This is a genomic window from Rosenbergiella australiborealis (assembly GCF_018494035.1).
Classification (GTDB): Bacteria; Pseudomonadota; Gammaproteobacteria; order Enterobacterales; family Enterobacteriaceae; genus Rosenbergiella; species Rosenbergiella australiborealis.
Genome location: NZ_JABBFO010000007.1, coordinates 1 through 115,343, shown reverse-complemented (window position 1 = coordinate 115,343; position 115,343 = coordinate 1). Strand labels below are relative to the sequence as shown.

102 protein-coding genes, 7 tRNA genes and 1 pseudogene (1 of these 110 running past the window's edge) are annotated in these 115,343 nt (G+C 45.3%); 37 read left to right on the top strand and 73 right to left on the bottom strand.

Going from position 1 to position 115,343, the window contains the following annotated elements; all coding sequences use genetic code 11:
- Nucleotides 1-826: the 5' portion of a sigma-54 interaction domain-containing protein gene (locus HGT73_RS09190; protein ID WP_214213981.1), read on the bottom strand. The gene continues 173 nt to the left of window position 1, outside the view; the window shows 826 of its 999 coding nt (coding positions 1-826); the start codon lies at nucleotides 824-826; its stop codon lies off the left edge, out of view.
- Nucleotides 827-1,165: 339 nt separating this feature from the next.
- Between HGT73_RS09190 and HGT73_RS09185 the strand changes: the two genes are divergently transcribed.
- From HGT73_RS09185 to metR, 9 genes are all read left to right on the top strand, one after another.
- A complete protein-coding gene (locus HGT73_RS09185) occupies nucleotides 1,166-2,017 on the top strand; it encodes a FliM/FliN family flagellar motor switch protein (RefSeq protein WP_214213979.1) in 852 nt (283 codons plus the stop codon).
- Between the two features lie 3 nt (nucleotides 2,018-2,020).
- Entirely contained in the window at nucleotides 2,021-2,401 is a 381-nt protein-coding gene (locus tag HGT73_RS14935; RefSeq protein ID WP_276516237.1) for a FliM/FliN family flagellar motor switch protein, read from the top strand.
- Nucleotides 2,398-3,153 (top strand): flagellar type III secretion system pore protein FliP, encoded by a 756-nt coding sequence (gene fliP / locus HGT73_RS09175; protein ID WP_214213977.1) that lies wholly within the window; start codon nucleotides 2,398-2,400, stop codon nucleotides 3,151-3,153. The genes HGT73_RS14935 and fliP overlap by 4 nt, the downstream gene beginning before the upstream one ends.
- Nucleotide 3,154: 1 nt before the next feature.
- On the top strand, nucleotides 3,155-3,427 hold the full coding sequence (gene fliQ / locus HGT73_RS09170; RefSeq protein ID WP_214213967.1) for a flagellar biosynthesis protein FliQ: 273 nt from the start codon (nucleotides 3,155-3,157) through the stop codon (nucleotides 3,425-3,427).
- 6 nt (nucleotides 3,428-3,433) lie between these two features.
- Nucleotides 3,434-4,216, top strand: coding sequence for a flagellar biosynthetic protein FliR (locus tag HGT73_RS09165; protein ID WP_214213959.1), 783 nt, complete (start codon nucleotides 3,434-3,436; stop codon nucleotides 4,214-4,216).
- Complete coding sequence (gene flhB / locus HGT73_RS09160; RefSeq protein ID WP_214213957.1) at nucleotides 4,200-5,324, top strand: flagellar biosynthesis protein FlhB; 1,125 nt, start codon at nucleotides 4,200-4,202, stop codon at nucleotides 5,322-5,324. The genes HGT73_RS09165 and flhB overlap by 17 nt, the downstream gene beginning before the upstream one ends.
- Nucleotides 5,317-7,398, top strand: a complete 2,082-nt coding sequence (locus HGT73_RS09155; protein WP_214213955.1) for a flagellar biosynthesis protein FlhA — start codon at nucleotides 5,317-5,319, stop codon at nucleotides 7,396-7,398. The genes flhB and HGT73_RS09155 overlap by 8 nt, the downstream gene beginning before the upstream one ends.
- A gap of 136 nt (nucleotides 7,399-7,534) precedes the next feature.
- Nucleotides 7,535-8,056 carry a tetratricopeptide repeat protein gene (locus HGT73_RS09150; protein ID WP_214213953.1) on the top strand — a complete coding sequence of 174 codons (522 nt, stop codon included), beginning with the start codon at nucleotides 7,535-7,537 and terminating at the stop codon, nucleotides 8,054-8,056.
- A 312-nt stretch (nucleotides 8,057-8,368) separates the two neighbouring features.
- Complete coding sequence (gene metR / locus HGT73_RS09145; protein WP_214213952.1) at nucleotides 8,369-9,286, top strand: HTH-type transcriptional regulator MetR; 918 nt, start codon at nucleotides 8,369-8,371, stop codon at nucleotides 9,284-9,286.
- Between the two features lie 128 nt (nucleotides 9,287-9,414).
- Here metR and yigL read toward each other — a convergent pair whose 3' ends face one another.
- The 13 genes from yigL to lptM all read right to left on the bottom strand — a co-directional run bounded on the left by yigL (nucleotide 9,415) and on the right by lptM (nucleotide 22,369).
- Nucleotides 9,415-10,221: a sugar/pyridoxal phosphate phosphatase YigL gene (gene yigL / locus HGT73_RS09140; RefSeq protein ID WP_214213950.1), complete on the bottom strand. Its 807-nt coding sequence runs from the start codon at nucleotides 10,219-10,221 to the stop codon at nucleotides 9,415-9,417.
- A gap of 58 nt (nucleotides 10,222-10,279) precedes the next feature.
- Entirely contained in the window at nucleotides 10,280-11,275 is a 996-nt protein-coding gene (gene pldB, locus HGT73_RS09135; RefSeq protein WP_214213948.1) for a lysophospholipase L2, read from the bottom strand.
- A 2-nt stretch (nucleotides 11,276-11,277) separates the two neighbouring features.
- Complete coding sequence (gene rhtC / locus HGT73_RS09130) at nucleotides 11,278-11,901, bottom strand: threonine export protein RhtC (RefSeq protein WP_214213947.1); 624 nt, start codon at nucleotides 11,899-11,901, stop codon at nucleotides 11,278-11,280.
- A gap of 36 nt (nucleotides 11,902-11,937) precedes the next feature.
- Complete coding sequence (gene recQ, locus HGT73_RS09125; RefSeq protein WP_214213945.1) at nucleotides 11,938-13,761, bottom strand: ATP-dependent DNA helicase RecQ; 1,824 nt, start codon at nucleotides 13,759-13,761, stop codon at nucleotides 11,938-11,940.
- Nucleotides 13,762-13,776: 15 nt separating this feature from the next.
- A complete protein-coding gene (gene pldA, locus HGT73_RS09120; protein WP_214213943.1) occupies nucleotides 13,777-14,655 on the bottom strand; it encodes a phospholipase A in 879 nt (292 codons plus the stop codon).
- A gap of 290 nt (nucleotides 14,656-14,945) precedes the next feature.
- A complete protein-coding gene (locus HGT73_RS09115; protein ID WP_214213941.1) occupies nucleotides 14,946-15,182 on the bottom strand; it encodes a DUF1471 domain-containing protein in 237 nt (78 codons plus the stop codon).
- 346 nt (nucleotides 15,183-15,528) lie between these two features.
- Nucleotides 15,529-16,482: a magnesium/cobalt transporter CorA gene (gene corA, locus HGT73_RS09110; RefSeq protein WP_214213938.1), complete on the bottom strand. Its 954-nt coding sequence runs from the start codon at nucleotides 16,480-16,482 to the stop codon at nucleotides 15,529-15,531.
- 318 nt (nucleotides 16,483-16,800) lie between these two features.
- Nucleotides 16,801-18,963, bottom strand: a complete 2,163-nt coding sequence (gene uvrD, locus HGT73_RS09105) for a DNA helicase II (protein ID WP_214213936.1) — start codon at nucleotides 18,961-18,963, stop codon at nucleotides 16,801-16,803.
- 46 nt (nucleotides 18,964-19,009) lie between these two features.
- Entirely contained in the window at nucleotides 19,010-19,726 is a 717-nt protein-coding gene (gene yigB, locus HGT73_RS09100) for a 5-amino-6-(5-phospho-D-ribitylamino)uracil phosphatase YigB (RefSeq protein ID WP_214213928.1), read from the bottom strand.
- Nucleotides 19,726-20,634, bottom strand: a complete 909-nt coding sequence (xerC, locus tag HGT73_RS09095) for a tyrosine recombinase XerC (protein WP_214214100.1) — start codon at nucleotides 20,632-20,634, stop codon at nucleotides 19,726-19,728. The genes yigB and xerC overlap by 1 nt, the downstream gene beginning before the upstream one ends.
- A complete protein-coding gene (locus tag HGT73_RS09090; RefSeq protein WP_214213926.1) occupies nucleotides 20,634-21,344 on the bottom strand; it encodes a DUF484 domain-containing protein in 711 nt (236 codons plus the stop codon). The genes xerC and HGT73_RS09090 overlap by 1 nt, the downstream gene beginning before the upstream one ends.
- Complete coding sequence (dapF, locus tag HGT73_RS09085) at nucleotides 21,341-22,165, bottom strand: diaminopimelate epimerase (protein WP_214213924.1); 825 nt, start codon at nucleotides 22,163-22,165, stop codon at nucleotides 21,341-21,343. The genes HGT73_RS09090 and dapF overlap by 4 nt, the downstream gene beginning before the upstream one ends.
- 27 nt (nucleotides 22,166-22,192) lie before the next feature.
- Nucleotides 22,193-22,369: an LPS translocon maturation chaperone LptM gene (gene lptM, locus HGT73_RS09080; RefSeq protein ID WP_214213922.1), complete on the bottom strand. Its 177-nt coding sequence runs from the start codon at nucleotides 22,367-22,369 to the stop codon at nucleotides 22,193-22,195.
- 160 nt (nucleotides 22,370-22,529) lie between these two features.
- Here lptM and cyaY point away from each other — a divergent pair, with 160 nt between their 5' ends.
- Nucleotides 22,530-22,853, top strand: coding sequence for an iron donor protein CyaY (cyaY, locus tag HGT73_RS09075; RefSeq protein ID WP_214213921.1), 324 nt, complete (start codon nucleotides 22,530-22,532; stop codon nucleotides 22,851-22,853).
- On the opposite strand, the gene HGT73_RS09070 is transcribed toward cyaY, so the two are convergent.
- A complete protein-coding gene (locus HGT73_RS09070; protein WP_214213919.1) occupies nucleotides 22,850-25,408 on the bottom strand; it encodes a class I adenylate cyclase in 2,559 nt (852 codons plus the stop codon). The genes cyaY and HGT73_RS09070 overlap by 4 nt on opposite strands.
- Nucleotides 25,409-25,651: 243 nt before the next feature.
- Between HGT73_RS09070 and hemC the strand changes: the two genes are divergently transcribed.
- From hemC to HGT73_RS09045, 5 genes are all read left to right on the top strand, one after another.
- A complete protein-coding gene (hemC, locus tag HGT73_RS09065; protein WP_214213911.1) occupies nucleotides 25,652-26,587 on the top strand; it encodes a hydroxymethylbilane synthase in 936 nt (311 codons plus the stop codon).
- Between the two features lies 1 nt (nucleotide 26,588).
- Nucleotides 26,589-27,326: a uroporphyrinogen-III synthase gene (gene hemD, locus HGT73_RS09060; RefSeq protein WP_214213909.1), complete on the top strand. Its 738-nt coding sequence runs from the start codon at nucleotides 26,589-26,591 to the stop codon at nucleotides 27,324-27,326.
- A gap of 25 nt (nucleotides 27,327-27,351) precedes the next feature.
- A complete protein-coding gene (gene hemX / locus HGT73_RS09055; protein ID WP_214213907.1) occupies nucleotides 27,352-28,488 on the top strand; it encodes a uroporphyrinogen-III C-methyltransferase in 1,137 nt (378 codons plus the stop codon).
- A 1-nt stretch (nucleotide 28,489) separates the two neighbouring features.
- The gene (gene hemY / locus HGT73_RS09050) at nucleotides 28,490-29,686 is read left to right on the top strand and encodes a protoheme IX biogenesis protein HemY (RefSeq protein WP_214213900.1); all 1,197 of its coding nucleotides are present in this window, start codon (nucleotides 28,490-28,492) and stop codon (nucleotides 29,684-29,686) included.
- Between the two features lie 105 nt (nucleotides 29,687-29,791).
- A complete protein-coding gene (locus HGT73_RS09045; protein WP_214213892.1) occupies nucleotides 29,792-30,610 on the top strand; it encodes a PhzF family phenazine biosynthesis protein in 819 nt (272 codons plus the stop codon).
- A gap of 75 nt (nucleotides 30,611-30,685) precedes the next feature.
- On the opposite strand, the gene HGT73_RS09040 is transcribed toward HGT73_RS09045, so the two are convergent.
- The 16 genes from HGT73_RS09040 to trxA all read right to left on the bottom strand — a co-directional run bounded on the left by HGT73_RS09040 (nucleotide 30,686) and on the right by trxA (nucleotide 44,044).
- Nucleotides 30,686-30,762, bottom strand: a tRNA-Pro gene (locus HGT73_RS09040).
- 25 nt (nucleotides 30,763-30,787) lie between these two features.
- Nucleotides 30,788-30,874 (bottom strand) — tRNA-Leu (locus HGT73_RS09035).
- 15 nt (nucleotides 30,875-30,889) lie between these two features.
- Nucleotides 30,890-30,965, bottom strand: a tRNA-His gene (locus HGT73_RS09030).
- Nucleotides 30,966-31,048: 83 nt separating this feature from the next.
- A tRNA-Arg gene (locus HGT73_RS09025) sits at nucleotides 31,049-31,125 on the bottom strand.
- 133 nt (nucleotides 31,126-31,258) lie between these two features.
- Nucleotides 31,259-32,002 carry a lipopolysaccharide N-acetylmannosaminouronosyltransferase gene (wecG, locus tag HGT73_RS09020; protein WP_214213891.1) on the bottom strand — a complete coding sequence of 248 codons (744 nt, stop codon included), beginning with the start codon at nucleotides 32,000-32,002 and terminating at the stop codon, nucleotides 31,259-31,261.
- Entirely contained in the window at nucleotides 31,995-33,374 is a 1,380-nt protein-coding gene (gene wzyE, locus HGT73_RS09015) for an ECA oligosaccharide polymerase (RefSeq protein WP_214213889.1), read from the bottom strand. The genes wecG and wzyE overlap by 8 nt, the downstream gene beginning before the upstream one ends.
- On the bottom strand, nucleotides 33,371-34,453 hold the full coding sequence (locus HGT73_RS09010; RefSeq protein ID WP_214214098.1) for a TDP-N-acetylfucosamine:lipid II N-acetylfucosaminyltransferase: 1,083 nt from the start codon (nucleotides 34,451-34,453) through the stop codon (nucleotides 33,371-33,373). The genes wzyE and HGT73_RS09010 overlap by 4 nt, the downstream gene beginning before the upstream one ends.
- Nucleotides 34,450-35,697, bottom strand: coding sequence for a lipid III flippase WzxE (gene wzxE, locus HGT73_RS09005; protein WP_214213886.1), 1,248 nt, complete (start codon nucleotides 35,695-35,697; stop codon nucleotides 34,450-34,452). The genes HGT73_RS09010 and wzxE overlap by 4 nt, the downstream gene beginning before the upstream one ends.
- Nucleotides 35,697-36,827 (bottom strand): dTDP-4-amino-4,6-dideoxygalactose transaminase, encoded by a 1,131-nt coding sequence (gene rffA / locus HGT73_RS09000; RefSeq protein WP_214213884.1) that lies wholly within the window; start codon nucleotides 36,825-36,827, stop codon nucleotides 35,697-35,699. Before rffA ends, wzxE begins: the two co-directional genes overlap by 1 nt.
- Nucleotides 36,814-37,530 (bottom strand): dTDP-4-amino-4,6-dideoxy-D-galactose acyltransferase, encoded by a 717-nt coding sequence (rffC, locus tag HGT73_RS08995; protein WP_338111599.1) that lies wholly within the window; start codon nucleotides 37,528-37,530, stop codon nucleotides 36,814-36,816. The genes rffA and rffC overlap by 14 nt, the downstream gene beginning before the upstream one ends.
- Complete coding sequence (gene wecC, locus HGT73_RS08990; RefSeq protein WP_214213882.1) at nucleotides 37,499-38,773, bottom strand: UDP-N-acetyl-D-mannosamine dehydrogenase; 1,275 nt, start codon at nucleotides 38,771-38,773, stop codon at nucleotides 37,499-37,501. Before wecC ends, rffC begins: the two co-directional genes overlap by 32 nt.
- Nucleotides 38,763-39,899 carry a non-hydrolyzing UDP-N-acetylglucosamine 2-epimerase gene (gene wecB / locus HGT73_RS08985; protein WP_214213880.1) on the bottom strand — a complete coding sequence of 379 codons (1,137 nt, stop codon included), beginning with the start codon at nucleotides 39,897-39,899 and terminating at the stop codon, nucleotides 38,763-38,765. Before wecB ends, wecC begins: the two co-directional genes overlap by 11 nt.
- 6 nt (nucleotides 39,900-39,905) lie before the next feature.
- The gene (locus HGT73_RS08980; RefSeq protein ID WP_214213878.1) at nucleotides 39,906-40,862 is read right to left on the bottom strand and encodes a Wzz/FepE/Etk N-terminal domain-containing protein; all 957 of its coding nucleotides are present in this window, start codon (nucleotides 40,860-40,862) and stop codon (nucleotides 39,906-39,908) included.
- A gap of 3 nt (nucleotides 40,863-40,865) precedes the next feature.
- Complete coding sequence (gene wecA / locus HGT73_RS08975; RefSeq protein WP_214213876.1) at nucleotides 40,866-41,957, bottom strand: UDP-N-acetylglucosamine--undecaprenyl-phosphate N-acetylglucosaminephosphotransferase; 1,092 nt, start codon at nucleotides 41,955-41,957, stop codon at nucleotides 40,866-40,868.
- Nucleotides 41,958-42,121: 164 nt separating this feature from the next.
- Nucleotides 42,122-43,381, bottom strand: a complete 1,260-nt coding sequence (rho, locus tag HGT73_RS08970) for a transcription termination factor Rho (RefSeq protein WP_214213874.1) — start codon at nucleotides 43,379-43,381, stop codon at nucleotides 42,122-42,124.
- 330 nt (nucleotides 43,382-43,711) lie between these two features.
- On the bottom strand, nucleotides 43,712-44,044 hold the full coding sequence (gene trxA / locus HGT73_RS08965; protein ID WP_048914014.1) for a thioredoxin TrxA: 333 nt from the start codon (nucleotides 44,042-44,044) through the stop codon (nucleotides 43,712-43,714).
- Between the two features lie 116 nt (nucleotides 44,045-44,160).
- Here trxA and rhlB point away from each other — a divergent pair, with 116 nt between their 5' ends.
- Together rhlB and gppA are read left to right on the top strand one after the other, a co-directional pair.
- Entirely contained in the window at nucleotides 44,161-45,456 is a 1,296-nt protein-coding gene (rhlB, locus tag HGT73_RS08960; RefSeq protein WP_214213873.1) for an ATP-dependent RNA helicase RhlB, read from the top strand.
- Between the two features lie 5 nt (nucleotides 45,457-45,461).
- Nucleotides 45,462-46,949: a guanosine-5'-triphosphate,3'-diphosphate diphosphatase gene (gppA, locus tag HGT73_RS08955; protein ID WP_214213871.1), complete on the top strand. Its 1,488-nt coding sequence runs from the start codon at nucleotides 45,462-45,464 to the stop codon at nucleotides 46,947-46,949.
- Here gppA and rep read toward each other — a convergent pair.
- The gene (rep, locus tag HGT73_RS08950; protein WP_214213869.1) at nucleotides 46,946-48,967 is read right to left on the bottom strand and encodes a DNA helicase Rep; all 2,022 of its coding nucleotides are present in this window, start codon (nucleotides 48,965-48,967) and stop codon (nucleotides 46,946-46,948) included. The two genes, gppA and rep, sit on opposite strands and share 4 nt — an antisense overlap.
- A gap of 79 nt (nucleotides 48,968-49,046) precedes the next feature.
- Here rep and ppiC point away from each other — a divergent pair, with 79 nt between their 5' ends.
- Entirely contained in the window at nucleotides 49,047-49,328 is a 282-nt protein-coding gene (ppiC, locus tag HGT73_RS08945; protein WP_214213867.1) for a peptidylprolyl isomerase PpiC, read from the top strand.
- Here the strand turns inward: ppiC and HGT73_RS08940 are convergent.
- From HGT73_RS08940 to HGT73_RS08905, 8 genes are all read right to left on the bottom strand, one after another.
- Entirely contained in the window at nucleotides 49,325-50,794 is a 1,470-nt protein-coding gene (locus tag HGT73_RS08940) for a M16 family metallopeptidase (protein ID WP_214213865.1), read from the bottom strand. The genes ppiC and HGT73_RS08940 overlap by 4 nt on opposite strands.
- 203 nt (nucleotides 50,795-50,997) lie before the next feature.
- Complete coding sequence (locus HGT73_RS08935; RefSeq protein WP_244968506.1) at nucleotides 50,998-52,962, bottom strand: EAL domain-containing protein; 1,965 nt, start codon at nucleotides 52,960-52,962, stop codon at nucleotides 50,998-51,000.
- 193 nt (nucleotides 52,963-53,155) lie between these two features.
- Nucleotides 53,156-54,148: a peptide ABC transporter ATP-binding protein gene (locus HGT73_RS08930; protein WP_214213862.1), complete on the bottom strand. Its 993-nt coding sequence runs from the start codon at nucleotides 54,146-54,148 to the stop codon at nucleotides 53,156-53,158.
- Nucleotides 54,135-55,124 carry a dipeptide ABC transporter ATP-binding protein gene (gene dppD, locus HGT73_RS08925; protein WP_214213860.1) on the bottom strand — a complete coding sequence of 330 codons (990 nt, stop codon included), beginning with the start codon at nucleotides 55,122-55,124 and terminating at the stop codon, nucleotides 54,135-54,137. The genes HGT73_RS08930 and dppD overlap by 14 nt, the downstream gene beginning before the upstream one ends.
- An 11-nt stretch (nucleotides 55,125-55,135) precedes the next feature.
- A complete protein-coding gene (gene dppC / locus HGT73_RS08920; protein WP_214213858.1) occupies nucleotides 55,136-56,038 on the bottom strand; it encodes a dipeptide ABC transporter permease DppC in 903 nt (300 codons plus the stop codon).
- Between the two features lie 9 nt (nucleotides 56,039-56,047).
- Nucleotides 56,048-57,067 carry a dipeptide ABC transporter permease DppB gene (gene dppB / locus HGT73_RS08915; protein WP_214213856.1) on the bottom strand — a complete coding sequence of 340 codons (1,020 nt, stop codon included), beginning with the start codon at nucleotides 57,065-57,067 and terminating at the stop codon, nucleotides 56,048-56,050.
- 109 nt (nucleotides 57,068-57,176) lie between these two features.
- The gene (gene dppA, locus HGT73_RS08910) at nucleotides 57,177-58,790 is read right to left on the bottom strand and encodes a dipeptide ABC transporter periplasmic-binding protein DppA (RefSeq protein WP_214213854.1); all 1,614 of its coding nucleotides are present in this window, start codon (nucleotides 58,788-58,790) and stop codon (nucleotides 57,177-57,179) included.
- Nucleotides 58,791-59,249: 459 nt separating this feature from the next.
- Nucleotides 59,250-59,326 (bottom strand) — tRNA-Pro (locus HGT73_RS08905).
- Between the two features lie 494 nt (nucleotides 59,327-59,820).
- Between HGT73_RS08905 and HGT73_RS08900 the strand changes: the two genes are divergently transcribed.
- Together HGT73_RS08900 and HGT73_RS08895 are read left to right on the top strand one after the other, a co-directional pair.
- Nucleotides 59,821-60,528 (top strand): DUF3053 domain-containing protein, encoded by a 708-nt coding sequence (locus HGT73_RS08900; RefSeq protein ID WP_214213852.1) that lies wholly within the window; start codon nucleotides 59,821-59,823, stop codon nucleotides 60,526-60,528.
- 94 nt (nucleotides 60,529-60,622) lie between these two features.
- Nucleotides 60,623-60,985 (top strand): YibL family ribosome-associated protein, encoded by a 363-nt coding sequence (locus tag HGT73_RS08895; protein WP_214213844.1) that lies wholly within the window; start codon nucleotides 60,623-60,625, stop codon nucleotides 60,983-60,985.
- A 52-nt stretch (nucleotides 60,986-61,037) separates the two neighbouring features.
- Here the strand turns inward: HGT73_RS08895 and HGT73_RS08890 are convergent, their stop codons facing one another.
- From HGT73_RS08890 to fumA, 7 genes are all read right to left on the bottom strand, one after another.
- Nucleotides 61,038-61,973, bottom strand: coding sequence for a VirK/YbjX family protein (locus HGT73_RS08890; protein ID WP_214213842.1), 936 nt, complete (start codon nucleotides 61,971-61,973; stop codon nucleotides 61,038-61,040).
- Nucleotides 61,974-62,120: 147 nt separating this feature from the next.
- Nucleotides 62,121-62,738: a superoxide dismutase [Mn] gene (gene sodA, locus HGT73_RS08885; protein WP_214213822.1), complete on the bottom strand. Its 618-nt coding sequence runs from the start codon at nucleotides 62,736-62,738 to the stop codon at nucleotides 62,121-62,123.
- Nucleotides 62,739-62,986: 248 nt separating this feature from the next.
- Nucleotides 62,987-63,775 carry a formate dehydrogenase accessory sulfurtransferase FdhD gene (gene fdhD, locus HGT73_RS08880; protein WP_214213819.1) on the bottom strand — a complete coding sequence of 263 codons (789 nt, stop codon included), beginning with the start codon at nucleotides 63,773-63,775 and terminating at the stop codon, nucleotides 62,987-62,989.
- 60 nt (nucleotides 63,776-63,835) lie between these two features.
- On the bottom strand, nucleotides 63,836-65,905 hold the full coding sequence (gene glyS / locus HGT73_RS08875) for a glycine--tRNA ligase subunit beta (protein ID WP_214213817.1): 2,070 nt from the start codon (nucleotides 65,903-65,905) through the stop codon (nucleotides 63,836-63,838).
- A 9-nt stretch (nucleotides 65,906-65,914) separates the two neighbouring features.
- A complete protein-coding gene (glyQ, locus tag HGT73_RS08870; protein WP_214213815.1) occupies nucleotides 65,915-66,826 on the bottom strand; it encodes a glycine--tRNA ligase subunit alpha in 912 nt (303 codons plus the stop codon).
- 127 nt (nucleotides 66,827-66,953) lie between these two features.
- Nucleotides 66,954-67,334: a VOC family protein gene (locus tag HGT73_RS08865; protein ID WP_214213813.1), complete on the bottom strand. Its 381-nt coding sequence runs from the start codon at nucleotides 67,332-67,334 to the stop codon at nucleotides 66,954-66,956.
- 51 nt (nucleotides 67,335-67,385) lie between these two features.
- Nucleotides 67,386-69,038, bottom strand: a complete 1,653-nt coding sequence (gene fumA / locus HGT73_RS08860) for a class I fumarate hydratase FumA (protein ID WP_214213811.1) — start codon at nucleotides 69,036-69,038, stop codon at nucleotides 67,386-67,388.
- Nucleotides 69,039-69,423: 385 nt separating this feature from the next.
- On the opposite strand from fumA, the gene mmuP reads away from it, so the two are divergent.
- The gene (gene mmuP, locus HGT73_RS08855) at nucleotides 69,424-70,821 is read left to right on the top strand and encodes an S-methylmethionine permease (protein WP_214214094.1); all 1,398 of its coding nucleotides are present in this window, start codon (nucleotides 69,424-69,426) and stop codon (nucleotides 70,819-70,821) included.
- Nucleotides 70,812-71,756: a homocysteine S-methyltransferase gene (gene mmuM / locus HGT73_RS08850; protein WP_214213809.1), complete on the top strand. Its 945-nt coding sequence runs from the start codon at nucleotides 70,812-70,814 to the stop codon at nucleotides 71,754-71,756. The genes mmuP and mmuM overlap by 10 nt, the downstream gene beginning before the upstream one ends.
- Here the strand turns inward: mmuM and oxlT are convergent.
- Nucleotides 71,753-73,009, bottom strand: coding sequence for an oxalate/formate MFS antiporter (gene oxlT, locus HGT73_RS08845; RefSeq protein ID WP_214213807.1), 1,257 nt, complete (start codon nucleotides 73,007-73,009; stop codon nucleotides 71,753-71,755). The two genes, mmuM and oxlT, sit on opposite strands and share 4 nt — an antisense overlap.
- A gap of 147 nt (nucleotides 73,010-73,156) precedes the next feature.
- On the opposite strand from oxlT, the gene HGT73_RS08840 reads away from it, so the two are divergent.
- Nucleotides 73,157-74,170, top strand: coding sequence for a LacI family DNA-binding transcriptional regulator (locus HGT73_RS08840; protein WP_214213805.1), 1,014 nt, complete (start codon nucleotides 73,157-73,159; stop codon nucleotides 74,168-74,170).
- A gap of 240 nt (nucleotides 74,171-74,410) precedes the next feature.
- Nucleotides 74,411-75,724: an MFS transporter gene (locus HGT73_RS08835; RefSeq protein ID WP_214213804.1), complete on the top strand. Its 1,314-nt coding sequence runs from the start codon at nucleotides 74,411-74,413 to the stop codon at nucleotides 75,722-75,724.
- A gap of 68 nt (nucleotides 75,725-75,792) precedes the next feature.
- On the opposite strand, the gene HGT73_RS08830 is transcribed toward HGT73_RS08835, so the two are convergent.
- The 4 genes from HGT73_RS08830 to HGT73_RS08815 all read right to left on the bottom strand — a co-directional run bounded on the left by HGT73_RS08830 (nucleotide 75,793) and on the right by HGT73_RS08815 (nucleotide 80,276).
- Nucleotides 75,793-76,623 carry a fumarylacetoacetate hydrolase family protein gene (locus HGT73_RS08830; protein WP_214213802.1) on the bottom strand — a complete coding sequence of 277 codons (831 nt, stop codon included), beginning with the start codon at nucleotides 76,621-76,623 and terminating at the stop codon, nucleotides 75,793-75,795.
- A gap of 178 nt (nucleotides 76,624-76,801) precedes the next feature.
- Nucleotides 76,802-77,665, bottom strand: coding sequence for an aldo/keto reductase (locus tag HGT73_RS08825; RefSeq protein ID WP_244968505.1), 864 nt, complete (start codon nucleotides 77,663-77,665; stop codon nucleotides 76,802-76,804).
- Nucleotides 77,666-77,801: 136 nt separating this feature from the next.
- The gene (locus tag HGT73_RS08820) at nucleotides 77,802-78,974 is read right to left on the bottom strand and encodes a TDT family transporter (protein ID WP_214213800.1); all 1,173 of its coding nucleotides are present in this window, start codon (nucleotides 78,972-78,974) and stop codon (nucleotides 77,802-77,804) included.
- A 105-nt stretch (nucleotides 78,975-79,079) separates the two neighbouring features.
- Nucleotides 79,080-80,276 (bottom strand): BaiN/RdsA family NAD(P)/FAD-dependent oxidoreductase, encoded by a 1,197-nt coding sequence (locus HGT73_RS08815; RefSeq protein ID WP_214213798.1) that lies wholly within the window; start codon nucleotides 80,274-80,276, stop codon nucleotides 79,080-79,082.
- Between the two features lie 229 nt (nucleotides 80,277-80,505).
- Between HGT73_RS08815 and pitA the strand changes: the two genes are divergently transcribed.
- Nucleotides 80,506-81,993 carry an inorganic phosphate transporter PitA gene (pitA, locus tag HGT73_RS08810; RefSeq protein WP_214213796.1) on the top strand — a complete coding sequence of 496 codons (1,488 nt, stop codon included), beginning with the start codon at nucleotides 80,506-80,508 and terminating at the stop codon, nucleotides 81,991-81,993.
- A gap of 209 nt (nucleotides 81,994-82,202) precedes the next feature.
- Entirely contained in the window at nucleotides 82,203-82,634 is a 432-nt protein-coding gene (gene uspA, locus HGT73_RS08805; RefSeq protein ID WP_214213794.1) for a universal stress protein UspA, read from the top strand.
- Nucleotides 82,635-82,675: 41 nt separating this feature from the next.
- Here uspA and rsmJ read toward each other — a convergent pair whose 3' ends face one another.
- Both rsmJ and prlC read right to left on the bottom strand, forming a co-directional pair.
- Nucleotides 82,676-83,437 (bottom strand): 16S rRNA (guanine(1516)-N(2))-methyltransferase RsmJ, encoded by a 762-nt coding sequence (gene rsmJ, locus HGT73_RS08800; RefSeq protein WP_214213792.1) that lies wholly within the window; start codon nucleotides 83,435-83,437, stop codon nucleotides 82,676-82,678.
- A 4-nt stretch (nucleotides 83,438-83,441) separates the two neighbouring features.
- The gene (prlC, locus tag HGT73_RS08795; protein WP_214213785.1) at nucleotides 83,442-85,484 is read right to left on the bottom strand and encodes an oligopeptidase A; all 2,043 of its coding nucleotides are present in this window, start codon (nucleotides 85,482-85,484) and stop codon (nucleotides 83,442-83,444) included.
- A 196-nt stretch (nucleotides 85,485-85,680) separates the two neighbouring features.
- Here prlC and HGT73_RS08790 point away from each other — a divergent pair, with 196 nt between their 5' ends.
- Nucleotides 85,681-86,523, top strand: a complete 843-nt coding sequence (locus tag HGT73_RS08790) for a 23S rRNA (adenine(2030)-N(6))-methyltransferase RlmJ (RefSeq protein ID WP_214213783.1) — start codon at nucleotides 85,681-85,683, stop codon at nucleotides 86,521-86,523.
- Between the two features lie 107 nt (nucleotides 86,524-86,630).
- Here the strand turns inward: HGT73_RS08790 and rnz are convergent, their stop codons facing one another.
- Nucleotides 86,631-87,542, bottom strand: a complete 912-nt coding sequence (gene rnz / locus HGT73_RS08785; protein WP_214213780.1) for a ribonuclease Z — start codon at nucleotides 87,540-87,542, stop codon at nucleotides 86,631-86,633.
- A gap of 141 nt (nucleotides 87,543-87,683) precedes the next feature.
- Between rnz and gorA the strand changes: the two genes are divergently transcribed.
- Nucleotides 87,684-89,036 (top strand): glutathione-disulfide reductase, encoded by a 1,353-nt coding sequence (gene gorA / locus HGT73_RS08780; protein ID WP_214213778.1) that lies wholly within the window; start codon nucleotides 87,684-87,686, stop codon nucleotides 89,034-89,036.
- 74 nt (nucleotides 89,037-89,110) lie between these two features.
- Here the strand turns inward: gorA and HGT73_RS08775 are convergent, their stop codons facing one another.
- From HGT73_RS08775 to mntP, 6 genes are all read right to left on the bottom strand, one after another.
- A complete protein-coding gene (locus tag HGT73_RS08775; protein WP_214213776.1) occupies nucleotides 89,111-90,811 on the bottom strand; it encodes a DUF2534 family protein in 1,701 nt (566 codons plus the stop codon).
- A gap of 59 nt (nucleotides 90,812-90,870) precedes the next feature.
- Nucleotides 90,871-91,287, bottom strand: coding sequence for a DUF2946 domain-containing protein (locus HGT73_RS08770; protein ID WP_214213774.1), 417 nt, complete (start codon nucleotides 91,285-91,287; stop codon nucleotides 90,871-90,873).
- 71 nt (nucleotides 91,288-91,358) lie between these two features.
- Entirely contained in the window at nucleotides 91,359-91,862 is a 504-nt protein-coding gene (locus HGT73_RS08765; RefSeq protein ID WP_214213772.1) for a TIGR00645 family protein, read from the bottom strand.
- 78 nt (nucleotides 91,863-91,940) lie between these two features.
- Nucleotides 91,941-93,776, bottom strand: coding sequence for an ABC transporter ATP-binding protein (locus HGT73_RS08760; RefSeq protein ID WP_214213769.1), 1,836 nt, complete (start codon nucleotides 93,774-93,776; stop codon nucleotides 91,941-91,943).
- A 197-nt stretch (nucleotides 93,777-93,973) separates the two neighbouring features.
- Nucleotides 93,974-94,336 (bottom strand): protease inhibitor I42 family protein, encoded by a 363-nt coding sequence (locus tag HGT73_RS08755; protein ID WP_214213767.1) that lies wholly within the window; start codon nucleotides 94,334-94,336, stop codon nucleotides 93,974-93,976.
- A 34-nt stretch (nucleotides 94,337-94,370) separates the two neighbouring features.
- Nucleotides 94,371-94,940, bottom strand: coding sequence for a manganese efflux pump MntP (gene mntP / locus HGT73_RS08750; RefSeq protein ID WP_214213765.1), 570 nt, complete (start codon nucleotides 94,938-94,940; stop codon nucleotides 94,371-94,373).
- A 104-nt stretch (nucleotides 94,941-95,044) separates the two neighbouring features.
- Here mntP and HGT73_RS08745 point away from each other — a divergent pair, with 104 nt between their 5' ends.
- From HGT73_RS08745 to mqo, 3 genes are all read left to right on the top strand, one after another.
- Nucleotides 95,045-95,185, top strand: coding sequence for a hypothetical protein (locus tag HGT73_RS08745; RefSeq protein WP_214213763.1), 141 nt, complete (start codon nucleotides 95,045-95,047; stop codon nucleotides 95,183-95,185).
- Complete coding sequence (locus tag HGT73_RS08740) at nucleotides 95,182-95,436, top strand: DUF1158 domain-containing protein (protein ID WP_214213761.1); 255 nt, start codon at nucleotides 95,182-95,184, stop codon at nucleotides 95,434-95,436. Before HGT73_RS08745 ends, HGT73_RS08740 begins: the two co-directional genes overlap by 4 nt.
- Nucleotides 95,437-95,803: 367 nt before the next feature.
- The gene (gene mqo, locus HGT73_RS08735) at nucleotides 95,804-97,414 is read left to right on the top strand and encodes a malate dehydrogenase (quinone) (protein WP_214213759.1); all 1,611 of its coding nucleotides are present in this window, start codon (nucleotides 95,804-95,806) and stop codon (nucleotides 97,412-97,414) included.
- A gap of 33 nt (nucleotides 97,415-97,447) precedes the next feature.
- Here the strand turns inward: mqo and HGT73_RS08730 are convergent, their stop codons facing one another.
- Nucleotides 97,448-98,032 (bottom strand): LysE family translocator, encoded by a 585-nt coding sequence (locus tag HGT73_RS08730; RefSeq protein WP_214213757.1) that lies wholly within the window; start codon nucleotides 98,030-98,032, stop codon nucleotides 97,448-97,450.
- Nucleotides 98,033-98,172: 140 nt separating this feature from the next.
- On the opposite strand from HGT73_RS08730, the gene HGT73_RS08725 reads away from it, so the two are divergent.
- The 3 genes from HGT73_RS08725 to HGT73_RS08715 all read left to right on the top strand — a co-directional run bounded on the left by HGT73_RS08725 (nucleotide 98,173) and on the right by HGT73_RS08715 (nucleotide 102,120).
- Complete coding sequence (locus HGT73_RS08725) at nucleotides 98,173-99,501, top strand: aminotransferase-like domain-containing protein (RefSeq protein ID WP_214213755.1); 1,329 nt, start codon at nucleotides 98,173-98,175, stop codon at nucleotides 99,499-99,501.
- A 55-nt stretch (nucleotides 99,502-99,556) separates the two neighbouring features.
- Nucleotides 99,557-100,567, top strand: coding sequence for an inner membrane protein YhjD (gene yhjD, locus HGT73_RS08720; RefSeq protein ID WP_214213753.1), 1,011 nt, complete (start codon nucleotides 99,557-99,559; stop codon nucleotides 100,565-100,567).
- Nucleotides 100,568-100,803: 236 nt separating this feature from the next.
- A complete protein-coding gene (locus HGT73_RS08715; protein ID WP_244968504.1) occupies nucleotides 100,804-102,120 on the top strand; it encodes an MFS transporter in 1,317 nt (438 codons plus the stop codon).
- 112 nt (nucleotides 102,121-102,232) lie between these two features.
- Here the strand turns inward: HGT73_RS08715 and ilvC are convergent, their stop codons facing one another.
- Nucleotides 102,233-103,711 (bottom strand): ketol-acid reductoisomerase, encoded by a 1,479-nt coding sequence (gene ilvC / locus HGT73_RS08710; RefSeq protein ID WP_214213741.1) that lies wholly within the window; start codon nucleotides 103,709-103,711, stop codon nucleotides 102,233-102,235.
- A 154-nt stretch (nucleotides 103,712-103,865) separates the two neighbouring features.
- Here ilvC and ilvY point away from each other — a divergent pair, with 154 nt between their 5' ends.
- Complete coding sequence (gene ilvY / locus HGT73_RS08705) at nucleotides 103,866-104,750, top strand: HTH-type transcriptional activator IlvY (protein ID WP_214214090.1); 885 nt, start codon at nucleotides 103,866-103,868, stop codon at nucleotides 104,748-104,750.
- Here the strand turns inward: ilvY and ilvA are convergent, their stop codons facing one another.
- From ilvA to ilvL, 6 genes are all read right to left on the bottom strand, one after another.
- Nucleotides 104,751-106,298 (bottom strand): threonine ammonia-lyase, biosynthetic, encoded by a 1,548-nt coding sequence (gene ilvA / locus HGT73_RS08700; RefSeq protein ID WP_214213739.1) that lies wholly within the window; start codon nucleotides 106,296-106,298, stop codon nucleotides 104,751-104,753.
- 4 nt (nucleotides 106,299-106,302) lie between these two features.
- Entirely contained in the window at nucleotides 106,303-108,153 is a 1,851-nt protein-coding gene (ilvD, locus tag HGT73_RS08695; protein WP_214213737.1) for a dihydroxy-acid dehydratase, read from the bottom strand.
- A gap of 64 nt (nucleotides 108,154-108,217) precedes the next feature.
- The gene (locus HGT73_RS08690; RefSeq protein ID WP_214213735.1) at nucleotides 108,218-109,147 is read right to left on the bottom strand and encodes a branched-chain amino acid transaminase; all 930 of its coding nucleotides are present in this window, start codon (nucleotides 109,145-109,147) and stop codon (nucleotides 108,218-108,220) included.
- Between the two features lie 12 nt (nucleotides 109,148-109,159).
- The gene (gene ilvM / locus HGT73_RS08685; protein ID WP_214213733.1) at nucleotides 109,160-109,423 is read right to left on the bottom strand and encodes an acetolactate synthase 2 small subunit; all 264 of its coding nucleotides are present in this window, start codon (nucleotides 109,421-109,423) and stop codon (nucleotides 109,160-109,162) included.
- Nucleotides 109,420-111,066 (bottom strand): acetolactate synthase 2 catalytic subunit, encoded by a 1,647-nt coding sequence (ilvG, locus tag HGT73_RS08680; RefSeq protein WP_214213723.1) that lies wholly within the window; start codon nucleotides 111,064-111,066, stop codon nucleotides 109,420-109,422. The genes ilvM and ilvG overlap by 4 nt, the downstream gene beginning before the upstream one ends.
- A 147-nt stretch (nucleotides 111,067-111,213) precedes the next feature.
- Entirely contained in the window at nucleotides 111,214-111,312 is a 99-nt protein-coding gene (ilvL, locus tag HGT73_RS08675) for an ilv operon leader peptide (RefSeq protein WP_214213721.1), read from the bottom strand.
- A gap of 275 nt (nucleotides 111,313-111,587) precedes the next feature.
- On the opposite strand from ilvL, the gene HGT73_RS08670 reads away from it, so the two are divergent.
- Entirely contained in the window at nucleotides 111,588-113,102 is a 1,515-nt protein-coding gene (locus HGT73_RS08670) for a YifB family Mg chelatase-like AAA ATPase (protein WP_214213719.1), read from the top strand.
- Between the two features lie 156 nt (nucleotides 113,103-113,258).
- Here HGT73_RS08670 and HGT73_RS15060 read toward each other — a convergent pair.
- Together HGT73_RS15060 and HGT73_RS08660 are read right to left on the bottom strand one after the other, a co-directional pair.
- Nucleotides 113,259-113,511: pseudogene (locus HGT73_RS15060) on the bottom strand (transposase domain-containing protein); the annotation flags it as partial.
- Between the two features lie 103 nt (nucleotides 113,512-113,614).
- Nucleotides 113,615-113,953, bottom strand: a complete 339-nt coding sequence (locus tag HGT73_RS08660) for a DUF413 domain-containing protein (RefSeq protein WP_214213717.1) — start codon at nucleotides 113,951-113,953, stop codon at nucleotides 113,615-113,617.
- A gap of 121 nt (nucleotides 113,954-114,074) precedes the next feature.
- Between HGT73_RS08660 and hdfR the strand changes: the two genes are divergently transcribed.
- Entirely contained in the window at nucleotides 114,075-114,899 is an 825-nt protein-coding gene (gene hdfR / locus HGT73_RS08655) for an HTH-type transcriptional regulator HdfR (RefSeq protein WP_214213715.1), read from the top strand.
- A 121-nt stretch (nucleotides 114,900-115,020) separates the two neighbouring features.
- Here the strand turns inward: hdfR and HGT73_RS08650 are convergent.
- Both HGT73_RS08650 and HGT73_RS08645 read right to left on the bottom strand, forming a co-directional pair.
- Nucleotides 115,021-115,096: transfer RNA gene (locus HGT73_RS08650), tRNA-Trp, on the bottom strand.
- Between the two features lie 7 nt (nucleotides 115,097-115,103).
- Nucleotides 115,104-115,180, bottom strand: a tRNA-Asp gene (locus tag HGT73_RS08645).
- Between the last annotated feature and the right edge of the window lie 163 nt (nucleotides 115,181-115,343).

Genomic DNA, 115,343 nt, shown 5'->3' with positions numbered 1-115,343 from the left:
CAGCGTCGGGCGCTAAGTCAGGGTGAGAACAGGCGATAGCAGGTAATCCAAGATCCTCTACAGTAAGTTCGCCCCCTTGGCAGAGAATCAATCCACGTTGCACCTTGTTCTCCAACTCTCGTACGTTCCCCGTCCACTCATAACTGAGCAGTGCACGCTGTACTTCGGCAGAAACTGTCACTGTTGAAGAGGTAAAGGTACGGTACTTCTCTATAAAATGTGCGACCAACGGTAGAATATCTTCTCGGCGCTCACGAAGTGGAGCAATAGTGATAGGGAGAACGGCTAAACGGTAGTAAAGATCCTGTCGAAATCGTCCCTCTTTCACGGCCAAGGGAATGTCTTGGTGGGTCGCGGCAATAATTCTGACATTTAATTTGATACGGCGGGTACTCCCTAAGCGTTCCACCTCTTGTTCTTGCAGCACTCTTAGTAGTTTGACTTGAAGAGACAGAGACATGTCACCAATTTCATCCAGCAACAAGGTTCCCCCATTGGCTTGCTCAAACTTGCCGGGCATAGCCTGTACCGCCCCGGTAAACGCGCCTTTCTCGTAACCGAATAGCGTTGCTTCTAACAAACTCTCAGGAATAGCCGCACAGTTAACGCCAATATAGGGCGCAGTGTTTAACGAACCAAATTGTTGCCGATGAATATAGCGAGCAATACACTCTTTACCGGTTCCTGATTCACCATAAATCAGGACTGGCACCGCCACCTTGGCTATTTTTTCAGCTAACCGTAGTGTTTCGATACTCTTTGCAGCGCATGAAATAAGATCAGCATCAGCATCAGCAGTATTTATCCCTGGAGAATAAGTACTCATTGATATTTCCCAAATGTTAAGTAAATTTTTCGATAATTTTTTTAATACTTCATAACAGTAGGGGGACTTTTTTGTTCTATTAATAAACAAAACTGAAATGAGAATCGCATTATTATGTAATTTTACAGAATATTATTCTTATAGTTTATATAAATCAGCATAAAAATCTAAAAACGTAAAATTTTTAATGTCTTTTAGATCTCCATTACAGAATATTCTGATACAAATTTAAACAAAACCCTTGCAAGCCGCAACCAATATCTCATAATATTCTTAATAATTTCTTACCAAATGCTCAGTATTAATCATCGAATACGGCATACGTTTACCGGGCAGAACATGGTTTTGGCGAAAGCAACACTCAAAAAACTTAATATTGAGGCGGATGATAATGTGCTGCCCCTCGCCGTCAGCCAGTTGGGGAAACCTTGGCATAAACTCTCTGAACACATTAATAAAAATTACGATAATTTCGATGCCGGATTAAGTCGTTATTTTTTAACAAAATTTAGAATAAATACCGCTCTCGCAACCATTGCCTTTTCTCTTGAAGAAAACAAGAAATGCCACCAGCTTTATGCTTGCTCAGCAGGCAAAATTGCCTTTGAAATCGAACGCCCCTTGTTACTGAGATTACTGCATGATTTTTACGGCGTGGCGGACTGTCCTGTTTCCCCGAATACAATAGAGATCACACAGACAGAATTACGTTTGCAAGAACGCTTGGGTGATGAAGTCAGTAAGATATTCTTAACGCCGGAAGTCATTGGCCTGCCAATTACTTTACAGCCGCTTCATAATCAACAACATAGCCATTGGGCGTGGTCACTCTCTTTCCAATTACGGGGCTATCCACAAGGTGGGATCACGCTGCGTTTTGATCATCAATTAATCGATCATATTCTCAGTGCATTACGTCAAGAGAGCGAACAACTTCCTCCCTCAGCCCTCACTGATGGACAACTCGAGCAGCAGCTACGTCGGGTTCCTTTTACCTTGCAAGCACAGTTGGCGAGCGTTGAAACCACGCTTGAGCGTTTACTGGCATTGAATATTGATGACGTATTGCCGATTTTTCTCAATGAGTCCATCCCGGTTACTTTAGGCGATGAAGTCCTGTTCCATGCAACAGTCTCGGAACACCAAGGGCAGCTCGTTTTGTCAGAATTTATTGATTATTACACCAGGTAAAGCATGAACTACGATAATACAACGCCTCCATCGGCTTTTTCTCTGGACGATATATCGCTGGATGAATTGTCAACGAATCCGATGGATTCGCAACCCTCCGCAGATCTTGACCAGCAAAAGGCAGAACAACGTAAACGCCAGCTTTTCAACCGAATTCCGTTGACCTTAACCCTAGAAGTCGCATCGGTAAATGTCTCATTAGCCGAATTATTAGCCATCGACAATAGTTCAGTGATTGAACTGAATAAGATGGCAGGCGAACCGTTAGATTTGAAAGTCAATGGTGTGCTATTCGGTAAAGCAGAAGTCGTTGTGGTCAACGATAAATATGGCTTACGGATTATTGAATTCACCGGACAATCATTGAGCGATTTAACTCCATGAATCTCACCTTTAAAGGGTGTTACTTACCGCTAATGCTTGCTGGCGGCCTACTCTTTTCCTCGCCACTCTTTGCCGCGGATATGGGATTACCGTTGTTTAGCTCACAGGCAAGCAATGGTTCACAGCAGTACAGCGTTAACATCGAAGTCCTAGTTTTAATGACTTTACTCGGTTTATTACCGATTATGGTCCTGATGATGACCAGTTTTACCCGCTTTATTATCGTGTTGGCGATCTTACGCCAAGCCTTAGGCCTTCAACAAACTCCGCCGAATAAAGTCTTAACGGGTATAGCCTTATGCCTAACGTTACTGGTTATGCGCCCTGTCTGGACGACAATCAATCAACAAGCCATTCAGCCTTATCAAGCACAACAACTCTCACTGACCGATGCCTTACAACGTGCCAGTACGCCATTAAAAAACTTTATGCTCGCGCAGACCAGTAAAACCGCGCTTGCACAAATAATGACGATTGCTAAAGTCAGTGGCGATCCGCGAGATCAAGATCTGACCATCATCACACCCGCCTATCTGTTAAGCGAGCTTAAAACCGCATTTCAAATTGGTTTTATGATCTATTTGCCTTTTTTAGTGATCGACCTGATTGTCTCCAGCATTTTGATGGCAATGGGAATGATGATGTTATCGCCGATGGTCGTCTCGCTACCGTTCAAACTATTGCTTTTTGTGCTTTGCGATGGTTGGTCACTGATTACCGGTACGCTGACCCATAGTATTCAGGGATTTTAAGATGTTTACCCTCGAGAGCATTAGCGACCAAATGGGCAGCGCTATTCAGCTAGTGTTGCTCATTTCTGCCGTGATCATTTTACCCGGCTTAGTGGTGGGATTATGTGTCAGTATCTTCCAAGCCGCGACTCAGATTAACGAACAAACACTGAGCTTTTTACCGCGTTTGGTGGTGACCTTAGTCGTATTAATCGTGGCGGGTAAATGGATACTGGTTAAATTGATCGATTTCACTGAGCTGTTATTTCATCAAGCTGGCGCAATAACCGGATAATGCCCAATGCTTGATGTGACCGCACTTTACAGTCATCTACTGACCTTCTTGTTACCTTGGGTACGTATACTGGCTTTTTTACAATTCAGCCCCTTGGCAGAAAGCACGCTTATTTCTCGAAAAATTCGCGTGCTGATCTCGCTGGTCCTTACCGCCTTAATTACTCCCTTACTCCGAGAAACGCCGCTGCCTGCATTACTGTCCGTAACCATGCTATGGCTTGTGGCTGAACAAATTATCTGGGGCATGGTTTTCGGTCAATTATTGCAATTTGCCTTTTCATCGATGCAAACCGCAGGACAAATTATTGCGATGAATATGGGTTTATCGATGGCCGTACAAAATGATCCGGTCAATGGCACAAGCAATACACTGATTGCTCAACTCTTTAATTTGACCATGATGCTTATTTTCTTTGCCGCAAATGGCCATTTATTATTGGTCACGGTGCTGTACAAGGGGTTTATTTTTTGGCCAATCGGATCGGCGCTCTCTTGGCCTAGCTTTCAGGTGTTAATCAGTAGCTTTGGCTGGATTATCTCTGCGGCAGTAATTATCGCCCTGCCCTCGACAGTGATAATGCTATTAATTCAAGGAGTGTTCGGCCTACTCAATAAGGTATCCGCCAGCCTTAATCTGTTTTCTTTAGGATTCCCACTGGCCACGTTGGCAGGCATTATCAGTATTGCACTACTGATTCCTGCTTTGTCAGAACACTACTTATCTTTAACCAACCAAATTATTCACCAATTCGATTTATTACGGGGGGCTCATGTCGCAAGCCAGTGATAAAACCGAAAAAGCGACCCCCACTAAACTTAAAAAAGCCCGAGAAAAAGGCGATGCGGGTCGCGCAAAAGAACTCTCTTCCGCGGCCTCATTGGCGATTGCATTTATCACACTACTGATATTAACGCCGTGGTATTGGCATCTGATCGGTGAGTTCTTCCAACGCATGCCCAGTCAGCTATCGGTGTCTGATCGCAACGATGCGTTGTTATCTCTTCTAGGCAGTGCCCTTCAATTGGTACTCATGATTGTTCTAAGTTTCTGTGGGGTGCCTTTGGTCGCCGGCTTAGTCGCCCTATTAAGTGGGGGCTGGATATTTAGCCTGCATAAACTTATTCCTGATATCAAACGGCTGAACCCGCTTACAGGCATCGCCCGATTAGTCGCGGTCGACAATCTGATTGAACTTGCAAAAGTCTTGGTTAAGAGTGTGATTATCTTGTCGATGCTAGGGGTTGTGCTTCGACATTCTCTTGCAGACATTATGCTTCTTTCGCGCCTGAGTTGGCCAATAGTACTGGCCATTAGTCTCAAACTGGCGGCGACGCTTTTCGGCTATTTTGTATTGCTAATGTGTGGATTTGCATTAATTGAATGGCCACTAAGCCGTTATCAATTTCAACGCAAAATGAAAATGAGCCGCCAAGAAGTTAAAGATGAATTTAAGAATACTGAGGGAAATCCACAGATAAAGGGACGGTTACGGCAGCTACAACGGCAAATCGCCCAAGGTCAATTACGAAAAACGGTACCGCAAGCCAATGTTATTATTACCAATCCGACACATTATGCCGTGGCGCTTAAGTATGATCCCAATGCCGCTTCGGCTCCTTATGTTGTCGCTAAAGGTATTGACGATTTAGCCCTTTATATTCGACAACTCGGGGAAGAACATGCCATTGAAGTCGTGGAATTTCCTCCTTTAGCCCGGGCCGTTTATGCCTCGACCCGCGTTAATCAGCAGATTCCCCATCAGCTCTATCAAGCTATCGCGCATGTTCTCACCTATGTGATGCAACTACGTCGCTGGCGTGAAAATCAGTCATTACAAAAACCACGTATAAACCAAACGTTACCACTGCCCGCCGAAGGACAATTTAGTGAATAAATTCAAACTGCCCCAATGGTTGCCATTAGGGAAGACATTTCCATTGGGTGTACCGATTTTAGTGTTATCGGTCTTATCAATGGTCATTTTACCCTTGAATCCACTGGTTCTCGATTGTCTGTTTACCTTTAATATCGTGCTGGCTATTTTAATCCTGCTGGTGTCGGTTAATGCTCAACGTCCACTCGATTTCAGTATTTTTCCAACACTGCTACTGATTACTACTTTGCTGCGACTCTCATTAAACGTTGCCTCCACACGGGTCGTCTTATTGCACGGTCACGAAGGCGAAGGCGCAGCCGGTAAAGTGATCGAGGCATTCGGCCAAGTGGTTATTGGTGGTGACTTTGTGGTCGGATTGGTCGTCTTTATTATTCTGATGATTGTCAATTTCGTCGTAATTACCAAGGGGGCTGAACGGATTTCTGAAGTCTCGGCACGCTTTACGCTCGATGCTATGCCAGGAAAACAAATGGCTATCGATGCGGAGCTGAATGCAGGGGCGATTACTCAAACACAAGCCCGGGCAAGACGCGCGGAGGTCACTCGAGAAGCCGATTTCTATGGTTCGATGGATGGCGCTTCAAAGTTTGTGCGCGGCGATGCGATTGCCGGAATGTTGATCTTAGTTATTAATATGGTCGGAGGCATCGCGATTGGAATGGCGAAGTATCATCTTGATGCCAGCCAAGCGTTCCAACAATATGTGTTACTGACCATTGGTGATGGCTTAGTGGCACAGCTCCCTTCACTACTGCTATCGACAGCGGCGGCGATTATTGTCACCCGAGTCAGTGATGGGCAGGATATTCGCCACGAAGTTCGAGAGCAACTGCTTGCACAACCCACGGTGCTCTACACCGTAGCCGGGATTATGCTCGCGATGGCGCTGGTTCCGGGAATGCCCCATATCGCCTTTCTGAGCTTCACCTTATTGCTGGCGTTTACTGGCTGGCGTCAGTCGAAACGTATTGTCGCCGCAACAGGTATGACTTCGGATATTATCGAACATCAACTTGATAACCAGCCTCCTCCACTAGAATGGGAAGGTCTGACGCTGACCGAGCCTCTGGGCCTCAACTTAGGTTACAAGTTAGTCAACCTTATTGACCAACAACAGGGTGGTTTGCTGTCACAACGTATCACCGGTGTGCGTCAAATCCTCTCTGAAAATAGTGGTGTTCTCCTGCCCGAGATCCAAGTACGCGAGAATTTTCGTTTAAAACCGACACAGTACAGTATTCTGGTTCAAGGGATCCAGGCAGCGGTAGGTGAAGTTTATGCTGATAAATTAATGGCACTCGCCAGTAACGAAATTTATGGCGAACTTGACGGGATTTTGGGTACAGATCCCGCGTATGGGATGTCCGCAATTTGGATCGATCCGTCTCAAAAAAGCCAAGCCTTACGTTTTGGCTACCAAGTGGTCGATTGTGCCAGTGTGATTGCCACTCATGTTAATAAGATCGCCAAGCTCTATCTGCCCGATCTTTTTCAGTATGACGATATTACCCATTTACATAAACGTTTAGCGGCCCAAGCCCCGCGTCTCAGCGACGATTTAAATCATGCACTGACCTACACACAACAGCTACGAATTTATCGGTATCTTTTATTAGACGGTGTCAGTTTAAAAGATATTGTCACTATCGCGACCGCGCTATTAATCGGCCACCAAGTGACTAAAGACCCACTGCTGTTGGCCGCGGATGTTCGCTATGCCTTACGCCGACACATTGTGCAAGAGATCAATAAAAATCGTTCTCAGTTTGCCGTATTTACGCTGAGCGATGAACTTGAGAACCTTTTACTGCGAGCACAACAAGCTGCGGGGAATAAAGAGTTGGATAATATCCCACTGGATCCGCATTTACTGTCTCAGCTGCAAACCAATATGCCTTTAATGACTCAACAGATGAAAGCAGAAAATCTACCCCCGGTATTGATCGTTCCTCCAGCTTTGCGCCCATTGCTCGCCCGCTACGCACGCTCTTTCTCTCGTGAACTATTTGTACTTTCCTATAATGAAGTCCCTGAAGATCGTGAAGTCGTTATACGGGGTCATTTAACCTAATCGGGAGATTTTGGGGTAGACTGGCCTGCCTTTCAGATATCGGCGTAAAGCGATTTAGCTTAGATAAGCGTAGACTGTTATGACTCTACCTCAGGGAGGCACTCCCTGAGGCGTCGATATTGAACGAGAGGGCCTTATGAAATTTTTGATCCCAACCAGTGTTGCCGTTTTAGCGCTAACACTTTCCGGTTGTAGCACTTATCATCGATTTGTGAACTATTTTTCATCATCATCAACACACGCCACCTATGCCCAACAGGCAGAGCTCGATAATCAGATCAAGCGCTGTGAAAATCAACAAGGGGATGCCTGTATTACGGCGGGGACAATGTATGAGATGCGTGGTAGTCAATACTATGCTCAGGCGGTACGCTACTATCAGCTGGCAACTGGCCTTAAACAACCTGCTGCCTACAGTGCGTTAGGACATATGTTTGAGAATGGTTATGCACTGCCTAAAGACTTAACGCGCGCCCGTGAGTTATATCAACAAGGGGCAGAGTTGGGCGATGCCACTTCGTATTTATATCTCTCCAATCTTTATCGTTACGGTCGCGGAACCGATAAAAATCTAGCAAAAGCACAGCAATACGCTGAATTAGGATGTAAAAAAGGCAATGTTGTGGCGTGTAGTGTACGTCGCCAAATCAACCCCTAGCGAGTACCTTGACTGCCCCGTGATAAGTCATGCTGAGGCGGGGCACGACCGTGCTTTATTTTAGCGACTCCCTCCAGATCCCCCGAAAATTCTCCGCAAAAGTGAGATAAAACCGCGATCACTCTGCTGACTGTTCGTCAAACTCAAGAGAGAGGAAAACGTCATCGTTTTTCAATGATGAGAAAGCTGCGTGATCAAGTTGAAGAAAAATAACGTAGATGTTTAGACATCCAGATGTTTACACACCCGGTAATAATCAGTACATTGTTGGCTATAAAAAGAGAGTCATCATTACCAAAGGTAAAACGTACCATGATTGAGATTAAGCATCTGAAAACACTGCAAGCCTTGAAACAGACCGGATCTTTAGCCGCTGCAGCCGCTCATTTGCATCAAACTCAGTCGGCGTTATCACATCAATTTAGTGATATTGAGCAACGTCTAGGCTTTCGACTTTTTGTACGTAAGAGCCAACCCCTGCGATTCACACGTCAAGGTGAAGTCTTACTTCAGCTCGCCGATTCCGTATTGCCGCAAGTTCATCAAGCCTTACAGGCATGCCAAGCCCCTGAGCAAACGACCCTTCGCATCGCCATCGAATGCCACAGCTGTATTCAATGGATGACCCCAGCACTCAATAGCTTTCGAGAGCAGTGGCCACAGGTAGCTGTAGAATTTATTTCAGGGGTTACTTTCGATCCGCAACCCGCCTTACAACAAGGTAAGCTGGATCTGGTTTTAACTTCAGATATTCTGCCGAAAAGCGGATTGCACTATACGCCATTATTCGATTTTGAAGTCAGGCTGATCGTGGCCGTGGACCACCCTTTAGCAACCAAACCCACTATCTTACCGGAAGACCTCAGCGAAGAGACCTTACTGATCTACCCAGTGCAACGTCAGCGTATCGATATTTGGCGCCATTTTTTACAGCCTTCGGGCATTTCGCCATCCTTAAAAACGGTCGATAACACCTTATTGTTGATTCAGATGGTATCTGCCAACATGGGTATTGCAGCGCTACCCCATTGGGTGGTGGAGAATGTTGAGCGGCAAAAATTGGTGGTGACGCGCACTCTGGATAATGGTTTGTGGAGTCGATTGTATGCAGCAACGCGCGAAGGGGAAAACCGTCAGCCGGTACTCGACGCCTTTATCACGCACGCGCAGCAACATGCCCGGCAATTACCTTTTGTCCGTGATGCCTCCGGAGCACTGGTCACCGCCTGATCGAAATATCACCTACAGAGTGGCCTATTAACCTTCAGGTGACAAGACGGTGCCAACTCGCCCTCTTCTTATCGATAATTGCCAACCGATAACGGTTAGCATCAGGCGTTGCGACATATATATCGTCGTTAGTCAGTCACTGCATATAATTGGCGTAAATAACGAGGTACGGCATCTTGACCATTGTTGCCAATCACCGCTAAGTCGGGGAGTAACTCTTTTAATCGCTGCTGGCCATTTTCCATAATGCAGCCTTTACCCGCCATACTGAGCATCTCTTTATCATTCATACCATCACCAAAGGCAATACAGTCTTGTAGGCTGTAGCCGAGTCGACGAGAGACTTTATCTAAAGCATGGCCTTTCGAGACACCGCCTGCCATGACCTCTAAGCAGATCGGTAATGAAAAACTGACGTTGACACGGTCGCCGAAACGGGCGACTAAGGCCGTTTCTAACTGTAATAATTGTTGATGATCATTGCAGGTAAAAAAGACTTTGCTTATACCTTCTAACGAAAAATCTACCGGCTGATAGATCTGATAACGAAAATCAGACTCCATAAAAAATGAAGAATCATCATGGCATTCCCGAGCGATGAACCACTCATCATCACGATAAATTTGGGTCAAGATCTCCTTATCTTGATACTTAAGCAGGATAAGTTCTTCAGCGATATCTCTGTCTAAGTTATGAGCAAACAACAAATTGCCTTGCGTATCATGCACACGTGCGCCATTCGATGTAATCATATAAGCATCGATACCAAGTTTTTCACGGATCTGCGCTACATCAACATGATGACGACCGGTTGCAAACACAAATGAGACACCACGCTGAGTGACACGCTGTAGTGTCTGGGCAGCAAAGTCGGTTAATGAATGCTCTGGAGAGAGCAAGGTTCCATCGAGATCAGAAGCAACAATAGGGTACATGACGACCTCTCAATTATGCAGACTCAACACTATTTTGAGCCCGAGAAATTAAACTGCTTTAGGTATTAAAGGTTAAAAAATAATCCGTAATTTTCTGTAATGCTTTCGCCCGAATTTCATCTTTTTCAAATAAAATTTCGTGACGGGCGCCATCCATCACCTGCGGATGGTCGCCATAACAGGGAAAACCGGCGAGATTTCTCGCTAAACAAAATCGGTCTTGCGCTTGATTATCAACCACTTGATCTTCGCTAGCTTGTAATAACAACACGGGGTGGGTCAGCGTCGGCGCAATATTCTCAATATGACGTCCAGTCAGAATCGCCTCTCGTACCCAATGCGTAGTTGGCCCACCAATTTGTAGTTCAGGTTGATCGGCGTAGAAACGAATGTTTCGCTGATAACGCACACGACTATGAGTCAGTGTATTGATGCCAAACGGTATGGCATGCCAGTGTCGTGTGCCATATGCAAAGGTTTCCCGCAAATGAGGACGAGCTTCCGTCCAATTAAGTATTCGTTCTACGACCCACTCAGGCATTGGTAAAACAATGCCAAACATCGGTGCCACCAACGCCGTGGCTGTAAACCGATCGGGCTGACGCTGCGATAATAGCGTCACTATTGCCCCCCCCATCGAATGGGCTAGGGCAAAGGTTTGTTGATAGCGGGATGTCGAGATCTCAATGTCACATAATTGGGCCAAGTCATCGACGTAATCTGAAAACTGGACAACATGGCCCAGTTGTGGATCGTCCAGCAATCGATCGGAAAGCCCTTGTCCGCGATGATCGATGATAAAAATATCATAGCCACAGTTAAAGAGATCCCATGCTACTTCGGGGTACTTCACGTAAGTTTCTGAACGACCGGGAACGATTAAAATCGCTTTTTTATGCGATGCTGACGTCAGCCTTACGTAGCGAATCGTAATCCCCTCTTTGCCCACAAACTGACGTTCTTGCCGCTGCCGCCAAAATGATAACAATGGCCCGGTAATAAATGCCGAGAATGCTTTCTCTCTATGCGTCCATTGCGAAGGTAACTTCTTCATCGTTAGCGAGAAAAGATAAGATGTAAACCAAATGCGACAAATAGAGTTCCCGCCACACCATCAATCCATTTAGCTAACTGTTGATATTTCGCCTTCATCCACGGTAGCGAGAAGAGTGTAGCGACTAAGCTGAACCAAATCAGTGTTTCTGCAACAATAAGGATAAAGATTGCAGTACGAGTCACATTACTGACGTCGTTACCGACAATGAGGGAAAAGATGCTACCAAAATAGATAATAGCCTTAGGGTTGGAAAGATTAGTCAGTAAACCGCGTATAAAGGTATTTTTCTTGCGGCTTGTTGGTACCACTGTCGTCTGCTCACTGCTAGATGTTCGAGTTTGGCATGCTGAGCGAAGCATTTGTATCCCCATCCATGTCAGATATGCCCCACCCGCCCATAGGATCAGTTGGTGTAACCACGCCATTTTTTTCAACAATATATTGAGCCCTAAGAGAGCCACTGCCGCCCAAATAGCAACGGCGAGAGTAATTCCCATGACCCCTTTAAATGCGTCGCGTCGAGATTGGCTGGCCGCCGTTTGTGAGATAAAGAAAAAGTCCGGACCGGGGCTCGCCAGCGCAACAATCTGTACCAGCGCAACGGTAAGAAACAGAGTAATCATAAAAACTCCTTTGAGTAATAGACATAGAGTACAACGTTATTCTTCATCCACATGCTGCTTGATCAACTGCATAAAAGGACGCCCAAATCGTTCCAGCTTTCGCTGACCGATACCGTTAATTCCCAACATTTCTGAAGGTGAATGCGGTTGAATTTCTGACAGTTCAATCAATGTTGCATCGTTGAAAACAACGTAAGGGGGAATGTTTTCTTCATCAGCGATTGCTTTTCGTAACTTACGTAATTTAGCAAAGAGTTTTTTATCATAGTTACCGCCAGATATGCGGCTCGTCATAGGGCGAGTTTTAGTTACAATGATCCGGGGTACGGCGAGCTGCAAGGGTAATTCACCACGCAATACCGGCCTCGCACTCTCGGTCAATTGCAGCGCCGAGTGTTGGCTGATATTTTGTGTCACCAACCCAAGATGGATAAGTTGCCGTAGGACATTGACCCAGTGCTCATGGCTTTGGTCACGGCCGATGGCATAAACGGGAAGCTTATCATGGCCAAATTCTTTAATACGCTGGTTGGCCGCACCGCGTAATACTTCAACGATATACCCCATTCCAAAGCGTTGTCCGACTCGATAAATCGTCGATAGCGCTTTTTGTGCATCAACGAGGCCATCATAACGGCGGGGAGGATCTAGACAGATATCGCAGTTACCGCATGCTGCTTGACGATTTTCACCAAAGTAGTTCAATAAGACCAAACGTCTACAGGTCTGAGCCTCAGCAAAAGCCCCCATCGCATTCAGCTTATGTCGTTCAATATCTTGACTGACCCCCGGGCTTTTCTCGTCCAGACAACGGCGTAACCATCCCATATCCGCAGGGTCATACAACATCATCGCCTCAGCGGGGAGTCCATCTCGCCCTGCTCGTCCGGTTTCTTGGTAGTAAGATTCAATGTTACGCGGAATATCCATATGGAAAACAAAACGAACATTAGGTTTATTAATTCCCATACCGAACGCTACCGTCGCCACGACAATATGTAAATCGTCGCGTTGGAAGGCTTCTTGTACCCGCGCACGTTCATCAGCGTCTAATCCTGCATGGTAAGCACCGACACGCCATCCACGGCTTTGTAACCGCGCTGTGGTATCTTCAACCTTAGCCCGACTGTTGCAGTAGATAATGCCGCATTTACCACGCTGATCACGTAAATAGGTCAGTAGTTGATCGGTAGGTTTGTATTTGTCCACTAAGGTATAGCGGATATTAGGCCGATCAAAACTACTAATTTGAATAAAAGGATTTTTTAATTGAAGGCGTTGCAAAATGTCGTGACGGGTCGTGCTATCTGCCGTAGCCGTCAACGCCATAATGGGTAAGTGCGGGAATCGTTCTCTTAGACGGCCAATTGCACCGTATTCCGGCCGAAAGTCATGGCCCCATTGCGAGATACAGTGGGCTTCATCAACCGCGATCATCGCTGGCTGCCACTCACTTAATGTATCGAGAAAACTCTCCATCATTAAGCGTTCAGGCGCGACATAAAGGAGCTTAATCTCCCCGCGACGACAGGCTTGAAAAATCTGCTGTTGCAGCTCTCTCGGCTGACTCGAGTTAAGACTTTCCGCATTCACGCCATTAGCACGAAGCTGATCGACTTGATCTTTCATCAAGGAGATTAACGGAGAAACTACCAGCGTTAGGCCATTTTGCACTAACGCGGGAATTTGATAACAGAGTGACTTACCCCCACCGGTAGGCATCACGACAAGACAGTCTTGCCCAGCAATCGCCGCTTGTATAATACTGTCTTGACCGGGCCGGAACTGCTGGTAACCAAACGTTTCCTGCAATATCTGGATTGCCTCAGTTTCCTGGCCCGCTTCTACCAATGTTGCCACAAGCTACCTGTTATATCAGAGAACATCATTAAGGGTTAGACCAATACCGATTCGAGTTTGGCGATGATTATAATCGATCATCGATTCGCCATAACCACTGTAAAGCTGGGTATAAAATCTGACGTTACGAGTGATAGGATAGCTCCAACCAAGCTGTGCACCACCGTATCCAGACGTCCAGTTATATTGACCTTCAACACTGAACACGCTTTCGCCCCACTTATATCCTAATTTCGCACGATAATGCCCCATGTATCGGATGATATCCGGATTATCATCATCACCGCCGCCAGTATCGAGGCGAACCCAAGGTTTAATTTCGGCAGTCATATTACCATTTTCCGCCATTAAACGCAGGTAGGCTCTGTTCCAGCTACGAGAGGTAGGGTCACTGCGTCCGTTCGACTCATGGTTTAAACCGGTTTCCACATCTCGCAGCGTCCAGTCTCCCAATGAATAATCGGTCGCCCAGCCCACAAAAAGTTGCGGTTCATAGTTAGTTTCACGGAAGGGAGAAGACTCTTTACTGTTTGAGATCTGCCACCATGCACGTTGAGTATAGGAGGCGGCTAAGACAGAGTTGTCGCCTAAAATGCCACGCCAAATAGGGAAAGCGAGACTCAGTTGGAATTTCAGCTCATCTTTACGTGCATTGCTCGCCCAGTCATAGCTTTCAATAGCCGTTTTGTTAATGTTACTAGTGTAGGTATATAAAACGTAGTTATCTTCATAAGGATACAAGACAAAAGCATTATCATATTTATGTAATAGATTAGAAATAATGCTGCCAGGTACTGGCGAATTATTTTGTACACCAACGTCATATCCACTTTCTGCATGAGCTACCAGAGGTAATCCCAGCACTGCGGCCAACACTAAACACTTTCGTTGCATAGTTATCCCTATCACCTGTCATTAAATAAAGTAGCCTAAATTGGCTATGAAAAGGCTGTACCAAAGGCGTAATTTTGACCTGAAATTGCTTTTTATGACAGAAGAATATGATGATAAATGACAACATACTCGAGCGAATGCTGATTCTGGGACGTTTTTAAAGGAAGTCTAGTTTTAGGCAGGCTAAGCGTTCAGGGGAAAGGTGGAGACAAAAGGGACGAGGTAAAAAGTGAAACGGTTATCAAAAAACAGAAGGATGATAGCTTCCTATCACCCTTATACGGCTATCATTAGTTTTTACGACCTAGACCAGAAATATCTTCGATATTGTGCAGAATAGCTGTCATCCGTACGAAGTTACCTGAACTTGCTCCGGTGATGGTATATTCCGCTCCATGCATTTCTGCGATTTTCATAATTTTATTTTCAGCGCCTTGTACTGAAAGATCAGTAACAGAGACACTTTTTGCAGAAGTGATAGCTGGTAGTGCAAGTAAAGCAAGCATTGCGATGGTTATTTTTTTCATAATATTATCTCCCTAGTGTGTAGGGAGTACTCTACACATCTATTCGTAATTAAGCGTTTCCTTTTGTAAATATATGAATTAAAAAATATTAATTAGTGACATTTTTTTGACAAATAATACTGTTTCGCATGGCATCTAAAAATAAAAATGTTTTAAATCATAACTTTAAAAACAAACACTCAGAGAGCTAGTCTTTTAATCTTTAATTTAACTCATCTTTTATTGATGAAAAATGAGAAAGGAATTTCACTAATGGCAATAAGCAGTAAAAATAATCCTGTATTCGCTATTATGGATTTTTACGCTTTAGATAAGAAAACGGCGCCAAAGGCGCCGAAAGAAGAGGTTATAGCCAGTTTTTACGCTTGAAGTAAAGGTAAGGAGCTAACCCTGCAAGGATCATCAATAAAATTGCACCAGGGTAACCAAATGCCCATTTCAGCTCTGGCATATACTCGAAGTTCATACCGTAGCTTGATGCCACCAGCGTTGGCGGTAGGAAGACGACTGAAACTACTGAGAAGATTTTAATAATACGGTTCTGTTCTATGCTGATAAAACCCATTGCCGCTTGCATCAAAAAGTTAACTTTTTGAAATAAAGATTCGTTATGCGGTAAGAGAGAATCAATATCACGCAATACTTCGCGAGCCTGTTCGAGTTGATTAGCCGGAAGGCGTGCTTTGCGGATTAAAAAGTTCAATGCCCGCTGGGTATCCATCAAGCAAAGGCGTACTTTCCAACCAATATCCTCAAGTTCTGCCAAGCGAGAGAGTGCTTCGTCATATTCTTCGCCTTGTTGACCTTCCATAATCACACGGCTCAATTTTTCTAATGCACTGTAGATGTTTTCGATCTCATCCGCGAGCTGCTCGATTTTTGTCTCAAATAGATCAAGCAATACCTCAAACACATTCCCATCGACCAGGGTTTGACTGCGCGCGCGCATACGATAAAGGCGGAAAGCAGGGAGTTCGCGTTCACGTAACGTGAATAGGCGGCCGTCACGAATGGTGAATGCAACCGTGGCATTACCTGCGTGATCATCAGCATCTTCGTAAAAAAAGAAGGAGTGAATATGCAAACCATCTTCATCTTCAAAGAAACGTGCAGAGGCTTCAATATCTTCAAGTTCTGGTCGAGTCGCCAAACCTTGACCGAGTGTTTGTTGTACCAGATCGCGTTCATCTTCATCTGGCTCAATGAGATCAACCCAGACGGCATTAGAAAGCGCGGTGTTGCTCTCTTCTGGTTCCATCCGGCCCAAGCGATTTTCTTCAAGTTTGAATGCACTCAACATAGCAGTATGACTCCCCTTGCTTATCGGCAGGGACAAGACAAAGCCAACACTCATCGGTTAAAACGAGTCGTTTAGCTATACTCGAACACGAGGCTCACAGATTGTGAAAATATCAGTGCTGATGATCATGATGACGGGAAATAATCACCGGTAAACAGCTAGGTTTACCGGTCAAAAGAGAGGTAACCTTAGCCTTTTTTCCTGTTAAGCAGGAAGTTGATCCAGCATCGACTGGGTGTGTCCAAGGTCTTTGTCCTCTAAGAATTATAGTGGGCGCATGTTACGCTGAGACGAAAATATCGTCAAGAACCGTAAGCATTAAACTGTTTCTAAACGTGCATAAGCTGCAACAAGCCATTTCACGCCTTGCCCTTGAAAGGCAATTTGTAAACGACAATGCTCACCGCTACCTTCAAGATTAATAATTGTGCCTTCTCCGAACTTCGTATGGCGAACGCGTTGCCCAAGGCTCCACCCACTATCATTAGTAATAACCGGAGCCCCCATACGCTTAGTATCCACAGGGCGAGTGATCGTTGCCCGCGATCTGACTTCTTCTACGCACTCCTCAGGAAGTTCACCAATAAATCGTGAAGGACGATGACTCACCTCTTTACCATAAAGACGACGGCTCTCCGCCCAAGTTAAGGTAAGTTTTTTCATCGCTCGGGTGACACCGACATACGCTAAGCGCCGTTCCTCTTCTAAACGCCCAGTCTCTTCAATCGACATTTGACTCGGGAACATCCCCTCTTCCATCCCCACAATGAAGACCTGACTAAACTCCAATCCTTTTGCTGAGTGTAAAGTCATTAACTGCACGGCATCTTGCCATTTATCTGCTTGTCCTTCACCGGCTTCCAGTGCGGCGTGTGAAAGGAAGGCTTGTAACGGCATTAAATCTTCATTTTCATCTTGATAGCTAAACTGGCGCGTTGCCGTAACTAACTCTTCAAGGTTCTCAATACGTGCTTGACCTTTTTCTCCCTTCTCCTGCTCATACATGATCCACAACCCGGAGTCTTTGATTACCCGGTCAGTTTGAACATGGAGGGGCATTTCACTGGTCTCGTAAACCAGCGATTCAATAAGCTCAATAAAACGTTGTAATGATGACGCGGCACGCCCAGCTAACGCTTTCTCTTGCAACAATTCACGAGCACTTTGCCAGAGCGTTAACTGCCGATCACGGGCAAATTGTCGCACCACATCCAGTGTACGATCGCCAATTCCACGGGTAGGCGTGTTAACCACGCGTTCAAAAGCGGCATCATCGTTACGATTTGCCATTAATCGTAAGTAGGCCAAAGAGTCTTTAATTTCCTGACGTTCAAAGAAGCGCATGCCGCCATAGATACGATAAGGTAGCGCACTTTGTAGCAGTGATTCTTCCAATACACGGGACTGGGCATTACTACGATAAAGGATCGCGCAATCAGCAAGTGCTCCCCCCTGTTCATGCCAGTGACGAATACGGTTAACCACGAAGCGTGACTCATCAAGTTCATTAAACGCACAGTACAGTGAAATCGGCTCTCCAGAATCATCTTCTGTCCATAACTCTTTACCCAATCGCCCCGCATTGTTCGCAATTAAAATATTTGCAGCTTGTAAAATATTACGTGTTGAGCGGTAATTTTGTTCCAACCGAATGGTCTGTGCCCCGGGAAAATCGTTCAAAAATCGTTGAATATTTTCTACTTGTGCGCCTCGCCATCCATAGATCGACTGGTCATCATCCCCCACAATCATGACTTTACTGCTGTCGCCAGCGAGCATCCGAATCCATGCATATTGGATATTGTTGGTATCTTGGAACTCGTCGACTAGAAGATTGGTAAAACGCTCACGGTAGTGATTGAGAAGATGGGGCTTATTCAGCCAGAGCTCATGAGCTCGCAGTAATAGCTCGGCAAAATCCACCAAACCGGCGCGGTCACACGCCTCTTGATAGGCTTGATAGACAGAAAGCCACGTCTGCTCAACGGGATTACCGTAACTGTCGATATGTTTTGGACGTAGCCCTTCGTCTTTTTTCCCATTGATGTACCACATGGCTTGACGAGCTGGCCACTGCTTATCATCTAAATTGAGAGCTTTAAGCAGTCGTTTTAAAAGACGTAATTGATCTTCACTGTCGAGAATTTGAAAATCAGCAGGTAAGCCGGCATCAAGAGGATGGGCGCGAAGCAAGCGATGCGCCAAACCGTGGAACGTACCAATCCACATTCCGCCTTGGCTAGTGCCAACGACCTCTTCAATACGATGTCGCATTTCTGCCGCGGCTTTATTCGTAAAGGTGACCGCCATAATTGAATGAGGTGAACAACGTTCAACAGTCAGAAGCCATGCAATACGATGGACTAATACTCGCGTCTTACCACTGCCTGCACCAGCTAGAACCAATAAGTTACTCCGCGGAGCGGCTACCGCCTCGCGCTGTTTATCATTTAAGCCGTCAAGCAGTTCAGAAACGTCCATAAGCACCGTTGCATAAGTAAGAGGAGGCTGTATATATTTACAGCCATTATAGCAAGCTGGTCAGTGAATCCAACCGTGAAATTTCAAGATGAGGAACCAATCGCGCAGAACGAGCAGTGAGGAGATCCTGTTGACGGTCGTTGATCCAGCAAGCTTGATAACCCGCCACCAATGCCCCTTGGATATCAGTGATAAGATCATCGCCGACATGTAAAATCTTTGCAGGGTGCATATTTAGCGTATTCGCTGCGATCTGATAAAGATCGGCAGAAGGTTTTGCCCGACCATCTGGTCCAGCACGTAAGATAAGCGCAAAGTACTGAGCGATGCCTAATTGGCTCGCGTCGGCATTACCATTCGTGATAGCGACTAAAGGGACTTTTGCCGATAGCTCAGCCAGGACTTGATGAGTCATGCACGGAATCTCCACGGCACTGCGCCACTGGTGGAAAACGGCCATCACCTGTTCCGCGCCGCGCTTAGCATCCACATCACTTAGGCCTACGTTCTGCATCAATTGGACGAGAGTCGCATAACGCCACGCAGTCATATCATGAATGATAGTGGGATGATGCTGTTCAAGCGTTAAACGAACACGGTTATAATCGTCATGGGTGACGTGGGCGAGCCGGGGATGCCATGCCTGTAGCGCCTGATGTGTTTTCTCAACGGTTGTGAGGATAACTTGTCGATTATCATAGAGCGTATCATCTAAATCGAACGTTATCGCCTGAGGTCGATGAAGGGGTCGATAAAAACGCATTAGGATTTTCCTCGTTTTGCGCGGGGATGAGCTGCATCATAAACCGAGGCAAGATGCTGAAAGTCTAAGTGAGTATAGATCTGCGTCGTCGAAAGATTTGCATGACCCAACAGTTCTTGTACCGCACGTAAATCACCACTCGATTCTAACATATGCGTCGCAAAAGAGTGGCGCAGCTTATGCGGATGAATATGAGTATTTATCCCCTGCAATACGCCCCACTGTGCAAAACGTTTTTGAACATTACGCGTCGAGATGCGTCGACCTTGTTGCGAGATAAATACTGCATTATCTTCAGGTAAGAATAGCTCCCGCATTTCAAGCCAGCGGACTAACCACTCAACCGCCGTTTTACCTATAGGTAAACGACGCTCTTTACTGCCTTTTCCCATCACCCACACTTCACCGGATTCTAACTCAAGGTGTTGGCAATCTAAATTCACTAATTCGGAAAGACGTAAGCCACCGCCATACATGACTTCCAACATCGTTCGATCACGTACAGAGAGGGGATCTTGTAGATCAATGGCTAACAACTGATCCACGGAGTCAACGTCGATATTTTTAGGTAGCGGACGTGCAGCACGAGGGGTTGCTATTCCCTTGGCAGGATTTGCAGGTAACAAGCCCTGCGAAACTTGCCAATCTAAGAAACTCCGTAGCGCGGAGAGCCGTAAGGCAAGACTGGCCGCCTTGAGACCGTCTCGACGTGATTTTGCCGCCATAGCGCGAATCAGCACAGGGGTAAGTTGCTGCCATGATCCTAAAGAGGTTGATTCAAAAAATTGACAAATTACCTGTAGCTGCCGTTGATAATTAGTAATGGTCAATGGGCTAAGCTGCCGCTCTACTCGTAAAAATCTTAAATAGTCCTCACAGCGCTGAAATAAAGACTCACTCGCTGGCATCATAAACGGCTTATCCAACGGGTTAAAAGCTGGGGAAGGAAGCCGGCGATACAATCGAGCAGTTCTGTTCCCATACCCGATTGGTAATGATGTTTATTGCGACTACTAAAAATAAGCACACCGACATCCTGCCCCTTATCGGTGAGTAGAGAGAGCGCAACCGATCCGACCGCTTTTGCTTCGGGCAGTAATAGTAAGAGCTCTGGCCCATGCAAACGACCAAGATAGTGATTATCTTGGCTAAGTCGCTGAAGTTGCAGCGGGGTAAAAACATGTCTCTCCAAACCGACATGGTGCGAGCCACTCGGTACCGCTAATTGCCAGCTATCGTTAAATAAACGAAATGTCGCACCGGCCAACCCGAGCCCTCTTGCCCATTGATGGAGGCGCTGTTGAAGCTCGGCCAAGTCGGTGGCTGTAGCAAGATGAGATTGCAGATGGAGTAACTGGCTAAAAAGATGTTGATTAGCCTGTGCTTGCTCCATTAAGAGCGTGATCTCCTGCTCAAGATTCACGATCTGTTGACGCTGGCGTGTCAGCTGCCATTCGACTAGCGATACACTGCCCTTCACGGGATGAGGGATGACCATTTGCTCGACCTGACGGGCATTACGTATAAAGAAATCAGGATTTTCCATTAGATATTGACTAACAGCTTCATCATCTAAAGGCTGAGGTGGCAAATGTTCAGTCTCTTGGTGAGTGCTCATAAATGAATAAATCCATCGTAAACATGCGTAGCAGGGCCCGTCATAAATAAAAACGTTCCAGGTCCTTGCCAAGAAATCTGTAAGGTTCCCCCCGGAAGATCAACCCGTACATTCTGACCTAATAGCCCCTGTTGAATACCACTGGCTACCGCCGCACAGGCTCCACTGCCACAAGCCTGAGTTTCACCGGCCCCACGCTCATATACCCGTAAACGAATGTGTTCTGGGCTAATGACTTCCATAAAGCCAACATTCACTCGCTCTGGAAAACGTTCGTGACTCTCTAAAATCGGGCCAAGTATTTCGACCTCAGCTGTCGCTGTCGCGTCAACTTGGATCACACAGTGCGGATTTCCCATAGAAACCGCACCAAACATCACCGTTTTTTCTTCCACACGTAGCAGATAGAGACTTTCTGCCTTGTTCGCACGAAAAGGGACGGCCGACGGTTCAAAGTTAGGCTCACCCATGTTGACCTGTACTAATTCATCACGATTAACCGTTAACACCATCTGCCCTGATTGCGTACTGACCCGGATACTATTCTTATTCGTTAATCCCTTAAGACGAACGAAACGTGCGAAGCATCGAGCTCCATTACCGCACTGAGCGACCTCACTACCGTCCGCATTATAAATACGATAGTGAAAATCAAGCTCGGGATCATAAGGCGGTTCCACCACTAATAATTGATCGAAACCAATTCCTAAATGGCGATCGGCTAAACGCCGAATCAGTTCTGGAGAAAAAAACACATTCTGGGTAACGGCATCCACCACCATGAAATCGTTACCTAGACCATGCATTTTAGAAAACTGCATGCTTCACCCCAATGCCATGCTGGCTGACTATAAGTTATCGGATTTTTTCTTCGCTTTTTTAAAAACACCTTGGTCATAATTGGTGTTCTGTCCCTGTTGCTTACCGTTATCATCTTTTGGGAAATACAGCGGGCCTTTTAACCCACAGCCTGCTAAAGCAATAACGGCAAAAAAAAGCGTACATTTAGCCACAGCGTTCTTCATTGTTGTCCACTCACTTAACGTTCTATTCTACGTATCATCGCAGTTGAAACGGGAAAAGCAATAGAAAAGAGTGGAATTCGCTGATGAGAGGCTTGAAGGGATAAATCTCGGATGATCCTCCGTGTAGCAATCGCTATACTGTATAAAAATAGGAGCGAGCATGAACGACAGCCAATTTCATCAACAAGCAGACCAGTTATTACTCACCATCGAAGAACGTTTAGACGACCATGATGGGGATGCAGATATTGATTACGAAACCCACGGGAATGTCATGACCCTCAGTTTTGAGAATGGTAGTAAGATCATTATTAATCGGCAAGAACCGTTACATCAGGTCTGGTTAGCCACTAAAGCAGGCGGTTATCACTTTTCTTTAGACGGTGATAAATGGGTATGTGATAGAACGGGGAACGAGTTTTGGTCTTTACTGGCTGAGGCCTGCTCTATTCAAGCCGGCGAAACGGTTAAATTTGACCATTAAGGCCGATAAGGCGAACGCGGTAAAATATTTTGCCCCAGTTGCGGAGATACTTTCTCCGTAACCTCATCTTGGCTCGGTGAATGGAAATTAATAATTTGCGAACGACCATTAAGCTCAACGACCTGATAAAACTGCGGCAGATTAAAATTAATAGAGGTTGTCCCAAAGGTTACGCGGTCATGGGAGGAGGAGTAGAAACGACAAACGTCACGCATTAACTCCTCTTTACTCCCCTCACAGTGTTGATAAACTTCCGCATGATTATGCTCATCTAACACATAGATGCTAAAACTTTGTGCCGAAGGATGGTCTTCAAAAAAGAACTGAATAATCCCCTCACTGGCGTAATTTTTCACAACCGTCGGTAGGCTCGCTTGCTTTGAGTCCATCTGGATCGACAGTCCTTGCAACTTATTATTAGAGATTGCGCCATAAAACTCGACCGCATTCTTCAGTTTTTGTACCGAAACCCCCATCCGCTCAAAGAAAAGTCCCCAGGTGTCACTGGCCAGTTTCAAGGCTTTGAAACGCCCCGTTTCTTGTCGATTACTGGATAGCCGTAAGTCAATACATTCGGAGACGAGTTGCAATACACGTGTACGAATTAAGGCGCGTAAATACGGACTATAACAAAAGACCTCTACCGCATCAGGAGGAAGCGCATCTTGATGCATTTTACCCAAAATAGTCTTTAATGCTTCGATCATGGCAGTTTCCCCTTCAAAATGTAGGGTTCTGACTTCATTCCATGAGTTTCGATAGAGTAAGTCGACGCTGCCAATAAGACACCGCTGTTGCTGTCCAAAACTAAAAATATCCATTTTCCGAAAATCAAACAGTACCACTTGGTCACGCAGTGACTGGGTAGGATCGGACTCCAAATTAATCATCAACGCTAAATGTCGAATCTCACAAGGGCTGTATAAGGCCTTTGGCGTCGGTGCTGGGAGGCGAATAGGAAAGTGCGTCGTAATATCGTGGACAAGCTCTTGCAGTCGAGGACGATCACACAGGCTCGTCCCTTTGATATGCAAATGTGTCTTTTCAGTCAGTAATCCATTAAACCAGGCCCAAGCAACCAGTTTATTTAAGTAACGGTTATACTCCAGCGGCTGATGACTGATAATCGCATTCATTTCAGGCGCTTGGTTATACAGGTACCAACCGCGGCGATTGGCCCGACCTTCCGCCACATAGATAAACGTCAAATGTGGCTCTGAAAGATCTGGGGATATTTGGGGGTTAAGCAACGCAACTTTTCCGGGGAGCGCTTCAAATGCTGCGTAGAGTTTACGCGTAAGGACGCCGATATCTTGAGGGCTGGCACTCATGCTTAAATTATTACGTCGAGCAAAGCGAATCAAGTTACGATAGCTTTGCATCATCGTATCCAACAATTCGTTATGAGCCACACGCACTTGCTCAATTTTCCAGTATGCTCGCGCATCAAGCTGGTTTAATAAGGTCTCTCCCCAGCCCCAGCGCTCAACTAATTGAGATAATATTTCTCGCCGCCATTGCGAAGGGTCTGCGCAACTTTCTGTGGTCAATTTTTCTGAAACTTTTAAGTAGAAGCAACGCCGGACGAGATCAAGCCGCGTTGTGTCATTGATGGCTTCCAAGTAAGCCGTCACCCGCTCAAGCATCATGCAATAGGGATCGAGGCCGAAATGAATAATATTGCCATTATGCAGGCATTGTTTGATCTCGGTCGCCAAGAGTCGAGTGTTGGGGTACTCCCAGCTATAGGCCTCTAATAACAAAGTTTTTAAGACGGCTTTGTAAGGTGAATCAATACTTTTATACAGTTGCCATAGGCTAGCGCCAAAATATTCTTCCGCCGAAAGAGTCCCTAACCCACCAAGATCAATCCATTCATTGGGCACTAGAGCGCCTTTAGCATAAAGCTCCATAACATATTCGTCGTAATGGTCTTCATGCTCACTAGGAACAAGGCTCCACAGTATACGCTTACCCGCTAGACGAACGGCGCTACGATAAAATTCATCTAATAAAAGAATATGCTGGGTGCTACCGCAATCTTCTTTCCCCAGTGCGCCACTTTCATTCATCCGAAAGCGATTCTCGTCAATCAGGAAGAAACTGATCTCAACGCCCTGCTTTTTACACCAGAGTTGTAATTGATAACATTTATTATGCAACGCTTGCCGTTCTGTTCCATCCAGCCAAGATTGGTGGCATACCCAGATATCAAGATCCGAGTCACTGCTCTGTCCGACCGACGAGGTACTCCCCATCGAATACAACCCGATAATGGGTGAGTTGTCAGGCGGCGGCACGAGTTTAGGTTCATCACTCGGTAATAACGATTCAAGAAGCTGTTGCTGTAATGCGTCAGGAGTAAAGGCACTAATACCATATGGGGTATTACTTGAAAGGTAGCCTGGCATATCGGGGTGATGATAATGCAGTAACACTGGCAACAAACTATAGATACGGCGAAAAGCAGCACTCATCGCCGCTGTCGCACGATCAGTTCGTAACTGATTAATAGCATCTATTCGTTGTTTCAATGTTTCTATATACAGGTACAAGGCATCACACCTAAGCTCATGCAAGACATTTATAAAAGGGTCGCGGTCGGTCAATCTAACACTGCCACCTCATCCGGTAAAGCGTGTTGATGCTTTAGCCTAACATCTACGAATTATCGCCGTTGCACAATCTCTGTGGTGAGAATCGAAAAACAAACGGCATAGCTTTTCAACGGTGGAAACTGCCACATAACGTGTTTAAATGTTAGGATGATAGATAAACGTAAAAGTATGGTTTCGAGTATGACTGACAAAACAATCAGAATTGCCACCCGTAAAAGCCCTCTTGCACTTTGGCAGGCAGAGTATGTGCAGCAACAATTAATCGCCCATCATCCTGGTCTTCGCGTTGAATTGGTGACGATGGTAACCAAAGGCGATATTTTACTGGATAGCCCGCTGTCAAAGGTGGGGGGAAAGGGGTTGTTTGTAAAGGAACTCGAATCTGCAATGTTAGAAGGGCGTGCTGATTTAGCCGTACACTCAATGAAAGATGTGCCCGTCGCGTTTCCTGAAGGATTAGGACTAGCCGCCATCTGTCCGCGTGAAAACCCTCTAGATGCTTTTGTCTCAAACCATTACGATAACATTGATGCATTACCCAAAGGCGCGGTCGTTGGAACCTCTAGCCTTCGACGCCAGTGTCAATTGAGTGCCTTGCGTCCTGATTTGGTCATTCGTTCACTGCGCGGAAATGTCGGAACTCGGTTAGCGAAACTCGATGCAGGAGAATACGATGCCATTATTCTCGCCTCTGCAGGCCTGATCCGGTTAGGATTATCTGCAAGAATTCGGCTATCGTTGCCGGCAGAACTCTCTTTACCGGCAGTTGGACAAGGTGCCGTCGGGATTGAGTGCCGTAATGATGATACTGAACTGCACCAACTATTGGCTCCGCTTAACCATCCGCCAACGGAGCTCTGTGTCCAAGCGGAGCGTGCCATGAATACGCGTTTAGAAGGCGGCTGCCAAGTTCCTATCGCAAGCTATGCAATCCTTAATGAAGACAAACTCTGGTTACGAGGGCTGGTGGGGACGCCGGAAGGCGATCAGATTATTGCCGGTGAGCGTCATGGAAATGCCGAAGATGCCGAAGCCCTTGGTACCTCGTTAGCCGAAGAGCTTTTAGCCCGTGGAGCTGGGGAGATATTACGAAAAGTCTATCAAGGAAACTCATAGCATGAGTATTTTGGTGACTCGCCCCATGCCGGAGGGTAGCCAACTGGTCAAGCGATTACGATTGACCGGCCGCCAAGCATGGCATCTTCCGCTTATCGACTTTTTACCGGGTCGCCAACTCCTCGACTTCTCATCACGTATTCCTTCGCTCAGTAACGGTGATTTTATCATCGTCGTTTCAGCCCGGGCCCTCACTTACGCGGGCCCTTTTCTTCTTGCGGAGAATCGGCCGTGGCCCACTGAGGTGAATTACTTAGCGATCGGTAAAAACAGTGCACTGGCCTTGCATCGCTATTGTAATAAAGCCGTTGATTTCCCTGATAAAAATATTAGTGAAGCATTAATGGACTTACCCCTTCTGGAAGAGGTTACCGGGAAAAACTGTTTTATTCTACGGGGTAATGGTGGCCGAGAGTTACTCGGCGAGGTATTACAAGCTCGTGGTGCAAATGTCAGCTATTTTGAATGTTATCAACGTATCCCCGTAAAATATCAAGGTGCAGAACAGGCTTTTCACTGGCGACAAAAAGGGATCTCAACCATAATTGTGACAAGTGGTGAGATGTTGAACCTTCTTTATGAATTAGTTCCTGCACTTGATAGGAACGAATGGTTACTTCACTGTCGGCTTATTGTCGTCAGTGATCGTTTAGCGACAATTGCTGCCGACTTTGGCTGGCGAGATATTGTTGTTGCTGATGGTGCGGATAACGATGCGTTATTACGCGCGTTACGCTGAACTTAAACTTATGGGATAAGCCTCTATGACGGAACAAAAAGCCCCCTCCGCCATGTCGGATGACACGAAAGATAATCATACCAATACACCGACTCCGGCTAACGGTAAAAAACTTGCGAGCTTAGCAATTGTTATTGCATTGGCCTCAGGCCTTGGTAGTGCATGGTATATCACACATCTTAACCAATCACAGTCGAATTCAACGCAAGCACTTCGTGAGGAACTTTCACAGTTTCAACTGAAAAATGACAGCGATAGACAACAACTTACACAGCAACTGTCACAAACCGAACAAGCGTTAAAGGATTCTCAAACACAATTGCAGGATACCGATAAGGATCTGCAAGGTCTTCGCGAGAAAATTAATTCACTTACAGGAAATGACACCAGTGTTTGGTTAGTCTCACAAGCGGATTACCTTGTGAAACTGGCAGGTCGCAAATTATGGAGCGATCAAGATGTCACGACATCCTTAGCGCTACTTAAAAGTGCTGACCGTAGTTTAGCGCAGATGGATGATCCGAGTATTCTCACTATCCGCCGCGCATTAAACCAAGATATCTCAACGCTTGCGACACTTAACCAAGTCGATTACGACGGTATTCTTCTGCAAGTAAGCCAATTGGCTAACAATGTCGACAATCTTCGTTTGGCCGATGATAACGAAAATGGCGCTCCGATGGATAAGGACAGCCGTGATATTTCTGGCTCTCTCGCCGAATGGCGGCATAACCTCATGGTGAGCTGGCATGATTTTATGAATAACTTCATCACGGTGCGTCGACGCGATAATACCGCGCAGCCACTGTTAGCGCCTAATCAAGATATCTATTTAAGGGAAAATATCCGCTCTCAATTACTGATTGCCGCACAAGCGATCCCTCGGCATCAAGAGGAGATTTATAAACAATCTCTCGATGCAGTATCCACGTGGGTACGAGCTTGGTATAACACCAACGACCCGGCGACTAAGGCATTTTTAGCGCAAGTCGATCAATTGGTACAAACACCTATCTCTATGGATCTGCCCGAAACGCTCACGAGTCAAAACCTGCTCGATAAACTGATGCAAGATCGTGTACGCGGATTAATGAGTTCACCTAGCGATTCCTCCCCTGCCCCTTCGCATGCTGCGGTCACATCGCCGCAACAAGGAGGTTAAGATGATCAAGGTCTTATTCCTTTTTATCCTATTGATCGCTGGAATCGTGTTAGGCCCTCTCTTTGCTGGAAAGCAAGGATACGTACTCATTCAAACCTCTCAATGGAATATCGAGACTTCAGTTACCGGGTTGGCGATTATCTTGTTAGCCGCGTTGATCGTTATTCTGCTCATTGAGTGGGTGATCCGTCGCTTGTTGAGAACCGGATCTCGGACTCGTCGTTGGTTTAGCAGTCGTAAACATCGTATCGCACAAAAACACACGAATAGTGCCTTAATCAAACTAGCTGAAGGCGATTATCAGCAAGTTGAAAAACTGATCACAAAAAATGCTGACCATGCCGATACCCCCGTTGCAAACTATTTGCTTGCGGCAGAAGCGGCACAACAGCGGGGTGACGAAATTCGAGCGAATCAACATCTCGAACGTGCATCTGAACTCTGTACCGATAATCAAATTCCAGTCGAGATTGCCCGGGCGCGTATTTTGTTGGCTCGAGGTGAAAATCATGCGGCTCGTCATACCCTTGATCGCTTATTAGATGTCGCACCACGCCACCCGGAAGTACTACGTCTTGCACAAAGTGCCTACCTACGTACTGGCGCTTGGTCACCCCTGCTTGATATTCTTCCTTCACTCGAAAAAGATCAGCTAATCACGAAAGAAGATGCTGAAACACTGTCGCATAAAGCATGGCTTGGCCTAATGGATCAAGCCATGGCTTCAGGAGGCAGTGATGGGCTAAAACAGTGGTGGAGCCATCAGACACGCAAAACACGGCAAGATAACCGCTTACAAGCGGCAATGGTGACTCATCTGATTGAGTGTGACGATCATGATATGGCACAAGTCATTACCCTCGATGGTCTGAAGCGAGGGTATAACGAAAATTTGGTGCTCTCCATTCCAAAAATTAAAACGGCTAATAGTGAAGATTCTGAAAAATTAGTCCGTCAGTTGATCAAACAACAGGGATCGACACCATTATTGGAAAGTACACTCGGGCAGCTATTAATGCGTCGTGGTGAATGGCAGCAGGCTGCGGATGCGTTCAATTCAGCGTTAGCTCAGCGTCCGGATAGCTTCGACTATGCTTGGCTCGCCGATGTGTACGACAAAATGCGTCGCCCAGAAGAGGCGGCAAAAATGCGTCGCGAAGGCTTACACCTCACTCTGAAGAAATATCCGGATCAATAATAGCTTAGGCGGCTGCCTGCAGCCGCCTTCTTTGTCCCCTATCTTGCCGTAGCGCCTAATCTATGATGTCATCAGGGCTCGAATCCCTCTATCGGCATCATTATCATGACAGTACGCTTTGAGCAAATTAACGTTTTTTCTACTCATCCTCTAAAAGGGAATCCGTTAGCGGTCGTACATTGCAACGCTCACGACTATTCAGATGCAACAATGCAGGCTTTCGCCCGCTGGACCCAACTCAGCGAAACGGTTTTTATCAGCCCGCCCAGCGATCTGCGTGCTGATTACCACGTTAGGATTTTTACCCCCACTGAAGAGTTACCTTTCGCCGGACATCCTACGCTCGGGGCGTGCCATAGCTGGTTAAATGGACGCAGACAGCCCGTAACCTATCAACAATCGGCGATCGGTATTGTCGAAATAAGACAAATCAATGATCAGCTATTTTTTGAGGCGCCTCCGATTATTGAGCAGCGCCCTTTCACAAATGAAGAATTACAACGCTGTCTCGCCGCAACTGGCCTTCGCTCAGAGGAGATAACCGCGACCTCACTGTTATGTAATGGCCCCGTCTGGCATTGCATTGTGATTGACTCGGTTGAACGACTGTTGGAGCTTGATATCGACTATTCTGCAATACGCGACCTTAAGATAGGGATGTGTAGTATTAAAGAACACTCTCAGGGACTGGTCGTACGTGCTTTTATCGGTGGTGATGCGGTGGAAGACCCGGTGACAGGGAGTTTACAGGCCGTTCTCGCACAGTGGCTGATCGGCGCGGGTAAACTGCCTCCTCAATACAGCGCGCAACAAGGAGCTTGCGTGGGCGCAGAGGGCGGTGTTGAGATTAGACAGTTTGATGGGAGAATTTTTGTCGGGGGCCGGTCAAACACTATTATTAAGGGAGAGGTTACCTTGCTCTAACGCTAATCCCAAGGAGGGGGTTATTGGTTACCTTAAAAAACAAAAAACCCCGCTTTCGCGGGGTTTCTTTAAATTTGGTCGGCGAGAGAGGATTCGAACCTCCGACCCACTGGTCCCAAACCAGTTGCGCTACCAAGCTGCGCTACTCGCCGAAATACTGCGATACTACTTTTTACCTGGTGCGAGGGGGGGGACTTGAACCCCCACGTCCGTTAGGACACTAACACCTGAAGCTAGCGCGTCTACCAATTCCGCCACCGTCGCTCATCAGATAAAAATTGGGGTGGCTAATGGGACTCGAACCCACGACAACTGGAATCACAATCCAGGGCTCTACCAACTGAGCTATAGCCACCACCCCTAACTTCTTACTACCACTGATGCTAACACATCAGCCTAACGCGGTAAAACACCACCGCAGCTCGACACCTAAAAAACTGGTGCGCCCGACAGGATTCGAACCTGAGACCTCTGCCTCCGGAGGGCAGCGCTCTATCCAGCTGAGCTACGGGCGCTTAGCGCCGTTGCGGATGCGGATATTACGGTAGAGTGGTCTAGCTGTCTAGTAGTTTTTTAAATAAAAATTATCGTTTGATTATGCTTTGTTCGTTTTGGGTGAAGTTTCAGCAATTTGCTTTATGTTTATTCTTAAAGTTCCCCTCGCCAATGGTAGCCTTGGTATTTTAGGAGCTTTAATTGCCGCTTTAACCGTAAAGGTTGCCTTATCAATCTATACAACCATTCTAGCCCCAACCTCTGCCATAACAACGGAGCACGCTTTACTTTACCAATAAAAACATCATACGTGCCACCTACGCCCATATAGAGTGCGTCAGGATAGGCCTCATAGCAGCGCTGAATAAAAAGCTCTTGCCGTGGCGAGCCCATTGCAACGGTGATAATTTTCGCCCGACTCGCTTTGATGCGCTCGATAACTTGACCGGTCTGTGTCTCATCGAAATAACCATCTTGTTGCCCCACAAGCGGAACCTGCCATTGCTGTTGAAGACGCTCAGCCGTTTGAGTGAGTACCGAGGGTTGGCTCCCCACTAAGTACACCGGAATTGCTAATGCTCCAGCACGTTGCATTAATGACTGCCATAAGTCAGCGCCTGCAATACGTGTTACCTTACTATTCGGGTACTTTTTACGTATAGAGCGCACAATACTTATCCCATCGGGGTAATTTATCCCACCGCTGGTTAAGATCTGATGTAATAACGCATTATGCTCCGCCGTAAGCACCTTCTCGGCGTTTAGTGCGATTAAGCGGCCCGTATGGACATCTTGACTCGGTAACAGGAAATCCGTGAAGGCCTCCATTGAAGGAGCGCCATATACCGGGATCTCGCGGATAGTAAAATAGGGCGGCGTTAGCTGACGATTACTCACAGATGTCCTTTTGGTTTGAATAAATGATCTTCACTGACGGTAAACGTGGCGGACGGGTTCGTTCTCTTACTAATCCTATCGAGGATAAAAACCAAAATAATAGTTTGGTGATGAGTAGGCATAGTAGAAAAATAATAGCAAAAAAAACGACCCGCGATCCGAAGGCATCGAGCCCTTCACGCGCTAAAACAATCATGTTAAAAACAGCACCAAAACAAAAGCTGTTGATCAACGCAGCGGTATAACGGTTTGGTTCACTCCGTGCTCGGTAATAAAGATAGTCAAATCCCTTGATAATAAGACCAACGAGCAATGCCCCAGGAACAACAGCCCACATTCCCCCCATCACCAATAGAGAACCAATTAAGGTCGGTGAAATGGCGAGACCTGAGTGATTATTAAGAATTTGCCAAGTAAAATAATTTGCGCTATTCAAAATAGCCGATGGACGATCAGGCCATAACCAGCTTGGGATAAACACATAAAAATCACGCCACATCGGCGCAGGACCTTGAAAATCAAGTTGAGAATAATGGCTAAAAATTAACCCAAGGTTTTCCCACGGTGAAAATGTGTCACGAGTAAGGTAGAGGAAGGTATACCACGCCTCTGCCCCGGTGACATTGAGATTGTAGCGCCGTAAGGCTAGCCAAAACATCCCGACTATCGACATGGCCCCTGCACTAAGTAACATCGATAAGGTTATCCAGCCGCGACTAATCCCAATAAATAAAAATAGCGCAAACGCGATAATAATATTAGCCCGGGTTCCTCCTACCACCATATAAGTGATCAGGCCAAAAATGACGGTGGTAGCAAGAAATAATACCCACTGGCGTAAGGTAGGCTTTAGAAAATAAAGTACTAACATGCCGGGAATAAAAAAATAGAAAAAGCGCTTTAACGCAACGCCGGAGACCTGACTGGAAAAAATTTGGCTGTAAGAGGTGAGGCGAAAAAGTAACAATCCATTATGTGCAAAAAAAATCCCCAAGCTCACCAAAGCGACTAACACCAATAAGCCCGAAAATAAGTGTGTCTCCACCCGCGTCATCGAAAAAAAACCCGTCACTGGGGAGATAGGTTTACGCGTTAATCGTAGTTGATAAGTCAGGTAATAAATGGCGTAAAAACCTGTCGCCGATAAGAGTGCTTGCAGTAAGTAAAGCGGTGGCACAACCGCTTGTGAAAAACCAAACACTAAAATCGCCGTTAATGGAAAACCAAAATAGAAAGTGAGCACGAAAAGTAAAGAGAAAAAGAGGTGGAAATTAAAACGCTCGCGGCGAAACTCTTTGACCATCACATGGAGGATAAACCAAAGAGAAAGCACATATACTACAGCTAAACCGATAAACTGCCCGCCCGTCATTGTGCCTCCATCCCTTCTAATTGTTGCAGAACGTCACGCCATCCCTGCACGTAGCACGGTGAAAAAAATTCAATGGTAGATTTATCATGATGCACCAATTGTTGATGAGCATGCTGCAGCCGATCTCTGTCGAGCTGCTCATCATCAAATAAAACCGGTAAGTGTTGTGCGCTCAGATCACGCCAGAACGGATTTTTTCGGCTAATCACAAATGGAATATTTTTATCGATCAACAAACTTAACGTCCCCACCCCTTGTTGCCGAGTAAAAATAAAGTAACCTAATTGACATTGTGAGACGACATTCAAATAATCATCAAAACTGAGTTTTGCCGTTAAAATTTCAACCTGGCCTAATGGAAAAAGCGCAGCAGCATGAGCAGTGACTTTGGTAATATAATCCTGATTACCTATCGGATAACCCATCGGTACGATTACCTTTATCTGCTGACCGAACAGTCTTTCAATTTGAGTCAGCGCATAGCAATGCCTATTCGTAGGATCTCCCGAATTCCCCAGCAAAATAGTCAGTGTTGCGGGTAAACTGACGTCGGTCTCCGGTTGTACGGGTACGGACATTTTTGTCGGGAAATAGAGTTTCTGGCTAGGAACGCGAGGATATCGTTGCTGATAAACACTGAGATCCCCTAAGGTTGCATAAACAGTAGCAACTCGTCCTTGCGCTAATCGTCTGAGGGTATAAAACAGTCTAAATTTAAGCGACTGAGACTCTTCATATAAATCTGCACCCCATATGTGCCAGTGCAACTGGTGCTTTGATATTTTTCCGATAAGTAACGCTATCCATAAATAGGCATTGAACTGGCCGTGACAAAAAAAACGTGTTTGTCGCTGTTTCGCCATTGCAATCACCTTTGCAGCTAATTGCTTTTTCGACTCAACACACTGGATCGCAAGATTTGGAAATTGCTGAGCCAAATGAATATCGTGGGTGACCACAATAAATTCTCTGACCGAGGGACTAGGGACTTCAGTGCTTAGCACTCGATCAAAGAAAGTGAGTAAAGTCGTATTGTGGTGGGGGATATCCGATCCCAGTACGTGAATAATCGCCATTATTTTCGATACCAATAAACAAATGCCGCAATCACTAAAAGTAAATAACAGCTGTAGGTCATGCAATACGCCTGTACCGCCCCAAGAACACCATTCTGGGTGATCAACCAGTGGCTCGTCAGCAATAATAAGCAAAATTGCGTTATTTCGGTCAGGATGTAAGCGCGTAGACTTCCTCGTGCAATAACAAGGTAGCCAAAAACGTAGGCGGCGACTTTACAGACATCCCCTGGCAGCTGCCAAGCAAACAAGTCGCGCATTTCCATAAATTGAGTGGAAAAGAGTAGCGTAATGACCTGTTCGCGGAATACCCAGACAATTAGGCTTAATATCATCACCGCCGGTATGACACGGACTAATGTTCGTTTAATTTCCTCCGCTATCGCCTGTTTGTCCTTTAGTCGACTCAATGCGGGTAATAACCAGACGCTGAAAGTGGCGGTGATAAACTGTAAATAAGCATCAGATACACTGGTAACTCCCTGCCACAAGCCAACTGCTTGCCAATCGCTATGTCTGGCAAGTTGATGACGCATCATGACCCACGCGAGAGGCAAGGTGATGGCCGTAATTCCCGTCATTAGGGTATATTTTGCGAGACGACGCGCCATTTCGCTGTTCCAGCCAAGCAATAGTGGACCTAGCGCATGGTGATTATGTCGTCGATAGAAATATATTGCAGGAAGTAGCGATATTGAAGGGACTAGGGCTAAACCGACCAAGGCGCCGCTGTAACCACCGAGCGCCCAACAGATGAGATAACCGGGTATTGCTAATAAGCAGCCACTAATAATGACCATAGCATTAGTGCGGGCATCTTTAATGCCTTTAAATTTTGCCTGTAAAAAATTAGCCCAGCCGATCCCGCATTGTAAAAAAGCGAGATAACGGATCACATTGGCATAGTGTTGCTGACCAAATAGCCCTTGGCTAATAGGATTAGCGAATAAAAGAAAGAATAAGGCAATCAGCGTACCCGCACCGAGAACCAGGGTTGATGAGGTGGCTGACAACTGGCGTAATGCGTTAGGCGAGTCTTGATACTCCGCCACATAGCGCGTGACACCATTAAAAATACCCGCACCAGCCATTACGCTCAATACGGTGATCAATTGCCGATAATTACTCGCAAGGCCTATCCCTTCCGGCCCATAGGTCACCGCCAGTAATTTGACGATAACAAGACCACAAAGGATTTTTGTTACTGTTGAGCTTGCGGTCCACAGAGATGCGCGAGCTAATGACATTAGGAAAAGAAACTCAGCAGCGAACCGATAACAATTTTTTGCTGATTGTTGGTCAGGTTATAGTACATCGGTAATCGGACTAGGCGTTCACTTTCCACTGTAGTGGAACGATCGTCACCACGGAACTCACCAAATTGTATACCTGCAGGTGAGCTATGTAAGGGAATATAATGAAAAACGCTTAAGATCTCTGCTTCTTTTAACCACGCGATCAGCCGATCACGATCCTGTTGATCGGCGAGTTTAAGGTAAAACATGTGTGCGTTATGCTGGCACTCGTTGGGAATACTGGGTAACGTGAGGCGTCCCTGTTCGGCAAGTGGCTGTAATGCATCGCGGTAATTTTGCCATAATGCTAAACGGCGCTGGTTGATCAACTCAGCATTTTCGAGTTGAGCCCAGAGGTAAGCCGCTTGTAAGTCTGACATCAGGTAGCTCGAACCTAGATCGCGCCACGTATACTTATCAACTTGTCCACGGAAGAATTGGCTACGATTAGTCCCTTTTTCACGAATAATTTCTGCTCGCTCAATGAGTGCCGGATCGTTAATTAGCGTCGCTCCCCCTTCCCCCCCCGCGGTATAGTTTTTTGTTTCATGAAAACTATAACAACCGATATGTCCAATAGAGCCCAGTGCCCGTCCTTTCCAGGTACTCATCACACCTTGTGCCGCGTCTTCGATGACATAAAGCTGATATTTATTGGCCAGTGCCATGATTTTATCCATATCACAGGAAACCCCTGCGTAGTGGACAGGAACAATCGCACGGGTTTTATCGGTGATGGCAGCCTCAATCAACTCTTCATTAAGATTCATCGTATCCGGACGAATATCAACGAAAATAATTTTTGCCCCACGCAGTACAAAAGCATTAGCGGTAGAAACGAAGGTATAACTCGGCATAATCACTTCGTCGCCGGGTTGAATGTTGATAAGCAGAGCAGCCATCTCAAGAGATGCCGTGCATGATGGCGTCAGTAATACTTTGGCTACGCCGAAACGTTGTTCAAACCACTGCTGTACACGACGGGTAAACCCTCCATCGCCACATAATTTACCGCTCATCATAGCAGACTGCATATACTCGACTTCACTACCTGTTACCGGAGGAGCATTAAATGGAATCATTACTTTTCCTATAGAGCCAATAACTCGTGGTCGTTAAACGTGCGCCATGACGTAGGTATAAACGTAGCGCCGCTACGTTACTTAACTGTGTGGCGATATGGAGCTGGGTTAGGCCTTTAGTACGCGTCCAATCCGCGGCGGCAAGGAGCAACTGGCTTCCTACTCCAGCACCGCGATGACTCCGGGCAACACCTAATAACCCAATATGGGCGGTCGAATCTGCTTCACGCAAACTGATAAAACCCGCTATCGTGCCTCGATCATCAAGACTGAGTAAACACTGGTGATCGAAGGTCCCCAGCACTGCATTTTCAATCCACTGGGCATAAAACTGTTCGGTAAGAGATTGCTCGAACCACGGTGCACGAAAGCGACTTTCAGTAAACATCTTGCTAGCTAACTCACGGAGTAATGGAATATGGGTTGGCCGTGCAATACGAATACCCGGTTGTCGAGTTGAGCTCTCAACAGCCATTTCTAATTGAGATTCCCCCTCAGCCAGTACAAAACCAAGGCTTGATAGGGTATCTAAAGTTTGATAATCCCCACTAGGGATCTTTGCTTGCACCAAATCCCATGCTTGGCACTCGGTCGGTGTCAGGCGATGCAGCTGTGTCAGATCAACTTTACCGATGCGTTGGGAAAAAAAATCACTCTCCCATGTTAGTGCATTAATCGCCAACGGAGTTACCCCATGCGCCACGAGTGTCAATCACAAACTCAGTAGTGAACTGTTGTCGATGTAGCGTTTTAAAGACTTGATGGTCGGTGAGTAACACCAAAATATCCGCGTCTTTAAGAGCCTCTTCAGTGCTTACTAATGCTGCCTTATTACTAAAATGTGTAGGGAGCTGCCGAATGTGGGGTTCGACCAGTAGAGTCTCTCCCTGATGCCAATCGCTGATCAGTCTCGCTACCTGTACCGCAGGGCTTTCTCGCAAATCATCAATATCGGGTTTAAACGCTAATCCAAAGCAGGCGATACGAATCTCAGAGGCTCTTTTATCATGAGCCATTAGGCAATCTGCTACCGCCTTTTTGACTTGGTCAAGTACCCAAAATGGCTTGCTATCGTTCACTTCGCGCGCAGTACGAATTAATCGCGCCAATTCAGGAGATTGCGCGACAATAAACCAGGGATCGACAGCAATGCAGTGCCCACCCACGCCAGGACCGGGCTGGAGAATATTTACTCGGGGATGATGGTTGGCAAGACGAATTAATTGCCAGACATCAATATCGAGGGCGTGACAAATTACAGAGAGCTCATTGGCAAAAGCAATATTGACATCGCGAAAACTGTTTTCGGTCAACTTACACATTTCCGCGGTACGCGCATTAGTGATCAAGCATTGGCCTTGTAAAAAGAGGTGGTAAAGCTCACTTGCTTGTCTTGAACATTCTGGGGTTATCCCCCCTATCACACGATCATTACTGACTAACTCTGCCATAATTTTGCCAGGCAGTACCCGTTCTGGACAATAGGCAACCGCAATATTGGGTTGTTCACTGTGTCCGGGAATGTCAAGATCTGGACGTTGTTCAGCGATCCACGTAGCAACCTGTTCTGTTGTTCCTACCGGTGATGTCGACTCCAAAATAACGACGTCCCCCGCTTTTAATTGCGGAGCTATCGCTAAAGTAGCAGCCTTAACATAGCTCAGATCTGGTTGATGATTGGCTTCAAAAGGGGTGGGAACGGTGATCAAAAACGCATCAGCCGGCTCTGGGGTCAATGTTGCTCTTAAACGCCCTTCGGCCACATTACGAGCGACAACAGCCGCAAGTTCGGGCTCAACAATATGGATCTCTCCGCGATTGATGGTCTCTACCGCAAATGGATTAATATCAACCCCAATCACTTGGCAGCCTGCTTCAGCAAGAATGGCGGCAGTGGGTAATCCTATGTAGCCAAGACCCAAAATAGAGACAGTTTTAGTGTGCATGCTCAACCCATGAGTGTTTAATAAATTCGACAATTTTTTGACAGCTGTGGCCGGTACCGTAAGGGTTTTTTACCTGACTCATCGCCTGCCAAGCCTGTTCATCATCGAGTAACAACGAGGCTTGTTGAATAATCGTATCGCTATCAGTACCCACTAACCTGACACTTCCTGCAGCAACAGCTTCTGGACGTTCTGTTGTCTCACGCATCACCAATACAGGTTTCCCTAAGGAAGGCGCTTCTTCTTGTATTCCCCCCGAATCCGTTAACACCAAGTAGGCTCGATTCATGAGCCATACAAAAGGAAGATACTCTTTTGGTGCAATAAGGTGGATATTTTCCACCCCTTGAAGTAACCGCTCAACCGGTTCACGCACATTAGGATTCATGTGCACGGGATAGACGATATCGAGTTGGGGGTAACGCTTAGCAAGTGCAACTAACGCCTGACAAATACGTTCAAAACCCCCACCGAAACTCTCACGTCGATGACCCGTAACCAAGATCATACGCCTTCTCTCGGTTAAGTAAGGGAATTGCGCCGCGAGGCTCTGTTCAAGTGCGTGATCTCCCACAATTTTATCACGTACCCACAATAAGGCATCGATCACGGTATTTCCGGTTACCGTAATGGCTTCCTCACGAATATTTTCGGCAAGAAGATTTCTCTTCGCATGCTCGGTGGGTGCAAAATGCCAGTGAGCGAGGTGAGTGGTGACCTTTCGATTTCCCTCTTCAGGCCAAGGTGAGAAAAGATTTCCGGTACGTAAACCAGCCTCAATATGTCCGACTTTAATTTGATGATAATAGGCAGCGAGGCTTACCGCTAATGTGGTTGTCGTATCACCATGAACTAGGATCAAGTCGGGTTTATAGTGCTGAAAAATATCTGCCATGCCAGTCAATATTCGGCTAGTAATATCACTAAGCGATTGTTCTGGCTGCATAATGTTTAAATCATAATCTGGCTTGAGATGAAAAACATGTAATACTTGGTCTAACATTTCACGATGTTGTGCGGTAACACAGAGTCGAGACTCGATATCCGTGGTGTTTTGTAACGCCTGTACCAGAGGCGCCATCTTAATGGCTTCAGGTCGAGTACCAAAGACTGTTAATACCTTCACGCTTTCTTATTCCTTTTTCTTTACACCCTTACAGAGGGCAACTCCTGCACCGATAATGGCTCCAACGAGCGCCCACATCACCAGCAATAAGGGTAAACGGGGACTTTGTCGGCTAATCGGCGGTTCTGGTGATTGTAAATATGACCAGCTAGTAAAAGGTGTGAGCTGCGTTGGGCCAGTTTGCAACGCCGCTAATCGTGCAAGATCATGCAAAAGACTTTCCGTTGCAACAGGACCTGTCTGTTCTAACACATTGAGCGCAACTTTAGTTTGATCGTCGTTAGTTTGTGCTACCTCGGTTTTGAGCTGTTTGACTTGCTGGGTGTAGGTCGCTTGGGCCAAACTTTTTTCAAAGGAGATCTGCTGCTCTACTTTCACGACTTCTGTTTGCCAAGTCGCGGCTAACTGTTGCTGAACTAGTGCTAAAACCTGTTGATCAGTAAATGTTAAATAGCGCTCAAGCCACTGACTGCTCTGTTCGGCATGACTCGCCGTAAGCGTTATTGTGTCGACAGTGCCGTGTAACCTATCTCCTGGCGTAAATTGAATACTGGCCACTTTGCGCTCAAGAGCTAATGGGGTTAACTCTTTAGAGTGATTAACACTGGATTGCTGTAACCAAAAACGCCGCCGGTTATCAACAGATGCTAGCTGCTGTAAAAAGGTTTGGTAAACAGCATCAATAACCGTATCGCTATTTAATGGATCCACAGAAGCCGCGGTGTCAGCATACGTCGAAAGTTGGTTGAGTCTCGATAATTGCTGATAGTAACGAATGATTTTCGGCAGATCTGGACGACTAAACTGTGCCACCGAGACCCACTTTTGGGGCGCAAACATCGCATACGTCCAAGTCAGCACCAGCGCCAAAAGAATGCCAAGGCCTATCCATTTTTTCCCGCGCCATAAACGCTGTACACAGCTTTTCACATCGAGTTCATTATCAATGACAGAAGAATGCATGAATTAATCCTGTGTTTGTCCATCACGTGCGTGACGGCGTGATTGCCATGCCCGCTTATTACGCCGAATACGCCGTGCAACACGCCAAGCATGCTTTAAACAATAGCCATAGACGAAGAATGCCATAAGGAACAGTAGCATCATGAACCATTCCGGAATAAAGTCGCAAAACTCTCCAAGAACGCCGATTCCTGCCAAAATTGCAGCAGCCAGCGTAATTAAAACAAAGGCTTGGCGGGAAGTGAACCCCGCACGCATGATGAGGTGATGTATGTGTTGGCGGTCAGCCGTAAACGGGCTTTGACCTTTACGCAAACGACGGTACATGATAGCGACCATATCCATCAATGGAATCGCAATCAACCACAATGCGGTAACGGGATGCAGTGGATGGTTTTCACCTTGGCTCGCATCTAAGAGTATCCATATTACCGTAAAGCCAATCATCGTACTGCCTGCATCACCCATAAAAACTTTATAGCGACGACCCAGTATTCCTAAATTCAAGCAAATGTAGGGAAGAATAGCGGCAATCAGTGCAAAGCACCAAAACGCTAAACTCGTCTGCCCTTGGGTATAGAGAATCAAACCTAGAGCACCAAAGGTCACACAAGAAAGTCCCCCCAATAACCCATCAATACCATCAACCATATTGAACGCGTTAATTGCTGCCCAAACGGCAAATAACGTGATCACATAACCAAAGGGACCGACACGTAACTCGATTGGACCGATGATGAAACCTAATGAATGTAGGTAGAGATTAGCGGCAGACATCATTACTATGGCGATACCTGCTTGTACTGCTGCTCTGAACTTGACACTAATATCGAATTTGTCATCAATAACACCCACCAATACCAGTACCCCCGCACAGGTGAGATACAGAATATCGTGAAGCTGATAATAGTTCGTGATCAGAAAAGCAAAACATACCCCCGCAAAAACAGAGATGCCTCCCACAAGCGGCACCGTTCCCTGATGACGTTTTCGGAAATTAGGCTTATCCACTAATCCTACTTTTTTGGCTATCTTCCGTGCCACAAAAAGGAAGATAAGCGAAAAAAGGAATGTCAGTCCTAATTCAACACTCATATTGAGCACATTCACATTCAAGCTCTCTATCGTAACACTTGCGGAATAATTCTAATTCAGATCATCAATGCTATATGCATTAAAAAAAAAACGCCACGTAAACACGTGACGTTTCTTAACTTTACAATAAATCTGAGCTTAACACCGTGTTAAGCACCTCAGAATTACGAACGTTTCATCATATCAAAGAATTCATCATTGGTTTTGGTCATCGCCAATTTATTAATGAGGAACTCCATCGCATCAATCTCTCCCATAGGGTGAATGATTTTACGAAGAATCCACATTTTTTGTAGTTCTTCAGAGGAAGTTAGTAGTTCCTCTTTACGCGTCCCTGAGCGATTGTAATCAATAGCAGGGAAAACACGTTTTTCAGCAATTTTACGTGAGAGATGTAATTCCATGTTGCCGGTACCTTTGAACTCTTCATAGATAACTTCATCCATTTTTGAGCCAGTATCGACCAATGCCGTTGCAATAATGGTTAAACTACCACCTTCTTCGACATTACGTGCTGCACCAAAGAAACGCTTAGGACGATGTAAGGCGTTAGCATCAACCCCCCCCGTTAAGACCTTGCCTGATGCCGGCACAACGGTGTTATAAGCACGTGCCAAACGAGTGATCGAATCGAGCAGAATGATGACGTCTTTTTTATGCTCAACTAAACGTTTTGCTTTTTCAATCACCATCTCTGCAACTTGGACGTGACGAGAAGCCGGTTCGTCAAAGGTCGAAGCAATAACCTCTCCCTTCACCAAACGTTGCATCTCAGTCACTTCCTCTGGGCGTTCGTCAATAAGGAGCACCATTAAGACGCAATCAGGGTGGTTGTAGGCGATGCTTTGCGCGATATTTTGTAACAGCATCGTTTTACCCGCTTTAGGAGGAGCAACGATCAATCCGCGCTGGCCACGACCAATAGGTGAAGCCAGATCAAGTACGCGCGCAGTTAAATCTTCAGTAGAACCATTACCTCGCTCCATACGTAAGCGGCTATTCGCATGTAAAGGCGTGAGGTTTTCAAACAGGATTTTATTACGTGCATTCTCAGGTTTATCAAAGTTAACTTCATTAACTTTTAATAGCGCAAAATAACGCTCACCTTCTTTCGGTGGACGAATTTTTCCGGCGATGGTATCGCCTGTTCTGAGGTTAAAGCGTCGAATTTGGCTGGGAGAAACGTAGATATCATCAGGACCGGCGAGGTAAGAACTGTCTGCGGAGCGGAGGAAACCAAATCCGTCCTGCAGTATCTCTAGCACACCATCACCAAAGATGTCTTCGCCACTTTTCGCATGCTGTTTGAGTATTGCGAAAATGATGTCTTGTTTACGCATGCGCGCGAGGTTTTCTAACCCCATATTTTCACCCAGCGTGATTAATTCAGACACGGGTGTATTTTTTAATTCGGTAAGATTCATAGTGATGGGTTCTTGACTTGGGGTATTTCTTGGAATGTTAGTCATGAGTGGTCGAAAACTGTCCCACGCCTGTTATAGAAAATATCATTTAGGTATCAGCCTTAGTCATTCATAGAAAAAAGCGAGGCTGCGTTATTCATTAATTAAAGTGGAGATTCCACTGATATTACCAAACCTGTTAAGACATCGATAGTGGATGACAAGTTTGATTAGAAATCTAGATTCTGACTACAGGTAAGATCGTAATGCAGTAATAGTAACTTAGCACGCCTCTCAAGAGACGTCCAGTGATAGCGCAAAAATAAACCATCACTGGCATCTCAAAGAGAATTAACCGAGATTAGCGTTTAAAAACTCTTTCAGTTGACCTTTGGATAATGCACCAACTTTAGTCGCTACCACTTCACCTGCTTTGAAAAGCAGAAGAGTAGGGATACCACGAATACCGTATTTAGGGGCAGTCTCTGGATTATCGTCGATGTTCAGCTTAGCAATAGTCAGTTTGCCTTCGTACTCGTCTGCAATCTCATCGAGAATGGGGGCAATCATTTTACAAGGACCACACCACTCAGCCCAGAAATCGACCAGGGTCACGCCTTCGGCTTTAAGTACATCAGTATCAAAGCTACTGTCGGTTAGGTGAACAATTTTTTCGCTGCTCATAGTTGGCTCCACAAATTTATGCCTGGTGAATCGGCTTCTATTAAATCAATATAGTTAACTTTATTTCAATTTATACGCTTTCGTAAAGCGGCATTAAGCTGATATTCTATCACACTATGAGCAAAACACACTTAACAGAAAAGAAGTTTTCCGACTTCGCCCTGCACCCTCTGGTGATTAAAGCCCTTGATACGAAAGGCTTTACGCAATGTACGCCGATTCAGGCACTCACATTGCCTTATGCTCTTGCTGGGCATGACATCGCAGGTCAGGCGCAAACCGGTACAGGAAAAACGATGGCGTTCCTAACGTCAACGTTTCATTATCTCTTATCACGACCGGCTGCCGAAGGGCATCAAGTCAACCAACCCCGCGCCTTGATCATGGCGCCGACGCGTGAATTAGCCGTGCAAATTCATGCTGATGCGGAACCATTAGCGCAGGCAACAGGATTAAAAATTGGTCTCGCCTATGGTGGTGATGGCTACGACAAACAACTTAAAGTACTGGCTGAAGGTGTTGATGTCCTAATTGGCACAACTGGCCGCATTATCGATTACGTTAAACAAAACCATGTTGATTTTGGCGCATTACAAGTATTAGTGCTCGATGAAGCCGATCGGATGTTTGATCTCGGATTCATTAAAGATATTCGTTGGTTGATTCGTAAAATGCCACCGGCTACGCAACGATTGAGCATGCTTTTCTCAGCAACGCTTTCCTATCGTGTCCGCGAGTTGGCTTTTGAGCACATGAACAACGCAGAATATGTGGAAGTCGAGCCAGAACAAAAAACCGGACACCGTATACAAGAAGAGCTGTTCTATCCCTCTAACGAAGAAAAAATGCGTCTACTGCAGACGTTGATTGAGGAAGAGTGGCCTGATCGTGCGGTTATCTTTGCAAATACCAAGTATCGCTGTGAAGATATCTGGGGACATTTAGTGGCGGATGGCCACCGTGTTGGGTTACTCACCGGCGATGTACCACAGAAAAAACGTTTACGTATCTTAGACGATTTTACCCAAGGGAATATTGATATTCTCGTTGCCACTGATGTCGCGGCACGTGGTTTACACATCCCTGAAGTTACGCATGTGTTTAACTACGATCTGCCTGATGACCGAGAAGACTATGTGCACCGAATTGGCAGAACGGGTCGGGCAGGAGCAAGCGGTCACTCTATCAGTTTGGCATGCGAAGAGTATTCGTTGAATTTGCCGGGTATTGAAGAATATATCGGACACAGTATTCCTGTTAGTAAGTACAACAGTGATGCACTGCTGACTGATTTGCCAGCACCAAAGCGTTTTTCACGGCCTCGTTCACAAAATAACCAACGCCGTGGGAACAATAATAATCGTCGTGGTAGCCATCCACGTAACAATAACCGAAATAAACGTACAGGTTAATTACCATGCGAAGCGCGTCATCACTCCATGCTGCCATTGATTTGGGTTCAAACAGTTTCCATCTGTTGGTGGTGCGCGACGTTTCAGGGTCACTGCAAACAGTGGCCAGAATAAAACGCAAAGTACGTTTAGCCGCAGGTTTAGATGCGAAAAATCAGCTCTCTGAAGAATCTATTCAACGCGGTCTGCATTGTTTAGCGCTCTTTGCAGAGCAACTTGAGTGTGTTCCACTCTCACAAATACGAGCTGTCGCCACTGCGACACTTCGTATTGCAACTAATGCAGAAGATTTCCTCGCCAGAGCCAACGATATTTTAGGTCTTCCGATCAATGTTATTTCGGGAGAAGAAGAAGCAAGACTGATCTATCAAGGCGTCGCACAAACGACCAGTGGTTCTGACCAGCGCCTGGTGGTCGATATCGGTGGAGGCAGCACTGAATTAGTGACGGGAACAGGGACCGAGGCCACCGCCCTCTTTAGTCTATCAATGGGCTGTGTTACTTGGCTTGAACGCTATTTTACTGACCGTTACCTGACGCGTGAAAACTTTGATCGTGCACAAGCCGCAGCCAGCGCTGAAATCAAAAAGGTCAAGCAAACACTGATCACTCAAGGATGGCAGATTTGTGTTGGTGCATCCGGTACTGTTCAAGCATTACAAGAAATTATGATTGCTCAAGGAATGGACGAGCAAATTACCTTACCTAAACTTGAACAGCTTAAGCAGCGGGCGATTCAATGTGGAAAACTTGAAGAGTTGGAAATTGAAGGCCTTACGCTTGAGCGAGCCTTAGTGTTCCCAAGTGGTTTAGCTATCTTACTGGCTATTTTCCATGAACTCTCGATCACTCGGATGAGTTTAGCGGGAGGAGCACTAAGGGAAGGATTGATCTACGGAATGATCTCATTGCCCGTCGATATTGATATTCGCAAACGCACCTTGGAAACCACGCAACACCGTTTCGCGGTTGATCTTGAGCAAGCTGAACGCGTTAAAGCAGCCTGTTTGATGCTCGTACAACAAGTTGCTGATCAGTGGGCATTAAGTGAGTACTGCCAGCAACTTTTATTCAGTGCCGCAGCATTGCATGAGCTGGGGCTCTCAATTAATTATCGCCATGGGGCGGCAAACGGCGCTTATCTTATTAGGCAACTTGAACTCCCGGGCTTTACCCCGGCACAGAAACAGCTTGTCGCCGCGATTGTGGCTAACCAAATCGGTAATATTGATCTTCCTAGCCTAAGTAAACAGAGTGCACTGCCTTTACAACAAGCGGAACAGCTTTGCCGGCTTTTTCGTTTAGCGATTATCTTATGCAGTACCCGCTCAGCGACCGATATGCATTTGTTTCACTTATCAGCGCTAGGTGAGCGTTTAACTTTACGGCTTGACCCACAATGGGCTGTTACACACCCTTATCGCGTAGAATTATTACAACAGGAAGAGCACTTACAAAGCTATGTCCATTGGGGATTTGCTGTCGCTTATTAATTGTTTTTAGCTCGATTTAGCATATCTCGTAATCCGGCCACCCGACTTTGACTATTTATCATACGTTCTTCGCTGCTGATCGCTTTTTTCTTATCCTCATAGTGCAGATCGTCTTGGGGAAGTTCGAGTAAAAAGCGACTCGGTTCAGGCCGACGAACCTCACCATATTGTCGCCGTTCACGACATAAAGTAAAAGTCAGTTCCTTCTGCGCCCGTGTGATCCCAACGTAAGCTAACCGTCGTTCTTCTTCGATATTATTTTCATCAATACTGCTTTGATGCGGCAATACCCCTTCCTCCATGCCCACTAGATAGACGTAAGGAAATTCTAGGCCCTTCGAGGCATGCAACGTCATCAATTGAACTTGATCCAGTTCCTCATCATTCTCGCCACGCTCCAGCATGTCACGTAACGTGAAGCGAGTAACGACTTGAGTCAAGGTCATCGGTTCATCCAGTTCTGAGCCTGATAGCATTTCCGTCATCCACTGGAACAGTGTATTGACGTTTTTCATTCGCATTTCCGCAGCCTTAGTGCTCGCAGAACTTTCGTATAGCCAACTTTCGTAATCGATACCTTGAATTAATTCTCGTACCGCGGTAATGGGCTCACGATCGCTTAAAGTGATCAGCGAAGCAAACCACTGGGTGAACACTTGTAACTTTTGTAGCCCTCTTCCGGTCAGCGTTTCTGCCAAGCCAAGATCAAAACTAGCACTGAATAAACTCTTATTCCGCCGATTAGCCCACTCACCTAATTTTTGTAACGTCGCCGGGCCTATTTCACGGCGAGGCGTATTGACTATGCGCAAAAAAGCACTATCGTCATCCACATTTGTCATCACCCGTAAATAGGCTAGGAGGTCTTTAATTTCAGGACGGGAAAAAAAGGAATTTCCTCCAGAAATACGGTATGGGATACGATTTTGCATCAATAGCTTTTCAAAAACTCGTGATTGGTGATTACCTCGATATAAAATGGCGTAATCACGAAACTGCGTTTTATTGATAAAATGGTGAGCAATAAGTTCTCCCGCTACGCGCTCGGCCTCGTGATCTTCGTTATTAGTCGGGATGACCTTTAATACTGCTCCCTCGCCTAGTTGGGAAAAGAGTTTCTTTTCAAAGACATGAGGGTTATTGGCGATTAAGATATTCGCTGCACGCAGTATGCGCTGTGATGAGCGATAGTTTTGCTCAAGTTTAATCACTTCTAACTGAGGAAAGTCTTCTTTCAGTAGAACCAGGTTTTGTGGTCTCGCGCCCCGCCAAGAATAGATAGATTGATCATCATCACCGACAACCGTAAAACGCGCTCGCGCCCCAACCAAAAGTTTCACTAACTGATACTGGCTAGTATTAGTATCTTGATACTCATCGACCAAAAGATAACGAATGCGCTGTTGCCACCGCTCTCTTACTTCATTGTTGTCTCGCAGTAATAGCGTGGGTTTGAGTATTAAGTCGTCAAAATCAAGGACGTTACAGGCGCGTAAATGCTGCTCATACAGTTGATAGCATTTAGCAAAGATCTGGTCACGTTCCGAACGCGCATAAGTAATGGCTTGATCGGGACTCACCAGATCATTTTTCCAGTTGGATAGTGTGGAGATAAGTTGTTGAAGTAGATCTTTATCTTCTTGCAGCCAAGGCTGTGTTAGCTCCTTTAATAGTGCGAGCTGGTCTTGATCATCAAATAAGGAGAAATTCGCTTTCATTCCTAGCGCATTCACTTCACGCTTAATAATCTCCAATCCCAAGGTGTGGAAGGTAGAAATTTGCAGTCCACGCGCTTCTTTGCGACCTAGGGTTTGTGCAACACGCTCTTTCATTTCTCGTGCCGCTTTGTTGGTAAAAGTGACCGCGGCAATATGCCGTGCTTGATAGCCACTTTGTCTGATTAACCAAGCAATTTTATTGGTAATAACACGTGTTTTACCGGATCCTGCTCCCGCTAAGACTAAACAAGGGCCGGTAACGGCTTCTACCGCATGCTGCTGGCTGGGATTAAGACGCATAAAAAATTGCTCAGTGAACGGGAAAAAAATGTTATATAAAGCGGCAAGTATACACTGACGACGCTTAGGACAACATATTATGGCTAAAACTGCAGCCGCATTACATATTTTAGTTAAACAGCAAGCACAAGCCGAAAAACTTATGATGGAGTTGAAAGAAGGCGCTCATTTTCAGACACTTGCTAAGAAACACTCGACATGCCCTTCGGGTAAACAAGGCGGTGATCTCGGTGAGTTTCGACGTGGACAGATGGTACCTGCCTTTGACAAGGCAGCCTTTACCTGTCCACTGTTAACACCTTATGGACCGGTAAAAACTGCCTTTGGTTACCATATTATCAAGGTTTTATGGCGTAATTAGTTACTCTCAGAGGTCGAACTACCTGCACCGTTGTGACTTCCATCTCCTTCGGAGGTTACATCGTTGTACTCAGCTTGTAACTGCTCAATAGTCGGAGTTTGAGTCGTGCTCGGATGCAACAATACCAAACTAATAGGTTGGGAAAGTTGCTGGTGCAATTCGTGATTCACCGCGTCAAGCGTGAGACCTGACAGAAACTCTTGGCGTAACTTCTGATACTGCTCTGGTGCGATATCTACCATAGCATTTTGTAGTGAACGCAGTCGCTGCATCATCAAAATATCAGTTGAAGTCCGTGCATAGGTTGCAAATAACCCACTGAGTTCATTTGTCTTTTTAGTAATAAGCCGGTCAAATTCATCTTGAGTCAACCCTTGGTCACGTAGCTTAACTATTTCACGGCCGACCACCGCAAATTGCTTAGTGAGGTTTTCACCTTCTGCATCAATTTTCAAACCACACTGTGCGCGTGCAAAGAGAACCTGGCATTGCAAATCAACCGGAACGAGGGCGGTATCTTTTGTATCTTGACCCGGTTGTAAATGCCAATACAGCGCCTCTCGGGTTAAGTCTGATAACCAGTAGTGTTTGAGACTTTGAGAGTCTTGAATCGGTAACCACATGGCGTCCCAATTCATCACTAAGCGGGAGGCGTGCAAATTATTGTCTACAATCGCGGTCGGTTGTGAGGATAGCGGCGACAATACCGGAACCGGGGTCGGTAATTTACGCTTACCTTTGAGAGGACTAAACGCCTTGTTGATCTGTTCAATTAGCGCTCTATTATCAACGTTACCGACAATATAGAGAGTCATGGCGTCTGGGGTATACCATTGATGGTAATACTGAGCTAGCGGTTGAACGTTAGTGAGCGAACTCGGTTGCTGACTAGGATCGTGGCTGAGTAATGCAGAGTTTTGTAAGCGATAGCGCCACAGTTGATCTTGCGTATTATCAGGCCATGTCGCGGTAGGATCAGAGGCCTTTAAAGCGGTAGCGACTGTTGTAGGAGTGACTTGCATATCACCTGCCGTCGCAGCCAGCCAGTCAAGGGCTGATTTAATCAGCTCAGGTCGGTTAACCGGTAAACTTAAATTGTATTGGGTATAATCATAAGAGGTGATTACTGGCGGTAAAGCCCCTGACTTCGCCATATCCGCATGCCATAAGACACGTTGTTGTTCTGGCGTCAGGGCAAGATTATGTACCATCGCGAGACGTGCAAGCAGATGGCTAAATCCCGTTTGTTGTGGCGACTCACTCAATGAGCCAGTATTGACCACAAGCCGAATCTCAATATGATCTGAAGGGCGCTGAGGCGTGGACAACACTTGCCAACCAAAACCATTACTCAACTGACCTTGTTGCCAAGCCGGATCAGGATGTAACGGTTCTGCGTTGACTGTTAGGCTGAATGCTGAAAATAACATCCCGCCAACCCAGAGCAGCGATTTAATGCCCGGCATGAAAACCTCTAAGATAGAAAGCAAAAATTGGGATAAGTGAAAACTATGACCACAGAAAACGCCAAATATTCATCGGCAGATAAAATAATAATGTGGCTCTTATGCCATTATCCAATTCTCAGCTCTCAGGGCAAGTCCCGCTTCCCGCTATAAACATCTTTTAACCAAAAACTCGCTAAAATGAGTGAAAAGCAAACTATCAGTTAAGAATACTCGCCCTGCGTTAACCAACGTTGTGCAAACACAGCCTCAGGAATCGCTGGAGAATAGAGGTAACCTTGGGCAATACGAATACCGCGTTCAAGTAACCAATCACGTTGAACTTCTGTTTCTACACCCTCGGCAACGATATCCAGTTTGATAATCTCTGAAATAGAAGAGATAACTCGTACCATTGTGTCGTCGGCAGGGAGATCAGAGACAAAGCTGCGGTCTAGCTTGATGCGACGAACAGGTAGGGAACGGAACTGATGTAGGTAATGTAAGTTTGAATAGCCCATACCAAAATCGTCGAGAACCATTGAAACACCCGCTTGCTCGATAGGCCGTAGTACATTCATCACCCACGCAACATCCGTAATTTGTGCCGTTTCTGTAATCTCCAACACGAATGTCCCTGGTCGTATCTGGTGTTCGTTGAGTAACTGCTTAAGATACTCGATCGTTGAACTATCCCTTAGCTGCTCAGCGGAAAGATTGACACTTAAGGGTAAATAGATTCCCTTCTGTTGCCAGCTCGCAAGAATTCGACAGGCCTCCTCAAATACCCAGCGACCAATTTCCGGCATAACACCAATTTCTTCTGCGGTAGTAATGAAATTTTCAGGAAGAGAATAGTGGCCGTCGTCTCGGCAAACACGTAGAAGTGCTTCGGCACCGCTTAATTTTCCCGTTTGCATATCGATCTGAGGTTGTAGAAAAAGCGCGTAGTGTTTGTCCTGAATGCCTTTCAGGATCTCATTAATTTGTAAAAGACGCTGATACGATTTTTCGGTCATTTCCGGATCAAAAAATAACGCTTGGTTACTGCCTTTTGCTACCGCACTGTGCATTGCTGCAATACCTGACTCAAGAAGCGATTCGGCTGTGATCGGTACTAAATTCGCAAACGAAATACCGATATTAACTTGTGATTGCAGATAAAAATGTTCCACATGGAAAGGTTTAATTAACGCTTCAATATAGGCTTGTGCATAGCTCATTAACGTCACTGGCTGGTGAACATATTTGAAGAAAAGAATAAATTGATTATCTGCCAATTGACCAATTAAAACATCGTCATTGACTAACTGACGAATTTTTTTCGCAAATATCCGTTTCACTTCTCGTTGATGTTCAGAACCAAGCAGACTGTCCAACGGGCTGACTTTAATCACCATCACCGCAACATTGATCGGATGCTGTACTAGGTATTGTTCGATGATGCCTAGTAATAAAGTCTGATTCGGTAGCTGAGTCAGCGGGTCGTGGGTAGTGAGCTGCTCTAGCTGATGATAGATAGTATCGCTCATTCGTTGTCGGTGGTTTATTCCGCGCACTAATACCCCAATCTCATCGCCACGATGGCCTTCTGGTAAGGGAATCTCTGCCTCAACACCACAGTAAGGGAGGTCTTGGAGTGAACGAGCCACATAGCGTAGAGGGTAGACGACCAGTCTGTTAATAAACCAGCTGATAGCAATAGAGAGTACGAGTGCCAGCAATAAATAGGTGACAATCATCGTACCAATAGTAGAGCGAATAAATTGGTAAACACGTGTGGTATCAGCTTCTAACACGAGAGAAGCTAAAGGCTTAGGAATACCTGTATGTTCAGGAGAATAAAGGGGTAAGGCGATCACAACCGGTAAATTAAATAAATGCGCAATTAACGTTGGTACGTTGTCGGAATCAGCATCCGTGAAATCAACTTGTAACGCCTTGAAGTCATCTGGCAACGTGATTTCAGCCTTTCCTAAGACACCCGCGGGCTTAAGAGACTTTAATAGCCGCTCAGCGTCGACGATATTCCCACGTAGAACAGCATCCGACAGTGGTTGACGGATCGTATGGGCAATATTTTCCATTTGTTGAGCGTATTCAATACGTCGCTGCCCGACAAAATGAAATAATTGAATAATCGTAAAAATACAGACAACAATAAGAACAACCGAAGAAACCGTTGTCATTTGTTTAATTGTCAATGAGCGATGCACGCGCAATGGATAACCATCCTTCTAAATTACAGGTTTGTTTCGCTGTTGAGTATATCTCAGCCTTTTACCCTAGTTAGCAGGAATTATCCATTAATCTGGTTATTTTGGTTAGTTATTTGTAAATTTTTTAATAGAGTTTGAGCATCCTTGCTCAATCATGGTGATTTTAATCATCCTTTCTTTGCTGGACGTAATAACAGGCTACCTGTTGTGCAGAATACTGCTGCAAGGGTGGCGAGTGTTGTTCGCATTCCGGCATTTTATAACGGCAACGTGCTGCAAACGCGCAACCTTTTGGCGGGTTTAAAGGGCTGGGAAGCTCACCAGTAAGTTTTATACGTTCCTGTTTACCATGGTTATTCAACCGCGGAGTCGCAGAAAGTAACGCCTGGGTATAAGGATGCTGAGGGTGACTAAAAATCGCTTCTTTCGACCCTTTTTCAACGCATTTGCCTAAATACATCACCATGACTTCATCTGCAATATGCTCCACGACTGAGAGATCATGGGAAATAAAAACGTAAGAAAGACCAAGCTCCTGCTGTAAATCCATCATTAAATTAAGCACCTGTGCTCTAACCGAAACGTCAAGAGCGGAGACAGGTTCATCCGCAATCAAGACTTCTGGTTCCAGCATAAGACCACGAGCTATTGCAATACGCTGACGTTGCCCCCCAGAAAACATATGAGGATAACGGTCATAATGTTCACGCTTAAGTCCAACTTTCGCCATGATCGCCAAAACCTTTTCTCGGCGTTGTTCCTTTGATAAGGTGGTATTAATAATCAATGGCTCTTCAAGTATTTGGCTAATTTTCTTGCGTGGGTTTAATGACGCATAAGGATTTTGAAAAATAATTTGGATTTTTTGACGGCGTAATGCTTGTGCACGGTGATCGACCTGCAATAAGTTTTGCCCGTTCCAGTACAGTTCACCTGAAGTGGGAGATTCAATCATCGTTAGTAATCGCCCCAAGGTCGATTTCCCACAACCTGACTCCCCGACTACGGCAAGTGTTTTACCTCGAGCAAGCTCAAAGGAAACGCCATCAAGCGCTTTCACGGCTAAGGTCTTTCCAAAAATCCCTTTTTTAACAGGGTAATATTTCGTCAACCCGCGTGCATCGAGTAATAATTCTTGTTGACTAGATTGCGTCATAACTTGGACTCCCTAGCATATCAAGCGGGTAGTGGCATTTAACTTTTCGCCCGACGATGTCAAGCATAGGAGGTTCTTGCTCAGTACATTTCTCCGTGGCGTAAGGGCATCGAGGACTTAATAAACATCCCGTTGGACGGTCATATTTACCGGGTACGACACCTGGAAGCGATGTGAGGCGCGCTTTATCAGTAGAAAATTCAGGCAGAGCACGAAGTAAAGCCTGAGTATAAGGATGGCGAGGTGAAGAAAAAATATCTGACGCTTGCCCCATTTCAACTAACTGGCCTGCATACATTACGATAATTTTTTGCGCCGACTGAGCTACTAAAGCAAGATCATGCGTGATTAACATTAACGCCATATCCTCTTGCTGCTGTAATTCCAGCAACAGCTCGATAATTTGAGCTTGAATGGTAACGTCAAGCGCGGTAGTAGGTTCATCAGCAATAAGTAATTTCGGCTTACACGCAATAGCCATCGCGATCATAATACGTTGACTCATACCGCCAGAAAGTTGATGCGGATAAACGGATAGTCGCGAACTCGGGTCAGGAATCCCGACACGTTCAAGTAACGCGATCGCTTTGAGTTTTCGTGAACGACGACTGCCGCCTTGATGAACTTTAATCGCCTCCATAATTTGATATCCGACGGTATAGCACGGATTCAAACTCGTCATTGGATCTTGAAAAATCATCGCAACTTCTGAGCCGACTAACTTACGTCGTTGTCTGGCGGATACCTTCTTTAAATCGGCGCCTGCAAAATGTAAGTCATTCGCAATGACCTCTCCTGGATAATCGATCAACCCCATTATTGCTAACGAGCTGACTGATTTTCCAGACCCCGATTCTCCAACAATACCAACCACTTCACCTTTCTCTACCTGATAACTTATTCTATCGACCGCTTTAAAGGGGGCATTGGCGTTCCCAAAGTGCACCGATAATTTATCTACATTTAATAACGTCATATCGATGCTCCTTATTGTTTAAGTTTGGGATCAAGGGCATCGCGTAAGCCGTCACCGACTAAATTAAACGCAAGCACTGTCAAAAGAATGACCAAACCTGGAAAAGTCACGACCCACCATGCACTTGCTGCATACTGTAAGACGTCTGAAAGCATCGTCCCCCACTCAGGAGTTGGCGGTTGTGCTCCCATTCCTAAAAACCCAAGGGCAGCCATATCCAGTATCGCATTAGAAAAACCAAGAGATGCCTGCACAATTAAAGGCGCTAGGCAGTTGGGAAGAATATTGACAAACATTTGTCGTAATGCTCCCGCACCTGCGACATTTGAGGCGATAACATAATCACGCTGAGCCTCAACCAAAACCGCGGCTCGCGTCAGTCGGATATAGTGAGGAAGTGCGACAAAAGTTAATGCCAAGGAGGCATTCCAGATTGACGGGCCAAAAATAGCCACTAGCACTAACGCAAGTAATAAACTCGGTAAGGCCAACATAATATCGACAACCTGCATGATGAAGGCATCGATCGCACCACCAAAATAGCCTGCAACTAAGCCTAATATCACGCCAAAAAACAGAGAAAGTACTACAACTAAACAACCGACAAGCAATGATAATCTTGCACCATACATTAGACGACTCAAGATATCGCGACCTACATCATCTGTGCCCAGGACAAAACGCCAGCTTCCACCTTGTTGCCAAGCTGGGGGATGGAGTAATGCATCCCTAAACTGTTCAGCGGCTCCGTGTGGCGCAAGAAAATTAGCAAAAATCGCCAATATCATCATTGCTGAAATAAAGATCGCACCCACTACTGCACCTTTATTTTGACAAAAATAGTGTCTAAATTCTTGAAAGGGTGTGGGGAGTTGAGAAACCACAATGGTGTTATTTGATTCTTGTATAGACATGGCAACCCCCTATTTTTTATGTCTAATGCGCGGATTGACGATGCCATACAACATATCAACGATAAAATTCACGGCAATAATTAGGAAAGCCACTAATAAAACTCCCCCTTGCACTACAGGATAATCCCGACGTTGCAAGCCCTCAATTAACCATCTCCCGAGTCCAGGCCACGAAAATATTGTTTCCGTAAGAATGGCACCAGCGAGTAGCGAGCCCACTTGCAATCCAATAACCGTTACAACGGGTAGCATTGCATTACGAAGGGCATGGACAATAATAACCCGAGTGGGTGTTAAGCCCTTTGCTCTCGCAGTACGGATATAATCTTCACCGAGCACTTCTAGCATTGCGCTTCGCGTCATTCTCACAATAACCGCAAGAGGAATAGTCCCCAGTACAACAGCTGGTAAAATCATATGCTGTACAGCGTCTTTAAAATCTCCAGGACTTCCCCATAGAAAGGTATCGATAAGCATAAAGCCCGTTAAGGGTTTACTATCATCAAGAAAGACAACATCGCTAATACGCCCAGACACGGGCAGCAGATTAAGTTTTACCGATACCAGCATAATAAGCATGATCCCCCACCAAAAAATGGGCATCGAATAGCCTGCTAACGAGAAACTAACCGCCGTATGGTCAAAGATGGAGCCACGTTTTACTGCTGCCATAACGCCGACAGGAATACCGACTATCACCGCAAAAAGCATGGCGAAAATACCCAGTTCTAAGGTAGCTTGGAATCGTGGTACAAACTCATTCCACACTGGGGTATGGCTACTCAATGACATCCCTAGATCGCCGTGTAACACCCCTTTTATGTAGGTGAAATACTGCTCCCAGATGGGTTGGTCTAGTCCGAATTGATGCATGAGGAGTGCATGACGTTCAGGAGAAATGCCGCGTTCTCCCGCCATGATCATAATTGGATCACCTGGAATAAGATGAACAAAAGCAAAAGTCAGAAGGGTAATACCGATAAAAGTAGGGATGACTAATCCCAACCGTCGTATAAAAAATTGTAGCATAGTCGATCTCTTATATCCCAGTCGTCTCGCTGGGTTATTGCTCATCATACTGAACGGTGAATTACCGTCAGGAAAATGCGCCTAGCATCATCGCTAGGCGCAAAAACGGTTACTCTTTAAGGTCAACATCCTCGAAGTGATGTTTACCCAATGGATCGATACGATAACCAATAACCTTGTTACTTATCGGCTCATAAACCGTCGAGTGGGCAATGATTAACGCTGGAGCTTGATCATGCATAATCACCTGAGCCTGCTGATAGTAAGCAATCCGTTTTTGATGATCGCTTTCTGCACGAGCCGGCTGTATTTGATCTTCAAACGGTTTGTAACACCAGCGAGAATAGTTTGACCCATCTTTCGCTGCCGCACAGCTAAATAGCGTCGCAAAGAAATTATCAGGATCACCGTTATCCCCTGTCCATCCCATCATCACAGTCTGGTGTTCCCCGGCTTTCGCACGTTTAAGATATTCACCCCATTCGTAGGTAACAATGTTTGCTTTGACTCCCACTTTCGCCCAATCAGCCTGAATCATTTCAGCCATACGTCTTGCATTAGGGTTATAAGGACGTTGTACCGGCATGGCCCATAAATCGATAGTGAACCCCTGCCCCATTCCTGCCGCTTTTAACAAGGCTTTGGCTTTTTCAGGATCATAGCTGTAATCTTTTATCGCATTGTTGTAACTCCACATCGTTGGTGGAATTAGGTTTTTTGCTGCCTGACCTGCACCTTGGTACACCGCCTGAATTATCGCTTCTTTATTCACTGCGTAAGTCAAGGCTTGACGGACTTGTACGTTATCTAAAGGTTTTTTCTCTGTATTAAAAGACAAGTAGCCAACATTCAGTCCCGGCTGCTGTAATAACGTAATGGCTTTATTTTGTTTCATACTGGCTAAATCAGCCGGATTAGGAAATGCCATAACTTGGCATTCACCTTTCTGTAATTTCGCGTATCTCACCGATGCATCAGGCGTAATCGAAAAGACTAAGCGGTCAATTTTAGGATGGGTGCCCCAGTAGTCAGGGTTCGCTTTATACAGAATGCGCGAATCTTTCTGATATTGCTGTAATATGAATGGACCAGTCCCGACTGGATTGAGGTCAACCTTTTGTGGTGTACCCGCTTTGAGCATGGCATCCGCATACTCTTTAGAAAGAATAGAAGCAAAATCCATCCCTAAATCAGCTAAAAAGGGAGCTTCAGGATGAGATAACGTTATTTTTACCGTAAGGTCATCCACCTTTTCTATTTTCTGAATTAAGTTAGGCATATCCATGCCCTCGAAGTACTCGTAACTTCCTCCGGACACATTGTGATAAGCATTGTTCTTATCGAGTTGACGCTCAAATGAAAACACAACATCATCCGCCGTTAAGGTGCGGGTAGGGGTGAAGTCTTTAGTTGTTTGCCATTTTACGCCTTTACGTAAATGGAAAGTGTACACTTTCCCGTCTGGGCTGACCTCCCAGCTCTCAGCAAGTCCAGGTTGTAGTTCTGTAGTACCCACTTTAAATTCGACTAAACGGTTATAGATAGGTACTGAGCTGGCATCATAGGTGGTGCCAGAGGTAAATAATTGTGGGTTGAATCCTTCTGGTGAGGCTTCAGAGCAATACACCAACGTTTTCGCATTAATCGTACCGCTAAATGCTAATGCAGCGGTGACTAAAGCAAGGGTGGTGACACGACGGAAGGGAGACCGTGGATTTATCATAGTGACTCCATAAAGCTAAAATGTTGTGTGCATAACGTCGCAGAAATATCTGGTCGGTATTTTTATATTTTTAAATTATTGCCGCAGTCGTCACCGGCTCTCAAAACCAGTGCTAGCGCGGGCCCCCCAATGTGGTCAAAGACCAGGGTGAATGTCAATTAATCTTCAATAAATGTCTGTACAAGTAACATTATTTAAATAGCCCTTATCCACTAATTAACCCGCCATAAAATAGATATTTGTAAGGATATAAATTACATTTATAGTCATACTCACTACTTTATTCGCAAAATAGAGTGAATAAGTAATATAAAAAAATTCTATCGTGATTGACTGAAGAGATGCCCTTAGACCTGGGGATAAAGAAAGGGGCGATGTTGGCGAAGAGTGGAGAGAGAGGCCTTAGACCTAATTTAACGCAAAAAAAAACCTGAACATAATGTTCAGGTTTCTTAAATTTGGTCGGCGAGAGAGGATTCGAACCTCCGACCCACTGGTCCCAAACCAGTTGCGCTACCAAGCTGCGCTACTCGCCGATGGAGCGGAATATTACTGTGCTCAGTACTTACCGTCAACCGCTTTTTCAGTTACACGAGTGCGAATGCCTAAAAACAGAGCAGATATTGGTGATTTATTTTTATGATGGAGGCGTTATGATGATCATGGACTTCTCAAGCGTAGGAACCTTGCTATGGACTGCCAATACCATAATCCTTCACGAGTACAACTAAGTACTCAAGAAAGTCACACTAATTTCCCCTTTAAAAAGAAAATAAGATGATGATAAAAGAAGAAATAATAATTAAAAATTCAAAAAATCAGTGCATTAAAAAAACACAGTGATTTTTCTAACTTATCCATATGGTTTATCGAGATAATCACGACTCACGTCTTAACACCACCTTGGATATTTTTCACGTAATTTTCACATTGCCCCGTTGGCGTTGACCGCTGTTTGCTCTATTCTACTCGTTATGCACTTGAGATTTCTCATAGGCTGCAAACCGATTTTATACAGGAGTTGTAATCAATGGCATCAGGACTTTCACAAATGATGAAAAAAGTAGTTGGGTTGATGGCGTTACTAATGGTGATATGCCAACTCACTGCCTGTGGCGACAAAGATGCGGATCAACGTAAAGCATTTGGTGATTTTTTACAAAATACGGTCATGCGTAGTGGCACACAATTACCTGCGCTGAGTGAAAATCAAAAGAAATCGTTTGGTAATTACGTTGGTGATTACGCAATTCTCTATGGCTTCTCACAGCAACTCACCCGAGCGTTGAACGATGGTATTCGTCCGGTCACGGATCAGCTTTCTGCCATCCATACCCCACAAGATTACTTATCACAACGCGATGCATTGCGTCAGGCTGGTGGAGCACTCAACGTCGTTTCCCAACAAGTCCAAAACGCACGTAATTTGGCTGATAGCAGTAAAACCTCTCTAAAACTTCCTGAAGATTTACAGAAGGTCTATAACGAAGCCTATAAAAAGACGGTTACTATCCCTGCCGATAATCTGCAACCGATTTTACCAGAGTTACAAGCGCTGACACAGGCGGTACTGGATACGGCTGACTTTTTACAAGCGCAAGACTCTCGTCTTAGCTTTAATAACAACGCAGTACAATTCCCAACTCAGGATCAAGTTAATCAATACAACACCTTAGTGGGTAATATTAGCAGTCACGTTAATGCGTTAACGCAAGCGAAAGCATTACTTCAGCAATAACACTTTCATCGGCGTAGGTGGATTCTACTCCACCTACGCTGCTCTAATCCCTTTTTTCGTGTATCCTATCTCAACGCAGAAAGGAGCCCATTATATGAAAGACCCCATCAAGGCTGAAATTAAACGTCTCAGCGACCAACTCGACAGCATTAACCACAAATCTCAGCCCCTCTTAGAAAGTGGGAATGTTGAGAAACTTGGCGAGTTAATGAAAGAAAAAATCACGATTGAAGAAGAACTTCTCCGTTTACGCGAAGCCCATACTGCAAGTTTGAGTAAAGAAGCTCAGCAGCTCCAGAAACTGGGTTTTCATCGTGCGATTACTAAGAAAGAACAAGCCGATATGGGTGCGCTAAAAAAACGCGTCCGTGGCATTGTTGTGGTACATCCGATGACTGCATTAGGCCGAGAAATGGGTTTAGAAGCAGTTACTGGGTTTGCTCGTGAGCAATTTTAATCACTGATGCGAGAGGAGAAGTCCGTAGTGACTTCTCCTCATATTTACACCGCTACTTCTTTTGTTCTATTTGCTGCGCTAAATCATCGAGAAGCTGATAACGTCGGCGATATTCCGCACGCTTTTTACTGGCAATATCTTCAATATTTTTTCTTGGCTGTGTCAGCGGTAATAAGAATAGCTTATTTGTCTGCTCTTCCCCCCCCAACGTTAACCAAAACTCATTATAACGCGCCAGCATCGAATCACGTTTGCTCATACGATAACGTAACTCTTTCACAAAGATATGCGACTCATCTCCTACCGCACAGATTTGCGTAAGCTGATAGGCACGGGCGATTAGCATGATGACTTCGATTAATAATCGCTTAGGAAAGATGCCATCACAGGCTTTTGTTGCATCACGGATAATGTGCTGATCCAAATGACGACCCGGGCCCTGCAAACCAGCGATAATGACACTGGGCTTATGCTGATAATCAGCTAACGAAAAACTTAAACTGGTAATATCTTCGTGACGAAAACGGAAAAGTAAGGTCAGTTCGCCTTCGCGGTCAAAAATGGCGGGGACACAATAAATTTCAATCGGCTCGTCATTTTTACCAAGCCAGCTAAGCAGTGGCGTATCTTTACGTTGCCCAGTTAAAAAGGCTTTCAGTTCCCCCTCACCAAAGCTATCAATACGTTGGTAATGGGAAATGATTTTTTCTGCTCTCTGCGACGGACTCAGTCCTCCCATCAAATAGGGTCTATGGGGTTTTGCAGGTAAAATACCGTGAGTTTCAAGAATTTGTGGGAATTTATTCAACTCAATCAGCTGAGAAAAATAACGATAGCTGACTAAGGGCGAGCATATACTACGAAAAATAAATTTATTATAAAAACGACCACGTTTCCAAGCTCGATGAGGCTTATATTTACGTAGCAGTAAATCAATTAATAACTGTTTGTGCGTAAGGGGCTTATTTGAAGAGATCGAAGTAGACATAAGTCTCTCTAAGGCTAAATGATGAGTATTAATTCGATTTTATGTCTAAACGAATAAACTTATACTAAATAAAATGCGATAAATACAAAAAATAAAAAAATCCCCATGCAAAGCGATACTCTGCATGGGGTTAAGATCAGCGCAGTCTTACTTTGCGTTAGCAAAACGGGCTGCCGCTTCGTCCCAGTTCACGACATTCCAAAATGCTTTAATATAATCAGGACGCTTATTTTGATACTTCAGATAATAAGCGTGTTCCCAGACATCTAAGCCAACAATAGGGTAGCCAGAAGTACCCGAAACGGCTTCACCCATTAGTGGGCTATCTTGGTTGGCGGTAGAGACAACAGCAAGTTTGTCGCCCTTCTTAACCAGCCATGCCCAGCCGGAACCAAAACGGGTCGCTGCTGCTTTTTCAAATTCTTCTTGGAACTTTTCTACACTACCGAAATCTTTTTCGATAGCGGCTTTCAATTCACCTTGTAACGTTGTACCGGTTTTTAAGCCTTTCCAGAAAAAACTATGGTTGGCATGGCCACCTGCGTTATTACGTAAGACGACTTTTTTCTCTGCAGGAACTTGATCCAGTTTTGTGATCAGCTCTTCAACAGGTAATTGTGCGAATTCAGTACCCTCTAGGGCCGCATTAGCATTGTTCACATAAGTTTGGTGATGTTTAGTATGATGAATTTCCATCGTTTCTTTGTCGAAATGGGGCTCTAAAGCATCATACGCATACGGCAGGGATGGCAGTGAATAACTCATGTTCAACCTCTCCAATTAAGTGATTATCATACAGCGTCAAAATAGAAACTGTTTAGATGGTGTGTTCATTATAGTTAAATAATTGATCGGGAAAAGGGGAATCAATATCCTACTTATTTTAGGGATATTAAATGAAGAACTATCATTAACTAACAATAGACGACAATAACATCATTTCACCGCAGATCGCTGCACCGACGCTTCACAAATCATGCTTCTCGTGATGTCGCCTATCCATAAGACTGATACTAATTGATGACTCTCTGAGCATGTGTGTAGACCACTGCACGATTCCCTCGGCTAAAACCCACTAGGGTCAACCCATATTCTTCCGCCAAATCAACAGCACGCTGGGTCGCAGCGGATGCCGCACAGACGATCTCTACGCCACAACTGATGGCTTTTTGCACGATTTCATAGCTTGCTCGGCTTGAAATCAGTACGCAGCCGGACATGGCCCATGATGCCCCTGCACGCGCACCCAATAATTTGTCTAGTGCAACGTGTCGACCAATATCTTCAAATCCTGCACAGACCTTGCCTTGCTCATTGACCCAGGCCGCAACATGGGTACACGCCGTTTGTTGACCGATCGGTTGCTGATATTTGATTTGCTCAAGGGCCGATTCGAGGTACGACAGGGAAAAATACTGTGTAAAGGGGAGAGATTGTGTGGGTGTGGGGAGCATGGTGAGTTGTTCCGTTCCACAAAGTCCACAACCGGTACGTCCAGCTAGCGCACGGCGACGCTGTTTCAGTTCCATAAAACAACGACTCGATAACTCAATATGTACCTCAATTCCCAAGGAATGCGGCGATACCGTTATGCCGTAAATCTGCTCCGGACGTTGAATGATCCCCTCGGAAAGGGAAAAACCTATTGCAAAAGCGTCCAATGACTGTGGAGTACACATCATGACAACGTGAGAAATACCATTGTAAACCAAGGCGACGGCGACCTCCTCAGCAAGATAATCTTCACGATGATGAACACCCTTTGGTGACCATTCGACAACCGCAACTTTTTTCACTGTCATATCCCCCGAATAAAAAAACCCGAAGAATTTCTCCGGGCTTCGTTTACTGATACTTAACGGTTATTGAAGCAATGAAATATCGGCGACTTGTAAGAACAACTCACGCAAATTCGCCAATAACGTCAGTCGGTTAATACGGATAGCCTGATCGTCAGCATTTACCATGACTTGTTCAAAGAAGTTATCGACGGCTTCACGCAGTTGCGCTAACTCAATCAATGCTTCTTGGTAACGACCTTGTTCAAAGTAAGGGTTTAATTTGCTATTGAGCGCACTGAGGTAGGTCGCGAGTTTAATTTCAGCATTTTCTTTCAATAGCGACGCTTGAACTGCACTATCCACTTCAACATCGGATTTCGCTAAAATATTAGAGACGCGTTTATTGGCCGCCGCAAGGCTTTCTGCATCCGCTAATGTTCTAAAGTGAGAGACGGCCTTCATGCGCGCATCGAAATCAGCCGGACGGGTTGGACGGCGAGCCAATACCGCTTGAATAGTATCAACGCTGTGGCCTTCTTCAAGGTACCAGCTTCTAAAGCGTCCGAGCATAAAATCGACGACGTCTTCAGTGACCGCAAGGTTTGTCAGCTTATCACCGTATAATTTTACCGCTTGTTCCGTGAGGCTTTGCAGATCGAGCGGCAGATTTTTTTCTACGATAATACGTAACACACCTAATGCTGCACGACGTAACGCAAAAGGATCTTTGTCCCCTTTGGGATGCTGTCCAATACCAAAAATACCGGCTAACGTGTCCATTTTATCAGCGATGGCAAGCGCACACGCAACATCACTCGAAGGCAGTGCATCTCCGGCAAACCGAGGTTGATACTGTTCATTCAGTGCAACGGCAACATCTTCCGCTTCACCATCGTGACGGGCGTAATGCATCCCCATAATGCCCTGTGTATCAGTAAACTCACACACCATGTTGGTCATCAAATCACATTTGGATAAGAGACCTGCACGAGTTGCATGACTGACATCCGCACCAATTTGCTCTGCTACCCAGCCAGCTAGAGCTTGAATACGATCTGTTTTGTCACGAAGTGTACCTAATTGCTTTTGGAACAATACACTTTCTAGACGCGGTAGTTGGTCTTCTAAGCGTTGCTTACGATCGGCATTAAAAAAGAACTCAGCATCAGCTAAGCGAGGACGAACTACTTTTTCGTTACCCGAAATAATCTGCTGCGGATCGCGGGATTCGATATTAGTGACGAAAATAAAATGTGACAAAAGATCGCCCTGTTCAGAATAAACAGGGAAATATTTTTGGTCACCTTTCATGGTATATACCAAAGCCTCTTTCGGCACCGATAGGAATTTTTCTTCAAATTGTGCAGTAAGAACAACTGGCCACTCAACTAACGATGTCACTTCTTCAAGCAAACTGTCGCTAAGATCTGCAATACCGCCAACCTGTTGCGCGGCTATTTTCGCATCCGTTTCGATTTTCGCTTTACGCGCATCATAATCAGCCATGACTTTGCCGCGTTCAGCCAAAATAGCAGGATAGTCATCGGCGTGAGCAATTTCAAAAGTACTTTCGCCCATAAAGCGATGGCCACGAATCGTTCGACCTGATTCAATTCCTAAAATTTTCGCAGGTAATACATCGCCACCGAGCAATAAAGTAACAGTGTGTACCGGGCGTACAAACTGCTCGCTGCTGGCTCCCCAACGCATAAGTTTTGGAACTGGGAGTTTGGCAAGAACTTTAGCGACCATTTCCGGCAACAATATCGCGGCGGATTCACCACTCACTTGTGCACGATAAACTAACCACTCACCTTTATCAGTCACTAAACGATCTGCTTGCTCGACAGTGATGCCATTACCGCGAGCCCAACCTTCTGCGGCTTTAGTCGGTTGTCCTTCACTATCGTAAGCGGCGCTTAATGCAGGGCCTCGTTTTTCAACGGTACGATCCGCTTGCTTTTCGCTCAACTGTTGTACTTTTACCGCTAAGCGGCGCGGTGTCGCATACCACTCAACCGCTTGATGAGATAATCCAGCCAGGTCGATCTCTTGGGTCAGTTGTTCAGCAAATGCCTGAGCCAGTTGACGCAGGGCTTTTGGTGGTAATTCTTCGGTACCAATTTCCACCAAGAAAGTATGTTCGCTCATCCCTGCCCCTTATTTCGTTTTATTACACATTGGGAAACCTAACGCCTCGCGCGAGGCATAATATGCTTCTGCTACCGCTTTTGTCAGCGTGCGAATACGCAGGATATAGCGCTGGCGCTCGGTAACCGAGATAGCCTTACGCGCATCAAGTAAGTTAAAGCAGTGTGCTGCTTTGAGGATGCGTTCGTAAGCCGGTAACGGCAATGGAGTCTCTAACGCAAGCAGTTGTTGCGCCTCTTTTTCATGCTGCTCGAAGCAGCTGAACAGGAAATCAACATCGGCGTATTCAAAGTTATAGGTCGACTGTTCAACTTCATTCTGGTGGAAGACGTCACCATAGGTTGTTTTTCCTAATGGCCCATCGCTCCAGACGAGGTCATAAACACTATCTACCCCTTGGATATACATCGCTAAACGCTCTAAGCCGTAAGTAATTTCACCGGTTACTGGTTTACATTCCAGTCCGCCGACTTGTTGAAAATAGGTAAACTGAGTAACTTCCATACCATTCAGCCAGATTTCCCAGCCTAGGCCCCAAGCACCTAGCGTAGGGTTTTCCCAGTTATCTTCAACGAAACGAATATCGTGAACAGTAGGATCTAAACCCAGCGCCTTTAATGAACCTAGATACAGTTCTTGGATATTTTCCGGCGACGGTTTAATAGCAACTTGGAATTGATAATAGTGTTGTAGGCGGTTAGGGTTTTCACCATAGCGCCCATCAGTAGGACGACGCGAAGGCTGTACATAGGCTGAAGCCATAGGTTCAGGCCCTAACGCGCGCAGACAAGTCATCGGATGAGAAGTGCCAGCGCCTACTTCCATATCCAGAGGCTGAATAATCGTACAGCCTTGGTTCGCCCAGTAATCCTGTAACGTCAGGATCAGTCCTTGAAAGGTTTTGGTATCAAACTTTTGCATTGTGAGTTCCGCACGCGATACGCTAAAAAAGTGGAAGCTAGTATACCCGCTGACTCTAAGATATCCAGCCGTAAATCCTTAGCAACTGCACGCGAAACTCAACAATAGAACAACCTAACAGCGGTAATTAGGCTTTACTGTATAATCCGCAAAGTTTGTTACCAAATGGGTCTCGTAAATAGGCAAGGTAGAGTTCGCGGTCACCCAGTTTGCGAATTCCAGGAGGGGACTCAATCGCAGTACCTCCACCCTTAATACCGGCACGGTGCCATTGGTTAACAGCCTCTTCGTTCGGTAATGCCCAACCAATGGTACCACCGTTGGCACCACTAGCTGCTTCCCCATTAATCGGCAGCGTCACCAAAAAAATCTGTTGGCCTTTAACATAGTAAAGTCGACCTTTTTCATCAGTACCTTGGTGATCAGCTCCAATTACCTCAAAGAGCGCATCGTAAAATTGCTTTGATACGGCAATATCATCAGAACCTAGCATGACATGACTGAACATAAGTTACCCTCTGGTCATTTATCGACGTAAATAATTTATACCCTAACAAGACTAACTTTTTATTGCACAACTTTGGCATTTATTATTTTGTATCTGTTGGAAAAAATCATTTCCTTTATCATCAACGAGTATAAACGCCGGAAAATCAGTTACCTCTATTTTCCATATCGCTTCCATTCCCAGCTCAGGATATGCCACACACTCTAATTTAGTGATACTTTGCTGAGCTAATACCGCGGCTGGGCCCCCAATACTGCCAAGATAAAATCCACCGTGTTTATGGCAAGCGTCAGTGACTTGTTGGCTACGATTTCCTTTGGCAAGCATGATCATACTGCCGCCATGAGCTTGGAGTTGATCAACATAAGAGTCCATCCGCCCTGCTGTCGTCGGCCCTAGGGAACCGGAAGCATAACCTTCAGGTGTTTTTGCAGGTCCCGCGTAATAGATTGGATGATCTTTAACGTATTGCGGTAACGGTTGACCGTTGTCCATTAACTCTTTTAATTTCGCATGCGCGATATCACGAGCCACAATAATGGTACCCGATAGTGATAACCGCGTGGAGACAGGATAGAGAGAAAGTTGTGCCAAAATTTCGCTCATTGGGCGATTGAGGTCAATACTGACAACATCTCCTTCACCCTGTTGACGCATCGCTTGTGGGATAAACCGGCCGGGGTTGGCTTCAAGTTTTTCAATCCAAATACCTTCACGGTTAATTTTCGCTTTAATATTACGGTCTGCGGAGCAAGATACCCCCATGCCGATGGGGCACGATGCACCATGCCTTGGCAAGCGAATAACACGAATGTCGTGAGCAAAGTATTTACCGCCAAATTGTGCGCCAATCCCTAAATTTTGTGCTGCTTCTAATAGCTCTTGTTCAAGTTGATGGTCGCGAAACGCTTGTCCATGCTCATTACCGACACTCGGTAAATTATCGTAATAGTGGGCAGAGGCCAATTTAACGGTTTTAAGCGTCGCTTCCGCCGAGGTTCCACCGATGACAAACGCAATATGGTAAGGCGGGCACGCTGAGGTCCCGAGTGTACGCATTTTTTCTACTAAATAATCTTTAAGTTTTCCGGGAGAAAGTAACGCTTTCGTTTCTTGGAAAAGATATGTTTTGTTCGCCGAGCCCCCTCCCTTTGCGATACAGAGAAATTTGTATTCATGGCCGTCAACACTGTAGAGATCAATTTGTGCTGGGAGATTAGTCCCCGTATTCACTTCTTTATACATATCAAGCGGTGCATTTTGTGAATAACGTAAGTTATCTTCAATGTAGGTGTTATACACACCCTGTGCTAACGCGGCCTCGTCACCACCTCCCGTCCAAACTCCTTGGCCCTTTTTACCCATAATGATCGCTGTACCGGTATCTTGACAGGTAGGAAGAATACCGCGTGCCGCAATTTCGGAATTCCGTAAAAATTGTAATGCGACGTAACGATCATTTTCGCTCGCATCAGGATCATCAAGAATATCGGCAACTTGTTGCTGGTGTGATGTCCGCAATAGGAATGACGCATCATGAAATGCTTGTTGAGCAAGTAACGTCAATGCCGCGGGATCGACGTTTAAAATAGGATGCCCATTAAATTCGCTCATCGAGACATGATCCGCGCTGAGGAGATAGTAGTCAGTATTGTCTTGAGAGAGAGGAAAAGATTCTTGAAAATAAAAGGGTTTATTCGACATTGTTACACTCACTCTATTTGTTATCTGGATGCCCAAACTGCAAATTCCCGTAAAGAATTAACAGGTCAGCTTGCCGGGAAAATATGTATGAAGAGATTATTAACATATTAATTACAAATGTCATCCCTGCTGTTTTTCAATTAACCACAGCCCACTGATAAGGATAGTGATCTCTATCGATAAAATAGCGATCATTCGCAGAATTCCACTGATACTCGCTGCTTAAATCCCTTACTCAAAATAAGGATATCAGAACAAAAAAAGTAAGGACTGTTTAAAAAAATAACATTAGTTAACGACAGCAATGACGAATTTTGCATTCTAAAAAAATTCAACGTATAACGTGGCAATAGCTATTTAGATGTCTAAACGTTTAGAAGGTCATATGCACAAAGAAGCGACAGATCCTGGAAAGTTAAAACGTACCATGAAAGCCCGCCATCTAGTGATGCTTTCACTCGGTGGGGTTATTGGTACCGGACTTTTTTTTAATACGGGATATATTATTTCGACCACCGGGGCTGCTGGCACCCTACTCGCCTATCTAATTGGCGCCCTTGTCGTCTGGTTAGTGATGCAAAGTCTAGGAGAACTTTCTGTTGCCATGCCTGAAACGGGAGCATTTCATGTTTATGCTACCCGTTACCTTGGACCGGCAACAGGCTACACGGTAGCATGGCTTTATTGGTTAACCTGGACGGTAGCATTGGGGTCGAGCTTTACGGCCGCAGGATTCTGCATGCAATACTGGTTCCCACAAATACCAATTTGGCAGTGGTGTTTGCTGTTTTGCGTCATTATTTTTGGCTTAAATATTATCTCGACGCGATTCTTCGCCGAGGGGGAGTTTTGGTTCTCTATCGTTAAAGTGATCACCATTTTGGTCTTCATTATTCTCGGTGCTGCGGCAATCTTTGGCATACTCCCAATGCATGATGGCACTCCGGCGCCTTTTTTACATAACCTCACGTCTCAAGGCTGGTTTCCGCAGGGAACCCTACCTATTTTAATGACAATGGTAGCCGTTAATTTTGCTTTTTCGGGTACCGAGCTGATCGGTATCGCTGCTGGTGAAACCGAGAATCCTGAGAAAGTGATACCCGTGGCAATTCGCACGACTATTGCGCGATTGATTATTTTCTTTTTAGGTACTGTTTTTGTCTTAGCCGCATTAATTCCAATGCAGCAAGCTGGGGTGGAAAAAAGTTCTTTTGTATTAGTCTTTGAAAAACTGGGGATTCCCTACGCGGCCGATATTATTAATTTTGTCATCTTGACGGCTATTCTCTCGGCGGCAAACTCCGGGCTATATGCTTCAGGACGGATGCTTTGGTCACTGGCAGATCAAAAAACGTTACCACGTATTTTTGCTCGGGTTAATACACGGGGCGTACCTGTTTTTGCTCTAAGTATTAGTATGTTAGGGGGTATTCTGGCACTAATGTCCAGTATAATTGCTCCTGATACCGTGTTTGTTGCACTCTCCGCTATCTCTGGGTTTGCCGTCGTCGTGGTATGGCTGAGTATTTGTGCCTCACACTACTGTTTTCGCCGCAGTTTTGTAAAAAATGGCCAGCATCCAGACGCACTGGCTTACCGGGCACCGTGGTTTCCAGTTTTACCTATTCTGGGGTTTGTCCTGTGCTTGATTGCCTGCTTAGGCTTAGCCTTTGATCCAAGCCAACGAATCGCGTTATGGTGTGGAATTCCTTTCGTTGCATGTTGTTATGCGGCGTATTACTTAACGACTGGCAAGAAATCTAAGGACTCGGTATGTCTCTAACTCATCCATTGACTTCGCTGCTTGAGCAGCAACCTTTCATTTTATTGGATGGTGCGCTTGCCACCGAACTTGAAACCAGAGGCTGCCAAATTACCGATAGTCTCTGGTCTGCGAATGTTTTAATCCACCAACCTGAACTTATCCGGCAAGTTCACCTAGACTATTTTTTAGCGGGGGCTCAATGCGCGATTACCGCAAGTTATCAAGCCTCCCTTGCCGGTTTTGCACAACGAGGGCTTAGCGAAACTCGTGCTAAAGCGCTGATGGCGCTGAGTGTGACCCTTGCGGTCGAAGCCCGTGAGGCTTTTCTCATACAGCATCCTAAGGCGCCACGCCCATTAGTTGCCGGTTCAGTCGGCCCCTACGGGGCATTTCTCGCCGACGGTTCAGAGTACCGGGGAGATTATCATCTCTCTACAGAGGCCTTTATTGAATTTCATCGGCCACGGATTACGCAACTCTTAGCTGCAGGGGCTGATCTGCTAGCCTGCGAGACCTTGCCATCATTTGCTGAAATTCAGGCATTGTGTCAACTATTAAAGGAATTCCCGGCTGCCCACGCTTGGATAAGTATGACTTTGCGAGATGCCAGCCATCTGTCCGACGGCACGGAGTTGCAGACGGTTGTCGACTACCTGAATGCCGTCCCCCAAGTGGTTGCTGTTGGCATAAATTGTATTGCTTTAGAAGCGACAACCGCAGCGTTAACACATCTACAACAGCTGACGACATTACCCCTCGTTGTTTATCCCAACTCGGGAGAAGTGTACGATCCCATCAGTAAAACATGGCACCAAGATAGCACCCATTGTCATCAGCTTAGTGACTATCTCCCTGCATGGTTGTCAGCAGGAGCCAAACTGATTGGCGGCTGTTGTAGAACTTCACCAAAGGATATTCAAGCATTGGCAAAACAGCTGCAAACATTGAGTTAATGTTGAAGAAAACGCTTACGCCAAGGTTTTAATATCACAACGGCAAGTAGAGCGGTCAGAATATCCAGACCTATCGCAACGCTAAATACCGGTACCCACCCGTGACTTGTTTGATATAGCAAGGCTGCGAGTGGGCCACCAAGGATAGAGCCTACGCCTTGAGACATATATAACCAGCCATAGTTACTGGTGGCATGTTGACTCCCGAAAGTATCAGTCAATGTCGCCGGAAAAAGTGAAAAAATTTCGCCCCAACCAAGAAAAACCACCCCCGACAACACAATAAATAATAACGGATCATGACGGAACGTTAACCAAAGTGTCATTGCAGCAGCTTCAAGTGCAAAAGCGACAAACATGGTATTCTCACGACCAATACGATCCGATACCCAACCAAATAAAGGACGGGTCAGTCCATTTGTTAATCGATCAAGACTCATCGCCAAGGGTAATGCGGCCATGCCCCAAATAACGACTTGGCTAACTCCAACTTCAGATGCAAAGCCTGCTAATTGAGAAGTCACCATTAATCCTGAGGTCGACATACATGCCATCATAAAAAACAGCAGCCAGAAAAGAGGGTGTTTAAGCATTTTCGATGGCGTGTAGTGACGGCCAGTGGTCAATGTCGCTGAAGGAATCGGGTCAGTGTTTGGTGCCGGACGAAGACCGCGACTGGCGAACCAACCGACCAGTGCAAATCCGACGCCAAATTCAACCAATGTTTGAGTCAGACCGTGAGAAGCAAGTGAATTAGCAATCGGTAATGTGGTAATGATCGCCCCCATACCATAACCGGCAGCAACCATTCCAGCCGCAAAACCTCGCTGTTGCGGGAACCAACGCATTACCTGTCCAACGACTCCAATATAAACAATTCCGGTTCCAAGGCCACCGACCACACCATAGAGAAGATATAAGCTCCAAATCGACTGAGAATACGCCGCCCCTATCCAACTGGCACCTGTTAGTAATGTACCGATACCAATAAAACGCTGTGCACCAAATCGGTCGATCAATTTGCCCTGTAATGGAGAGAGAAAAGTCTGAAAAATAATTAGTAAAGAAAAGGTGACTTGTAGTACTGGCAGATGAACATCTAAGCGTGCCAATAACGGCTTAGTGAGAAGCGTCCACACATACTGCGGGCTAGAGATAGAAGCCATACAAAGTAAGCCCAATGCCAATTGCTGCCATTTCTGTGATTGCCTGACTACGACTTGTGAAAGGTTTATTTCAGTCTGAACGCTCATCTGCCGATTATCCACATTATTTTTCACTAAAATAAGCAAAGGGCATGCCAGTCATTCATCAAAAAGCGTATTTATCCATTCGTCACGACATATCTTTTTCGACTCACTCACGGCATACTATCTGTTCGATTTCACGATAGTTTATCTATGAAAAAACAACGTATTACCTTGCATGATATTGCTACACTCGCTGGTGTCACTAAAATGACCGTGAGTCGTTATTTGCGTACGCCCGAAAAAGTCAAAGCGGATACGGCGGCACGTATTGCAAGCGTGATCGAAGAAATTGGCTTTGAGCCAGATGCTGAGAATCCGCAAATTACCAGCCAAGCTATCCCTCGTATTGGTGTCCTTATTCCCTCGTTTAACAACCAAATTTTCAGTGAGTTGTTAGCGGGGATTGAGACAGTTGCCGAAGCCGAAGGCTATCAAACCTTAGTCGTCAGTTACGATTACTCATTACAAAAAGAGGAAGAACAGATTGCAGCATTATTAGCGTTTAATGTTAAGGCGCTGATTTTGACCGACATTGCCCATAGTCTGCGGGCAGAAAAGTACCTTCAAGCGGCCAAAATCCCTATTGCAGAAGTGATGGGAGTCGCCACCCGCTCCAATCGGATTAATGTGGGTTTTGATAATATTAAAGCGGGATCAGCCGCCGCAGGTTATTTACTGGACGCAGGACGGAAACATATTGTCTACTTGGGTTCAATGTCGGACTTACGCGACCAACAGCGTTATCAAGGTTATTGTGCAACGCTGGAAGAAGCAGGCTTGACCCCTACCCATATTACCCCTAAACGCGTCTCCTCTATCGAGATGGGCGCTGCGATGATGCAGGATGCACTAAAGAGCGTGCCTAATCTCGATGGGATTTTCTGTACCAACGATGATTTAGCTATTGGCGTGCTCCGCGCTTGCCAATCCGCAAATATTGATGTCCCAGAACAAATTTCAATTATCGGTTTTCATGGCCTAGAGATCGGTCAAATTACAACGCCACGCCTCGCGAGTATTAAGACCCCCCGCTATCAAATGGGGAAACGCGCCACTGAATTATTAATTCAAAGCATACGGGGAGAAGGAATGGTATTCCAAGAAATAGTGGAAACAAGCCTTTTACCGGGCGATACGCTCACACGAAAAAAAACCTCCTACTGAAATCATCATCCTGATCACGTTATGCGTAACATCATTGTTTAACACACTTCAGCGTGACTCAACTCGCAAAAACATTTGTAAAAACATTGTTTCATAGCAGTCACAAAATATCCGTCTTTCGCAGAATATAGTGACTATGCTTATAAGTTCATAAACCGAACGATGACGATAAGGGATAATTTTTCATGGAAGATAAGCGATATTTTTTCAGAAACCGCGTTTTCTGAAGGGAGGAGTAATATGAGTCACAAAGTTCCTGGCACTCGTTGGTATCGGATCATTGTACCAATATTGATTGCTTGCATTATCTCTTTTATGGATCGCGTCAACATTAGCTTTGCTCTTCCTGGCGGTATGGATCAAGATTTAGGGATCACTAGCCAAATGGCCGGTGTGGTAAGTGGCATTTTCTTTATCGGTTATCTCTTTCTACAAATTCCTGGCGGTCGTATTGCGGTACATGGCAGTGGTAAGAAATTTATCGCAGGCTCATTGACTGCTTGGGCAATCATTTCTATCGCAACCGGGTTTGTAGTGCATGAGTATCAACTACTCATTCTCCGTTTTTTATTGGGAATAGCCGAAGGAGGAATGTTACCTGTCGTCTTAACAATGGTCAGTAATTGGTTCCCGGAAAAGGAGTTAGGGCGAGCTAACGCCGTTGTTATGATGTTTGCCCCCCTTGGTGGTATTTTCACAGCGCCAGTATCCGGAGCCATTATTTCCGCACTCGATTGGCGGTGGTTATTTTTTATCGAGGGTATTCTTTCAGCGCTCGTGATGATGTTGTGGTGGGCATTAATTAGTGACCGACCAGAAGAAGCTCGTTGGCTACCTCAATCTGAACGTGAATACTTACTAACACAATTAAAAACGGAGCGAGAAGCCCGCGAGGCGAAAGTTGAAGTCAGTAACGCGCCGCTGCGTGATGTGTTCAAAAACCGTGGTCTTGTAACATTAATTTTTCTGAACTTTTTTTACCAAACTGGAGACTACGGTTATACACTCTGGCTGCCAGCCATTTTGAAGAATCTTACAGGTGGCAACATGGCTGACGTAGGGGGTCTTGCGATTCTCCCCTTTGTTGGCATGCTTGCTGGTATCTACGTTATTTCGTTGCTCAGTGATCGTTCGGGAAAACGCCGCTTGTGGGTGTGCATTTCACTGCTCTGTTTTGCCGCATCGCTCGTTGCCTCAGTGATACTGCGTCACCATGTGGTGGCCGCCTATATCGCTTTAGTAATCTGCGGGGTCTTTTTGAAAGCAGCCACAAGCCCATTTTGGAGTATTCCCGGACGTATTGCTTCCGCTGAAACCGCAGGAGCGGCGCGTGGCGTAATTAATGGTCTAGGGAACTTAGGCGGATTTTGCGGTCCGTATTTGGTGGGCGTAATGATTAACTTCTATGGCCACAATGTCGCTATCTATGCGCTGTCGATATCACTCTTAATTGCCGCTATTTTATCGATGACCTTACCGAAACAGTGCGATATACAGACTGACGAAGAGGCGGAAAGTTCCTCGGGAAAGGAGATGGCCGCCTCTAATCGTTAAATTTTCTGTGGTAGGCTAAGGCCTATCACATTCAACCGATAGCATGTTCTCCCTGCTATCGGTTCTTTTTAACGAATAATGTGTGATAAGCGGCCAATATGACTGATTTCCACCGCAACATCATCACCGGGGAACATGAAGAGTTGAGGGGTACGGGATTTCCCTACACCGCCCGGTGATCCGGTGATGATCACATCACCGGGTGATAATGGGGTAAAGTGGGTGACGTAAGCAATAATAGCCGCCACACTGTGCACCATATTCTGCGTCGAATCTTTTTGTACTTGCACACCGTTTAAAAACGTTTTTAGCTCAAGTTGTTGTGGATCTGGAATTTCATCACAGGTCGTCATCCAAGGCCCGAATCCACCGGTTGCTGGCCAGTTTTTTCCCGCGGTGAACCACGTAAACTGCATATCCCGTACAGTGGCATCCATAAAGCAACTATAGCCCGCCACGTAATCTAATGCTTCTTGCTCTGCCACTTGATGAGCAGGTTTACCGATCACGACCGCAAGCTCGCCTTCGTAGTCAAACTGCTCACTGCTGACGGGCTTTTGAATCGGTTGTAAATGAGCAGTCAAACTATCGGCAAAACGAATGAATAGTGTAGGGGCAGGATTCGTTTCCCCAAACTCGATCCGTTTTTCTGAATAATTCATCCCTACACACAAAATTTTATTCGGAGTCTTAATCACCGGTAGGAAATTGATCTCATGGAACGCATAATCAGCGACATCCGTAGACAATGATTGTAATGCTGACAAACCATCGCTTTCCAACAGGTGTTTTAGATCGCGATACTCAAGCAGTTTTCCTGCATCGATGACGCCATGTTCACAGACCAGACCAAACGTTTCATGGCCACTACTATTAATAATAAAGCTACATACCTGCATAAAATTCGGCTTTCGTTGATGTCTATTAGAAAATCGTCATATCCCTTCAAGCGATCTCACAGAGTGGATGAGCATTGCGATGCTGACGCCATAAGCGGCAGATTCTATCAGTCTGGCGATCGCTCAGCTAATCTTTTCATCCCGCTTTCGATAAAATCCTCCACTCTATTCAATCAATTTATCGAATTTCTAAAGGTTCTGCGGTCTGCGGCACCGGATAATTACGGGTTAATAAAGCCCAATCTTGTTCACTGATTTCAAGGTTCAAAGCCTTAGCATTCGCTTCAATATGTTTAATATTTCCCGATTCAGGTATTGCTAACACTTGGTGGGAACGGATACTCCAAGCCAGTAATATCGCCGCTGGTGTAACCCCATAGCGATTGGCCAGCATCTTAACGTCTTCTTGGTCGAGCAGATGAGAGTCAGCTCCGCCTAATGGACAATATGCCATCATGGCAATCTGTTCCGCATGACACCAAGGGGCGAGATCAAATTCAATGCCTCTGCCACCAAGATTATAAAAAACTTGATTGACCGCACACTGCTCACCGCCCTCTACCTTAATAAGTTGCTGCATGGCAGCCAGATCGAAATTAGAAACGCCCCATGCGCCGATTTTCCCTTTATGTTTCATCGACTCCATAAGACTGACGACTTCCTGTAAGTCATTACCTGACTGCCAGTGTAAAAGGTACAGATCAAGATAATCAGTACGTAACCGTGCTAGCGATGCATCCAGACTTCTTTCTAGCTTCTTCTCGGTGGCGTTCCAAGGATATATTTTTGACACGAGGTAAGTTCGGTCTCGGCGATCGGCAATCGCTTTACCAATGAGTCGTTCAGATTGACCCTCACCATACATTTCAGCGGTATCAATGACACGCATCCCTAACTCAAGCCGACGATGTAGCGCGATAATTTCCTGTTGCTGTTCGTAACGACCTTGGCCTAAGCGCCAGCTCCCCATTCCTATGGCTGGAAGGTCGCTGCCCGCAATGTGAATACTCGCTTTCTGTACCATCGGTAACCTCTCTATCATGCTCTACATCAATTAAGGTTAGTTCATCATCACTCACCTTGTGGAGAGAGCAAAAATGCTGGCAAGCATAACCGCTCTTTTGATATGTGTTATCAATGGTAGCTACGAGGCGAATAAGCATCGCGCCTCGTCACAGTTAAAGATTCTCTTTAAGATCCACGGTAGTGTGTTTGCTATCTTGAAGACAGGGCGAGAAAAAGAGTTGTCCACTCCATGCTCCTCGCAACGTTTTTGCCATCACAATAATCCATAAACTCGCTAAAAGCAGAAGGAACCCTACGGATAAAGATGAAAAAAAAGTAATAGCCGTCAGTTGTGCGAGTTTAAATGTTGCAAGGGTAAATACACCAAGTGGAAAAATGTAGCCCCACCAGCCCAAGTTAAAAGGGATCCCACGCTTAACATAGTAAAAGGTCACCCCGAGTGCGATGAGAAACCACCAAGCACCAACCCCCCATAGTAAAATCCCCATCATCCACCCGATCCCCGCGATAACATGGCTATATCCCGCTAATGTAGGATCGCGGCTGAGTAACTCGCTCTGCTGACTGAGTAAAAACATTCCCAAAGCACCGGTACCTATCGGCCCCAATGCCAACCATGTCGTCGCTGACAGAGCAATCGGCGGTAATTTATGTAAGGCCATCCGCAACAGTAAAATGACTAATATCGATAAGGCAATAGGAACAGAAAAAGCCCATAGCAACATATTGAAAATAACCATATCTCGTTGTTGAACAATGTCAGAAAGATGCGGAGCAATAATCCAACCACTGGCAGCGGCTACTTCTGCTGTCACAATAGGGAGTAACCAAAGTCCCGTCATTGACGACAAATTATGTGATTGTCGAGTGAACATAAATAAGGGCAGTCCTGCCCCGCACAGTATCGCGAGTATGGCATCCAGCATCCAGAGTGAGTGTGCAATGACTATCGCTTCATCACCCATCATAGGTACACCAAAATTGATAAAACCGTTAATGACGGTCGCGAGCCCCATCGGGATAGTCCCTAGAAACATCGACATTTGCGGGTGCTGGAAAATTTTACAGGCTTCCTGTGGATAGAATAACCAACGGGCACCATACAGCAGTGAAAACAATACAAACAGACTCCCGTTTATCAACCATAGAGTGCGTGCTAGCACGAACAACGGGCTACTCGCGGCGACAGCCTGTGCTAGCACCAATGCCAACACACCGGTTCCCATCGTCACGGCAAACCAATTAGGTGTAAAAAAACGGACTAACTCGGTGAGTGAGGCCAAGTGTTTAAAAGGCCTCGGTATTTTTCGTATCGTGAGTGGCATAGTGTCCTCCTGTTAAGAGGAACTATAAAAGGCTATATCCCAACCTAAAAACGGATTAATGTTGTTAGACCAATCGATAAAAGTGGTAAACAAATAATTTTGAATTTATTTTTTTGCTATCGCTTGAGCACAGGCCCAGGCTGAACTCCAAGCCCATTGGAAATTATAACCGCCTAACCAACCTGTAACATCGACAACTTCACCAATAAAATACAAGCCGGGAACATCCCGCACTTCAAATGTCTGAGAGGAGAGATGTTGGGTATCAACGCCCCCCAGCGTAACCTCAGCAGTTCGGTACCCTTCCGTTCCATTGGGGTGGATCTGCCAAGCCGTTAATTGATTCACCAGCTGCTGCTGCTGCCGTGAATTGAGCTGTTTGAGTGTCACATCAGGAACAAAAGATAATTCAGCGAGCTGATCAACCAGTCGTTTTGGTAATACCCGTGCCAAGCTATTTTTTAGTGATAAGTTTGGATGCTCGTTCCGCTGTGCCTCAATAAAACCATTAATATCCATATCGGGTAATAAATTTACCGTCACGGCTTCACCGGGACGCCAATAACTGGAAATTTGTAATATTGCAGGACCTGAAAGTCCACGGTGGGTGAAAAGCAGCGACTCTTTAAAGCGAGTTCCCTGAGCAGCATCAACCGTAACGGGAACCGCTATCCCTGAGAGTTGCTGAAGATTATCAAGTAAAGGCTTGTGAAGGGTAAGAGGAACTAATGCCGCACTCACCGGGCGAACGGATAACCCAAATTGCTCTGCGACTTTGTATCCAAATGGGGTTGCCCCTAGACCCGGCATCGATAAGCCTCCCGATGCGATAACGACATTACGGGTACAGACTTGCATACCATTTAAGGTGAGATGGTATTCATCGGAATCCTGTCGCTGAATACTAAGGACTTCACTACGTAAACGAATCGTGACATTACCCTGTTCACATTCAGCCGTTAAAAGATCAACAATTTGCTGGGCAGATTCATCACAAAATAGCTGACCTAAGGTTTTTTCATGCCAATTAATGTTGTATTTATTTACCAGATCAATAAAGTCCCACTGTGTATAGCGAGCAAGTGCTGACTTACAAAAATGAGGATTGTGCGAAAGGTAGGCAGAAGGCTCAATGTACAGATTAGTAAAGTTGCAACGCCCTCCTCCGGACATCAATATTTTGCGCCCAACTTTTTTTCCGTTATCAACCACTAAGACATTCAGTCCTCGCTGCCCAGCTTGGGCGGCACAGAATAACCCCGCAGCCCCAGCGCCAATTACTACGACATCAAAATTTTCCACACAACCCCCTCTAAAAGGCCAGATTGTAGTGACCCTTAACCTCGGTGGCTAGTGAGCAAAAAAAAAAGTTGATTGATTATTAAATAACTTACTATTTTTTATAGAAAAATTACCGTTAATTTTACTTTAGCTGGCCAGTAATAAGAAAAAAATTGGATATTTTACTTTCCTGCAAGCACCTAACTCGCCGATAATCGCTAAGGCATGTCCCATAAAATGGCGTAACATTATGTTCCATCTGTTTACCGGTCTTGATTTGAGTACCAGCCTATTCTTAGTTCTGGCACTTTTATTTGTTCTTTTCTACGAAGCGATTAATGGCTTCCATGATACAGCGAACGCGGTTGCTACCGTTATTTATACCCGTGCCATGCGTGCACAGCTCGCAGTAATGATGGCAGGCTTATTTAATTTCCTTGGCGTATTATTCGGTGGCTTAAGTGTCGCTTATGCGATAGTGCATATTCTTCCCACCGATCTACTGCTTAATGTTGGCTCTTCTCACGGGCTAGCAATGATTTTCTCAATATTGCTGGCTGCAATTATTTGGAATCTAGGAACGTGGTATTTTGGCTTACCGGCATCAAGTTCGCATACGCTTATTGGTGCGATCATCGGTATTGCCGTAACAAACGCGCTGGTGACGGGAGGTTCGTTAGTTCAGGCGTTAAATCTTCCAAAAGTTATTAATATCTTTTTATCGCTGATACTGTCTCCAATTGTCGGTATGGTGATCGCCGGTTTATTGATCTTCTTACTCCGCAAGTATTGGAGTGGGACCAAAAAACGTCGACGTAACCACATGACGCCAGCTGATCGTGAAAAACAGGACGGTAAAAAGAAACCTCCTTTTTGGACACGTACTGCGCTTATCGTTTCAGCAATAGGTGTGAGCTATTCACACGGTGCCAATGATGGTCAAAAAGGTATCGGTTTGGTCATGCTGGTTTTAATTGGCGTTGCACCAGCCGGATTTGTGGTGAATATGAATGCTTCAGGTTACGATATTACACGTACACGTGACGCCGTAAATCATCTTGAACAGTATTATCAACAGCATAATATTCCGGTCACTTCGCTAACTGCTTTACCAGCCTCAGCAAACACGCCAATCAATCCTAACGAGCCTTTCCACTGTAATAGTGAAAGTGGGTTAACAACTGTTCATAACGCCCAAAGTTTGCTGAAGAACCTTTCAAGCTATGATCAGTTAAGTGTTGAAAACCGTTCTCAAGTTCGCCGTTTACTGCTCTGTATGTCAGATACAACCGATAAGATTGCGAAACTCCCCTCTACCACAACCGAAGACAAACGTTTCTTAGCAAATCTGAAGAGTGACCTTAACGGGACAATTGAATATGCCCCAGTTTGGATCATTTTTGCCGTTGCTTTAGCGTTATCGTTAGGTACCATGGTCGGCTGGCGCCGTGTAGCAACGACTATTGGCGAAAAAATTGGTAAGAATGGGATGACTTATGCACAAGGTATGTGTGCACAGATCACAGCGGCCGTCTCGATAGGGTTAGCAAGTTATACCGGTATGCCGGTATCAACCACTCACATTCTTTCATCTTCAGTTGCCGGGACGATGATTGTTGATGGCGGAGGGGTGCAAGCGAAAACGATCCGTAGTATCGCCTTGGCTTGGGTTCTTACTTTACCGATTTCAATCCTGCTTTCTGCGACCCTTTACTGGATTGCATTAAAGATAATTTAACCAGATCCAGACACAGGTCATTGATCTGTGTCTGACTTTTCCTACTCATTTACTGCCTCTCTCGCTAACTCAAGCTATAATTCTGTTAAGCTAATTACCCTATTTCACCATGACAGTCTTTGTGCTTAACGCTATGATTGGGACTTCATAGCAACATCAGTAATCGCTAACCACAATGTCGTGACTATTGCGCCCATAAGGAGTTTACCATGTCTTATAATCATATTTTGGTGGCCGTCGATCTCGCACCAGAAAGTGAAGAGTTAGTCCAGAAAGCGGTTTCTCTGGCAAAACCTTACAATGCAAAAGTATCGATTATTCATGTTGATGTTAACTATTCTGACCTTTATACCGGATTAATTGATGTGAATTTAGGTGATATGCAAAAGCGTATCTCTCAAGAAACCTCACAAGCCTTAACGACATTAGCTAATCAGGCCGGTTATCCTCTAAGCGAAATATTGAGTGGTACTGGCGAGTTGGCTCAGGTACTGATCGATGCAATCCATAAATACGAAATTGATTTAGTCATCTGCGGCCATCATCAAGATTTCTGGAGTAAATTGATGTCTTCTGCACGACAACTCATCAATAATGTTCATATCGATATGCTAATCGTACCTATCCGTGAAGAAGAGTAATTGAGTCCTCCCGACCCTATGACTGCTGATCGGGAGTTTTTTTACGCTATTTCTGGCTTTAACGATGGATAAATATCGAAGCGGTGGCTTTTGGTAACCACCGCAGAGCTAGTTTCAACACCATTCAAAGCTGGCGCATAGTCGGGACGTTTAACGACAATGCGACGTTTCGCTAAGCAACGTGCCGGTGTCAGCAATGCGTCAGCGTCTTCATCAGCACCGACTAGTGACTGAAAAATTCGCATTTCTTTTTTAACTAATGCACTTTTTTGACGGTGCGGATACATCGGGTCAAGATACACGACATCAGGGCGAGGCGTTAAGGTAGTGAGTTGCTGCACACTCGTACCATAAATTAACGTTAGTCGTTGTTGTAACCACTCGCCGATTTCCGGATCGAGGTAGCCACGACGCAGACCATCTTCTAGCAAAGCTGCAACCACAGGGTGCCTTTCAATCATCCGTACCCGGCATCCGAGCGAGGCCAGCACAAAAGCATCTCGTCCTAAACCTGCCGTTGCATCCACCACATCGGGAAAGTAACTTCCCTTTATGCCAACAGCCTTAGCGACGGCTTCACCACGACCGCCTCCAAATTTACGACGATGTGCCATCGTTCCAGCCACAAAATCGACGTAGATACCCCCCAACTTGGGTTCATCTCGTTTACGGAGTTCCAATCGCTCAGCGGTTAGCACTAACGCCATTAATGCATTATCGTCGTGGCGGATCTCCCAACGTTCGGCGATATCATTTAGGGCACCCGCTTGGGTGCCCGATTCATCAACTAAGCAAATATTCACTTACTTAGCCTTCGATCCCATATTGTTTTAACATTGCGTCGATCTGTGGCTCGCGTCCACGAAAACGCTTAAACAGATCCATCGGCGCTTCTGAGCCCCCACGGCTTAAGACGTTATCTAAGAATGACTGACCTGTTTCACGGTTAAAGATACCTTCATCTTCAAATCGTGACCATGCATCTGCGGCTAGGACATCTGCCCAGAGATAACTGTAATAGCCTGCGGCATAGCCACCCGCAAAGATATGGCTAAAGGCATGTGGAAAGCGACCCCATTCCGGTGAAGGCATAACCGCAACCTTCTGCTTCACATCTTGCAGAATTTCCAGCACTCTTGCCCCTTTCTCTGGCTGGTATTCAGCGTGTAAGCGGAAGTCAAAAAGCCCAAACTCAAGTTGGCGTAAGATAAACATGGCAGCATTATAATTTTTCGCCGCCAACATTTTTTCCAATAAGGATTGAGGAAGTGGCTCACCTGTTTCGTAATGACCTGAGATAAAGGCTAATGCCTCAGGTTCCCAGCACCAGTTTTCCATAAATTGACTCGGTAACTCGACCGCATCCCAAGGAACACCATTGATACCAGAAACGCCTGCGGTATCGATTTGGGTTAGCATATGGTGAAGGCCATGCCCAAACTCATGGAATAGGGTAACCACTTCGTCGTGGGTAAAGAGTGCAGGTTTATCTCCCACTGGGCGATTAAAGTTACAAGTGAGATACGCGACCGGTTTTTGTAATGTACCGTCCGCTTTTTTCATCCGTCCCACACAGTCATCCATCCACGCACCACCACGTTTATGTTCCCGTGCGTAGAGGTCAAGGTAAAAACTACCGACTAATTGATCGTTACCGTCAAATAAATCAAAGAAGCGTACCTCAGGATGCCAAACATCGACATCATGACGCTCTGCGGCGCGCAATCCATAAACACGGTGAATAACTTCAAATAAGCCGCTCAGCGCACGTTGTTCTGGAAAGTAAGGACGTAACTGCTCATCACTAATGGTATAGAGATGCTGTTTTTGTTTTTCTGCATACCAAGTAATATCCCAAGGGTGTAGGTCGCTTACGCCATAATGCTGTTGAGCAAATTCACGTAATTGGGCAAGCTCACGTTCACCTTGGGGCTGGGCCCGTGCTGCAAGATCGTTCAAGAAACCGAGTACTTGGTCGGTTGACTCTGCCATTTTTGTTGCCAGAGACTTCTCAGCAAAAGAACCAAAGCCCAAGAGTTGTGCGATTTCATGGCGTAATGCCAGTTCTTCTTCAATGAGTGGTCCGTTATCCCACTTACCCGCATTTGGGCCTTGATCCGAAGCTCTTGTGCTGTAGGCACGGTACATCTCTTCGCGTAAAGTTTGGTTATCACAGTAAGTCATTACCGGTAGATAACTTGGGATATCCAGTGTGAGTAACCATCCTTCCTGCTGCTTTGCTTCCGCTTGAGCTTTTGCCGCAGCAAGGGCGCTTTCCGGCATACCCGCTAATTCTTTTTCGTCAGTAATGAGCTTACTCCAGCCCATTGTTGCATCCAGCACATTGTTGCTGTAAGCCGCGCCAATCTCAGAAAGACGAGCAGAAATTTCACCGTAACGTTTTTGTTTCTCGCTCGGTAGACCAATGCCTGAAAGCTCAAAGTCACGCAGCGCGTTATCCACTGCTTTTTGCTCAGCCATCGATAAGGCGGAATACTCCGTACCCTCTTTTAGGCTACGATATGCTTGGTACAAGCCTGCGTGTTGACCCACCCAAGTACCGTACTCGGATAATAGAGGCAATACCCCTTCGTAGGCTTCACGTAACTCAGGACTATTTTTGACTGAGTTAAGATGACTCACCGGAGAAAAAATACGTCCTAAGCGATCATCAGCTTCGGCTAACGGCTGGCAAAGATTTTCCCACGTGTAGGGGCCAGACTGCGCAACCACTCGTTCAACCGTTGCACGGCACTCATCTAAAGCCGCTGTAACAGCTGGCACGACATGCTCCGGTTTTATCGCAGAGAAAGGTGGCAAGCTGAAAGGGGTGAGTAGTGGATTTGTCATAGCACCATCCTATAGAAGTTTGAGTTGAACGCTGATCGTATTTTCAAGATATGGGGATGAAAGTAAAAATATCAATCTTAGTCTCTGCTTCTCTTGGGTAACGCTACTGCCCCGCAGGGCAATTTGATATACTGGCAGCTCATAGACAGCATTTGCTGTACCGTTTTTATAAGTGTTCTGGAATAAAGGAAATCACATGCTGAGCTATCGCCACAGCTTCCACGCGGGTAACCACGCCGATGTTTTAAAGCACACCGTGCAAAGCCTTATTATCTCGGCGTTAAAAGAGAAGGATAAACCTTTTCTTTATTTGGATACCCACGCCGGTGCAGGCCGTTACCTGCTCAATAGCGAGCAAGCAGAACGGACAGGCGAGTATATGGAAGGTATCGCACGTATTTGGCAACAAAGTAATACGCCAGTCGAGCTTGCCCCCTACTTGCAAGCCGTTCGTGATTTAAATCCCTCCGGGCAACTTAAATATTATCCAGGATCACCACTGATCGCCCGCCATTTATTACGTGAGCATGATCAATTACAGTTGACCGAGCTCCATCCTAGCGACTATCCGTTGCTACGTAGCGAATTCCAAAAGGATCTGCGTGCAGTCGTTTCACGCAGTGATGGTTACCAACAGCTCAAAGCTAAACTTCCGCCGCAATCTCGACGTGGACTAGTACTTATTGATCCCCCTTATGAGATCAAAAGCGACTATCAGGCAGTAGTACAAGGTATCGCCGAAGGCTATAAACGATTCTCAACCGGAGTATATGCGCTCTGGTACCCGGTAGTCTTACGCCAGCAAATCAAGCGCATGATTGCTGAACTGAAAGACACCGGTATCCGCCGTATTCTACAAATCGAATTGGCCGTAAAACCTGATAGCGATCAGCGTGGAATGACAGCATCAGGGATGATTGTCATCAATCCACCATGGAAGTTAGAACAGCAAATGAAGTCCGTGTTACCTTGGTTACATCAGCAACTAGTTCCTCAAGGTATTGGCCATACCTTAGTCGAGTGGATTGTGCCTGAATAATCGATATTGAGAGCTATCATCTGTATAGCTCTCATTTCAAACAAATAGAAAAGTAGAACGCTAACGCGGATCTGACTTCGCACTGACCAGGATTTTCCAGTGAACCTCTAAACGTCAATCACCATAAAATCGCTCGCAAAAATCGTGTTAGTGAAAATCCCACGACACTCTGCTAATAGACGCGGCATATCATGTTGCCGATAACGAGAACTGAAGTGCGTCGCGATTAATTGACTGACTTCAGCCTGTTGGGCAATTAACGCCGCTTGCGCTGTGGTCGAGTGCCCTCGTCCATTCGCCTTTTCTGCCATCGCCGCTTCTAATGTCGCTTCATGAACAAGAATGTCAGCCCCCTTTGCCAGTAGAATGGCATTATCGCAAGGCGCGGTATCGCCAAGAATAGTCACGACTTTCCCTTTTTGACTTGGGCCGAGATAGCGCTGAGCCACCAGCTCTCGTCCATCAGGAAGCTGTACGTTTTTTCCTTTTTTTAGCTGTTGTAACCAGGCCCCCGCCGGGATGTTATCTGCTTTTAAGAATTGCTCATCTAATTTTCCAGGTAAATCATGCTGCTCAACCCGATAACCGTAACAAGGAATCACATGATTTAAGGATTGTGCAATCACCCGATACTGTTCATCCTCATAGATAACCCCCGGCTCAACCTCAATAATGTCTAATGGAAAATCAACCCATGAACCACTGATGCTTAAGGCTGTTTCAATAAAAGTCTTCAAACCTTTTGGGCCATAAAGGGTAAGAGGCGTCACTATACTGCTCATTGAGCGACTGGTTAACATTCCTGGAAGCCCGAAAATATGGTCACCATGCAAATGAGTAATGAATATTTTTTCTAATCGTCCGGGCTTTAATGGCGTTCGCATAAACTGATGCTGTGTCGCTTCGCCACAATCAAATAGCCAGGTTTCCCCTTTCGTAGAGAAGGTCAGTGCTATACTGGTGACATTACGCTGTAAACTCGGTGTGCCAGCACAGGTACCAAGAAAAGTTAAGTACATCGTAGTTCCGGTTAGTTTTCCCATCGTGAAATAAGCCTATCACAGCTATAGAAGTAAACTTTGCATAGTTTTTCCGACGCAGGTTACACTGTGCATAGAAACTAATTAATTTTATCGACCTCAATTGAAATGGAAGGAACGATGACTAAACATTATGATTACCTGGCTATCGGTGGCGGGAGCGGTGGTATCGCGTCAATTAATCGTGCAGCGATGCATGGCAAAAAATGTGCCTTAGTAGAAGCAAAAGCGCTAGGAGGCACATGTGTCAACGTAGGCTGTGTCCCTAAAAAAGTCATGTGGCATGCCGCGCAGATCGCTGAAGCAATCCATATGTACGGTCCTGATTACGGTTTTGATACTACCGTTAATAAGTTTGATTGGAAGACATTAATCAAAAACCGCTCAGCCTACATCGATCGTATCCATAATTCTTACGACAATGTATTAGGTAAGAATAATGTCGATGTCATCAAAGGTTTTGCAAAATTCGTTGATGCCCATACGGTTGAAGTTAACGGCGAAACGTATACTGCAGATCATATTTTAATCGCAACGGGTGGCCATCCAGTTCTCCCTTCAATCCCAGGCGCTGAGTATGGTATTGATTCTGATGGATTTTTTGAATTAGATAATCTACCTGCACGTATTGCAGTGATTGGCGCTGGCTATATCGCGGTAGAAGTCGCTGGAGTGCTTAACTCACTCGGTGCAGAAACAGATTTATTTTTACGTAAAGACAAACCACTTCGCGGTTTTGATCCTCTACTCTCTGATACGCTCGTTGAGGTAATGGAAAAAGAGGGCCCTAAACTGCATAAACAGTGTGAAGCGGAACGTATTGAAAAAAATAGTGATAATAGCCTAACGATTTATTTCACTAACGGCACTTCGCATAACACTGACTGCCTAATTTGGGCAATCGGTCGAGCTCCTGCAACCGAGAATATCAACCTTGCAGTGACCGGTGTGGAGTTGAATGATAAAGGTTATATCAACGTCGATAAGTATCAAAATACGTCGGTACCTGGAATTTATGCGGTAGGTGATAATACGGGTGCGGTGGAATTGACGCCTGTCGCTGTCGCAGCAGGTCGACGTTTATCCGAGCGTCTATTCAATAATAAGCCGGATGAACACATGGATTTTTCAAATATCGCGACTGTGGTCTTTAGTCACCCGCCAATTGGTACGGTAGGACTCAGCGAACCTGAAGCACGAGAAAAATTTGGTGACGAGCAGGTAAAAATTTATTCCTCTTCATTTACCGCGATGTATACCGCAGTGACTCAATACCGTCAACCTTGTCGGATGAAACTTGTCTGCGTAGGCCCTGATGAGAAAATCGTTGGTATTCATGGTATTGGTTACGGTATGGATGAAATGCTACAAGGATTTGCCGTCGCCTTGAAAATGGGGGCAACAAAACGAGATTTTGATAATACCGTTGCCATCCATCCAACATCTGCTGAAGAATTTGTGACTATGCGCTAAGCCTTTCTCTAGGCAAAAATAAGAAACCACCTGCGGGTGGTTTCTTTTTAGATATATTATAAGCGCGCCCGCAATTATTCCCCTTGCGGATCACTCTCCCCTAAGAAAAAATACCAGAGCGGAATCGACATCAGACCCGTAAAAACACTGGTATAGATAATAATCATCATTCCTTGCATGACATACATTCCCCCCGACCACTGAGCAAAGGAGAGATGGTACTCATCAATGACGCCACCGATAATCGCCCTACTCATAACAGCACAAGTGATTAACCAAATAACGACCACGCCACGAATAAAATTATGTTTCTTTTTACGCTGCTTATACTGCTCACTCGTAATAAGTGAACACTCACCTACAGGTTTATTTTGCATGGTTATCGCCCTCTTCCAGCGAAATAGATCAACGAGTATAAAGAGAAGTAGACTCACGCCAAGAACAGGTAATGCATAACCCAATAATATCGCTATTATCGTAATGATGCCGCGCAGCATTCCCGGACAATTTTTCCACGCCTCACTTAACGTATTGGTAGGTGAATGTTGGGCCGGGACAGGTCGGCGTATCCACCACTGGCGATACCCCATAACGATCATCACACAGAGTCCCAATGCGAAGAGCGCGAGTACGACCTGATTTACCCAACCGAATAAGACGCCCATATGTGCATCCACTCCCCAACGCGTTAATTTTGCCAGAAGTGGATAGTCGCGGAACTCGACGCGGTCAATAACTGCGAGGGTTTGTGGATTTAGGGCGACTGCATCAACGTGAACCGGCCAACGGTGATCAATCTCAGTAACCGTCCAGGTATGGTGACTGTCTTTAGGCGAACGAATTTCAATTTTAGCCGCGTCAATACCGGCATTACGTGCATGCGATAACACACTATCCCAATCGTTATCGGCAACATGATAGCTCGGTGAATTCACTATCGATGGGCCGCTCATATCCATACCAGGCATACTCGCCATATCCATCGTTTGATGCTCCGCATGAGGAGTCATCACCTTTCCTTTATCTTGCCCATCGAGGACGGTTGTCACCTGCGGAGTTAACCAACCGAAGCTATGTCGTAGACGATTCACATTCTCCCCTGCCCACTGCGACCAAGTGATCCCTGTGGCGGAAAGAAACAACATACCCAGTAGTAGGACTACACCTAAACGGCGATGCCAGCGTTGGCTAAATGTAGCAGTGGACGTATGCCTAAGTCGTTGCCGAGAGACTAACCATAGAATTATGCCGCCTAATGCGGCAATCCACATCCATGATGCAGCAAGTTCACTGTATGCTCTGCCGACATTTCCCAACAATAAACTTTGATGTAAATGATCCAACCCTGTACGGAACGGCAGTATGCCTGAGGTACCGTATACGGTGTAATCACCGGTGACAATCAGTCTATAAGGATCAACAAAAATAGCACGTGTCTCTGACGGCCCAAGACCAGGTTGAGAAAATTGGATACGTGTTGTCGATGTTGCTGAAGGTGCTGGGCGCACTGCCGCAATACTACCTGATTGATGGAGGTACTGCCGAGCCACAGCAATCTGTTGAGAAAGCGGCTGGGTATCTCCCATCGGAATAACCGTTAACGTCGGTTTGTATAACCACGCTTCGATACTCGGTGTGATGACATACAGCATCCCAGTAAATGAAGCGATAAAAATAAATGGCCCTACACATAAGCCAATATAAAAATGTAAACGACGCAGCAATAGCATAAATGCGCTATTACTCTTTGACGCCGTTGTTACGCAGTCAGTCATAGTAATTCCGCTTGTTAAAATCAATAGTGAAAGCACTCATACATAAAGTGCCACATTGGTTAACAACCGACAGACGGCGGGCCTCTTGATAACTGAGGCGGATAAAAAGGAATCAGGATAATTGTTTGATAGGGGATCCGTGGTGTAACCCGTGATAGGGCAGTAATAAACCAAAGTATCGCGGCGGCGAGACTCACTAAGAAAGGAAAATGAATGAGTAATTCACAATAGCCACAGAGTAATCCTGACTCAACAGAAGAGTGCTCACCCTTTTTTTGAGGCGTCATGTGATGCATCATTTCTTCTGACATAGCCCCATCGTTCATTGATAGGGGGCAGGATTGAGAGGTGTAAGGAACTCTATCGGAGTGAGAAAGGAAGAGTGCAAGAGAGACTAAGGGCGCGATAAATAACAGTAACATCGAAAGTAGAGCAAGCGTTGCGATCAATCGATTTTTTACTGAGTGTACAAGCATGCGCCCTATCTATTCTAAAGAAAAGCCTTGGGTCGAGAGTATAAACCGACACAAGGCAAAAATGTTAATAATTAGTGTGCAGATTTATCATAACGCGACAATTTGTCTAAATATCCCATAACAAATGCAGAAAATACAAAGGTGACGTGTAAAACGACGTACCATAAAATTTTTGTATTATCGATGGTACGGACTTCCATAAAGACACGCAGGAGGTGTATTGACGAGATCGCCACTATGGAAGCAGCCACTTTATTTTTTAGAGAGCCTGCATCCATTTTTCCTAACCAGCTTAACTTTTCTTTGCTCTCATCAATATCAAGACGGGAAATAAAGTTTTCATACCCTGACAACATCACCATGATGAGTAATCCCCCCACTAGTGACATATCGATCAGTGAGAGGAGTAATAAGATGAGATCATTTTCACTGACGGTGAGAAGCTCAGGCAGAACATGAATCACTTCTTGGAAAAATTTTACGGTTAATGCCAGCAGTCCCAGAGAGAGACCAAAATAGACTGGCGCCAAAATCCAGCGGGTGGCATACATTAAATTTTCGACAAAACGTTCCATAATAATCCGAGCAAGAAAAAAAGGTGTGGGCCAGTATATCAAAGGCAACGACTAAACTGACCCACTATTCTTCACTCATTACTCATCAACACCGACAAAACCGCCGGTTTGTCGCTGCCATAGTCGCGCATAAATGCCTTGTTGAGCTAAGAGTTGTTGATGTGTACCTTGCTCCGCGATGCGGCCTTGATGTAATACAATCAACCGATCCATCCGCGCAATTGTCGAGAGGCGATGTGCTATCGCAATAACTGTTTTGCCATCCATTAACGATTCAAGGCTTTCTTGAATGGCTGCTTCGACTTCCGAGTCTAGTGCTGAAGTTGCTTCGTCCATAATCAAGATCGGTGCATTTTTTAATAGAACACGAGCGATAGCGATACGTTGACGTTGCCCACCTGATAGCTTAACGCCCCGCTCCCCGACTTGAGCCTCTAAACCTACCCGCCCTTCGTTATCGGTTAACTGCGGGATAAATTCATCCGCTCGTGCACCAATGATGGCGGCCGATAGCGCTTCATCCGTTGCATCAGGACGACCATATAAGAGATTATCGCGAATAGACCGGTGCAGTAAGGAGGTATCTTGCGTAATCATACCAATTTGGCTACGTAAACTATCTTGCGTCACATTCGCTATGTTTTGCGAATCGATGCTAATCACTCCGTGGTTAACGTCATACATACGGAGTAACAGATTCACCAACGTCGATTTACCGGCACCCGATGACCCGATAAGTCCAATCTTCTCACCCGGTTGGATGGTTAGAGTAAGATCATCAATAATAATCCTCTCTGCAGAATAGCCAAAACGTACGTGGTCAAAAATGATTTGGCCTTGCGTCACGGTCAATTGTTGTGCATTAGGGGGATCTTGTACGCTGAGTGACTGTGAAACAGTCTTCATTCCATCTTGCACAGTTCCAATATTATCGAAAATACCGTTGACCACCCACATGATCCAACCTGACATATTAACCAAGCGAATCACCAAGCCTGTTGCAAGGGCAATCGCCCCAACTGAGATCAGCGATTCACTCCATAGCCATAATGCAAGCCCAGTGGTCGTGACAATTAAAGCACCGTTCATTGTTGAGAGGGTGACATCCATTGCCGTAATCATTCTTCCTGCCAGCTGCGTCTTTTCTGTCTGATCTTGTAGCGTTTCACGCGCGTTTTGCTCTTCAAGTGCACTGTGAGCGAAGAGTTTTAAGGTGGCAATGTTCGTATAACCATCAACAATAAAGCCCATTAATTTAGAACGCGCTTCCGAGGATACGACAGAACGCTGCTTCACTTTCGGTACAAAATAGCTTAATGCCGCGATATAGATGACCATCCAGATAATAAGGGGGATCATTAATTTCCAATCCGTTTCAGCGAACAGCACCAGTGAGGTCACCGCATAAATTAATACGTGCCAAATAGCATCAACGAGTTGAACCGCAGAATCCCTTACTGAGTTACCCGTTTGCATAATTCGCTGGGCAATTCGTCCAGCAAAATCACCTTGAAAAAAAGAAAGGCTTTGCTTCAATACATAACGATGATTTTGCCAACGGATCATACTCGTCATCCGTGGGTTAATGGTTTGGTGAATAAGTAAATCATGTAACCAGATCATGATAGGGCGAATCACCAAAGCCACTGCGCCCATCCACAGCAAAATTTGCCAATGTTCACGAAAAATAGTGGCAGGTTGGCTATGATTCACTAAATCAATGATAGTGCTCAAATAGCTAAATAATGCAACTTCAATAAGTGCCCCGAGAAACCCGACAACTAGTAAGGCAGCAAAACAAGGCCATACTTGGCGTAGGTAATAAAGATAAAAAGCACCAATGGTTTTCGGAGGCTCACCGCTTGGCGCCTCGCGGAAAATATCAATCAATCGTTCAAAACGCTCAGAAATCATAACTCTATAGACTCTACGCAGTGTATGAGGGAATAAGTTTACTGTAAAACAGCCTGAACTGCCGCCCCAAGGAGCGATTTTCATGCCGATTAAGAAGTAATGAGGGGAGTCGATAGAAACGTTAATGCCGTGTAATCAAGCTTATCTTTCCCCTTAATCGGGGTAGTAATGGCGTAAATATTATATGTCATTACTTTTTACTTGATCGTTACCGCGACCGTCTCGACTTTCCAAGACGCTTTGTCAAAAGAACGCCCATAGATAAGCTGTAATTCTGCTAAACCCTTTTGCTGAGCGATAAAAGTAAAGGTTTGTTGGGTAGGGCAACCGACGGCCCCTTTAGGGCAATTTTCTGGATGCTGGTGATCCGCCGATATAAAAATTAACTGCTTTGGAAGCTGCTTTATCATCCATTGGTAACCTGTCGTCGGGTGACTCGCTACCACCAGTTGAACTAACTGCCCTTCCACACCTTCTAAACGCTGTTTTTGATGAGTCGCCAGTGCGGGTAACGATAACAGCATTGCGATACCTGCAATGATCATGGTGTATCGATTCATACAGAGCCCTTTTTAAGGAAGGTCGCGATATTAATTAGTTGAGTAAGCCGAGGTGTTCGATCAATATCGACGTTCCAATACCCACCAGCACAACACCCCCTAGTATTTCGGCCCACTTACCCAAAACGGGTCCGATAAAACGGCCAATCAACATTCCTGTGGTAGCCATGATAGTAGTGCTGACACCAATAGTCACGGCTGTTAGTACAATATTCACCTGTAGGAAAGCTAATCCAACGCCGACGGCTAGCGCATCCAAACTTGTCGCGACAGCCGTCAATGCTAGAACCATAAAACCGTGACGCTCAGGCGGAACGTCGTCATCGTTACAATGACGCAATCCTCCAACGATCATCCGACCACCTAATACCGTCAATAGCACAAAAGCAATCCAATGATCCCATGCCATTACATACTTACTTGCGGCAATACCTAACCCCCAGCCAATCAGGGGAGTCAGCGTTTCAATAACACCAAAGATTAATCCAGTACGCAGCGCCTCTTTCAAGGTCACTTGTTTAAGCACTGCGCCTTTGCCCAGTGCTGCCGCAAAAGCATCCATCGACATGCCTAAAGCAAGGATAAGGGTAGTGAGTATATTCATAGTAGTCGGAAAAATAGTACAAAGTATCAGTAATAATTCCATTGAGGAATTTGCAATGCGTGGAGTCTACCATGTAACACTGGAAATAAAAAAGCAATAAAATCATGCATTTAAGTATAGCAAAGGCTATAATTCTTACCCGACTACATAAAGAAGCGCAAGCCAAGGATATTCTTGGTAAAATTATGGCTTGTGTAGGATCGGTTAAACGACGTTTAGTTGAAGAAAATGCGAGCGCCTTATGAAAAATCCTCTTGAAACACTTTTTATTCCTGCCGGTATTTTACTGTTAGGCTTTCTCTCTGCGCTGCTTCTCCCAGCTCCAACATTTGGAATTCGCGTAGCACGTAGGATAATGACTTCATTTCATTTGATGGATATCAATCAGCTGTACACGATTGTTTTCACGTTGTGGTTTCTGCTTCTCGGTATCTTGGAATACATGCTGATACGCTTCGTCTGGCGGCGCTTTATTCAACCTACATCGAGATCTTAATACTATAATTAACATTTTTTTAACTATTTTTTATCATTCCTATCGGCAATGGCATAAATTTAGTAATAATCATATTTATCATGAAGTTATGATTTAATATTTCCATTATCTGTATTCTTATCTCTGTTTAGCTGAGTACACTGACTTTATAGTGAATAAAAAATAACGCACTGAATATAAACATAAAAAATCCATATCATGAAGATTATTGATCACTATATCTAGGTTTTTTCCAAGAAAATACTTTAAATCCGATGTTTAAAATAAATAGGGAAATGTTATATTTATTGCCATCTTACTGAGTGCTTCATTTACCGTCACTACGCTGTAAGCAAAATAAGTGCCTTACAGAAGAGGATATTGCCTCATGTCTACATCACCTTTACATCTTGCCAACGACACCATGACTGCTAATCTGCCCGAGTCTTCAGTACTTGATATGCTCCTGATTGGTGCAGGAATTATGAGTGCGACGCTTGGTACGCTTTTACAAGAAGTTGAGCCAACAACGCGTATCGAGATGGTCGAACGCCTGTCTGGTGTTGCTGAAGAATCATCTAACGGTTGGAATAATGCGGGAACAGGCCATTCAGCTCTGGCAGAGTTAAATTACACCCCACAGCGTGCGGATGGATCCATTGATATTTCTAAGGCGATTTCGATCAATGAAGCCTTTATGGTTTCCCGCCAATTCTGGGCATCGCTCGTCGAACAAGGCAGATTGGGTGAACCACGTAGCTTTATTAATACCACGCCGCATATGAGCTTTGTTTGGGGTGATGATAATGTGAACTTCCTACGTAAACGTGCGGAAAGTTTACATCAAAGTTGTTTATTCAAAGGAATGGCTTTTTCTGACGATGCAGAAACTATCCGCCAGTGGGCACCTCTCATTATGAAAGGACGTCGGGCGGGAGAAAAAGTTGCAGCGACTCATTCACCTTTTGGTACCGATGTTAACTTCGGTGAGCTAACTAACCAGCTCATTAATAGCTTAAGTAAGCACGAGAATTTCCAGTTGTCCCTGCAACAAGAAGTTAGGACGATATCCCGTTTAAGTAATGGTTTATGGCAAGTTACCCTGCATAATCTGAAGAACAATTCTTCCCGCACTCTTACTGCTAAACATATTTTTATCGGAGCGGGCGGCGGAGCACTGCCGCTACTTCAAAAGACGGGTATTGAGGAAGCGAAAAAATTTGCGGGGTTCCCTGTTGGCGGCTCATTCCTAGTGACTGAGAAAGAAGAACTTGTCCACCAACATCTTGCAAAAGTTTACGGTAAAGCCAGTGTGGGCGCGCCACCAATGTCCGTTCCACATGTTGATACACGAGTACTTGATGGTAAACAAGTGCTACTTTTCGGTCCTTTTGCGACATTTTCTACAAAATTTCTTAAACAAGGATCACTGTTCGACATGTTTGGCTCAATGACGCCGAATAACCTCCTACCCATGATGCAAGTCGGTGCGCGTAATTTTGGTTTAGTGAAATATTTGATTGGCCAAGTTTTACTGAGCGATAAAGACCGCCTTGCGGCATTACGGGAATACGTACCCGATGCGAAAGCTGAAGATTGGCGCTTAGTGGTGGCGGGTCAACGAGTACAAGTTATTGAAAATGATAGCCAGAAAGGCGGCACGTTGAAGCTCGGTACGGAGATTATTACTTCCCAAGACGGGACCATTTCAGCGTTATTAGGTGCCTCTCCTGGTGCCTCAACCGCTGCACAAGCTATGCTTGAAGTAATGAATAGAGTTTTCAAAGATAAAATGGCTTCAGAAAGCTGGCAACAAAAGATCAAGCAGTTGATCCCCTACTGGCAGACCTCGCTTAATGATAACGAACAAGCTGCCGAACAAGTGCTTAAACACACTAGTCAGGTATTAGCGCTTGACTATCCGTCCACGGATATTGGGCAGTCGATGGAAGGTTTAACGTCATTGTCCTTCGCGAAGGCTGAAACAATCCCTTCTTAAACCGATTGTGGCCTACTACGTAGGCCACAATAGTTAGGCCATAATGACTTCGATCAACATCCAACCTGCGGTAACTAATAGCGTTAGTGACATAACGCCGTTAAATACCGTACGTTTATTAGCATCTTGCAGTAGCCCACTCATTTTATCACCTAACATCGCCCAAACAATGACACAAGGCAGCGTCATCATGCCGTAACTCAGTAACATCCAACTAATGGGAACATCGGCAGCGTAGACTAACGCGACATTTAAACACATTAGCCAAGCTTTAGGGTTTACGGCTTGAAAGAACACCGCCCCCATAAAACTCATCGGTGTAGAGGCTTGTGTTAATTGCGGAGCGGCAGAACGGAAAATTTTCCATGCTAACCAAGTAAGATATCCACTACCTGCTAGCGTCAAAGGGATGCGTATCATTGCCATCCAATGCAATAGCTGTTCAAACGCTAAAATAGAAAATAAGAGTTGGACTAGACAGCCAGCAATAATCCCTAAAACCATAGGCAAGGTTCTTTTTAATCCATAGTTCACTCCGGATGTCGCTAACATAACATTGTTTGGACCGGGTGTTACCGACATAACGACAACGTAACTGATGTAAGAGGGATCAAGCATAATAAGTGTCCTGCAAAAGAGTAGAGGGCTATGGTACAGCAGCGAGATAAAGGGTAACAGTGACAAAAAATACTTATTGTAATGAGTACAATTCTATTTATAGTAAATTGTACCTATCATATTGAGAATAAGGTGTACGCATGTCTGACTTAGCACACCGTTATCAACAATTGGCTGACGAGTTTGCAGTCCTCATTCATCAAGGGAAAATCAAGGCTGGCCAAAGGCTTCCTTCGATTAGACGCGTTGCAGAAACGCATCACGTTAGCGTCAATACCGTACTATCAGCGTGGCAGCGTTTAGAAAATCGCGGATTAGTGGAAGCAAGGCCGCAATCTGGATTTTATGTTCGCAGTGTATTGGCTGAAGTGAATACCTCAGCGCCTAGACAATTGAAACCTCGCGAATTAGGGCGTGAAAAAATGGCCCTGATCGAAGCCGCATTTTCCGCACAACGTAATCCGACTTACACCAATATTTCACTCGCCTGTCCACAGCATGAAGATTTTTTCCCCACATCAAAATTAGCAAAGATTTCAGCATCACTGTTACGTAGAACACCTAAAATCATTTCAACCTATGCCTTACCTAATAACGGCGAACCTTTGCGTGAGCAAATTGCTAAGCGTGCACTTTATGCAGGGTTATCACTGGCCGCGGAAGAGATTATTATTACCCACGGTTGTTCAGAAGCCATTCAGTTAGCGTTACGAGTCATTACCTCTCCTGGCGACTGTATCGGTATAGAAAGTCCTACCTACTTTTTCTTATTTCCTCTCCTCGCTGAACTGGGTTTAAAAGCGGTAGAGATCCCCACCGATCCCCGTAAAGGGATCAAAATGGACGTCCTTGAATTAATGCTGAAGGAGCGGAGAATCTCTGCATTAATCACGATACCAACTGTGCATAATCCATTAGGGTTTACGGCTTCTGTTGCGGATAAAAAAAGGCTCGCACAATTGGCTGCCCAGTATCAACTGCCGATTATTGAGGATGGTATTTATAGCGAGCTGCAATTCCATACTCCCGAATCACCAGCTGTAAAAAGTTTCGATAAAGAGGGATGGGTCATCTATTGCACTAGTTTTACGAAAACCCTAGCCCCTGATTTTCGTATTGGATGGATGATACCTGGCCGTTTTCACGGTGCGATTTCACGCTATTTTCCTGAGGGAACACAAGCCACACGTCCAACGGGTGGATTTGTATTTTGGGCTGAATTACCAGGTAAGATTAATACCATTGATCTGTTTGAACAGTTATTAAATGAACGTATTTGCGTGACACCGGGTTCGCTCTATTCCTTAAGCGAACATTACCATCATGCGTTACGTTTATCCTGCTGCTATCCTTTTGATGAGCGCTACCGTTATGCATTACGTCGTACTGGCGAGCTAGCCTGTGAAATGACAGGTATTTCTCCGCCATCTAGGGAACTTGAGCAAATCGAAAACCCGGGTGAACAGTAAGCTATACTGTAGTAAATAATGTATTTATCGCCCTAACCACAATGACGGAATTTTTATGGTTGAGACAAAAAATAACGTAAAAAAGGATAGTGACGAGCAAGTCGCGTCGATCATTCCTATTAAAACGGGGAATGCTTCCGTTGATCATTCGATTAAGCAAGCCTCGCGTTTCTATATATGGTTCACCGCGCTAAAACCTGTTGCCCATTTTCTTCGTGCGGTCGATCGCTTCAATGATCGTTTAGGTAGCCAGTTTGGCGCGGCAATTACCTATTTTTCATTTCTTTCGTTGATTCCTATTTTGATGGTCTCCTTCGCAGCACTAGGATTTGTACTTGCCTCAAATCAGGCTCTTCTTTCAGCATTAATCGATAAGATAGTAAATAGTATTAGTGATCCAACACTGACATTAACACTTAAAAATACCGTCAATACAGCTATTCAGCAGCGTACAACCGTTGGGATCACCGGTTTACTGCTGGCCCTTTATTCTGGGATTAGTTGGGTCGGTAATTTACGTGAAGCCATCAGAGCACAATCTCGTGATGTTTGGGAACGGGCACCAAAAGATGAAGAAAAAATTTGGCACAAATATTTACGCGATTTTGTATCGCTAACGGGTCTAGTCATCGCCTTAGTGATTTCGATATCACTCAACTCCGTTGCAGGCTCCGCCCAATCGACCTTAATCAGCGCATTGGGGTTAGACCATATTAGTTGGTTACGTCCCCTCATTACGGTCAGCGCATTATGTATATCTATCGGCTGTAATTACCTTATATTCCTCTGGATATTTTGGATACTTCCTCGCCATAAACCCCATAAAAAAGCACTTTTCCGGGGGACATTGTTAGCCGCAATCGGGTTTGAATTAATTAAATTTATTATGACTTTTACTTTACCCAAGCTCGCCTCTTCTCCTTCAGGTGCAGCATTTGGCTCGGTATTAGGCTTAATGGCTTTCTTTTATTTTTTCGCACGTTTAACGCTTTTTTGTGCCGCATGGATAGCCACTGCCAACCCTCCAACGTCAAATCAAGAAGAAAAAGAACCAGCAGGTAATTAATGGCAAAACAGGCTAATTAAATTAACTATTTTTTTTAGCCTGTTTCTAGCTTATCCCACCAGCATATGAGGGTATTACCTATAAAATATGTTAAATAATATGTCAGCCATATCATTATCGTCTTTTTAGCACCAGAGACTAGTTTTGGCTTAATTGAACCTGAAGGAGTGGCTACGTAATATGTTTTAACTTTTACACAAAAATAAGAAAATCTAATTATGCAGAAGTCAGAAATAATGACTGAACACACTCAGCAAGCTCCTCCAGTAAATCCACGTAATAAAGTGATTATTGCTTCTTTAGTCGGTACCGCTATAGAATTTTTTGATTTTTATATCTATGCAACCGCTGCAGTTATCGTTTTTCCACATATCTTTTTCCCACAAGGCGATGAAACTGTCGCAACACTGCAATCCTTAGCCACCTTTGCTATCGCATTTGTAGCTCGGCCAATTGGATCAGCCGTCTTCGGCCATTTCGGAGATAAAGTGGGACGTAAAGCAACTTTAGTGGCTTCACTTCTCACGATGGGAATTTCGACAGTAGCGATTGGCCTACTTCCGAGTTACCAAACTATCGGTATTATCGCGCCGTTATTACTCGCACTGGCCCGTTTCGGGCAAGGGTTAGGTCTGGGTGGAGAATGGGGAGGTGCCGCGTTACTTGCGACTGAAAATGCACCAGCCAAAAAAAGAGCATTATATGGATCCTTTCCACAACTCGGTGCCCCCATCGGTTTCTTTTTTGCCAATGGGACTTTCTTACTCCTTTCCTGGCTGCTCACTGATCAACAATTTATGCAGTGGGGATGGCGCGTTCCTTTTATTCTTTCTGCGGTACTGGTCTTAGTCGGACTCTATGTTAGGGTTTCCCTGCATGAAAGCCCTGTTTTCACTGAGGCTAAAAACTCGGAGCAGCAAGTCGCTCTTCCTATCACAACGTTATTTCAAAAACACTTTCGTGCCATGATCCTCGGCACGTTCATTATGCTTGCGACTTATACTCTATTTTATATTATGACCGTCTATTCAATGAGCTATGGCACTGCGCCCCTCCCTCATGGTTTAGGGTTTTCGAGAAATAGTTTCTTATGGATGTTAATGGTTGCAGTAATTGGATTCGGCGTTGCGATCCCAATTGCTGGGATCTTAGCGGATCGCTTTGGCCGCCGGCCGACGATGATCGTAATTACTTTATTGATTATTGCGTTTGCTTTGGTCTTTCCGACTATTCTAGCCAGCGGGTCCCATCTGCTTGTAATGCTATTCCTTACCCTTGGGTTAACGATCATGGGCTTAACTTTTGGGCCAATGGGCGCGCTATTACCTGAGCTTTTTCCTACAGAGATTCGCTATACCGGTGCATCATTCTCTTATAACCTTTCTTCTATACTAGGAGCCTCTGTCGCACCCTATGTTGCCACGTGGTTAAACGCCCAATGGGGACTTTTTGCAGTGGGGCTTTATTTAGCATCAATGGCAGCACTGACGTTGTTAGCACTTATTATCAGTAAAGAAACACAACATACAACACTCTATACCCCACGCGGTTAAAACTTCCCCTGTATAAGGGGTTATTTTTCTTTTTAAACCAGTACGTTAAGCGCAAAAAAACCCAATATTGACATGCAATATTGGGTTTCGACGCTACATTCGCTAGTTGATATTAGCCTGCGACTGCAATACTTTTCATATCAGTCATATAACCACGTAGTTTACGACCTACTTCTTCAATCGGGTGATGACGGACAGCTTCATTTACTTCACGTAACTGCGCGTTATCAACATTGTTGTCGGTGGTCACAGATTTACCTAAATCACCCGGTTTTAGATTCGCCATAAAATCTTTAAGTAATGGTACCGCAGCGAAACTGAATAGGTAATTTCCGTATTCTGCCGTATCAGAAATAACGACGTTCATTTCATATAAGCGTTTACGAGCGATTGTGTTCGCGATTAATGGTAATTCGTGCAGAGATTCGTAATAGGCGGATTCTTCAATGATCCCTGCATCAACCATGGTTTCAAATGCCAGCTCAACACCTGCTTTCACCATCGCAACCATAACTACACCTTGGTCGTAGTATTCTTGCTCTGCGATTTTTCCTTCGTATTGTGCAGCATTTTCAAACGCGGTTTTGCCCGTCTCTTCACGCCAAGTCAGTAAATCTTTATCGTCGTTCGCCCAGTCAGCCATCATTCCGGATGAAAATTCACCGGAGATGATATCATCCATATGCTTTTGGAACAGCGGAGCCATCAACGTTTTCAGTTGTTCTGACAGCGCATAAGCACGTAATTTAGCGGGGTTAGAAAGGCGGTCCATCATTAAAGTAATGCCACCAAACTTCAGGGATTCGGTAATTGTTTCCCAACCAAACTGAATTAATTTTTCCGCGTACGCCGGATCTGTACCTTCAGCGACTAATTTATCGAAGCACAGAATCGAGCCAGCTTGTAGCATTCCGCAAAGAATCGTCTGCTCACCCATTAAGTCTGATTTCACTTCTGCTACGAATGAAGACTCTAGAACCCCTGCGCGATGACCACCAGTTGCCGCCGCCCATGCTTTAGCAATTGCTAAACCGTCTTTCTTCGGATCGTTTTCTGGGTGAACGGCTAATAAGGTCGGTACACCGAAACCACGCTTGTACTCTTCACGAACTTCCGTACCTGGACATTTTGGTGCCACCATCACAACCGTGATGTCTTTACGAATCGTTTCGCCAACTTCAACGATATTAAAGCCGTGTGAATAACCCAGAGCAGAACCTTCTTTCATTAAAGGCTGAACAGCTTGAACAACAGCTGAGTGCTGTTTGTCTGGAGTAAGGTTAATCACCAGATCGGCTTCAGGAACTAATTCTTCGTAAGTGCCGACTTTGAAGCCATTGTCTGTTGCTTTACGCCATGATGCACGTTTTTCATTAATCGCTTCTTGACGTAGAGCATAGGCTACATCGAGGCCAGAATCGCGCATGTTTAAGCCTTGGTTTAAGCCTTGGGCGCCGCAACCAATGATGACAATTTTTTTACCTTTTAAGTAATTTGCTTCATCAGCAAACTCTTCGCGAGACATAAAACGACATTTGCCTAATTGCGCCAGCTGATTACGTAAGTTCAGCGTGTTGAAATAGTTAGCCATGAATACTCCAGATAATGTTGTGCGTATTTGTTTAGTTATTGAAACATTTTTCGTTTCGTTATGACCCCATCATATGACAGGAAATGCGTTGCTTAAATTGATATATTAACAACATTACATTGCAATTAACGCAACATAAAAAGGCATACCGATGATGGATTTGCGCGATCTCAAATTATTTCTCCATTTGGCTGAATCTTGTCACTTTGGTCAGACTTCTCGGGCTATGCACGTAAGTCCATCAACGCTTTCACGACAAATTCAACGCCTAGAAGATGAACTGGGTTATCCACTCTTTCTTCGCGATAATCGTTCTGCTTCACTCACCGAAGCGGGAGAGCAGTTAAAAGTCTTTGCCCAACAGACTTTATTACAATATCAGCAGCTAAAGCATGCGATGGCTGTTGAAAATCCGTCTCTGAGTGGCGAATTAAAAATTTTCTGTTCAGTCACCGCAGCATATAGCCATTTGCCCCCAATCCTTGATCGTTTTAGGGTGGCGCATCCGCAAGTTGAAATAAAACTTTTCACTGGTGATCCCGCTGATGCCGTGGAGATTGTCAGTTCTGGCCATGCCGATGTTTCAATCGCAGGTAAACCCCATTCTCTTCCAACGGGTATCGATTTCACGCCTCTCGCCACATTACCACTCGTGATGATAGCCCCAGCTCTACCTTGCCCCGTCCGTCATCAGGTAGTGAACAGTGAAACACGAAACTGGCACACGATCCCTTTTGTTATTCCTGAGCAAGGCCCCGTTAGACGTAGCATCGATCTATGGTTTCGCCGTCAGCGTCTTACTAACCCCGTGATTTATGCCACAGTTGCTGGACACGAAGCGATGGTCTCCATGGTTGCTCTAGGCTGTGGTGTCGCGTTACTTCCCGAGATTGTCATTGAGAACAGCCCAGATATGGTGCGTAATCGTATTATGACGATAGAAGGCGAAGATCTCGGTGAACCTTTAGGATTAGGCGTTTGCGTTCAAAAACAACGGCTACGAGAGCCGTTGATTGAAGCGTTTTGGGATCTATTATAGCTATTGTCCGGCCAGAAAAAATTTAAAAGCAGGATTTTCTGTTTCGTCATGGTAGGCATAACCCAACGCATCAAGGTGCGGTTCAAAATCCGTTTCTCGTGGATTCTGTTCAAAGGCTGCTAGCACCCGACCATAATCCGTACCGTGACTACGATAGTGAAAAAGCGATATGTTCCAGTGTGTTCCTAAGGTTTCTAAGAACTTTAGTAATGCACCGGGAGACTCCGGAAACTCGAAGCTAAAGAGACGCTCTTGTAAGGCTTTCCCTGGCCGACCACCAACCATATAACGTAAATGCAGTTTTGCCATTTCATCATCGGAAAGATCGACGACTTGGTAACCGTGATCGTGTAATTGAGCAACGATCTCTTTGCGCTCCTCATACCCTCGGGTCAATCTCACACCGACAAAAATACAAGCCTTACCCTCATCAGCGTAACGGTAATTAAACTCTGTAATTGACCGTCCCCCCAATGTTTGGCAAAAGGTCAAAAAACTCCCCTGCTGTTCTGGGATAGTAACAGCCAAAAGCGCCTCGCGTTGTTCACCCAATTCACAGCGTTCAGACACATAGCGCAAGCCATGAAAGTTAACGTTCGCACCGGAGAGCACGTGAGCTAAACGCTCACCCTCAATACCATGCTGTTGAATATATTTTTTCATTCCGGCGAGCGCTAAAGCCCCAGAAGGTTCAGCGATAGCGCGAACATCTTCAAATAAGTCTTTCATCGCAGCGCAAATCGCATCACTGTCAACCGTTACGATGTCATCAATATACTGCTGACATAAACGGAAGGTTTCACTGCCGATACGCTTTACGGCAACGCCCTCAGCAAATAATCCTACTCGAGCAAGCTCAACGGGATGGCCCGCTTTAAGCGCGGCTGCAAGACAAGCTGAATCATCAGCTTCAACAGCAATAACTTTAATTTCAGGCATTAGCTGTTTAATTAAGACAGCAACGCCTGCGGCAAGGCCACCACCGCCTACCGGTACAAAGATACGGTCAAGATGGGCATCCTGCTGTAATAACTCCATCCCCAAAGTCCCCTGTCCTGCAATAACAGCAGGATGATCAAAGGGAGGAATAAAGGTATACCCGTGCTCAGCGGAGAGCGCGATCGCTTTCGCTTTCGCCTCATCGAAATTAACTCCATACAATAACGCTTCGCCACCAAAGGCACGAACGGCATCCACTTTGATATCCGCAGTGGCAAGCGGCATCACGATCTTAGCCTCAATACCGAGCTTGGCAGCGGAAAGAGCGACTCCCTGTGCGTGGTTTCCTGCTGAAGCCGTTACCACGCCACGCGATTTTTGTTCTTCACTTAATCCCGCAATCATGGCATAGGCACCACGTAGCTTAAAGCTATGTACTGGCTGACGATCTTCACGTTTGACTAAGATCGTGTTGCCCAAACGCTCAGAAAGTTTATTCATCGCTTGCAGCGGGGTAACCTGTGCAACGTCATACACGGGAGACCGCAAAATAGCATGAAGATATTCGCCTGCTGACGGTTCAGCAGGCAAGGGTTTGACTGTCGCCATCGACTTATCCCCCGAGTTTACTCTTATCACGCACCGCGCCTTTATCCGCACTCGTTGCTAGAGAGGCATAAGCACGTAGTGCAAAAGAGACTTCGCGTTGACGATTGTGTGGAGTGTAAGCATGTTCACCACGTTGAGTTTGTGCCGTTTGACGTTGGGCTAGCTCCTCATCACTGATATCCAGTGTGATACCACGCTGTGGAATATTAATAGTGATCATATCGCCCTCTTCCACCAGCGCAATAATGCCACCACTTGCCGCCTCAGGAGAAACATGCCCGATTGATAATCCTGACGTTCCACCGGAGAAACGACCATCAGTAATTAACGCACATTGTTTTCCAAGACCCATCGATTTTAAATAAGTCGTTGGATAAAGCATCTCTTGCATACCTGGACCGCCTTTAGGGCCTTCATAGCGAATGACCACAACATCTCCCGCCACAACTTTTCCACCAAGGATCGCTTCTACAGCATCATCTTGGCTTTCGTAGACTTTTGCTGGACCACGGAATGTCAGGATTTCTTCGTCTACACCTGCCGTTTTAACGATACATCCCTTTTCCGCCAGATTACCGTAAAGTACCGCAAGTCCGCCATCTTGTGAAAACGCGTATTGGCGTTCACGAATACAGCCATTTTGACGGTCGTCATCCAAGGTGTCCCACCGGCAAGACTGTGAAAAAGCTTTAGTGGTACGAATACCTGCCGGCCCTGCTCGATACATGGTTTTAATTGCATCGTCTTCGGTCAGCATGATGTCATACTGCGCTAAGGTCTCTTTTAACGTTGAGCCAAGGACATTCGGTACGTCGGTTTTAAGTAGCCCTGCACGATCAAGCTCCCCAAGGATACCTATCACTCCACCGGCACGGTGAACATCTTCCATATGATATTTTTGAGTACTAGGAGCAACTTTACATAAATGCGGGACTTGTCGCGATAAGCGATCGATATCGGAAATATCAAAATCAATATCTCCCTCTTGTGCCGCAGCAAGTAGATGCAATACGGTATTCGTGGATCCCCCCATTGCGATATCTAGCGTCATTGCATTTTCAAACGCAGCTTTGGAAGCGATATTACGTGGCAACGCACTACTATCATCTTGCTCATAATAGCGTTTGGTTAACTCAACAATCCGTTTCCCTGCATTAATGAAAAGTTGTTCGCGGTCAGCATGCGTAGCCAGTAATGAACCATTACCTGGTTGAGAGAGGCCCAATGCTTCGGTAAGACAGTTCATTGAGTTCGCAGTAAACATTCCAGAGCAAGAGCCACAGGTCGGGCACGCCGAACGCTCAATCTGTTCACTGTCCGCATCACTCACATTTGGATTCGCACCTTGGATCATTGCATCGACAAGATCGAGTTTAATGATCTGATCAGAGAGTTTGGTTTTACCCGCTTCCATCGGGCCTCCTGAAACGAAGATCACTGGAATGTTTAAGCGCATTGACGCCATTAACATTCCGGGAGTGATTTTGTCACAGTTGGAAATACAGACCATCGCGTCAGCGCAATGGGCATTAACCATATACTCGACCGAATCGGCGATCAGTTCACGGGAAGGGAGAGAATAAAGCATACCTCCGTGCCCCATCGCGATACCATCGTCAACCGCAATGGTGTTAAATTCTTTAGCAACACCACCAGCGGCTTCAATTTGTTCCGCAACCAGTTTACCAAGATCACGTAAATGTACATGGCCTGGAACAAATTGGGTAAAGGAGTTAACGACGGCAATAATCGGTTTCCCAAAATCGTCATCCGTCATTCCTGTTGCGCGCCATAAGGCACGAGCGCCAGCCATATTACGGCCGTGGGTGGTTGTTGCAGAACGGTACTTAGGCATGCTCTATCTACTCCAAATAAAAACAAAAACGGGCATGGCCTGCCCGTTATAAAATGAATGATGTTTACGCGTTAATAGGATCTAACCAGCCCCATTTATCTTCCGTTTCACCGGTAAATAAACCAAAGAAGGCTTGCTGAATACGTTCAGTAACTGGACCACGTTTACCAGCACCGACAGTGATACCATCAACACTTCTTACCGGTGTAATTTCAGCCGCAGTTCCTGACATAAAGACCTCATCAGCAAGATAGAGCGACTCACGTGATAAGACTTGTTCACGCACTTCAATCCCTAAAGACTTAGCCAGTGTGATGATGGCATCACGTGTAATCCCCGGTAATGCTGAAGAAGTAAAAGGCGGTGTAAATAATATGCCATCTTTTACTTCAAATAGGTTTTCTCCAGCCCCTTCTGAGATATAACCTTGCGTATCTAAGGCAATACCTTCTTGATAACCATGACGGCGCGCTTCGCTACCCACTAACAGTGATGATAAGTAGTTTCCTCCTGCTTTAGCTGCGGTAGGAAGGGTGTTCGGTGCAACACGGTTCCAAGAGGACACCATTGCATCAATTCCCTGCTCCAATGCCTCTGCCCCTAGGTACGCTCCCCACGGAAAGGCTGCGATAATGACATCCATGCTAAAGCCATCGGGAGGATTAACACCAAGTCCCACATCACCGACAAACGCTAAAGGACGAATATAAGCGCTTTTAAGATTGTTTTTACGCAGAACTTCACGACACGCTTCCATTAGTTCATCAACAGATTGTTTGATAGGGAAACGATAAATCTTCGCAGAATCGTGGAGACGCTTCATATGTTCACGGTGACGAAATACCACTGGCCCTTTGTGCGAATCATAACAACGAACGCCTTCAAACACAGAAGTGCCGTAATGGAGGGCATGAGACATGACGCTCACCTTCGCCTCTTCCCATTTTACCATTTCACCATTAAACCAAATGAATTCCGCTTTTTTTGTGCTCATTATCTCTGTCCTTTACGACTGTGCGCGTATTTGTTGTGTTTCGTTATGCGTGACGTTAACGCTGTCAACGTCCATTAATTTTGTTAGCTGGGTCGAAAGTAACTCAATACCACGGTTACTGGCGACTGTCATTTCAATGTTGATCTGTTCTGGCCCCGATGTCTGTACCATTTGCATCGCCTTAATCTCGAAACCACGGTGTCGAACAACCCTCAGAATACGCTCTAGCGCTTCAGGCCGATAACTGGCAGCAATGGTGATTTGGTGCTGATTCATGCGCTTTTCTCCATCATATGAGTATTGCTCGCTCCAGGCGGGACTAGAGGCCAGACATTTTCGTTTTCATCGATCTGAACATGTAAAAAATAAGCTGTCGGCGCATTTAAGAATTCATCAAGTGCCGCATCAATTTCATCTTTTGTGCTGATGGTTTTACCCGGGATATCAAAAGCTCGTGCTAACATTAAAAAGTCTGGGTTATCAGTCAATAATGTTTCGCTATAACGCTCTTCAAAGAACAGTTGTTGCCATTGGCGAACCATCCCCAGGCGTTGGTTATCTAACAGTAAAATTTTTACTGGTAATTGCTTACGTTTTAGCGTGCCGAGTTCCTGAATGTTCATCATGATGGAACCGTCTCCAGAGACGCAAACAATAGTGTCTTCTGGGCGGGCGACTTGTGCACCAAGTGCAGCCGGAAGCCCAAATCCCATCGTTCCTAATCCACTTGACGTAATGAAATTCTCTGGCTGACTGAATGTCATGTGTTGTGCTGCCCACATCTGGTGTTGCCCAACATCGGTAGTAACAACCGTATTGTTAGGCATTTTTTCTGCAAGTTTTTTTAATAACGCCGGAGCGTAGATCGGTGATCCTGGATGATCGTAGTCAGGAACATTATCGCTTTTCAGTTTACCAATATGCGCTAACCAAGGGGTAAGAGAAAGGTCACAAGTTAACTGGGGTAACAGGCTCTTTAGGTCCCCCTGCAAACCAACATGTGCGCGACGTAATTTATTTAACTCAGCAGGATCGATATCAATATGGATAACGGCTGCGTGAGGTGCAAAGGTATCCAATTTTCCAGTCACTCTGTCATCAAAACGGGCGCCCACGGCAATAAGTAAATCGCTTTCTTGGACGGCTAAGTTTGCCGCTTTACTCCCATGCATCCCTAACATACCCAAATAGTACGGGTTATGTTGTGAAACAGAACCTAAGCCTTTCAGCGTACAAACGGAGGGAAGAGAGGTCGCCGAGAGGAACTCACGTAATTCAGGTACAGCTCCTGCCATACCAACTCCCCCCCCGACATAAACAATGGGTTTTTTAGCATTTTGAAGTAATGCTTTAGCTTCATTTAACGATCCGTGAAAGGGATTATTTTCTTGCAGCACAGTACTTAAAACTGGCTGAAAGTCCGACATTCCCATTTGAATATCTTTCGGAATATCCACAAGAACTGGCCCTGGACGTCCTGATTGGGCTATAGCAAAAGCATCAGCTAGAATTTGTGGCAGTTCTTCAGCACGTTGGACCATAAAGCTGTGTTTAGTACAAGCAAGTGATAGCCCTAGCACGTCAATTTCTTGGAAGGCGTCAGTACCAATCACCGCAGTAGAGACTTGTCCCGTAATGGCGACAATTGGGACTGAATCCATCATGGCATCGGCAAGGCCTGTAATAAGATTCGTGGCACCTGGGCCCGAGGTTGCGATACAAACACCCGTTTTACCTGTAGCCCTAGCATAACCAATGGCAGCAATGACGGCCCCTTGCTCATGACGACATAGCAAATGTTCAACACCTCCGTCATAAAGCGCATCGTAGACAGGCATGATGGCCCCACCGGGATAACCAAAAACTGTTTTGATACCCTGTCCTCGTAGGGCGTGAACTACCCATTGTGCTCCAGTCATTATTAAACCTCTGTTATTTTTAGGTTGTACAGAATTTTATGCTAATTATTCTGTAGCCTCAGATTTTATTGTTTTGTTATGTTTGACCCAAAAAAAAACCCCCGGACTGTTAAGTGCGGGGGGTTTCTTTTGATTAAGACTTGATTGTTAAGCCTTTTCTCTTCCGAACGCAGCCCCGCAGGATGGGAGAATAATCACCACCACGCTAATGAGAATAAGGCTAATCACTCGTAAAAGGGCTTTCATAATCGGTTCAGTTATTCATCTTAATCGAATCAATACCTACAGAGTTATCATAGTTTTTATCTATATTGCAACGTTTTTTTATTGCATCCAATAGCAAAATAATAAGAAACTTTCATTAACATTTTGATTATTATCAAATAAACCCTCCAATTCTTTACAAGAAAAAACCGCATTGAATTGTGAATATTTTTTTCGAGACGTATCCCAACAATGGATATGTTACTCAAGAAAACTAAATTTTCTTGGCATACTGTCAAAAAAGAGGGAAACGAAACATGGCACTTGCGGAAGTTTTTACCCGGGCATTAACAGGAATCTCAACTCTTCTCGTTACGGTGGAGATCGACATTAGTAAAGGATTACCTGGCTTTACCTTGGTAGGGCTCTCTGACTCAATAACCCGAGGTATTAGAGCTCGCGTTCGGAGCGCAATCATTAATAGCGGTTATCACTTCCCAGCAAGAAAAATTACACTAAGTCTTACACCCAGCGATTGTATTAAAGAAGGATACGGTTACGATTTACCTATCGCTATTGCAGTCCTTGTAGCATCAGGACAAGTTAACCCCCTATCTCTCAGCCACTATGAGTTTTATGGAGAACTCTCTTTAGATGGTACGCTGAATGGATGTAAAGGTACGATTTCTGCCCTTCTTGCAGCACCGGATTCAAACCATCATATAATTGTTGCGAGTGAATTCTATAACCCTGACATAGCTTTTAACCAAGATGCTATTTTCTTTGCAGACGACCTCAAGCAAGTCTGTCGCTATATTCAAGGTGATACTCTTTTGCGCCCACATCGCCCTGATTTCATTAAGACAGACGCCACACCACTCTATAAAAATGACTTAGAAACGATTATTGGGCAACAGCATGCTAAGCGCGCAATAGAAATAGCCGCTGCAGGAGGGCATAGCCTTCTTATGGGCGGCCCACCTGGGACTGGAAAAACAACATTAGCCAACTGCTTAGCTGGATTACTTCCTCCACTGACTAATGATGAGAAAATAGCGATTGCAGAAGTTTCAAATTTACTGAGCAGCCATTTAGTCTTTCCGCTCTCACGACCTTTTCGATCACCTCATCACAGTATTACCCCGGCAGGACTCATTGGTACGACACAACCGCTGTCAGTGGGTGAAATAACCTTAGCTCACCAAGGTGTACTCTTTTTAGATGAATTGATGGAGTTTGATAAGAAGACACTGGAGGCCTTAAGAACACCATTGGAAAAAGGCTCTGTACTGCTATCGAGAGCAAAAAAACAGGTTACTTATCCTGCGAAATTCCATTTAATCGCAGCCATGAACTTTCCTTTTGTCCAAATACATTCACAGACCAAAGATCAAAGAAAAAAACATTCCATAGATAAAAGCTTGGAAAGACTTTCTGCGGCGCTTATTGATCGCTTTCAACTGTCTGTAGAGGTTTCGAGTCCAGTTGAAAAACGACTTACATTAAAAGAAGAGTCTGGAAAATGTGTTCGAGAGAGAGTGAGTTTGGCACGACATAAGCAGATGGAACGACAAGGAAAAGAAAATGCACGACTGTGTTCTAGTGAAGTAAATTTTTACTGCCCTATTACTGAAAGTGATAGAGCATGGTTAAACAACTATTATGAAAAATTCCTTTTATCACCTCGGTCCGTTCTCCACATTATTCAGGTTGCTCGGACGATTACTGATCTTAACGGTGAAACAACAATAACAAGACATTCCCTTCAAGAAGCATTGAGCTATCGTTATACAGATAGAATCATTCACTATTTGACTCATTTTTATAATTAAAAAAGCCCACAAGAGTAGTAATGCCGATCAGTTAAGCCCCTGACTAGCTTTTTTCATACGCTTTTGGATACCTTCACCACTCTCGGAAAGGCTCTCTCCCTTCTTATCAGCAGTTTCACCCACTGTCCCATAGCCTCCAGATTACGCAATAATTCTGGGATACGACCCGGTGATGCTCCTTGATGGGTCATTAACGATTTGGTGAAGGGTTCTTCGCGTTCGAGTGCCATACCAATGATGCACTAGCCCCTCATTTCCAATGAGAGACCCGTTTACGTAACGTGACAGAGCCGGATTCGGCCAAATACTGGGAGGTGAGTTCGAGATCGAGTAAATCGCCTAGAGAAGTCAGAGGGTTACGGGTAGAGTCGTAATGGGAAACAAGATCAAGAGCTTGAGCAATGCGCATAAAAAAATCCGGAAACGAAGAACATTTCCGGATTGTTGCACAGCGATTGAATCGTTCAAGTGATCCTTAACTGATCGGCATTACTACAAGAGTGGGCCTTTTTCTAATCATCGCTGTCAGTATAGTCTTCAACCGTATCCATTTGTGGTTTACCACCTGATAAAGTATGAAAACGCTTAGGGCGTTTAATTCGTGACATATACTTAGACCAAACTTTTTCTGCCTCAGTCGATGCAGAACGTTGACCACGGCAAACTTCAATAAATTGTTGCTCTTCTTCTGTAACAGGTTCACGCTTTGCCAAATCGAGTTCATTCATAGCAAAACCGAAACGTTCTAGAAGCTGAGCCTCTTTAATTGTGAAATCCCCATGACGGGAAAATCCACGTGGGTAGTGCTTATTATCAAAAAAACGGTGGGTAGTTACAAAGCTCTCCGCCATATAACACGCTCCTGCTTCTATTAATAGCTGTGTAGTTCATGCCGCGGAGTATTAGTTAGGCTTGACAAAGTGTAAAACAAAAGATTTAAATTGAAACGATAAAATATTTTGGAGAAGTACTGTGGACACTGAATTACTCAAAACTTTTTTGGAAGTTAGCCGTACACGACACTTTGGCCGTGCAGCTGAAGCACTCTATCTCACACAATCAGCCGTGAGCTTCCGAATAAGACAATTAGAAAATCAACTCGGTGTCAGTTTATTTACACGCCATCGGAATAATATACGATTAACGACAGCAGGCGAAAAATTAAGGCCATATGCTGATGCGCTAATGTCAACGTGGGCACAAGCAAAGAAAGATGTCGCATTAGCATTACAACACCATGAAATCTCTGTAGGCGCGAGTACGGCTCTATGGGAGGCCTACCTTACCGCTTGGCTTAAAAAGCTGTATGCAGAGTATGATGAGCTTCATATAGAGGCTAGAGTGGCTCAACGACATTTACTTGTGAAACAAATACACGAGCGGCAGTTAGATCTATTGATCACCACGGAGGCCCCTAAAATGGACGAGCTTAACAGCCAGGCAATCGGATCCTTAAATTTGGCATTATTTCGGTCCAAAAATAGCCCAGAAGAAGGGAAAAGTCGTTATATAAAAGTAGAATGGGGGGCCGATTTTCAATATCACGATGAATATCTTGCCGAAATTGATGATACCTATCTTTTAACAACGACCTCGGCAAATATAGCTCGGGAGTTACTTGGCTCAACGAATAGCTGTGCATTTCTTCCCGATTACTGGGGTGAATTTTACCCTGATCTTGTCAAAGTCGAGAACTCACCGCTGATACCCAGAACTCTCTATGCTGTCTGGCTACAAAATAGTGATCATCTGCAAGAATTAAAGCAGTTAATGAAAATTCCAGTAACAATAGATTAGCCACAGGGTGTTATACGTGACAATAAAGCGGATAACACCTCATTTTGATTCAGTGAAGTAGTGAGATAAGTAAATTTTAGGCAAAAAAAAATCCTTTACATGAGTAAAGGATTTTACTTTCTGGCAGGGGCGGAGGGACTCGAACCCCCAACACCCGGTTTTGGAGACCGGTGCTCTACCAATTGAACTACGCCCCTAAATAAGTGGCGGAACGGACGGGGCTCGAACCCGCGACCCCCTGCGTGACAGGCAGGTATTCTAACCAACTGAACTACCGCTCCACCGATTCTGTCTCAAAGTAGCACTGCTACTTTGCTTGTTTCTCCCGCACCGTGTCAAGGGCGTGGTCATGACCTTTCGGTCTTATTTGGATGCCTGGCAGTTCCCTACTCTCGCATGGGGAGACCCCACACTACCATCGGCGCTACGGCGTTTCACTTCTGA

Coding starts and splice junctions, on each gene's coding strand:
- HGT73_RS09185 (WP_214213979.1), top strand. CDS start 1,166: ATGGTTTTGGCGAAAGCAACACTCAAAAAACTTAATATTGAGGCGGAT.
- HGT73_RS14935 (WP_276516237.1), top strand. CDS start 2,021: ATGAACTACGATAATACAACGCCTCCATCGGCTTTTTCTCTGGACGAT.
- fliP (WP_214213977.1), top strand. CDS start 2,398: ATGAATCTCACCTTTAAAGGGTGTTACTTACCGCTAATGCTTGCTGGC.
- fliQ (WP_214213967.1), top strand. CDS start 3,155: ATGTTTACCCTCGAGAGCATTAGCGACCAAATGGGCAGCGCTATTCAG.
- HGT73_RS09165 (WP_214213959.1), top strand. CDS start 3,434: ATGCTTGATGTGACCGCACTTTACAGTCATCTACTGACCTTCTTGTTA.
- flhB (WP_214213957.1), top strand. CDS start 4,200: ATGTCGCAAGCCAGTGATAAAACCGAAAAAGCGACCCCCACTAAACTT.
- HGT73_RS09150 (WP_214213953.1), top strand. CDS start 7,535: ATGAAATTTTTGATCCCAACCAGTGTTGCCGTTTTAGCGCTAACACTT.
- metR (WP_214213952.1), top strand. CDS start 8,369: ATGATTGAGATTAAGCATCTGAAAACACTGCAAGCCTTGAAACAGACC.
- yigL (WP_214213950.1), bottom strand. CDS start 10,221: ATGTACCCTATTGTTGCTTCTGATCTCGATGGAACCTTGCTCTCTCCA.
- pldB (WP_214213948.1), bottom strand. CDS start 11,275: ATGAAGAAGTTACCTTCGCAATGGACGCATAGAGAGAAAGCATTCTCG.
- rhtC (WP_214213947.1), bottom strand. CDS start 11,901: ATGATTACTCTGTTTCTTACCGTTGCGCTGGTACAGATTGTTGCGCTG.
- pldA (WP_214213943.1), bottom strand. CDS start 14,655: ATGCAACGAAAGTGTTTAGTGTTGGCCGCAGTGCTGGGATTACCTCTG.
- HGT73_RS09115 (WP_214213941.1), bottom strand. CDS start 15,182: ATGAAAAAAATAACCATCGCAATGCTTGCTTTACTTGCACTACCAGCT.
- corA (WP_214213938.1), bottom strand. CDS start 16,482: ATGTTGAGTGCATTCAAACTTGAAGAAAATCGCTTGGGCCGGATGGAA.
- uvrD (WP_214213936.1), bottom strand. CDS start 18,963: ATGGACGTTTCTGAACTGCTTGACGGCTTAAATGATAAACAGCGCGAG.
- yigB (WP_214213928.1), bottom strand. CDS start 19,726: ATGCGTTTTTATCGACCCCTTCATCGACCTCAGGCGATAACGTTCGAT.
- xerC (WP_214214100.1), bottom strand. CDS start 20,634: ATGCCAGCGAGTGAGTCTTTATTTCAGCGCTGTGAGGACTATTTAAGA.
- HGT73_RS09090 (WP_214213926.1), bottom strand. CDS start 21,344: ATGAGCACTCACCAAGAGACTGAACATTTGCCACCTCAGCCTTTAGAT.
- dapF (WP_214213924.1), bottom strand. CDS start 22,165: ATGCAGTTTTCTAAAATGCATGGTCTAGGTAACGATTTCATGGTGGTG.
- lptM (WP_214213922.1), bottom strand. CDS start 22,369: ATGAAGAACGCTGTGGCTAAATGTACGCTTTTTTTTGCCGTTATTGCT.
- cyaY (WP_214213921.1), top strand. CDS start 22,530: ATGAACGACAGCCAATTTCATCAACAAGCAGACCAGTTATTACTCACC.
- hemC (WP_214213911.1), top strand. CDS start 25,652: ATGACTGACAAAACAATCAGAATTGCCACCCGTAAAAGCCCTCTTGCA.
- hemD (WP_214213909.1), top strand. CDS start 26,589: ATGAGTATTTTGGTGACTCGCCCCATGCCGGAGGGTAGCCAACTGGTC.
- hemX (WP_214213907.1), top strand. CDS start 27,352: ATGACGGAACAAAAAGCCCCCTCCGCCATGTCGGATGACACGAAAGAT.
- hemY (WP_214213900.1), top strand. CDS start 28,490: ATGATCAAGGTCTTATTCCTTTTTATCCTATTGATCGCTGGAATCGTG.
- HGT73_RS09045 (WP_214213892.1), top strand. CDS start 29,792: ATGACAGTACGCTTTGAGCAAATTAACGTTTTTTCTACTCATCCTCTA.
- wzyE (WP_214213889.1), bottom strand. CDS start 33,374: ATGACGGGCGGGCAGTTTATCGGTTTAGCTGTAGTATATGTGCTTTCT.
- wzxE (WP_214213886.1), bottom strand. CDS start 35,697: ATGTCATTAGCTCGCGCATCTCTGTGGACCGCAAGCTCAACAGTAACA.
- rffA (WP_214213884.1), bottom strand. CDS start 36,827: ATGATTCCATTTAATGCTCCTCCGGTAACAGGTAGTGAAGTCGAGTAT.
- wecC (WP_214213882.1), bottom strand. CDS start 38,773: ATGCACACTAAAACTGTCTCTATTTTGGGTCTTGGCTACATAGGATTA.
- HGT73_RS08980 (WP_214213878.1), bottom strand. CDS start 40,862: ATGCATTCTTCTGTCATTGATAATGAACTCGATGTGAAAAGCTGTGTA.
- wecA (WP_214213876.1), bottom strand. CDS start 41,957: ATGAGTGTTGAATTAGGACTGACATTCCTTTTTTCGCTTATCTTCCTT.
- rho (WP_214213874.1), bottom strand. CDS start 43,381: ATGAATCTTACCGAATTAAAAAATACACCCGTGTCTGAATTAATCACG.
- trxA (WP_048914014.1), bottom strand. CDS start 44,044: ATGAGCAGCGAAAAAATTGTTCACCTAACCGACAGTAGCTTTGATACT.
- rhlB (WP_214213873.1), top strand. CDS start 44,161: ATGAGCAAAACACACTTAACAGAAAAGAAGTTTTCCGACTTCGCCCTG.
- gppA (WP_214213871.1), top strand. CDS start 45,462: ATGCGAAGCGCGTCATCACTCCATGCTGCCATTGATTTGGGTTCAAAC.
- rep (WP_214213869.1), bottom strand. CDS start 48,967: ATGCGTCTTAATCCCAGCCAGCAGCATGCGGTAGAAGCCGTTACCGGC.
- ppiC (WP_214213867.1), top strand. CDS start 49,047: ATGGCTAAAACTGCAGCCGCATTACATATTTTAGTTAAACAGCAAGCA.
- HGT73_RS08940 (WP_214213865.1), bottom strand. CDS start 50,794: ATGCCGGGCATTAAATCGCTGCTCTGGGTTGGCGGGATGTTATTTTCA.
- HGT73_RS08935 (WP_244968506.1), bottom strand. CDS start 52,962: ATGACAACGGTTTCTTCGGTTGTTCTTATTGTTGTCTGTATTTTTACG.
- HGT73_RS08930 (WP_214213862.1), bottom strand. CDS start 54,148: ATGACGCAATCTAGTCAACAAGAATTATTACTCGATGCACGCGGGTTG.
- dppD (WP_214213860.1), bottom strand. CDS start 55,124: ATGACGTTATTAAATGTAGATAAATTATCGGTGCACTTTGGGAACGCC.
- dppC (WP_214213858.1), bottom strand. CDS start 56,038: ATGTCTATACAAGAATCAAATAACACCATTGTGGTTTCTCAACTCCCC.
- dppB (WP_214213856.1), bottom strand. CDS start 57,067: ATGCTACAATTTTTTATACGACGGTTGGGATTAGTCATCCCTACTTTT.
- dppA (WP_214213854.1), bottom strand. CDS start 58,790: ATGATAAATCCACGGTCTCCCTTCCGTCGTGTCACCACCCTTGCTTTA.
- HGT73_RS08900 (WP_214213852.1), top strand. CDS start 59,821: ATGGCATCAGGACTTTCACAAATGATGAAAAAAGTAGTTGGGTTGATG.
- HGT73_RS08895 (WP_214213844.1), top strand. CDS start 60,623: ATGAAAGACCCCATCAAGGCTGAAATTAAACGTCTCAGCGACCAACTC.
- HGT73_RS08890 (WP_214213842.1), bottom strand. CDS start 61,973: ATGTCTACTTCGATCTCTTCAAATAAGCCCCTTACGCACAAACAGTTA.
- sodA (WP_214213822.1), bottom strand. CDS start 62,738: ATGAGTTATTCACTGCCATCCCTGCCGTATGCGTATGATGCTTTAGAG.
- fdhD (WP_214213819.1), bottom strand. CDS start 63,775: ATGACAGTGAAAAAAGTTGCGGTTGTCGAATGGTCACCAAAGGGTGTT.
- glyS (WP_214213817.1), bottom strand. CDS start 65,905: ATGAGCGAACATACTTTCTTGGTGGAAATTGGTACCGAAGAATTACCA.
- glyQ (WP_214213815.1), bottom strand. CDS start 66,826: ATGCAAAAGTTTGATACCAAAACCTTTCAAGGACTGATCCTGACGTTA.
- HGT73_RS08865 (WP_214213813.1), bottom strand. CDS start 67,334: ATGTTCAGTCATGTCATGCTAGGTTCTGATGATATTGCCGTATCAAAG.
- fumA (WP_214213811.1), bottom strand. CDS start 69,038: ATGTCGAATAAACCCTTTTATTTTCAAGAATCTTTTCCTCTCTCTCAA.
- mmuP (WP_214214094.1), top strand. CDS start 69,424: ATGCACAAAGAAGCGACAGATCCTGGAAAGTTAAAACGTACCATGAAA.
- mmuM (WP_214213809.1), top strand. CDS start 70,812: ATGTCTCTAACTCATCCATTGACTTCGCTGCTTGAGCAGCAACCTTTC.
- oxlT (WP_214213807.1), bottom strand. CDS start 73,009: ATGAGCGTTCAGACTGAAATAAACCTTTCACAAGTCGTAGTCAGGCAA.
- HGT73_RS08840 (WP_214213805.1), top strand. CDS start 73,157: ATGAAAAAACAACGTATTACCTTGCATGATATTGCTACACTCGCTGGT.
- HGT73_RS08835 (WP_214213804.1), top strand. CDS start 74,411: ATGAGTCACAAAGTTCCTGGCACTCGTTGGTATCGGATCATTGTACCA.
- HGT73_RS08830 (WP_214213802.1), bottom strand. CDS start 76,623: ATGCAGGTATGTAGCTTTATTATTAATAGTAGTGGCCATGAAACGTTT.
- HGT73_RS08825 (WP_244968505.1), bottom strand. CDS start 77,665: ATGATAGAGAGGTTACCGATGGTACAGAAAGCGAGTATTCACATTGCG.
- HGT73_RS08820 (WP_214213800.1), bottom strand. CDS start 78,974: ATGCCACTCACGATACGAAAAATACCGAGGCCTTTTAAACACTTGGCC.
- pitA (WP_214213796.1), top strand. CDS start 80,506: ATGTTCCATCTGTTTACCGGTCTTGATTTGAGTACCAGCCTATTCTTA.
- uspA (WP_214213794.1), top strand. CDS start 82,203: ATGTCTTATAATCATATTTTGGTGGCCGTCGATCTCGCACCAGAAAGT.
- prlC (WP_214213785.1), bottom strand. CDS start 85,484: ATGACAAATCCACTACTCACCCCTTTCAGCTTGCCACCTTTCTCTGCG.
- HGT73_RS08790 (WP_214213783.1), top strand. CDS start 85,681: ATGCTGAGCTATCGCCACAGCTTCCACGCGGGTAACCACGCCGATGTT.
- rnz (WP_214213780.1), bottom strand. CDS start 87,542: ATGTACTTAACTTTTCTTGGTACCTGTGCTGGCACACCGAGTTTACAG.
- gorA (WP_214213778.1), top strand. CDS start 87,684: ATGACTAAACATTATGATTACCTGGCTATCGGTGGCGGGAGCGGTGGT.
- HGT73_RS08775 (WP_214213776.1), bottom strand. CDS start 90,811: ATGACTGACTGCGTAACAACGGCGTCAAAGAGTAATAGCGCATTTATG.
- HGT73_RS08770 (WP_214213774.1), bottom strand. CDS start 91,287: ATGCTTGTACACTCAGTAAAAAATCGATTGATCGCAACGCTTGCTCTA.
- HGT73_RS08765 (WP_214213772.1), bottom strand. CDS start 91,862: ATGGAACGTTTTGTCGAAAATTTAATGTATGCCACCCGCTGGATTTTG.
- HGT73_RS08760 (WP_214213769.1), bottom strand. CDS start 93,776: ATGATTTCTGAGCGTTTTGAACGATTGATTGATATTTTCCGCGAGGCG.
- HGT73_RS08755 (WP_214213767.1), bottom strand. CDS start 94,336: ATGAATCGATACACCATGATCATTGCAGGTATCGCAATGCTGTTATCG.
- mntP (WP_214213765.1), bottom strand. CDS start 94,940: ATGAATATACTCACTACCCTTATCCTTGCTTTAGGCATGTCGATGGAT.
- HGT73_RS08745 (WP_214213763.1), top strand. CDS start 95,045: ATGCATTTAAGTATAGCAAAGGCTATAATTCTTACCCGACTACATAAA.
- HGT73_RS08740 (WP_214213761.1), top strand. CDS start 95,182: ATGAAAAATCCTCTTGAAACACTTTTTATTCCTGCCGGTATTTTACTG.
- mqo (WP_214213759.1), top strand. CDS start 95,804: ATGTCTACATCACCTTTACATCTTGCCAACGACACCATGACTGCTAAT.
- HGT73_RS08730 (WP_214213757.1), bottom strand. CDS start 98,032: ATGCTTGATCCCTCTTACATCAGTTACGTTGTCGTTATGTCGGTAACA.
- HGT73_RS08725 (WP_214213755.1), top strand. CDS start 98,173: ATGTCTGACTTAGCACACCGTTATCAACAATTGGCTGACGAGTTTGCA.
- yhjD (WP_214213753.1), top strand. CDS start 99,557: ATGGTTGAGACAAAAAATAACGTAAAAAAGGATAGTGACGAGCAAGTC.
- HGT73_RS08715 (WP_244968504.1), top strand. CDS start 100,804: ATGACTGAACACACTCAGCAAGCTCCTCCAGTAAATCCACGTAATAAA.
- ilvC (WP_214213741.1), bottom strand. CDS start 103,711: ATGGCTAACTATTTCAACACGCTGAACTTACGTAATCAGCTGGCGCAA.
- ilvY (WP_214214090.1), top strand. CDS start 103,866: ATGGATTTGCGCGATCTCAAATTATTTCTCCATTTGGCTGAATCTTGT.
- ilvA (WP_214213739.1), bottom strand. CDS start 106,298: ATGGCGACAGTCAAACCCTTGCCTGCTGAACCGTCAGCAGGCGAATAT.
- ilvD (WP_214213737.1), bottom strand. CDS start 108,153: ATGCCTAAGTACCGTTCTGCAACAACCACCCACGGCCGTAATATGGCT.
- HGT73_RS08690 (WP_214213735.1), bottom strand. CDS start 109,147: ATGAGCACAAAAAAAGCGGAATTCATTTGGTTTAATGGTGAAATGGTA.
- ilvM (WP_214213733.1), bottom strand. CDS start 109,423: ATGAATCAGCACCAAATCACCATTGCTGCCAGTTATCGGCCTGAAGCG.
- ilvG (WP_214213723.1), bottom strand. CDS start 111,066: ATGACTGGAGCACAATGGGTAGTTCACGCCCTACGAGGACAGGGTATC.
- ilvL (WP_214213721.1), bottom strand. CDS start 111,312: ATGAAAGCCCTTTTACGAGTGATTAGCCTTATTCTCATTAGCGTGGTG.
- HGT73_RS08670 (WP_214213719.1), top strand. CDS start 111,588: ATGGCACTTGCGGAAGTTTTTACCCGGGCATTAACAGGAATCTCAACT.
- HGT73_RS08660 (WP_214213717.1), bottom strand. CDS start 113,953: ATGGCGGAGAGCTTTGTAACTACCCACCGTTTTTTTGATAATAAGCAC.